The following is a 98,952-nucleotide window of genomic DNA, read 5'->3' on the forward strand; positions in this document are numbered from 1 at the left end:
TGTCACCGGTTGAATACCGGATCAATTCCTCCCAGAAAATAGCATAACCATCTTCCAATTTTAGGGGTTCAGGTCAAGGTCTTTTTTATTTAAAGTTCAATTTCTTTATTGATACCTTCAAACAGTCCACCGCTAATACAAAAGTATTGTCCGTAGCTATTTTAATACTGATACCGTCGTTGCTGGTTTTAACGCACCAATCCACGATGACATGCATTCCCCATGTGCATACTGGTATATATTTACGTGAACTGTCATCTAATTCCATTAGATTATACATATTAAATTTTTGATCAAAATAAGAGACATTATCCAATATCAAATCCATAAGGATATCGTCATGTTCACCCTGTTCGTTTTCCTCACTCCACCAATCCACTCTTTTCAATCGGATTCTCATTTGTACTAGAGAATCAAAGTCTTCATCATCGTCATCATCAAATCCCTTATACTCGTGGGTTAAAGTATCCACTTCATAAATAGTCCAATCGTATAAAGCCTCAATTCTTTCGTTATCTAAAATATCATCTGCCTGTTCCTTGCTAAATGCGGCTTCGACGTCTTTTTCAAACTCTCTTCTGCCTTCTTCATCTAGATTATAAAAATCATGATCTCTGTTAATAATCATTCAATAACTTCCCCTGTTTCTTATATGTATAATCACCATTATACACTTTTTGAAATTAAAATAATAATTTGGAGAATTAAAAAAAGGAACCGACTTTCGCCGATTCCTTTTTATTATTATTTAGTTTATTTCTTTTCATTGTTTTGCTTTAGTAGTTTTGCAAAAGTAGTCATTTGACCGTATGAGTCTGCACCATCATTTGGGACAACCACCATGTTGGTATCTGAATTGGCTAGATTACTAAATGCTTCGATGCTTTGAGCATTGAAGTACTTGTCATCTGCACCTTGCAAAGCCTCTTGAATCTTGTCGATTCTGTACTTTTCAGCATCGGCCTTAGTCTTGGTAGCTTGAGCGTTTGCTTCAGCAGTCGCAACTAATGCTTCGTTTTGCGCCTTAGTACGTAGTTCAACTGACTTGGCATCCCCTTCAGCACGTGAAATTTCAGCTTGGCGTTCACGGTCAGCAGTAAGTTGAGTGTTCATAGCTTCTTGAATGGCCTTACTTGGAGTTAATTCATCGATGTTAATACGATCAACGTTAATTCCATAGATATCGGTTAAATCACCGATTGCATCGGCTAGTTCTTTATTGATTTCCTTAGTAGAACCCAATACTTCGTTTAAATCCATACGACCGATGATATCTCTTAAATGACCACGAACTAATTGGACCATGGACATTACTGAATCGGTATTTTCGTATTGGTACTTAACGGGTTCAGTCACGTGGTAGTTCAAACTGACACTACCTAATACTTCAGCATTATCCTTAGTAATCAATGAATACTTTGGTAATAACTTAGGTTGCATTGCAAGACTAACGGTTCTAACGCGTTGAATTAATGGAATGTAGAAGTGCAAACCAGAACTTAAAGTGTGGCTGTACTTTCCTAATGTTTCAACTAATCCTTCGTTATTTTGACGAATGACTTTAACTCCAAATGGCATAACAAATACCTCACTTAATTTTTTGTAAATGAAGAGTATTACCTGTGTTATTCACAACCGAATATTTTGCCTGGTCATCATAGGTAGAATTATCGGATAACTCATAGCGATACCAAATACCACCAACTTGAACCAATGATTTGTCAGTCGAGAAATCGTCACTTGTAACGACCCTACCTAAAAACATTCGATGTTCTAAATTATCAGTCATGAAAAACACCTCCCCCATTTATTCACGTCCCATTATCCCATTGTTGTATTTAATAGTCGATATATTTTGTATAAAAATATTTTTCTTTTAAAACATTGCTATATCAACATGTCCAAGAAACTTGGCTACCAAAAATAGCATTTTTTATATAAAATAAAGTCATTATTTTAGAGAAAAGAGACGATACATAATGCAATTTGGTGAACGCATCCAACAACAACGCAAAATCAAAAATATGACACAAGAAGATGTCGCTAAACACTTACACGTTTCACGTAAAACCATCTCAAGTTGGGAAAACGAAAACAGCTATCCAGATATCAAGAGTCTGGTGAAAATTAGTGATCTCTATCAAATTTCACTAGACACTCTTTTAAATGAGGATTCGGGATTAAAGGAATATCTACAAAAAGACAAGGTCAAAGATAACTTTGTAGAATTAAAATACGCAATTAACGCATTGCTTTTCTTAGCGTTATTACTGGTTGCAGTCCTTAAAAACTATGCATCACTGTTCTTTCTTTTGGGTGCTTTCCTTCTTCGTTTTGCTTGTGATCATTTTATGAAGGAATCAAAACTATTGAACATTGACTATGATTTGCCATTACGTAACTGGAATCGAAGCCTACCGGTGAAGATATTTTTTATCTCCTGTTTTGTATTCGTATTCGGTTTTGCGGGATGGGCAATTTATGCCGACTTTAATAATCTAAACACTACCTTACCTACAATTGCGATGGGAATATCCCTACAAGTTATAAATTTAATCTTGTATATCATCAATAAATTCCATATCAGATAAAAAAAGACGCCACATAAGTGGCGTCTTTTTGATTAATCTTCTTTTCTTCTCTTTTTAATTGCGTATACAACCAATCCGATGATAATCCATAGAATTACTGCGTATGGATATAGGTTTCCAGGGAAATCTGGGATTGGGTATAGGTTAGTCCACATTGGGTAAACTAGCACTAAAATTCCAAGAACAGGAATCAAGATATGTTTGATAAATGAACGTTTGATAGTATCTCTGTGTTTGTGGAAGTAAAGAATCGTTCCAACACAGGCTAGACCATAGACGGTCAGCATACTCAATACACCAAGTGTAGATGAATTGTCATAGATTACTTCAGGGCCATAAGGAACACCGAAAATTAGGTAGGCGACTGCCATGATAACAGTTAGCAACCAGATTGAACGGGTTGGACTGTTTAGCTTTTCGTTAAACTTACCGAAGTATCTTGGTAGGTACTTCTTAACACCCATTGCATAGATCATGTATGCACCGGCATTCATGATGCCAAGAACTGAACCAAAACTACTGATTAGGATGGCAAAGTCCATGATAAGTGCCATTGGGCGACCCATGTACATTAATGAAAGGTCATTCAATGGTGATGAAGAGTGCGCAAAGTCTGAGACGTGGTTAATACCAAATCCGACAACTTGCATGTAACTTGCGATAACAAAGAAAATTCCAGCAAAAATAATAGTAACAATAATGGATAATGGCACTGAACGTTTTGGATTCTTTGTTCTAACAGCTACAGTTGTAACACCTTCGAAACCACAGAATGATAGGATTGCGAATACCATTCCTTGACCAATTCCAGACACACTACTGTGAGTTGGGACAAATGGTTGGGCACTAATTCCATCACGACCACCTTTAGCAAAGATGATAATAGTCAATACGACTAGGATAGCAATCGCTAAAAATTCAATCGCAATCGCTGACTTACTGGTAAGTTTCAAACCAAATGTAAGAACTAATGCAGCTCCTAATAAAATCACGAAAGCGATGATTGTGTTATTAAAGTTAAAACCTAACTGAGCGAAAAATACGTGGGCAAAGTTAGTGTTGGCACCCATACATGAAACCGCTAAGTTAACGTATGCAAAGGTTAAAGTCCAACCACTAACTAGTCCTAGTCGTTCACCTAAAGCTTGTTGGTTATAGGCATAAACTGAACCAACGTCTGAGATATGTTTTGATAATTCTGCGAAACAGATTCCCACAAAAAGCAATCCAATCGCACCAAGTAAGAACGCTAATGGTACATTAATGCCAGCAAACGGAACTGCTGGAACGGCGTTAAACGCGATTGAACCGGTTGGAGCAACAGCGGCAACGGCTAACGCGAACGTCTCAAATTTAGTAATCTTTTTTGACTCATCTAAATCCATTATATATTTCACTTCCTAAGTATTATGATGTGATGTATATTCTCTCCTCCAAACAAAAAAGCCGCTGATCCCATCACTATAGGTCAGCAGCTCTTCTCAGATTAATCGTATGTATCACGACGCGATTAAATAACCAGAGGAGAAGCCGCCGGTTTACAACAATCGCACATGTACATGTTCATAAAGTTATTCATATATGTCTCCTCCTCCGATTTATTTTCTAACGATTATATCGTATACTAAACGTTTAATTCTGATAAGTCAATTAAAAACACCTAATAACATTTTAATCATCTTTATAAAAGTATAAAAAAAGACCGACATCAGTCGATCTTCTTCAGTATTAATCGTTAACAACAGTAGCCTTGATAGTGTTTCTTTCAGCCATGTCTTTGTATGCTTGGTTAATGTCTTCTAGTTTGTATTTACCAGTGAAGACCTTCCCTGGGTGAATGGCACCAGTTAATACGGCATCCAATAGTTCTTGTCTGTCGTAAGTAGTAACTGAGGCGATACCACCAGCAAGTGCGATGTTCTTACCAAATGGAGTTACAACATCTAAGTTACCTGAATGTGGCAAACCAACACGACCAACTTTAGCCCCTGGACGAGCAACGTCTAGAGCAGTTTGAGTTGATAATTCAGTACCAACACATTCTAAAACGGCATCGGCACCATTACCATGAGTTAGTTCCATAACCTTCTTCACAGCTTCGTCACCACGTTCAGCAATGATGTCAGTAGCACCGAATTCTTTGGCTAGTTTTTGTCTGTCTTCGTGTCTACTCATTGCGATAATTTGTTTTGCACCACGTAGTTTAGCAGAAATTACACCACATAGACCAACAGCACCATCACCGATAACTACGGCAGTGTCACCCTTTTGTACATCGGCAGTACGAGCTGCATGGTATCCAGTAGCCATAACATCTGATAAAGCTAGTAATGAGTCTAGCATTTCATCACTGTAGTCTTCTGGTTTGCCAGGAACCTTAACTAATGACCATTCTCCGTGTTGAGCTCTTAGGTATTCAGCTTGAGCACTTTGAGTAAAGTTATCTGAATGGTTTAGACAACTGCCATCATAACCTGCTAAACAAGCGGCACAATGACCACAACCATGTGTAAATGGAACGATTACGAAATCACCAGGTTGTAAAGTAGTGATGTCCTTACCAACAGTTTCAACAACACCCAATGCTTCATGACCGTTGTTGTAAGCTGTCTTCTTGTATTCGTCTAATCCACGGTATGACCATAAGTCTGACCCACAGACACAGGTACGAACTACCTTTAGGATAACGTCATCATCTTTTTCAATCTTTGGCATGTCGACGTCTTGAACTTCGACTTTACCAGGTTCAATAAATACTGCACTTTTCATAATTGAAGCCTCCCATATTTTTGATAAGTACAATTATTCCATATAAAGTGCACTTTAAGTCAAATGATAAGACTCGTATTTTTCGATGTAAAACATTTGCATTATACGAACAAATGTTCTATTATAATTACAACATACATTTATCCATGAATTCATTCAAAAAAGACATCTTACAACGCTGCGTAAGATGTCTTTTTTATTCCCCTTCGAATCTAAGTCTAACCTGATTAACGACTAATATTGATTCTAAAACATTTAAGAATCCTTGTCCGTAGATGATGATTGTGTATCGGTGTAAATTAATCGTTAATATTACGGTTAGAAGTACGACGATTAACGGGATTATTAGCCCTGCTAATACGAAGTGTTTTCCAGATCTAACGTAGCAGTGTGTGCAACATAGACCTAGAAAAAAAATAAAAAATAGTGTTTCTAACATTAAGTACTTCTCTCCTCTTGAAGTACACTTTACACCCGTTATTCTAAAATGTCTTTAATAAATTTTCTCATAATTCAAATTTTTTGAAAAATGGGCATTTTATTGGCATTAAAAATGTTACAAACCGCCATTTTATATACAAAAAAAGAAGGCTCGTTAAAGTCTTCTTTTTTTAATGTTATTTGTTCTTTCTTCTTAATCCAAAGATTGCCAAGATGAATCCTAGCATCATTGAGATTAGACCGAAACCGAATAAATTACGTTGGTTAGTTTCATCACCAGTTTGAGGTAACTTGCCTGCTTCTTTCTTGTCAGCAACTTGGCCACGGTGACCGTTTACTTCCTTAGCTGAAGCGTTCTTACCAGTTTCTTCATTTGATTTCTTAGTAGTCTTCTTAGTTGCAGATTTCTTTTCAACAACCTTGATATCACCAAGTGACTTAGTTAAATCAATTGTTGATGGAAGTTTTGATTCGTCTGCTACCTTGTAACCCTTAGAAGCCAAGTACTTAACAAATTCTGCCTTAGTCATTGTCTTCTTTGAGCTTTCTACCTTAATAGTCTTGTTAGATCCAGAAACCTTAACATCTTGTGAGTATGTGGTGCTTGATTGTTCCTTGTTTGAAACGATTTCGATATCGCTAAGTGGCTTAGTTAAATCGATTGTGTCTGGTAGTTTTGATTCGTCTGATACCTTGTAACCCTTGGCAGCCAAGTACTTAACAAATTCGTCTTTTGTCATAGTCTTGTTTGAACTTTCTACCTTAACAGTGTCGTTTGAACCAGCAACCTTAACATCTTGTGAGTAAGTTGTGCTTGATTGACCCTTGTTAGCATCGTTATCGTTTGAATTACTATTTGCATTATTATCAGTGCCATTGTTGGAGCTGTTGTTTTCTGAAACATTTTCGGCCTTTGAGATAATTAATCCCTTGAAGTTGTCAGGGTTGGACAAGTCAAGTGTATCTGCTAGTACATCAGGATTCATTAACTTGTAACCATCAGCTTCAATCTTGTTGATTAAATCTTGCTTAGTAATAGTCTTGTTGTTACCACTAATTTCAATAGAATGTCCTGTACCGACTACACCAAGGCTCATCTTGTAAGTTGTGAATCCTTCGATTAATGAAGCAACTTTCTTCATGTCATCTGAGTTAGTTAAGTTCAATACGTCGTTTAACTTACCAGTGTCAGAAACATTTAGTCCTTGGTTCTTTAATTGATTGATTAAATCTTGTTTAGTGATAAGTGGTGTGTCGTGTTGGATTTTCGCAGACTTAGTACCATCACTACTGTTTAGTGTAGTAGTGTATCCTGATGCATTAGGTGTAGCATCGTAAATCTTACTGTCAGTTAGGTCTACTGAAGCTGGTAGTGAATCCATATTTGAAACTGTGTAACCTTGTTCTGCGACAGCATTGACAAAATCAGACTTGTCTAGTGATGCCTTTGGTGAACCGATATTAACAGTTATTTCTTTAGTACTACCATCACTTTGTTTAACGTTTAATTTTACAGAATGTGCAAGTGCATTTGGTACAACGACCGGTTTAATGTTATTTGCAGCAACACCAACTGTATCATTTAATGCTGATGGATTAGAAATAGTGTATCCATTATCTAACATAGCCTTTACGTATTCAGATGATGAAAGTGTAGGATCCGCTGATGGGATGTAAACTGTCTTTTCAGTAAATGTACCGTCACCATTAGGAATCTTAACAGTTTGTGGATAATTAGTAACTGGTTGCGCATTTGGTTTTACATTAATTGAACCAGCAGTGTTTAAGTTAAGTGGGTAAGTAGTGCTATCGTTATCAGGTAAAGTATAACCTAGCGCTGATAATTCCTTAGATAAATCATCCTTACTGATTGTTGATGAATTACTGTTAATATTAACTTTAGCGCTTTGACCATTTGGAAGTACCACAGTTAATGGGTAACTTGTTGGTGCTTGTGATGGTTGTTCTACCTTGTATGAGTTGTTAGCATTTTTAAGATCAACAGTTGCTGGCATGTCTTCATCATTTTGAACGTTGTATCCTAAATCATTTAATGCCTTAACATAGTCGGCCTTACTCATTGTTGAAGTAGCACTTGTAATGGAAACAGTTGTTGGTTTGTAGCTACCATCTGCTTGTTTTACATTTACAGTTTGTTGGTATGCAGTCGCTTTGTTAGCGTCAGTTGAAGTAGTTACTGTGTATCCTGGCTTTGGTTTAGTTAAATCAACTGAGTTTGTACCAATAGTATTTTCAGCATCACCTGATAATTTCACACCTTGTGCTTCTAATTGTTTCTTGTAATCGTCAGCTCTAATTTGTGGTGTTTGACTGTTAATGTGAACGGTTACGTCGTTACCCTTGTCATCCTTTAGAGTTTGAGTGTAACTAGTTTGTGCATTAGGGTTAGCAATTACTAATGGAGTAGTACTTGCACTCAAGTCGACTGGATCTGATAACTTGTTCTTTTGGTCATCAGTTAGTGTGTATCCCTTGTCTGCTAATGCATTGATGTAAGCAGATTTAGACATAGTTGATGTCTTGCTGTTGATGCTTACTGATACATCATGAGTTTGACCATTACCATCAGTGTAAGTTAATGATTGTGGGTAACTCTTTGTTGTAGTATCTGCATTTGAAGTAACAGCAATTGGGGTATTTGATGTCAAGTCAATGTTTTGACCAGGTTGGTAGTTTGATAGTTTGTATCCTTGTTCAGCCAATTGTTTAGCTAAATCATCTGAACTAATTGTTGGATAAGCACTATTGATATTTACAATTGCAGAATTGGTATTACCGTTTTCGTCAGTGTAATTAATTGTCTTTTGGTATACGTTTTCTGGAGCAGTGTTTGAGTTAACTTTCAATCCAGTATTTGCATTGGTTAGGTCAACGGAACTACCTAAGTTTTTCACTTCATCGTTTGTCAATTTGTATCCTTGAGCAGCTAAAGCACCTTGGAATTCATCCGGAGTCATTCTTGAACTAGTGCTATTAATAGTTAATGAGACTGGGTTACCATTAGCGTCAGTGAAGTTCAATTGGTAACCTTTACCAGTCTTGTTAGCGTTAGATGGTGTAGCTACTGTACTATCAACATAGATAGTTGCCACACGAGCACTACCATCACTATTGGATTGGATAGCTGGGTTAACAACATATTTTTCGTTAAAGTTGTCGTATGATTGTGAATTAAATTGACTAGAAAATGTTGAAACTTCAGGAGCATAGTTTTGACTCTTTAATTCATTAACCTTGTCTGCGATTGAGAAATTATCGTAATCTGTTACGCCGTTTTCTTCTAATGAAGAAACAACATTACCGTTACTACGATCAACAAAATTAATTGTTAATTTATGTGTTGGAGCTGTCACATTAATTTGCACTGAAGATAAGTTGGTTGGCACTTGTTGAGATGAAACATATTGATTATTTGCATCTGGAGATAGATTCATTCCACGTACAGTGTTCAACACGTCTGAAATTGATACTGATTGATTATTTGCAGTGTATGGTAAGTTAGTTGAATAAACAACGTTTCCCTTTTGATCAACAAATGAAATAGGTAATGACTTTTTAATTAACTTGATGTTATATCCAACGCCATTTGTAAAATCAACGACTGCAGCAATATCCCCATCATTTACAAGTTGGTATCCTTGTTTAGCAAGTGCTGCCTTAAATTGGTCACCAGTCATTGTTGATGAAGGACTAATCAATTGTAATGTTTTACCAGTGTCATTATTGTTATCATCAAAAATTCTTAAAGTTTTTTGATAGTTAACGTTAATAGTAAATGTTTCTGGTGCTGGTTTTGTTGCTCTAAATTCTTGGCTTTGAACAATTGGGTTAGAAGCATCAAGCACTAAATAACTAGGAACTGAATTTAAAATACTGCTAATGTTGTATGGAGCATCTGTATTAGCTTGCACTGTTTGAGAAGAAGCAACAGTGTTATTTGCGTCGACAAACTGAATTGTTTTTGCTGTCTTAATATGATAGTCAGGGAATTCAGCGTAGTAGCTTCCATCACTAGCAGTTGTAATTGCCGGATTGTTTGCAATACTTTCTTTGTCTACCTTCCAGTTTTGAATCATGAAATCATAAATACTCAAATTAGAACCAGGGAAATTAACATTTTTCAAATCTAAAATATTACTATCAGAAGGAACATTGACATCAAATGTAACGTTATCATTATCTCTATCACTTGCATTGTATACAAATACGTGGACTAACTTAGTAGCGTTTACAGTTGATGCACTGTTTTGGGTAGTTGAACCACTGTTGTTACTTGATGATCCGTTGTTTGAATCTGATGAACCATTTTGGGTAGTTGAACCGCTGTTGTTGTTTGATGAGCTGTTGTTTGAATCTGATGAACCATTTTGGGTAGTTGAACCGCTGTTGTTGCTTGATGAGCCGTTGTTTGAATCTGATGAACCACTTTGAGTAGTTGAACCACTGTTGTTGCTTGATGCATTATTAGATTCTGACTTGTAAGTAACACTAATAACATAATCAGCATCTGCACTACTATCAGTGTTTTTGCTAACAGTAGATGGATCTAAATAATCAGGAACGTTACTAACATCATAAGCAATTAGTTTTGATTTTAATCCAGTTAAATTGTATTTACCCTTATTAGCTCCAGATGTCACAAGATTAACAGGATATCCCCTGGTAGATGCATATCTTCCATCAGATATGGCTTTAGCATTAACTTTTACAGTAGTTGGAAGAACATCTTTAGCATTTGCCTTGATGAATCCATGACCGTCATTACCATTTTGCGCAGCTTCTGCACCTGTGATTAATACACCGGTAATGGCTGCAGCGTAAATCCATTTTTTAGAAATCTTTGATTTATTTGAAATTTTACCATTAAAAGATTGTTTCATATTCTCCACTTCCTCTTTCCCTCAAAATCAAAATTTAAACTATCTGTCTTAATACGAATTAGATTATAAGACTAAAATAATTTAATTTGTACCCGATTTGATTGGTTTTAAACCATTCTTAATTAACTTAATATTTATCTAAGAATTTTAATGTTTTTATAAGAAAATTAAGAAAAAATTTAGAATTATGAGAAAATTTGTTTCGATGAGTGATTTAGGCTAGTATAGCAACGTTTTAGAGGGATTAATGAGGATGATTGTCAAAAGCTACCACAAGGGAAAAACATTGATATGTCAGTATTTGTATCGCGTAATATCTTTTACGGAAATCGATCATAATTTCTACAAAAATGTTTAAATTGTTTTAAAGAAATCACTAAAAAATCGCCTGCTTTTACTAACGAAAAATAAGTTTGTAATTAAAAAAATTGGATACGATGTCTAGTTGATTATAGAAATTTAATATAAAATTTGAATCTTTTTTGAATGATTTATCCAAAACACAAAGTTTAAAAAAAACGCCAAACCTACATCAGTAGATTTGGCGTCTTATTTTTTAAATAAAATTAAAGTAGATAATTTACTTGTTCTTTCTTCTTAGACCAAAGTAAGCAAGACCTAGTCCAAGTGCGATAGTCGCAACACCTAAAGCAATTGCTCTAGTTTGATTGGTGTTATCACCGGTTTGTGGCAACTTTGCACGAACATCTTTATTTTTAGTAGCTGGTGCTTGTTTGGCAACAGTCTTCTTTGCTTCACCCTTGTTTACAGGATCAACAGGTTTACTTACAGCTTCAGTCACAGATGGAGATGGAGTTGTTGTTTTAGCTGGACTTTGTGTAGTAGTTGTAGTTGCGTCTGTTTTGGTAGTTTGACTTACCGGGCTAGTTTGTTCAGCTGGTTTGGATGATTCTGCTGTTGTGGTAGTGGTTGTAGTTTCTGTTTTAGCATCAGTTGAAGTAGCTGGTTGTGATGTTTCAGATGCTGATTTGCTATCGGATACTGTAGCGGTTTGAGTTGGTTGAGTATTAGTTGATTGTTGACTTTGGTTATTTGGGTTAACAGCATTGGTAGAATGCGCTGTTACAGGAATATTAACAGTTGATTGATTGTTTTGAATTAAACTTGATGAATTAATATCATAGTTATGGTCTGCAGCCCATTGGATTAAGTCGCTAACATCAGTAGTTGTATAGTCAGTTACTTCTGATACTGTTTCAGTTCTAACAATATTATTGTTTTGATCAACTAAGTTAATTGTAATTGAATGAGATGGTAGAGTTAGCTGGAATGTATAATTTCCCGCTTTACTATCATCGATAGGATCTAGAATATTATTATGATCAACACTAATTCCTGAGAATTCTTGTTGCAATTGTTGAACCAAGCTTTGTTTGGAAATTATTGTATTATCTTGAACTCCATAGTTATAAATAGCAGGTAAAATATTTTCTCCGCTAATTGTTTGAATTCCTTTTCCAAATTGGTCAACAAATGAAATTGTTACTTTATTGCTTTCCGCTGTGACAGAATCCGCGTTTGCAGTGTATGTAGATGCAAATTGACTTGCTTGTGCTCCAGTCAACAATACCCCTGTAATTGCTGAAACATAAACAAACTTCTTAGTCTTATTGAATGATTTTGAATCTTTCTTATCGAACTTCATAATTCAACGTCTCTCTTCTATATAAATTTTCGGTTAAAATAAAATTAAGTTTATTTTATTATTATATATCGTTTTTTAATTTTTATGTACATTTTGTATTGTTTTAGACAAAAAAGGAAGGCCCCACGGCCTTCCTTTTTTCAAATATAGATAGATTATCTATTCTTTCTTCTTAATCCAAAGAATCCAAGAACGGCGCCAACAAGCATTGCGATAACACCAACGCCAACAATTGCTTGTTGGTTAGTCTTATCACCAGTTTGTGGCAACTTGTTAGATTCTGCCTTAGCAGGTTCACCAGCGTTGTTACCAGCCTTTGCTTCTTCTGGGTTTACAGGATCATAAATAACAGATGTCTTTTCATTGTTATTGTTAGCTTCTGACTTCTTTTCAGCCATTGATGATGCTACAGATGAGGCAACTGAGGATTCGGCTGATGAAGTGTTTGTAGCTTCTGAGCTTTGGTTTTCAGCTTGTGATGAGTTAGTTGCTTCACTTGAAGCTTCGCTGCTTTGACTAGCCTTTGATGATTGAGCTGAGCTTTGTGTTGAACTTTCAGCACTTGATGCATTTGAGCTTTCAGCGCTTGATGCTTGGCTTGTTTGACTTGAACTAGCAGCACTTGATGATTCAGCTGATGAGCTTTCCTTTGAAGTTGAACTGCTTTCGTTAGTTTCAGTTCCGGTTGAAGCAGCAGCTGATGAGGTTGTAGTTGAGGCACTTTGTTTACCTTCATTGTCGTATGATGCTGAAGCTTGACCATGAATAGTAGTGCCACTAGCACTTGATACATTAGCCTTTGATACTTCAACGTTGTATTGTACTTCATAGTTGAATGGATCTGAGTAACTGTAGCTGTAGTCATTTGAGAAAGGTGCAACTAAGTCTTTGATGTCAGTGGTACCAAAGTCAGTTACAGTGTAGCCCTTAGTAGCAAGAACAGCATGAGTATCCTTATCAATGACGTTAACTGTCAAAGTGTGAGTTGGTTGATTCAAGGTGTAATTGTATTCTGGCTTGCTCAAATCAATGGTGTCAGGAATATCTTTGTCGTTCTTGATTTGGTCAGTGAAGTCATATGTCTTATTGTTGTAGTGCAAAGTGTATGAAAGACGTGACTTTTGGAAATTATTGCTATCACTTGAAGCGGTAATACCACCAAGTGAGTTCTTGTTTTGATCTTGGAAATTAATCGTTGAATTGTATTTGTATTGATGTTGAGACGTATTGTTTGTCGCATCCGCCTTAACTAAATAATTACTGGATGAATTAGCATATTGGGCTCCAGCAAATAATACCCCAGTCATGGCTGCGGCATATACCCATTTCTTAGTATTATTGAATTTAGTCATAATACACAGCTTCTTTCCTATTTCTTTTTTCAATTCCATTTTAGGAGCTTTTTGAACAAAATGTATATTATCGGCGGGATTTTTACTATTTCTTAAAAAAAGTTACAAAAAAATAAAGACCGACTCAATCGAGTCGGTCTAATTATTTAAATATTCCACTTACCGTCTACCTTTTTGAACTTAGGTGCACGGTGTTTTTTAATATCTTCTTCAGCTTCACTTACAGCTTGTTCACGAATGTCTTCTGAGTATTCGGAAATCATATCAATGAAGTCGTCGTCGGTGATATTTTGATCATTTTGGCTGTTGTATTCTTCCTTACTATTCTTTAATAGCACTTGGCCAATTTCTTCGACGTCAGCGTCACTTAAGTCTGAGTAGACAGCTACCCATAAATTATACATGTAATTAAAAACGATTTTATCGTTAAACACGTTATTGTCCCTCCTGATATGATTTACATTATTATACTTATAATTTTACTATATTTGCTAATAAATTTATATGCTATATCGTAAAATGATTATTCTAACACCGTAATTGTTCCTGTATTGGACTTAAATCGATATTGTTTGTCAGTATTAACGGCCTTAACCGCAGTCTTCACAGTTGGCTTAGGACCAGATGTCTTCACGTCTAGTTGTGCATCTTCTGACTTCTTTAATTGTGCGAAGATGTTACCAGTGTCGGTAGTAACTGCCAGATGACTTTCAATTGTTGGTCTGTCGATGTTGACATCCCCTGTAGTTGTCTTCACTGCTAATGATTTAAAGCTACTGTTGTGTAAATCAACATAATTATCGCCGGAATCAATCTGACTGGCATTCCCATTAAATGTACTATCACTAATCGAAACACGGTCTTCAATGCCGCGTACTCTGACAGCTTTAGCATTGGTGTCCTTGATTTTAACGTTTCCCCATCCGGTAATATCTAGTGCTGACTTATTACTGTAGTGTTTTAACTTAAGACTAAAACGATTATCTAAACCATCAATCTTGGTCAATTGATGTGTTGGAACGGTCACGGTCACAAATGATAGTCGTGATAACTCACCCATTTGGAAGTTGGTTGAAAAACTACTTTCGTTATTGTCTTGGCGTAGTTCCAAGGTTCCATTTTGCACTTTATATGCCAATGGATGATCCTTAGAATCAGTTGAAGTGATAGTAAATTTACTACCAGATTTAATTGTTAGATTGATGTTTCCGTATGCACTGATTTTATCGTAAGCCTTTACTGTCTTGGTATATGTCTTATCCATGTTACGACTAAAGAAAATATCAGTGATACTTTGGTCGGCCTTCGCATATCCGATTGAGAAGATGACTCCTCCAGCAACGATTAGACCTAATCCAATTAGACTAAATTTCTTCATTGTTGAGTCTCCCTTCTGCATGACCATATCTTAGGCACTTCTTGTATGTCCAAATGGTAACGTGTTGAATCCAGTTGGCCAATCTTCTTACTAGCCATTTTGATAATGGATATAGTTCCAGGGATATACCAAGTGACATTAGGGCTACCCCTAAGACCATAATGCTTTCGAACAAATGACCGGTGATATTGGTCACACCCCACACGGTTGTACATAGGAAAACAACGAAGCTCAATATCAATACTAATACCACTGCAAGTACCATTAAGCTAGCTGCTAATATAGCACCAAAAATCACTAGAATTAAACAGATAACGACAGGTACTAGTAGTGGACTGGCAAACAATGCCAAGATAACGATTGATGGTAGTTCCCAGAATTTTTGTGGTGTAGAACTATCAGAATTGTTAATTGAAATGTCAGCACGAATTTGAAGTGCCAAACGATTAGGTGATCCCAATTCTTTAACACATTCATCGTATGTATTTAAATTCCCGTCAGTTAGGTAGTCGGTGTAATAGCTAATAGCGTCCATCGCGTCTTGTTCGCTAAGTTTCTTCAAGTGTTGAGTCAGTTCCTCGATATACTTATTCAAGTTTATCCCCCCATTAAATCATCGATGCCGTTCTTAAACGTCATCCATTCTTCTTTCACTTCTGTTAGTTGTGTCTTTCCTGCTTCTGTAATTCGATAGTATCGACGGTTTCTGCCTTCAAAAGATTCGTCGTAAGTATCGACTAATCCTTCTGTTTTTAAACGGCGCATGACCGGATACATGGTCGAATTAGAAACATTAATGGATTCCTGAACCCGCTTAGTTAGTTCATATCCATACATCTCTTCTCGTTCCAATAGACCCAAGACACAACCATCTAATAGCTTTGTTGCTACTTTAATGGCCATTTGAACATCTCCAGTTATATTTCAAATTATATTATACGATATATAATATTATACATAGACAAAAAAGGCAACCATAAATTTTCACCATATTTTCTATCTTTTCTAATTAGACATACATAGCATTGTTAACTTCATCCCCTAAAATAATATAAACATAAATAATTACTACATAAGGAGGTCTTTATGACTGATACAAGCACCAGTGAAAATAAAAGCTTAATCATTTTAGGAAATGGAGCTGACGTTCACTCTGGATTACATACTAGATTTAAACAATTTATGACTAAGGATGATAAGATTCAAGCAATACAATCAGCACTATCATCATTTAGGTCCATAAGGCTTAAACTAATAGAACTATTTGGTGAAGATTCCGAGCCAATTGCAGACGAAAGAATAGCTCAAAATATCTTGCATTTTCCAATCTATATGGCAATGCACAAAACTATTAACCTTTCAGAATATGTTGAAGAAACCCACCAAAAGTCCATAAACACAAATATGCTTAATTTAAATAAAGCAAGTATGCCATTTTTTAATATCAATGCTTTTCAATATAACTTCCTTCATAATTCTAACGACAAATTCGAAGAATTAGATCAAAAGATGGATTCTTTAAAAGGTTTAACGTTTTGGGAAATATTGTTAGTCGTAAGAGAATGTTCAGACAAATCATGGTATGACGTTGAAAAGTGTATGGAATCATTCTTTTTACTAAGCGGCACTAATCCTCACCCTGGATACACAGCTCCCGAATGCATTGATTTTGATATTCAAAACCTCAAGGAATCAAACATTGAATTACGTATTGATTCCACCGAATATGAATTCATAATTTATACCCTTATCCGCCTGTTCAACGTTGATCCAAGAACAGCGGATAATTTCCACTGTAACGAATTATTAATGAATCAACTATATAAATTTGAAAACAAATTCTCAAATTATGTCTATGATGATGTTCACGCCCCTGATAATAAAGATTATTACCAAAACATTGGTTCACTTATCTATAGTTTAATTTCCAATTCTAATAGCAAAAACAAGCAAGTAAACATATTTAATTTCAACTACACTCCTACCAACAAATACTTAGGAGCAGTTAATAGATATCAAAACATCCATGGTAGAATCCAATATCGTCAAGAAAATAGTCAAAAAGCCAAAGATGATATCTATTTATTTACCAAAACCCGTCGTATCCTTAGCAGACCACCAAAAAAAAACAATAACAAATACCAAAATAACAAATACGAACAAAAAGTCTTAGAAGATAATATTAATGAAATCATCTTTTATGGTCACTCATTAGGAGAATCAGATTACTCTTACTTCCAATCCATATTCGATCACTACAACTTGTACAATTCTGATCTTTCCCTAACGTTTGGTTTTAGCGTTCATAATAATCACACACTAATCGAAAGTAGGGAAAAACAAAGTAATCGAGTTTCCAAATTGATTAACAAGTATGGTGAAACCTTAGATAATAAGGATCACGCTAAGAACTTATTACACAAACTATTAATTGAAAATAGATTAAACATCGTCGAAATCTAACATAAAAAAGACAACTAGAAATTAATCTAGTTGTCTTTTGTTTTACATATTACTGATTTTGTTTTGTTTAACACTCATATTATCGCTATTAACTCTGACTTCGTTACCATCATGGAAGAATTGACCCGTCATGGTAATCTTGCCGCCGAGGATGTAGATTTCAAATACGGTGTTGTCTAAATAGAAATCAATTGATGAAGCTTCTCCCTTAAATGTACGAATTGAGACATCTTCACCGGCGTTCTTACGTTTCAATGTCCATTCTTGGTCACTTTCATCGTATGACAAACGAAGATAACTATCTTCTGATTCCAAGTTCAAATTGAAGTGTTCGTCAAATGGCGCTGCTTCAATGTGTTTTTGTAAGTCAGTATCACTTGCTTCGTCTTCTTCAATTAGTTGTTTAAACTCTTGGACTGGACGTTGGGTCAAGTCACCGTTTTCAATGTGTAATTCTCTTACCATTGAAAGTTCACCTTCCCAGCCTTCTTGATCAGATAGGTATTCGGTGTCTGGTAAACCAATCCAACCGACTGATAGTAAGCGACCGTCTGGCGCATTCAATACTTGAGTTGCGTAGTAGTCAAAACCTTCATCAAGTTGTTTCATTTCTGAAGGATTAACCAGTTTCATCTCTTCGAAATCCAAGTCATCAGCTACGATGTATGCGTTTGGATGAACGTTGTCATAATGAAATTCGTGTTTGTCAGCACCCTGTGGGCAGAAGATTACAACGACTTTTCCATCGACGAAACCAACGTTTGGACATTCAGCCATGTAGCCTAAGTTGTCAGTGCCTAAATCTAACTTCTTATATAGTTCCCAACCATTTTCGATGTTTTTGGTGCGGTAGGTTAGAATTTCTCCGGCATTATCAACGGTTTGGGCACCTAAGAATGCATAGTAGTAATCGCCATGTTTAACAACCTGTGGGTCTCTAAAGTGACCAGTAACTCCTGCTGGTTCGCTTTCGATCAAAGGATGATCTAGTTTGGAGATATTATTATCGGCATCCATCCAAGCACCTAGTTGGTAAGGATGTCTGGCCATCTCTTCTCCCTCAAACGTGTTTCCGGTATACATCAAGAATAGCTTGTCGTCGACATTGATGGCACTACCGGAATAACAACCGTTACGATCAGAATATAAATCCGGCACCATTGGTTTGTCGATGAACTTCCAGTGCACTAGGTCATCTGAAACCATGTGTTGCCAACTCTTCAATCCATGCACGGCTCCGTATGGGAATGCTTGGTAGAACAAGTGCCATTGGTTATTAAAGTATGAAAAACCATTAGGGTCATTCAACAAACCGGTCTTAGTAGTGATGTGATAACCGGGACGCCAGTGTGATTTAGCAATCTTGTCCGCTAATTGTTTTAACACCTCAGGGTCCCAATCTTTATATAATCGACCTAATCGATCGATATTCCAGTACTTTGTATCCATTTTTCTAGCCTCACTTTTTTCGTATTTATTGTGTCTAATTGTAACAGCTCCAAGGGATAAATGAAACCGTTTACATTATCTTTATAAAATCTTTAAAAAGCCCGCCACTATAGTTATATATCCATGACAAACCATTTTTCAATTCTTAACCTTTTTTTAACTATTTTTTACTTGTATTTCAAAAAATCGGGTCCATAATAAAAATTGGGAGCGCATTCAAAAACTAGTACTCCCAAAGAAAAAGGTTAAAGGAGATTCAACTATGAAATTTGGTAGCATTGAAGCAGGCGGAACAAAATTTGTTTGCGCCGTAGGTAATGAAAACTATGAAATTCTTGACAGCGTGAGAATTCCTACCACCACTCCTGATGAAACATTAAGCAAATGTATTGAATACTTTAAAAAAATTCGACGACTTAACAGCCATGAGTATTGCGTCATTTGGTCCCATTGAAGTGCGCACTGACTCACCAAAATATGGTTATATAACAGACACACCAAAACCAAACTGGTCCAACACAAACTTCTTAGGAACAATGAAGGAACATTTCGACATTCCTATTTTCTGGACTACAGATGTTAATGGTTCTGCTTATGGTGAATACATTACATCAATTAGAAATCATAATCCATTACAAACACTGGTATACTATACTTTTGGTACTGGTGTTGGAGCCGGGATTATCAATGAAGGTTCATTCATTGGTTCTCTAGGTCACCCAGAAGCTGGTCACATTTATCTAAAACGCCATCCAGACGATTTAGACTTTAAGGGATTATGTCCATACCACCACAGCTGTCTAGAAGGTCTAGCAGCTGGTCCTACTTTTGATGTTCGTTGCGGTAAGAAAGGTAAAGATGTTCCTATGGATGATCCAGTCTGGGACATCATGGCTTACTACATCGCCCAAGCGGTAATGCAAGCTACCCTATTTATCCGTCCACAAAAAGTTATCTTAGGTGGTGGAGTAATCTCAGAACCAGTTATCAAGAAGGTTCGTGAACAATTCAAGGAAATGTTCAACGACTACGTTGAAGTCGGCGACCTAGACTACTACATCACTATGCCAGCATGTGAAGACAACGGTTCAGCTACAATCGGTAACTTCGCATTAGCATCAAGACAATACTACAAAGAAAACATCGTTAAAATTGATTAATCGATGGAGGAACATAAAATGAAACGAGTTGAATTAGACACTAAAGGTCTAAAATCCTTTGTGCAATCAAATGAATTAAAGGAAATCGCACCAATGGTTCAAACCGCCCGTGACTTACTAGTTCACGGAACTGGTATTGAAGCTAAAATGGGTGACTGGGTAAATCTACCAGAAGAATTCGATCCAGTTGAATTCGACCGTATCAAAGATGCAGCTAGAGACATTCAAGAAAACTCTGATGTCCTGGTCGTAATCGGTATCGGTGGTTCATACCTAGGTGCCAAGATGGCTTTAGATTTTCTACACGGAAGTTTCTTCAACCTTGAAGGTACTGACAAGCACCCTCAAATCTTCTTCGCAGGTAACACAATTAGCCCTGCATACACTGCCGACTTACTACGTGTAATCGGTGACCGTGACTTCTCAGTTAATGTTATTTCTAAATCAGGTACCACTACTGAACCAGCAATGGCATTTAGAATCTTCAAAGAAAAGTTAATTGAAAAATACGGTGAAGAAGAAGCTAACAAACGTATTTATGTAACTACTGACGCTAAGAAAGGTGCTTTACATGATGAAGCAATCGATCAAGGCTACACTAGTTTCGTTATTCCTGACGGTATCGGAGGAAGATACTCAGTACTAACTCCAGTTGGTCTACTTCCAATCGCCGCATCAGGTGCTAACATTGACGACTTAATGAACGGTGCACATGAAGCTCAAGTTGCATTAAAGGACGCTCCTTTATATGAAAACGACTCACTTCTATACGCTGCTTACAGAAACATCCTATATCGTAAGGGCTACACTAATGAAATCCTTGAAAGTTACGAACCACATCTTCGTTTCCTAGCCGAATGGTGGAAACAACTTGCGGGTGAAACTGAAGGAAAGAACTACAAGGGTATCTACCCTAGTTCAGCCATCTTCAGTACTGACCTACACTCATTAGGCCAATACATCCAAGAAGGTATGCGTAACTTAATGGAAACAGTTGTTGAAATCAAACAACCTGCTTCTAACCTAGGAATTCCTGCCAACGAAGAAAACTTAGATGGTCTAAAATACCTTGAAAACACTACAATGGACGAAGTTAACAAGACTGCTAGAGAAGCCGTTGTTATCGCCCACACTAACGGTGGTGTACCAAACATGTTGGTAACTGCTGAAGATAATAGTGAAGCTACTTTAGGTTACTTAATCTACTTCTTCGAATTTGCAATTGCAGTTTCTGGTTACTTAAATGGAATTAACCCATTCAACCAACCAGGTGTTGAAGACTACAAGCAAAACATGTTTGCCCTACTTGGTAAACCAGGATACGAAGAAAGACGTAAGGAAATTCAAGAACAAGATAACGAAAAATTTCACTAAAAAGAGGCGTTGAATATGTTATTAGGAAGTCTCTGTACCACTGATCACAACCAAATGGTTTGCGCCGTTGGTGACGGTAAGTGCAACATCTCAGACTGGATTGTAATTGATTTAACTGAACCTCAAGAAACTTTGAGAAAAGCTATTGACTACTTCAAAGGTTTTGACGATTTAGCAGCAATTGGTATCTCATCATTCGGTCCCTTGGAACTTCGTACTTACTCTTCTCAATACGGTTATATTAAAGAATCCTCCCGCCCTAACTGGCAAAATATTAACTTATTAGGCACATTTAAACATCACTTCAACATTCCGATCTCATTTACTACTGATGTTAATAGTCGTGCCTATGGAGAGTACATTAGCTCGATTCTAAAGGATGATCCTATCTTGAGTCTGGCATACATCACAATCAGTGATGGTGTTGGTGTCGGCATTGTAAACGATGGAAAGTTCGTTGGACACATGGGAAGCCCTGAAATTGGTCATATCATCCCCCAAAGAAACGTTAACGACCAAGACTTCAAAGGAACTTGTCCATATCAAGGTGACTGTCTAGAAGGACTTGTATCAACCAAGGCCATCGAAGCCAGAACTCACCAACGCCCACAAGAAATCTCAATGTATAACCCCCTATGGGATACTGTGGCGTTCTACATCGCACAATCCGTAATTCAAACCACTGTCTTCATCAGACCACAAAAAGTTATCTTAGGTGGTAGTATCTTAAACGAAATAGAATTAGGCAAGATTAAGGAACAATTCAAGAAGCTATTTGATGGCTACCTTGATGTTGGTGATATCGATCAATACATCACCCTTCCTAGTCAAGACGCTGACAAGTTATCAATCATTGGTAACCTTGCTTTAGCAAAGCAACAATTCTATTCAGAAGACATTAGATAAATAAAAAAGACGCCGCAATGGCGTCTTTTTTATTATGTTTACTTACCTTCGTTTTCACGTTGGCTACGACGTTCTTCTGACTTGCGACGAGCTTCATCGAAACTGTCCTTAGCCTTACCGAAGAAGTTTTGTGCCTTACCCTTTAATTCATCTAACTTGCTACCGGTTACCTTACCCTTTAATTCGGTTGCTTTACCTACAACCTTGTCCTTTGTATTTTCCAAATTCATAATATCACCTCAAGATATAGATTGGATAAATTACTTTATCTGCCACTATCATAGATCATTTTGACTGTAATGATGGTAAAGATTTTACTAAGATTATGTTACAAATTTGGAGTTGGTAAAGTTGTCCAATTAAAGATATAATATGAGCAAATACTTCGGAGGCAATCAAAATGAAAATTCTAGTTATCCAAGGTCACCCAGACGGAAAGTCCTTTTCACATGGCAATGCCATGAACTATGTAGAACAAGCAAAATCATTAGGTCATGAAGTTGAATTAGTCGACTTAAGTGAAGCCGATTTTGATCCTGTTTTGCGTTACGGATACAGACAACACATGGAAGATGAAACTTTTCCTAAACACGTCCAAGAATTAGTAAAGAATGCTGATCATATCGCTTTCTTCTTTCCAATTTGGTGGTCAGCTGAGCCTTCAGTATTGAAGGGATTATTCGACCGTGTCTTCACACCTAAATTTGCTTATATCTATCATCCAAATGGTAAACGTGAAAAACTACTAACTGGTAAAACCGCTAGTGTCTTCACAACCAGTCATGGACCAGCATTCTTCTACAAGATGTTTGGTAACGTGTTGTTCAGATGGAAATATCTACTGCTAGCATACTGTGGTATCAAGGCTACTCATTGCTTCGACTTAGGAAACATGGAAGACAAAGTCGATACTCCTGAACGTCGTCAACAATACATTGAAAAATGTGCAAACACACTTAAATAACTTCGGAGGTTTTCACCAATGAAAAACATGTACACAATCATGATGATTGTTCTATTATTAATCAATTTAGCGCTAATTAGTAACGATATCTTACCGCATACTCCTTCCGGTACTATCTTTCACTTAATCGTAATTATTGCTTTATTCACCACCGTTATTTTATGGATTAGAGATCGTCATAAAAAATAAAAAGGCTGCTCGTTTGAGCAGTCTTTTTTATTTTAAAAGATTAATTATTCTTCTTAAATCATCTACTTTGATTTGACCTGGTGCTGATGATTTATCAAGTGATCCAAAACTAACGACGGAACCAAAATGACTCGGCATAATGCGAGATATCATCCCTATTTCGCCCATCGCCATTGAAACAATCGGAATATTAAGCTGATTATTGTCAGCAAAGCTAGCATCAATCAAATCTAAAACGTCACTTTCATCATTAGGCATAATCGCTACTTTAGCAATATCCGCATTGTGGTCGTTCATTAATTTAAATTTTTCAATAATGCCTCGTTCATCTAAACGATTTTTTAAATCATGATGACTAGCAATCACGCAACGGTTATTTTGATGGACTTTAGTTATTAATTCGTCTACTTTTTTATCAATTTCAACGTCTAAGATATCAAAATCTAGGGTTTCAATGGAGCGATTCAACAAATCATGATAGTCTAATTCAATCGCATTTCCACCCTCTTCAACACTTCGTAACGTCAAAATTAACGGTATCTTTACCTGTCGAACAATTCGATTACATTCAATCAAATTTGCCAGACTAAAGTCCTTTAAGTAGTCAATGCGCCACTCAATTAAATCAATCTTATCGATTGCGTTATTAATTGAGGAAACCTCTTTAGATATTTCAGCAATATTCTCACCGGTAATTGGCACCGCAATTTTAGTGGGTTCATCTTTCCATTTCGATACATCCATCATTTTTTATCACTATCCTTGAATAGAATGTCATGAATGTAGTCGACCGGCATTTCTTTACCAGTCCAAAGTTTAAAGGCTGCTGCCCCTTGTTCTAGCATCATTCCTAATCCGTTTAGCACATGATTAACTCCGGCTTGTTTGGCGACCTTCATCAATTTGGTTTCACTTGGTGCGTAGACCGTATCGACGACAATCATGTCCTTATGAAACCAGCTTGGATCCGAAATTAAGGCCTCATCTTCTAATGGATGCATCCCAACCGCTGTTGAGTCACAGTAAATATCACACTTACCGATTTCTTCTTTGAACTTATCGGTATCTGCTAGGTCGAATAATTCTGCCGTCGCTTCGGTTTCATTATTGATGATTTCAACATTGTGTTCGGCTTGTTGCCACTGAGCGTCGCCTTTACGATTAAAGATTACGATATGACTTACCCCATCCAACGCTGCTTGAATGGCGATTGGGGTGCCGGCACCACCGGCTCCAGTTAACACCATTCTTTGACCAGTGATATCTAATCCCTCATCTTCAAGTGACTTCATAAAACCAATTCCATCGGTGGTGTATCCCTTTAACACACCGTCATTATTAACGATAGTGTTCACGGAATTAGTCAAACGAGCCGATTCATCCAGCTCATCTAAAAATGGAATCACCTTTTGTTTGTTGGGCATCGAGATGTTAGAGCCACGCATATCTAAAGTTCGTAGCGCCTTGATACCATCGCCAATTTGTTCACCATCAATATCAAACACTAGGTAGGCGTAATTCAAACCTAGTTTCGCAAAAGCATTGTTATGCATCTTAGGTGACATGCTATGTCTGATTGGGTATGCCATTAGTCCGATTAAAATGGTGTGTCCGTCTATTCTTTCTGTCATGTTAATTATCTCCTCAATATTTCTAGTATTTGATTGGCTACTTCTAGCGGTGTCTTATCATCAGTAAAAATAATATGATTAGATAATTCGTTATAAATAGCGTCACGTTGATGTTTTAAATCAATAATTCCATCGAGGCCAAGTTGATTCACCAGTGGTCTTCCTGTGTCTTGGTTCAAACGACTTTTGATGGTTTCGTCCTTTGCATCTAATAAAAATACGGGTAAATCCATATCTTTAATGACATCGACATTGTAGATTGGGGTGCCACCACCGGTCGCTAAAATTCCCTTTAGATTAACCGATTGCTTTAATACCTCAGTCTCAACTGCTCTAAATTCTTCCTCACTGTTGGATTTGAAAAAGTCGCTGATTGATTGACCGAGATGTTGGACAATCATGCTATCCAAATCCATGAATTTAACGTTTAACTTTTCTGCTAGTAACTGAGTGACAGTCGTCTTCCCGCTGCCCATGAATCCTATAATAATCGCATCCATCCTCTATACCTCCTAACTACATAGACGTTTTAAATGGTCGAAGAATTGCGGATAAGAAATACTAATCGCGTCTTCACCGTCTAATTGAACGGAAGTATCTAGCAACAATGCTGCCACCGCTAAAGTCATCCCGATTCTGTGATCGCCATGACTGTCTAAGGATGAGTTGGCTACTCGCCAGTCTTTAGAACCGTCGATTGAAAAACCATCGGGTAGTTCAGTAATTTGAATGCCCAGTTTTTGTAATTCCATTACCACCGTCTGAATTCGGTCGGTCTCTTTAAAGCGGAGCTCTTCAGCGCCGGTGATGTGGCTATGGCCGTTAGCTCTGGAAGCCAATAAAGCCACCAGCGGTAATTCATCAATCATCAATGGAATGCTTTCCTCGGTAACGTCAATCGGCTTTAAGTCCGGTGTGTACGTCACTTCGATGTCTGCAGTCGGTTCACTGCTGTTGGTTTGATTAAGGAGTTTAACGTTGGCACCCATTTTGATTAATACATCTAAGATACCGGTTCTAGTCGCATTGATGCCGACGTTTTTCAACACAATGTGTGAGTTGGGCACCAATGTGGCAGCCACCATGAAGAATGCTGCGGATGAAATGTCACCCGGAACGTTGAAGTCCTGCGCAGTCAATTTAGGATTATGGTGAACGATAATCTGGTTACCATCTCTTTCAATCACATCTTTACCAAACTGATTGAGCATCGTCTCGGTGTGATTTCTAGTCACCTGCGGTTCAATCACCACACTGTCTGCATCGGCATTTAGTGCTGCTAATATAATGGCACTTTTGACCTGTGCGCTCGCTATTGGTAACTCGTATTTAACCGCTTTAATATGACCCGGGTTAATCGTCATTGGTAAGTACCCGTCGGTTGTCTCAATCCTTGCACCCATCATCGATAGCGGTTCACTCACTCGTTTCATTGGGCGTTTTGATAATGAATCGTCGCCAATTAGGTTGGTGGTGAAGTTTTGGGCTGACAATAGACCGGATAACAAACGTGTGGTAGTTCCGGAGTTACCCATATCTAACTTAGTTTGTGGCTCATTTAAGCCATGCAAACCAACTCCAGTCACTGTTAGTTCATCCCCATCCAAATCAATCTGCACACCCATTTCACGAAAAGCGTTGATGGTGGAAATACAGTCATCAGATGCCAAGAAATGGTGAACGTGACTGGTCCCCTCACTAATTGAAGATAAGATAACGCTGCGATGGGAGATGCTCTTGTCTCCAGGAACCTCTAGGTCGCCATGCAAACCAGTATTGAGATTTACTACTAATTCTTTCATCGCTTTTCCTCCTAGAATTCCTTAATTTCTTGTCTGTAATCCTTGATTTGTCTGGTTAATCGTTCCATATTGCTGCCATCGAATGTTTCGGTGATGATGTTGGCAATTTCAATCGCAATCACGCTTTCAATCACGATTGAAGCTGGCACAATCGCCGTTACGTCTGAACGTTCGATGTTGGCCTTACTGATTTCCTTGGTGTTCACATCGACACTCTTTAATGGCTTGTATAGTGTTGGGATTGGTTTCATTGCTGCTTGGACAATAATTGGCATCCCATTGGTCATGCCACCTTCAAATCCACCCAGGTTATCTGAATCTCTGAACCAGCCTTTTTCTTCGTTCCAGTCGATTGGATCCATCACCTGACTACCAAACTTGGTTGCGGCTGCGAAACCTTCGCCAATTTCAACACCCTTCATGGCGTTGACACCCATAGCGGCGAAAGCTAGACGGGCATCGAATTTTTGGTTCCATCCGGTGTAGCTACCCAGACCAGCAGGAACGTTTTCGGCAACAACCTTGATAATGCCACCAAGGGTATCCCCGTCACGTTTCGTTTGATCAATCATGTCGTGAACTGCATCGACTTTGTCTTCGTTTAAAACACGTAAGTCATTATTTTTAATCTTGTCTTCAATTTCCGCAACCGGTAGTAAATGGTCAACATCAGCATTCACCGCACCAATTTGTTTAACGTATCCGACAATGTTAATGCCCAATTGTTCTAGTAGTTGTTTGCAGATGGCACCAATCGCCACTCGCATCGCGGTTTCTCTGGCTGATGAACGTTCCAAAACGTTTCTGAAGTCGCGATGGTTGTACTTCATCCCACCGACTAAATCAGCATGACCAGGACGCGGACGAGTGACCTTTCTGACTGAGTTTTCTGCGGTTTCTTCTGCGGTTGGGTCCATAATTTCGTTCCAGTGCTTATGGTCTCGATTCATCACGGTCAATGAAATGGGTGAACCTAGGGTAATCTTGTGACGCACCCCTCCGGTGATTTGGACAACGTCATGTTCGATTGCTTGACGGTTTCCGCGACCGTATCCTCCCTGACGTTTGGCTAGTTGATCGTTAATTGCGTCGATATCTAGTTTTAATCCGGCTGGCACTCCTTCCAGGATTCCAGTTAATTGCGGTCCGTGTGATTCTCCTGCTGTGATAAAGTTCATAGTTCATTCTCCTATTCGATGTTTTTAGCTTGTTGCATGATTTCTTTAAAGACTGCCTTAATCTCTTCGGCAAACTTTGGTGTCATTAGTTCAATTCCGGCTAATATTTCTTGTTCTCTTTTTTCATCCAAGATTGGTAGGTTGTTTGCGCGCTTAATCTCTCCGACTTGTTGACAGAGTGTAAAACGTTGTTTTAACAACTCAATAATCTCGGTATCAATTTTTGTAATGTCTTTTCTGATTTCGTTTAGCTCCATATGCTTACTCCTTGGTAGATTTCATAATCATCATGACTAAAATCACGAATGCTGAACTGACAAGTGAAATAATCAGACTGAAGCTAAATGCGACATCGATTCCCTTAGTTGATAGGAAACCAGTAATGATTGGCACCGTTAGTGAAGCGATACTACCGAAGAAGTAAAATGCTCCAGTCACTGTCCCGTGATGCTTTGGAAATAGTTTCATAAAAATAGTTAGACCTGTCTGCATCACTCCTCCCGCTGCTGATAAACCGAATAGAAAACTACCAAGTTCTACTATCAATTGATTGTGAGCAAGCATGATAATTAGTAGTGAAATCACAGTCGCTAGGTTCAAAATAACAACTAGGATTTCTTCGCATCGCTTAGTCTTTAAGATTAGCGAAATCATGAAAACTCCGGTGATGGAACCAATACTGTATAAGGAAAGTAGGAAGTGAGAAGTAATCAATCCCAGTCCTAAAACCTTTGATCCGAATAATGTAATCCATTGGGTAAATACCAACATCAATGCCATTGATGTGTATCCGTATACTAGTAATCCCATGGTGGCAATTGCCTTTTTGATTGGACTGATTTGCACCTCACTGTCTGTTTCTTCTTGTTGAATTTCTCTTACTTTAGGAAACTTAATTGATGAAATGTTGATTAGGTTTAACACCAAGATTAATGCTGGAAGCATGAAAGATAGTCCAAACCACATGTGATGAGTACTTAAGAAGACGATGACTAGTGGTAATAAAAAGTCCCCTGCAGAGATGAATGCTTTTAAAAATACCGTTGATCTACCAGAACCATTGTTGATTTCAACTAAGGTCGTGTAGGTTCCTGAATCCAATGCCGAATTCCCTATTCCAGCGATGATTGCCAATGTGTATGCAAATACAATATTGCTAGCAAATGGCATCGTGGATAAGAAGATGATGTATAAAATCATCCCGATTAATACGAATGTCTTTCTGTTTAGACGGTCTGATAAAATCCCGGTGATTGGGTATGCAATCAATCGACCAATTCCAATTCCAGAAATTACGTATGACACTACCGCGATGGAAGTTAGCCAGCTATGTGCCAGTGATAACATGTTTTGCATCAAGATTATCAATACCATGCCGTGGACAAAGTAGTTAATGAATAACGCTAAAGATAATCTCCTTTTACCTGTGATACGAATATTGTGGTCCTCATTAATCATTTCCATTTCAATTCCCCCTGAAAGTAAAAAAACGCCGACTAGAGAAATCTAGTCGACGCATTTTGAAAGAATATAATTTATGTTTATACCTTCGACTAGATTTTAAGTTAATAATCTAATCGAACGGTTAGTATTCGGGCAGTATCCCACTTAACAGCAACTCGATTAGACTTTACACGTATCTAATCGAATTTGTTATAGCAACTTCGTTAGATACAAGCATCATGTGCTTGCATCCAACAAATCAAATGCAAGCACTACATAAAGTACCAATAGTTGCTATAATAACTGGCTGCTAAGTTCTTCATAAATTACATCCTCCTTCGGTTTTAAATTAAAATATTATTAAATTATCATTAGAGAAAGCATAATTCGAAACACAATAATTGTCAACGTTTATTTACCAATTATTTTATAAAGACACCAAATCATGGTAGGAGAAAAGCGTTGAATCGTTTCGTACCTACCATCACCAATCCCTTTATTCATCGCTTTTTTAAACCATTCTTCACTAACAATCGCATAAGCATAATCACCGTGTAAAAATTTTTGTAACGCTTCTGGTTTACTGGAAACATAATCTTGAACTAAATCCTCATCAAAATCATGTAGGAATGCTGATGTAGAAGGGTGTAGGACGATTTTTTGATTATCTTGGTGTAAATTATGCACCAAAATCATCGGCATGGTCGGTAGGAAAAAAGTATCAACAATTGATAGTTGATCAAGATATTTGTAGTTATTATCAACCCAATTTGAATCGCTGACCGCACTGCGGTATGCCACTGGAACCAGCATGAATTCACCGTTTAACTGATCTAGATGGCTATAAATATCGTCGAAGCTATCGTGTAATTTAATTTCTACTTCTTCCTTACTCGCCAAAAATTGGGCAGCCTTAAAACTATCAGTCTCCTTAGGACCTAAAGTATTGATAATTTTCATCGTCATCACCCAACTTTTCTAATTATTTTCTAATAATTAATTATAATAAGTGGACTTCACTAGTTTGTCAAAGTAAATAAAAACCGGCTCACCAATAATTTGATGAGTCGGTTTTTTGTGCAGCTAAATGTTTTTGAGAAAATGTTATTTAATTACTTGAACTAAATTCTTGTTAGCACTGATGTAATTACCATTACTCAATTGCAATCTGTAAGCTGTTCCAAGCTTTTTGACTGCTTTAACTTTCAATACAGTTCCACGCTTGTATGAACTAACAGCTTTACTCAAGTTAGGCTTTCTGTAAGATCTAATTCTATTACCGATTACCTTAACTTTTTGCACATTGCTGCTGTAATACAAAGGTTTGACGAATGAGGGCTTAGCGGTTACGTAACCCCACTTCTTGTAATCCACTCTGAACAAACCTTTCTTGTTACGAACAATTTGATATACCTTGTATCTCTTTAGTCCACGTTTGTTAGTGTATTCTCCAGCAACTCTGAACATCACAGCGTTTGGACGTGATTGCTTCTTGTAGCCTTCAATACGATTCTTGTGACTGAAGTTGACACTGGAATATCTGTAGAATCCTTTAACCATGTAAATATCACGTGGTATGGATTCCTTCTTAACTAGGTTCTTGTTGGCACTAATGTAAGTACCATTAGTCAATTGTAGTCTGTATGTGCTACCAAACTTCTTAACTGCCTTAACTTTCAAAACAGTACCTTGTTTGTATGCATTAACAGCATTCTTTAACTTAACATTCTTGTATGCACGAACTCTCTTACCGATTACCTTAATTGTGTGCACGTTGCTACTGTAGTACAAAGGTCTCATGTATGAAGGTCTTGCGGTAATGTAGCCCCACTTCTTACGGTCAACTTTGAATAAACCGTTCTTCTTAATAACAATTTGGTATACCTTGTATCTCTTTACACCATTCTTGTTAGTGGTTTCTCCAATGATTCTAAACATTACAGCATTTGGACGTGATGTCGCCTTGTAACCTTCAACACGATTCTTCTTAGTAAAGTTAGTGCTTAGGTATCTGTAGAAGTTCTTAATCATGTAAACATTACGTGGAATGACTTGGTTAGGTCCACTTCCGTTGTTTTGTTTCTTAACATGTTGAAGGTCAATGATGTGGATGTTTTGGGCGATTGCCGCATTAATGTCATCCGCATTATTTAATCCATCAATCGCTGATTGAGCTGCAGCCAACGCGCGATCAACGTTGTTCTTTTGACGTTGCTTCTCATCCTTACTCAATGTCTTATCAGCATCAATTTCGGCCTTAACCTTATTAGCTTCAGTATTAATAGCATCCTTAGCAGCAGTCTTTTGATCGTCAATTGATTGACCGGAAACATGGTCTGCATCCATCTTGGCGTTAGTGTCGCTGATGATTTGGTTAATGCTATCCGCATCGGTTGCATTATCGATGGCTTGTTCGCCAGCTTCTTTATCTGCATCGACTTGAGCCATTTGAGTGTTCTTTTGGTCTTGAGTTAGTGTGGCATCATTTGCGATGTCATTCTTAACCTTAGCAGCTTCTTCTTCAAGTTGATCTTTGGCATTGGTCTTTTGATCACTCAATGAAACTTTACCTGGTACATATTGAGCATCGATTTCTTCGACACCTTGAGCAGTTAAAGCGTTGATATTGTCAGCGTTAGTTTGAGCGTCGACATTATCTTGGGCTGCCTTGTTCTTGGCATCAACATTAGCCTTTTGTTGTGCTTTTTCAGCACTAGTTAATGTCTTGTCGGCATCAATGGTTGCCTTAGTCTTGTCAGCTTCAGCATCTAGTTGCTTCTTAGCAGCGTCCTTTTGGTCATTTAATGAATTGCCTGGGACGTGGTCAGCACCGATTTGCTTGTTGCTATTAACCAATGCTTGGTTAATTGAGTCTGCATCTTTGGCATCATCAATTGCCTTTTCTCCAGCAGTCTTATCAGACTCAACCTTGGCGATTTGAGCATCCTTTTCTGCTTGAGTCAATGTGGCGTCATTTGTGATGTCTTGCTTAGTCTTGGCTGCTTGAGCATCTAGTTGTTGCTTAGCAGCATCCTTTTGACTATCTACTGATGCTCCAGCAACGTGGTCCTTATCAACTTGAGCGTTAGTATCACTAACTGCTTTGTTGATGTTATCAGCTTCTGTGGCATTATCGATAGCTTCCTTACCGGATTTGACGTCGGCATCGACCTTAGCCTTTTGAACATCTTTTTCAACACTGGTTAATGAGTTATCGTTATCGATTTCACTCTTAATCTTCTTGGCTTCGGCATCTAATTGAGCGTTAGCTTTGTCCTTTTGGTCAGATACTGAGGTGCCTGGAACGTGGTCTTTAGAAATCTTGTCATTTCCATCATTGATTGCCTTATTAATTGAATCAGCATCTGTGGCTGCATCAACGGCATTTTCAGCAGCATTCTTATCAGTATCTACCTTAGCGACTTGGGCATCCCTCTGTTCTTTAGTTAATGTTGCATCGTTTGCGATGTCATTCTTAACCTTAACTGCTTGTGCTTCTAATTTTTGTTTAGCAGCTGACTTTTGGTCATCTACTGACTTACCTGGTACATGTTCTTTATCAATAATTCCATCTTTACCAGTGTTTTTTGAAATTAAATCGTTAATTTCATCAGCATTTGATGCAGCATCAATATTATCTTTGGCTGCTTTATTTGCATCATCAACATTATTCTTTTGTTGTTTCTTTTCATCACTAGTCAAAGTATTGTCGGCATCAATATCTGCCTTAATCTTGTTGGCTTCAGCATCCATTTGTGACTTGGCGGCATCTTGTTGGTCCTTAACTGACTTACCAGAATTATGTTGTTTATCAATAATTCCATTTTCACCAGTGTTTTGTGAAACTAAGTCATTAATTTCATCGGCATTTGATGCAGCTTTAATCTTAGCTTTAGCATCTTGATTAGCTTGATCAACGTTTTTCTTTTGTTGTTCCTTTTCATCACTAGTCAAAGTGTTGTCAGCATCAATTTGATTTTTAATCTTGTTTGCCTCAGCATCTAATTTGCCATTAGCAGATTGCTTTTGAGTATCTACTGAATCTCCTGAGTTATGGTCAGCATTAATTTGCTTGTTACCATTATCAGTGGCTTCCTTAATGTCTTCCGCATCTGAAGCGTTATCGATTGCCTTTTCTGCAGCTGTCTTATCAGATTCTACTTGAGCAGTTTGGGCATCTTTTTCAGATTGAGTTAATGTCGCATCGTTTGCGATGTCTTGCTTAGTCTTAGCTGCTAGTTCTTCTAATTGCTTCTTAGCGTTACTCTTTTGATCTTGTAATGATACGGTACTTGTTACGTAATCTTTATCAACTTGAGCATTAGTATCACTGATTACTTTGTTGATACTATCTGCATCTGTAGCCTTATCAATAGCGTCTTTACCAGCTTGAGCATCAGAATCAACTTTATCTTTTTGAGCTTTCTTTTCATCATTATTTAAGGTGTTATCAGCATCGATATCACTCTTAATCTTAGCCGCTTCAGCATCAATTGCATTTTTTGCATCATATTTTTGCTTATCTAATGGAGTTCCTGGTACATATTCACCATCAATAGCCTTGTTAGCATCACTAAGTGCTTTGTTGATACTGTCTGCATCTGTTGCATTATTAATAGCATTCTTACCGCCTTCAACATCTTGATTAACTTTAGCAATTTGATCCTTCTTTTGGTCGGAAGTTAATGTTGCATCATTTTGGATGTCTTGCTTAATCTTCTTTGCTTCAGCATCTAATTGAGAACTTGCATTGCTCTTTTGATCAGATACAGATGCCGCAGGTTTGTGGTCATTTCCAACCTTGTTATTTGCACCACTCAATGCATCATTAATGCCGTCAGCGTCGGTTGCACTATTAATAGCATTCTTACCGCCTTCAACATCTTGATTAACTTTAGCAATTTGATCCTTCTTTTGGTCGGAAGTTAATGTTGCATCATTTTGGATGTCTTGCTTAATCTTAGCCGCTTGGGTATTTAATTGATCTTGAGCAGTTTTCTTTTGGTCTGACAATGGAGTGCCAGAAACATGTTCACCATCAATAGCCTTCTTAGCATCAGTGATTGCTTGGTTAATGTCATCAGCATTTGATTGCTTATCAATAGCATCCTTGCCAGCTTGGACATCGTTATCAATTTTTGCCTTTTGAGCATCTTTGGCTGACTTACTCAATGTTGGGTCGTTATCGATGTCTTGTTTAATCTTATCCGCTTCATCGTCTAATTGCTTCTTAGCAGCAGCTTGTTGATCCTTAACTGATGTACCTTGTTTATGTTGATCATCAATATTAGTATTTCCATCTTTGATTGCATTGTTGATTTCATCAGCATTTGAAGCATCATCAATCTTAGCTTGGGCAGCTTTATTAGCATCATCAACATTCTTCTTTTGTTGTGCTTTTTCGGCACCAGTTAAAGTGTCATCAGCGTCAATAGCTGCCTTAATCTTGTTGGCTTCAGCATCCATTTGTGACTTAGCATCATTCTTTTGGTCAGCCACAGACTTATCTGATTTGTGGTCACCATCAATCTTTTGGTTACTGCTGTCTACAGCTTGTTTGATACCTTCTGCATCTTTTGCTGCGTCGATAGCCTTCTTACCAGCGTCAACATCAGCATCGATGGCTGCCTTTTGAGCATCCTTTTCTGCTTGAGTTAAGGTGTTGTCAGCATCAATTTGTCCCTTAATCTTGTTGGCTTCGTTGTCTAGGTCGTTCTTCTTAGATGTCTTTTGATCAGCCACGGATTGTCCTGAAACGTGGTCACCATTGATTTTACCTGTAGTGTCACTGATTAACTTGTTGATGTCATCGGCGTCTTTTGCACCATCAATGGCCTTTTCGCCGGCGTCTCTATCAGCGTCAACCTTGGCGCTTTGGGCGTCTTTTTCGGCTTGAGTTAATGTCGCATCATTTTCGATGTCTTGTTTAATCTTAGCTGCTTGGTCGTCCAATGTCTTCTTAGCAGCGGCCTTTTGGTCATCAACTGACTTACCTGGTACATGGTCAGCATTAATTTGCTTGTTACCAGCATCAGTGGCTTTCTTGACACCTTCAGCATCTGAGGCAGCGTCGATTGCCTTTTCAGCAGCTTCTTTATCTGAATCTACCTTAGCGGTTTGAGCGTCCTTTTCAGCTTGAGTCAATGTTGAATCGTTTGCGATATCTTGTTTTACCTTTGCTGCTTGGTCTTCCAATGTCTTCTTATTGCTTGCCTTTTGGTCATCTACCGATGCATGTGAAACGTGGTCGGCAGCAATCTTATCTTTGTTGTCTTTAATTAAACCGTTAATGCTATCAGCATCTGAAGCGTTATCAATGGCATCGTTACCAGATTTGACATCCGCATCAACCTTGGCACTTTGAGCGTCCTTATCAGCTTGAGTTAGTGTCTCATCATTTGCGATGTCTTGTTTAATCTTAGCTGCTTGTGCATCCAATTGTGATTTAGCAGCAGCCTTTTGATCATCTAAACTCTTACCTGATTGATGTACATCATCAATGTCTTTCACACTTTGAGTGATTTGGTTATGGATGTCATCCACATTTGTTAAACCATCAATCTTAGCTTGTTCAGCAGAGCTTACACTATCAACCTTGTTCTTTTGATCGGCCTTTTCATCACTAGTTAAAGTTGGGTCTGAATCAATTTCAGACTTAATCTTAGTAGCTTCGGCTTGAATAGATGCTTTAGCGTCAGCTTTTTGCTCCTCAATTGACTTACCAGTTTTGTGGTCTGATGTAATCTTTTGGTTACCGTCACTGATTGCTTGGTTAACACCATCGGCATCCTTAGCGTTATCGATGGCTGTTTCAGCTGAGTCTTTATCAGCATCAACCATCGCACTTTGTTCATTCTTTTCGATTTGAGTTAGTGTTGGATCATTTGCGATGTCTTGCTTAATCTTAGCAGCTTGGGCATCTAATTGCGCTTTGGCATTTGCCTTTTGGTCAGGTAATGAAGTCTTACCTGGAACGTATTGAGCATCAATATCTTTGATACCTTGGTCGTATGCAGACTTAATGCCATCAGCATTAGTTGCAGCATTAATCTTAGCTTCAGCAGCTGCCTTAACGCTGTCCACATTACTCTTTTGTTGGTCTTTTTCTTTACCAGTTAGTGAAACATCAGCATCGATTTGGTTCTTAACCTTGGTTGCTTCAGCATCCAAGTTAGCGTTGTTAGAAGCCTTTTGATTATCAACTGAGCTTCCTGATTGGTGGTCGCCAGCGATTTGACCACTGTTATCACTTAATGCCTTGTTAATGCTGTCAGCATCAGTAGCATTTTGAATTGCTTGTTTACCAGCAGTTGTGTCGGCATCTACCTTGGCAGTTTGAGCATTCTTTTGCGCTTGAGTTAATGTGGCATCGTTTGCGATGTCTTGTTTAATTTTTGCCGCTTGTGCATCTAATTGATTTAGAGCATCTGATTTTTGACTATCTACTGGTGCCTTTGAACCGTGATCAGCATCAATGTTGGTTGTTCCATCACTGATTGCTTTATTAACACTGTCAGCATCACTTGCATTATCAATTGCCTTTGATGCGGCATCTGCGTCGGAATTTACCTTAGCAGTTTGAGCATCTTTTTGCGCTTGAGTTAATGTCGAGTCATTTGCGATGTCTTGCTTAATCTTGTTTGCTTCGTTAGTAATTTGTGACTTAGCAGTGGATTTTTGCGTATCTAGTGGTGTACCTGATACGTGTTTGCCATCAACGTCTGTTATACCTTGCTTCTTTGCTGTATTGATATCGTCAGCATTTGTTAAACCATCAATATTAGCTTGATCAGCTTTAGCGACTGAATTGACCTCATTCTTTTGTTGGTCTTTTTCAGCACCAGTCAAACTAGTATCAGCATCGATTGCTGCCTTAACCTTATTGGCTTCGTCTTGAATGGCTTGCTTAGCAGAGGCCTTTTGAGAGTCAATTGAGTCTCCTGATTGATGGTCATGAGCCATCTTAGTATTACCACCACTGATTGCTTGGTTAATGGCATCAGCATTTTGCGCGTTTTCAATAGCTTGTTCTGCTGCAGTTTTATCTGTCTGTAGTTGAGCTAATTGAGCGTTCTTTTTGTCTTGAGTTAATGTTGCATCATTTTCGATATCATTTTTAATCTTATCTGCTTGGGCATCCAAGTTAGCCTTAGCATTAGTCTTTTGGTCGGCCAATGAAGTCTTACCTGGAACATATTGTTTGTCAATGTCTGTGATACCTTTATTGTATGCAGTATTGATGTCATCGGCGTTAGTTGCGGCATTAACAGCAGCTTGGGCAACAGCCTTTGTTCTATCTACGTTGGCTTTTTGGGTATCCTTTTGTGCAGAAGTCAATCTGTTGTCGGCATCGATTTGGTTCTTAACCTTAGTTGCTTCCGCTTCTAGGTTGGCATTGGCGTTTGATTGTTGATTGTCAACTGAGTTTCCTGATTGGTGGTCGTTTACGATTTGTCTACTGCTCTTACTAAATGCATCGTTAATGCTATCCACATCGTTTGCATTATCAATCGCTTGTTTACCAGCAGATGTATCAGCATTTACCTTAGCAATTTGAGCATTTTTTTGATCTTGAGTTAATGTGGCATCATTTGCGATGTCTTGTTTAATCTTATATGCTTGATCATCTAATTGATCCTTATCATATTTCTTTTGGTCAGACAATGGCGTTCCAGGTTGGTATTGGTTATCGATATCTTGAATTCCATGTTTTCGTGCGGTATTGATATCATCTGCATTGGTTGATGAATCAATATTGGATTGACCAATTTCTTTGAATCTGGAAACGTAAGCATTTTGAGATTTTTTGTCTGAACTAGTCAAAGTGTAATCATTATCAATTTTATTCTTAACACTAGCTGCTTCGTCTTCTAGTATGGCCTTAGCTTTGGTCCTTTGTTCATCTAATGATATTCCAGGTTTGTATTCTTTTACAATCTTTCCATTTTCATCATTCAATGCATTATTAATACTATCCGCATCAGTCTCATTATTAATAGCATTCTTACCGTCTTCAACATCATTATCAATCTTAGATGATTGAGACTTCTTTTCGTCGCTAGTTAATGTGTTATCGTTTGCAATGACTTGTTTTGTCTGAGTTGCCTTGTCTTCCAATGACTTTATAGCAGCGGCTTTTTGTACTTCTAATGAGTCTCCTGATACATGTTGATCATCAATATTTTTAATACCTTGTTTAAGTGCGTTATTGATAGCATCAGCATTGAAGTAGTTACTAAGTTCAAGTCCTGCAATATCTTTAGCTCTTCTTACCTTTGATATTTCTTGATTTCTTTTTTCAGTAGTTAATGTCTTATCATCCCTAATAGCAGCCTCAATCTTTGTGGCTTCAGCATCTAATGCATCTTTAGCAGTAATCTTTTGGTTAGAAATACTAGGACCAGGTACATAGTCGCCATTAAGTTGTATTACAGCTTTTTTACGAATCTCCTCTACGTTTGCTGGGTCAGTAACTGCTTTTATTTGACTAGTATAGTTACCCATATCCGAGTCAAGATTTTGTAATTGTTGCTTAATTTGTTCGCTAGTATTTGTTTTATCAGATTTAATTTTACTATTATTATTTCCATAAACATAATTAAGATTATTAATTGCTGAACTAATTGTAGCTGTTAGTTCTTCATGTTTAATATTATTAATACCATCAGATAAAGAATCAGCTATTTGACTTGATTGTGAGACACCCAATAAGTTTGCTTGCGCTGTTTGAAAAGCAGTACTAATTGAATTGTTAGCAGATTGCTTATCACTAGCAGACAAGTTGCTTAGGTTTGAAACATTGGTTGTTGATGATGCTTTTTGATTTTGTAATTGTGTCATTGCGTTAGCAATTGAAGTATTATCTGCTCTGTAAGCATTTTGAATAGCGTTTAATTGAGAAACAAAGTCACCATCTGTTGTAACTGCATTGATTTGAGAAGTGTAGTTATTTAATAGTTGAGTGGCTTGGTTTAATGGAGATGTTTGGTTTAAATCGTTTAACGCTCTACCTTTCAATTGGCCTAATAATTGCTTATTAAAATTATCACCAAATTTATCGTAAGTTAAACTTCGTCTAGAAGTAAACGCAACTTTTGTACTGGACTTAATAAGTTCTCCCTTGCTATTTTCTCTGTGGGTAGACATTGTTGCAGAAATCCAGTCACTAGGGGTAACTTTTACTGGGTCTACATAAACAGATATAGTTACATCCCCACCTACAACTTTTTCGGTCTTGTACTTAACATAGTATTCACCATTATTATTAGTTAGTGTTTGTAACCCGTAATCATCACTATTAACCGTAACAGAACTTACTTTGCTAGCTAGATTAGGACTTGTATTTAATGTAAATTCAAGAACTCTATTCCATCCTTCGGTTCTAGTAATTACCTTTGTACCAAAGTTAAAGTTAATGACATATTTATTAGTATTAGGGTCGTATTTGACACCTTTGTAATTTAAATTAGTATTTGCAATTGCATCCTGATATTGAGGACTATTTGCTCCACCAGCTGGTCCACTGATGAAAGTATCACTATCTGCAGGAGCGCCACTTCCATCCCTCAATGATAGTCCTTCCTTTGCATCTGATGAACTTGATGCAGAGCTTGCCAAAGAAGCACTTGATGAAGAGGCACTTGATTGTTGTGATTGGCTATTACTTAAGCTTTGGTTGCTTTGATCAGCACTTGAACTAGCATTGCTGGATGCATTTGAATCAGTGCTGTTTTGGCCTGCAACGTGACTTGCATCAATGTTGTTCTTACCATCAGTTAGTGCTTGGTTGATGCTGTCAGCATCTGTGGCACTATCGATTGATTGTTCGCCAGCGACCTTGTATGAATCGACTTCGGCATTTTGGCTATCCTTGTCAGATTGTGACAAAGAAGTATCGTTATTGATGGCATCCTTGACTTTGCTTGCTTCGGCGTCTAGTTGAGCCTTAGCTTCGTTTTTTTGGTTATCAATTGTTGAATTGTTATTATTGTTATTATTTTGATTAGTAGTTGAATTTGATGAAACTTGAGTTTCACTAGCAAATGCAACATTTTGATTAGATTGCATTACAGCAGCGGCTCCAATTAGTGAAAATGAAGCCACTGATAGTACAACCCAATTTTTCTTTACTTTTCTCATAATTTTCTTGTCAGAATTTTTTCTGAACTGTTTGTGGTTGTATAACATTTCATTAACCTCCCGTCGGGAAATAATTTTTTTCAGCATGAGAAATTATAAACATAAATATCATTCATTCAAGAGGTCTAAACGTTGATATGTCAACGTTTCATTAAGTTTTTATAATATTTCTTTAATTAAAACGATTGAAGAGTTGATTTAAGGGCATCGTAAAAATTGAAAAAATTAGAAAATGGAGTGTTTAAGTTTTGTTTAAATTTCATCTAACAGCAATAATTCGCCAAAAATGAGATAAAGATGAATGTCTGATGTACCGGTATTAATGTAACCACATGCGCATAATGGATATTTAAAAAACACCTATTTTTAGAAAAATGTCTAATTTTTTTGAAATAAAAAAGACCGCCCAAAAGAGCAGTCTTTTTATTTTCGATGAAGTCGTTTGATATTAATCGCCATAATCAATGGAACTAGCATCAATAGCGACATTAATAGTGCTTGATAGTGATATGCCGTAATCACATTGGCAATGTCGGCAGTCAACGTCACCACTAGTGACAATAGAATCGAACTCCCTAGTTGATGGAAGACGTTAACGGCACTGGAAGTTGCCCCACCCAAGTCCTTCGGTGTATTAGCTACCCCTGAGACCGTCAGTGGACCAAAGGAGAAACCTTGGCCGATTCCAATCACAATCATTGGTAGTGCCACTGAGATAATGTAACCGTGTTTTAAATCTAAACCGAATAACATTAAGACACCAAGAAGTGTCACGATGGTCCCAAATAGCAATAGGTTTTCGTTTTTATACTTATTGGATAGCTTGGATTGAAGCATTCCAAACAAGAACTGTGGAATCGTTTCCGGCATGAAACCAAACGCAGATAATAGCGGTGTAAAGCCATAGTACTTTTGTAGTACCTGTGGGACTAAAAAGAAGAACGAGAACATTGCGCCAATGTAGAAGAATCTGGCGATATATGCGGAAACACGTTCTTGATCCTTAAAAATGGCCATTGGCATGATTGGATTATCAATCTTAACTTCACGGAATAAAAAGATGACCAATAACACGACAAAAATAGCGATAAATAGTCCTTTATGTCCGGCACCGTTAATTGCATTAACCAGTGATAAGATGGCTAGCACGGACAAAATTGAGCCTATGTAGTCCAGATGAGCATGCACTCGTGTCTTTGCTTTTGGCACAAAGAAAATGGTCAATAGAATCAACAAAATCCCTAGTGGAACGTTGATTAGAAAACCAAGGCGCCAAGAATAAAATGTCGTTACTAATCCCCCGATGATTAGTCCAACACTGGCCCCTAATCCAGCGGTCACTCCGTAAAATGAAATCGCCTTTTCTCGTTGTTTTCCTTCATAGGTATCCAGCAACAATGCCAATGAGGTTGGTGCCAGAATGGCAGAACCAATCCCCTGAAATGCGCGCATCACGATGATGAATAAGCCGTTTGGTGCAAGACCGACTAGTAGTGAGAATAATGTAAAGATAACCAGGCCGGTTAGAAAAACTGGTTTTCTTCCATACAAGTCCCCTAGACGACCACCTAACAATAACAGACTACCAAAGACCAAGGCGTAGATGTTGGTGATCCATGCAACACTTTGACTGGTCATATGTAAACTGTTGGCGATTTGAACCGTACTAGTAAATACGACGGAATTATCTAATAGAATCAAAAAATAGCTAATTAAAATAATCGGCAGGATAATGCCAAATTTATACTTCATGCTTGTGTCCCCCTAAAAATATGATAAAGTAATCATATTACTTAAAGCCGACTTTAAGGCAAGACATTGAGGTGAAAAAATTTGAACATTAAAGAAGCCAGCCAAATCACTGGTGTTCCAGCATCTACCATTCGTTATTACGAAAAGGAACACATCATCCCCGCCGTCGATAGAAACAATTCCGGTGTGCGTGATTTTGACGATCATGCGATTAGACGAATTAGTTTTGCCAAGAAAATGCGTGATGCTGGAATGGAAATCAGCACTTTGAAGCAATACATTAATCTATTTGATAACGTTGAAAATAGTGAAGATGAACAATTAGCCCTATTGGTCGAACAAAAACGTTTAATGGAAGCAAAACGTGACAAGATGCAAGATGCCATTGACCACTTGGCTCACAAGATTGAAAACTTCGACACTCACATGTTGAAAATCGAAGATGAATTGAGAACAATGAAAGCAAACAAAAAAGAACGACTATAAACGTCGTTCTTTTTTAAACATAAGTACACTTACGCCGGTTTTTATTTACACAATTTTAAAACATATTTATACCTTCTTTTCATATACTGAGTATAGAAAGGAGGTATAAGTATGGAACAAAAAAATAACGATGAACAACTACTAAGAGCTGCAGCCGCATCTATTTTATTGAACATATTAGCAATTTTTCTTATGTGTAGATTTGGTGCAGATGTTAAAGATACTATTCCAATCTCTGCTCTGATTTCTTGTTCATTATTCCCCGTTCTAAAGGCATATTTCACTGGAAATCATAAGGATAAAAAGAAATTAACTTATGGTGGATATGTAATAATCGTTCTTTATATATTCGCAATCATAGCACCTCAAAATGATAATTCAGTCATTAGCAATCTGTGGTATAGCTTAATTACACTAGGTTTCTTCTATGGAATTTTATTAGCCTTTTGTGGAACTATCTACAATAGAAAATAACGTACAAAAAAAGAACGACTATTCCAGTTGTTCTTTTTTAAGCTTGTTTTTCGTTGGCAGCTACGAAATGGTAGATGATGTAGCTAACAGTCCAAACAAAGATGAACACTAAAAAGATTAGGATGGCTTTAACATCTAGTTCGATGTTAAAGTTCAAAAATCCTTTTAGTTTGATAATGTTAAAACCTAATAATGATCCCCAAGCACCCTTTGAATGCACCAAAAGTTCTACAAAACTATCAAGTAAAATTAGAACTAAGTACAAGATGGTACCGTAGGAGAACCAATTAAATGTCTTTTTTAACATATTCTTCCTCCCCAATATCGGTTACTGTTATTATACACAAAAAAGCAATCCAATATGGATTGCTTTGTTTATTTTGTCTTCGCTAATTCCTTGAAGGAAGGTATCGACATCATTGAGCAGAAACTGATGAGGTAAAGGATGGATAACATCCCCATCACTACCCAAAGAGAATGATTTTCCATAATTAGACCGATTATGGCCGGTGAGAATCCCCCGATGGATCTACTAACCCCAATAATAAAGTTATTGGCAGTAGATCTGATTTCGGTAGGATATAATCGGCTTATCACCGTACCATAACCACCATACATTCCGTCAGAGAAGAAGCCAAGAATCGTTGCAGCGAGCAATAATGTAAAACCGTTGAAAGCTAAGGTTACCCCGTATACAGCAATTGCTGATACTAATAGGAAAATGCCGAAAGCTTTTCTAGGTCCAAGTTTGTCTAAGACATTGCCAAAGGCAAACATCCCAAGACTCATTCCACAAATAGTTACAATAGTCCAAAGCGCGGAACCGGAAACACTAAGTCCTAACTTTTTCTGCATGATGGATGGTAACCAGTTAATTAAACCGTAGTAGCCGGCAATTTGAACAATCACCATGACAATTAATGCAACCGTTTGGTATGCAAGTTTTGGTGTAGCAAATAGTTTCTTAATTGATACTTTTGGTCTATCCGGACGTTTCATAGTATCGACAAACTCTTCGCTTTCCTTTAAATGACGACGAATGACAAAAGCGAAGAAGATTGGGATAATCCCTACCAAGAATAATGCACGCCATCCAAATAATGGAATCACTAGTGCAGACAATAATGCCGCTAGCATTGATCCAATTTGACCACCAATTGTGGTAAAGGAGACAGATTTACCTAGTTCTTTCTTTTTGAAGGACTCACAAATCATTGCTACACCAGTACCATACTCACCACCTGTTCCCAGACCAACGCAAAAACGTAAAATCAAAAACGTGATAAAGTTTTGAGCAAACATGATGCTAGCTGTAGATATTGCAAAGATAAAAATCGTATAGGTTAGGATTTTAACACGGCCAAATCTATCAGCTAATAGCCCAAAGATAATTCCACCTAGAAGTGAACCAAAAGTTGTGACAGTGGAAAGCATCCCAGCTGCCCCTGCACTAATGTTTAGACCCACTATAATCGATGACATCGCAAAAGATATGAATGAGACATCCATACTTTCTAACAGTTGCCCGATCGATGTAGAAGCTAGTACCCACTTCTGCGATTTTGTCGTTTTGACTCGTTGATCCAGTGTATTTTCCATTATGTTACCTCCGCTTTGACACCTATGTGTTTATTTATGGAACATCTTTAATATAGGCCTGGGATGTAAATTTGCTATAAAAATTATGTAAAAGTTATGTAAATATAAACAGTGCATTTTACGATACCTTAGGGTATACTGAAATCAAAATGCTAGGAAGTGATAATTATGAATAATATCGCTGAATTCAAGTTAGATAGACAATATTATGGTCTAGCGCTTGCCGAAGAATTTATGTCCACCGAATTATACGACATCATCAAAAGAGATCGCGAAGAATTAGCCAAGTGGCTACCATGGGCTAATGACATGCAATCAATTAATGACGAAGCAGAATTCATTCGCTATGCTAAGGAACACAATATGTTCGTTCTAGCAATTTTAAATGGTGCAAAACCAATCGGTATGATTAATCTACATAACATCGATGAAGTTAACCATACTGCTGAGATTGGTTACTGGTTGTCCAGTGAATATCAAGGAAAAGGAATTATGTATAACAGCCTTCAATCACTTGCTAGTTATGCATTCAACTTCTTTGATATGGAAGAACTAATAATTAAAGCTAAAGTTGAAAATGAAAAAAGCAAACACGTTGCTGAACGTGCAGGCTTTACATTCCAAAAAGTTGAAGAACCATTTGCGATTTATAAAAAGAAAAAGAACGGCTAGAATTAACCGTTCTTTTTGTTTACCTTTAACATGTAGTCCATGAATCCATATAGAGCCATCCAGATTAGCATGATGACAATGAAGTAAATCAATGTCTTCCATGTAATTAACAGGCTAAAGTTGAATTCCCCGGGGTTAAAATTCTTAACGACTCTTACGCCCATTAGAGTGCGCCAAGTTGATGGAGATTGATAGTAAAATCCTTCCAAAAAACCATCAATAATAGTTAAGATTACATATACCCCAACGCCAAGTGAAAACCATCTACTCATCTTCATTTGCATAATGTAACCTGCCTTTATTATGTACTACCCACATAATAGCACAGCCCTTCTCGAATTTGTATTAAAAAAGGCTATGAAAAGCATGTTATATCAACGTTTTAACCAGTTAATACAAAATGATGACAATAGTTTGTCATTTTCATTAAGTTTATAAAGTGGTATATTCTTATTACTATAAGACCAAAAGGAGGTGCCATGATGAAGGCAATCAGAAACATTATTATCTTAGTATTCCTTGCTGTGCTTATCTTTATTGCTTTACCAGTCGGAAAAGACTTCTATATTCAAAGCTCATTAAGCAAACAAGCTAGTTCAGCAATCAGCAACCAACAAGAACTAAAGAAAGTGGCTGCCAACGAATCAACTTACGTGTACTTAACTCAACACAACAGTGATCGTATCTACAATTCGAACTCTGATACTGGTAAAGGTAATACCTACCGTTACTCCGCCAAATATGGTACTAAGAACATCACACTTACTGGTACCCTGTCCAACGCCGGATTTAAGGTAAAACTAGATAAAGTGGAAATCACACAATAAGAAAAAGCTCTCCGGTTGGGAGGGCTTTTTTTGTTTTATAATTATTAAACTAAATCTTTTATAGGAGTGACAAGCATGAGCAAAGTAAGACTTCAACATTACATTCCTCAATTAATATTAAGATCATTTACAGATTCAAGTGGTCATCTTTCTTGTTACAGGATTAAGGACGAAAAGTTCTTTCATCCAAAACCCAACGCTGTAATGGCATCAGCTTGGCTATATGATGAAATAGAACTAGAAGAAGTAAAAAAAGGCTTAAAATACCTGGTTAAGAATAATACTATCAAAAAATTTGATAAAGCTATAAAAGAAATGGAAAATGAGAATCAATACATCGAACATTCTCTAGGTTCTTCTGAATCAGGCTTCGGCGTACTTATAAATAATCTCATAACAACACGAAAGGGTACTATATTAACAAAAAAGAGTATTAGAAAAAACCTCTTATTAATGCTTAGACAATTATCCTGCAGGTCATTACGGCGAAAAAAACAAATTGAGTCAATACCTCAAGAGAGATATAACAAATGTTTAAAAAAATACGGATTAGATGATATTAATTTTAAAAATTTTGCTAGTTTTTTAAGATTTCAAGAATTATTCATTCCTTCTGATGAAGAAAAATTCGAAATAAATTATATTAATTTTTGTGGAAGCATTTCACTAGCAATAAATGATTCCGAAACACCCCTTTTATTTGGAAATAATGCACCTATGTTAAAGATACCCAGAACGGAAGAACAACTTTTCCCCATATCACCAAAGTTAGGTATTATAATCCGAAGAGATGAATCAAAATCGTTAATATTTAGAAATAAAGTTGATCAATATAATAATTATTACTTAAACAAACAGGAAATCAAGATTTCGAACATTCTTCAATCATCAGATTTAAATGACATAGTAATAGGTCCAAGCGAAGTAATAAAAGAAGCTAGAAAAAAACATAAATCTAAATACTGAACACTTCACATCTATGGTGCTAATATATAGTTGGATTCAGATATAAATTGAATTGATAGAGGCGATTAATATGACTGAATCAGAAATTATAGATGGAATTAAGCAAGTAAAGACAACACCAGGTATGATTGATTACCTAAGAACATTATTGAAGAAAGGTCGTAAGGAAGACCCTACTGATGTTCACACATTCCATGATTTTGAAAAGGCATTGTATGATTACAACAATCATCAATACCAAACTCATAACAAAGCTGACAACTCACTATAATCTTGTTGAGTCAAAGAAGGTATTATGATGATGAAGAGATTTCGAATTCATGATTGCACTACTTTGTTACTTGATAGATTTTCAATATAATGTAGAGACATTTTAAATAAAAAAGGGCACCTGATTGGGTGTCTTTTTTATTTGGAACAATCTTGAAAAATATTAAATGCAACCAGTATAAACACGATTAAAGAACTATAATAATCGTCCTCTATCATTTCTAAAGAAGATGGCTGAGTTCCATGAACATATTTATTTCTCAAGGAAATAGAGTTAAGGAAATTTTTACTATTCATTATATAGTTAAAGTAATTAATTTCTTGAGTTGATAAAAGTTTTCCATCAGTACATAAGAAATCCCTATCTTTAAGCTTTAATATTTCTTTTTCTTCTCCATCATCTTTATACATCAAATTAACATACCCATTTTCATATACATCATTTAGTATCGAAAGCATACGTTCATTAATTTGAATAAAATTATCATTGTTCAACTCGACAAGATGGGCACCGATTAAATAATCCATTTCTCTTTTTGAAAATGATCCTAAACTACTATAATTTACTCTTTCTTTAGACAGAGTTTCATAGACACTTTTATAATTTCTATTTTCTTTTATGCCAGCCAAGAAATTCATATTAGTGGAAAACAATCTAAAAAATTCCATTTGATATTTATTGTTCAAGTATGCATGAGTATTATTATGTCTACTTTCAATATTAAACACTATTATTTCTTCACCCATGAATCTTATTCTGTCTTTATCTACAGAACCATTTTCAACATAATCTTTATATTGATGCAGTAAACTTTCTATTTCTATTAGGATATTTCTACATTTTTGCAAATAACTTGCATTATCTGGGGAAGTGTTTACAAAAAATCCTTTTACATGAGAATTATTCTCAAGCAGTAACTTAATTACCTCTTCCAAAGATGTGTTAATTTTGTGCAATGATTCATCAATTGATTTAAGCAAATATATTTGCTTAATTTCATTTTCTTTATTACCAATACTTTGAAAATACTCTTCTTTACCAGTACGGTTAATATAATCTAATATAGACATATCACTTGTTTTATTAATAGCGACATTCCATCTCAAATTATCATCAATATACAATAGTCTAAGAAGTTTATTCATCATTTCAGGATAATTTTCTTTATTTAAATTATACAAAATTTGAATAAAGATTCTTACACTATTCTCTAAACCTTTTTCCAAACTTAACACCTTAACATTATCCTTGTCTAGAGCATGATTACGTTTCATTATTATAAACAAATGATTTAAATTCTTTTTATTTAAAGTTATATGGTTTTCCAATATTAAACGGCAATAATCAATTTTCATACCATCATAATTCAAATAAATACACACCAAATCGTCGTAGTAAATCGACATTTCTTCTGGCCAATACAATAAAATGTTGCTTCTTTCAAATGAATCATCTAAATATCTTTCAAAAAGATGTATATGATTACATACATATTTAAAAATTTCTTCTGAAAAATCTTTAGATAACTTTTCTACCCTCAAAACGTCGATAATATTAAAATCATCACATTCTATTAAATTGGTAAGCTGTTCAAGAGACGAGATTTTATTGTATTTCGTAATAGACTCAAAAAAAACCTTCCTGTAAGTTTCTTCTAACGAATGGTAAGTTTTTACTACATCAACCAAGAAATTATCAATGTTTTTTGCAAAACATTTGTTAAGTTCTCGAACTTCAAGAGCATTGTCTTTTTCGAATACCTCGTCGTAGTATTTTATAACAACATATAATTCCATATAATCGTTAACACTGATTAAATTGTTACCTTTAGTTTGACGTATAACTTCATTGAATCTATCCTTGAACCCTCTTTGTTTAATTAAATTTCCTTCTAGTGTGTAATCCAATCTTTCATTTTTCATTAAATATTCGCCTTAGTACGTAAATATAGGAAAAAATAAATTCATATTGTTAATTTCCTATTTTTATATTTAATCATCATATTCATTTACTATTTCTTTAATTCCTTTACCGATACCTTCGATAATAGAAGTAACAAGTGCGTTACCCATGAAGAACATTCTCATTCTATCGCTAACTTCTTTAACTTCACCATCAACGATTTTATATTTAGTCCAATCATCTGGGAAATCTTGCATTCTCTCTGCTTCGATTGGTGTTAACACTCTATATCTATCATTAATCTTCAACCAATGGGTTGATCTGTTAACACTTCCTTCAGAGGTAAGCATGGTTCTACCTGGTAGTGATAAATCTTCATAAGGAGACATTCCACCTTCGCTGTAGGTATAAGTATGTCCATCGGCGGAAGTTCTTTCAATATGTTTTGGACCACGAAGATAAGCAAACTTATCAATTTTAGCTTGGTCATCTACATAATATTTTTCATCAATATCATCTTCTGGTTGAACAATATCTCTTAGTGGAGTTGGTTTTTTATCAGAATTTGGAACAGAGTCGATAGTAAAGTACTTGCCGTGTCTCATAATTCCAGTATTGAATACTTTACCAGTGAAATTATCTGATGCAGCTACAATATCATCTGGTAGTTCATAATAAGCTCTTCTACCTTTATATAACTCTTCTTTAATTGGGAATTGCTTTGCAAATAGACCTTCTTTAAAGATATATTCGTCATAAGCATCATCTGGGATTAATTCTTCGTCAAAATCATATTTTTCGTCCAAATGTTTTGCATATGGTAGGTCATTACGGAATACGAAGAAATAAACACGACGACGGCGTTGAGCTCTTCCGTAATCAGCCGCATTAATAACACGCCATTCTACAGAATATCCTAGGCTATTTAATGCAGTAAGCATAATTGAAAAATCTCTTCCTCTTTGCTTAGCAGGAGCTTTCAATAATCTATCAACATTTTCAAAAATCATATATTTAGGATGGATATCTTTAGCAGCTCTAATAATTTGCCAGAATAAAACACCCTTTTTACCTTGAATTCCCATTTCATTTTTCTTAGATCTCGCTACTGAGTAATCTTGGCATGGAAATCCACCAACTATCATATCTGCATCCATCGAACTGAACTTTTCATCAGAAATTTCAGCAACATCAATTCCAATATTTTCGGAATCTGGGAAGCGGTAGTTGTATACATCAAAAGCATCTTGGCTTTTTCTTGATGGTTCATATTGATTGGACCACTTTGTCTTAAACAATGATTTATCTGCATTATCTAATCCGATACGGAATCCACCGACTCCGGCAAATAATTCTAAGACTTTAAGTTCTTTCGCCATGCTAATCACTCCTTTTTTTGAATTATTAATATATATTATATAATATATGTAGAAAAGGATCAACACATATTATTCAAGAGGGGCCAAATATGGATTTTAAAACTAAGGAAGAAGTACATAATAGAGCTGTTCAGATTGAAAACATTAAACAAAAAGATCTTATAAAAATGCTTAATCTGAACATAAAAGGTAACAAAAATGCCATGGGTGACGTGTTCGAAGCTTGGTTTGGAAAGCCAAAGGACTCAGCAAGTCAACCTGATTTAGGTGTGTCCGAACTAAAAGCAACTCCTTTTAAACGTTTAAAAAATGGTGATATTAGTGCTAAGGAAAGATTAGTCCTTAACATTATTAATTACGAAGATTTAGATAAAGAAAATTTTGAAAATAGCCATCTTCTTGAAAAAAACAAAGTACTGGAACTTGGATACTATGAATACAACAAAGACATCCCAAAAGAAGATTGGTTTTTCGCAAAATGTGTTATGTACGAAATGCTCAACAATAAGAATGATTTAGAGATTATCAAAAAAGACTGGGAAATCATTCAATCATATGTAAAACAAGGTAAAGCTGAAGAAATAAATGAAGGAATCACCAACTATTTAGCCGCTTGTACAAAGGGTGTAAACAAGCATTCAATGAGAACACAACCAAATTCAAATGTTATGGCTAAGCAAAGAGCTTTTTCATTAAAAGGCAGCTTTATGACTACTCTTCTAAGAGATTATATTTTTGGCGATAAACATTCAGATGCAATTGTTAAAGATTCTACTGAACTGTCTACTAAATCTTTAGAAGATATTATCCATTCAAAATTCGAACCATTCATTGGAAAATCCGTAAAAGACATAATTAACGAATTAAATATTCCTTCTAAAGAAACTAAGACAATTGGTAAATACAATGTCGAAATAGTAAATAGGATTTTAGGAATCAAAAGTAGAACTGGAATTGAAGCTGATGAATTTAAAAAGGCTTCTATTGTGCCTAAAACCATTCAATTTAATCAAAGAAATGTAAACAAAGAAAGTATGTCTTTACCACCTTTTAAGTTCAAAGATTTAGTAGAAGAAAATTGGAATGACAAAGACGGTTCTCCAGAAGCCTCATTAAATGTTTATTTTTCAGAAACAAAATTTTTGTTTGTAGTTTTCAAAATGGATGATGATGGAATTAACTATCTAAAAGGAATTAAATTCTTTAGAATTCCTGATGACCAAAGAGAAGGAACCATAAAGGAAGCTTGGCAACAAACTGTGGACACTCTACTTTCTGGTGTAAAGCTCACTTTTGAAAACAATAGAGTCTCCAATAACTTTATCTCTTCAAAAGATAGAAAAATAATCCATGTCAGACCACATGCTGCAAAAAGTAGCTATGTTGATAGTAAGGATTCTAATGAATTACCAGTCCCTGCAAATTGGACCAATAAGCCATCTGAATACTCTGATAACTTTATGACAACCCAGTCCTTCTGGCTAAATAGTAAGTACATAAAGTCAGCAGTAGAAGATTTATTATAAAAAGCAGTGAATTTTATTTCACTGCTTTTTTTATAACGTAATAAATTCTGTCCTTACCCTTTATAAATCCTTTATTTCCAATGTAGTTATTATATTCGAAACCACTAACGTTTAATATTCTATATACAGATTTAAAAAATGAACATTTAAAAATTACGTCTTCATTGTTATTTACACCAAACGTTTCATAATCCGTATCTGGTTGGTTCAAATCATGATAATCAGTCAATTCATTTAACATTGCATCATAAGCTACATAAGACATTTTCCAATCATATTTTGGATATGTAATAACGTAATCCGGATTGTCATAACTTCTTAAATCTTCTTTGTAAGATTCACATGCAACTTCAGTAATATCTTTCATCAAAAAAGCTCCTATAATTAGCATTTAACTAATTATAGATCGATGATTTATAAAATAAAAAAGCCTTTCTTACACGAGATGGGAAAGCTCTATAAAGAAACGCCTTATAAAGAATTAAATTGTTCTAAAGCGTTTCAAAAGGATTAATCATCCCCAACGAAACTACATAGTAGTTTCATAATTATGAATAATCAATAATCTTGCCTAATATGTGACAAATTTAGAAAATCCATATATTCTATCCGATTTATTAATAAATCTTTTGTATATCTTATCTTCATCAAGCAAAGTATTATTTTTAAGATGTTTGTAATAATAAATATATTTATTATTAAGCAATTCTCTAATTGGTTCTCTTACTTTGTTATATGTGTTGTACAAAACTCCAGGTGAAAAAACAATATATTTAACACCTATATATTTCGCATATAATTCAAAACTTTTAACAATAGAATCAAATAATTCTTTTTCATAATATTTAAAATCAAAGTCTATAATTTTAAATACTAATTCTCCATCTTCCATTGTTATTCTGATGTTTCCAAGGAATGTATTCTTTCTTCTCCACTTCATCTTAATATTTATACATGAATTTCTACTATATGGATCAATTTGAAAAAATCCTCTTGTTTCATCATATAAAATCTTTTTAAATTCTGATATGTTTTTTTCATTAAAAGCCACACTACCTATTTTTTCAAACATCATTTGCGCATACCCTACCTTTTCACCAAATTCTTCTTTTTGTATATTCAATGATTCGCAAATTTTATTTTTAATATATGATGTGGTTTTATTATATGGGTTCATTCTGATTCTATAAATCGTACTTCTGGGGATACCTGATATTCTGGATAAATAAGAGCTACTTATATTATTTTTTGTCATTATTTCATCTAATTTATTTCTAAATACAGGCTTTCTATAAATATCAAATTGTTTCATTATTTCATCTCCGATAAAAATTTTAAATTTATAATAGTATCTAAAAAATAATTTAACAACAGTCATTTACTTGCAACAAAACGTCAAAAAATAAAAAAGAATGTTGATAAATCAACATTCTTTTTTCATTCTAATTAAAATATTTTATTGGTTTTTACTAATCTTCAAAAAAACTGTCCTTATCAATCGTATCAATTGTAGATTCGATAAAAAGTAAAACTATTGAAAGAATAAAGGTAACAATTGCCGTTACTCTTCTTAATGTAGTGGATGGTCCATTAAAGAAGCTATCCCAAATTAAGAAGGATGTAATTGTTAAAGAGAAAAATACTAGTTGTACTCTTAGAAATGCGAAAAACATTTGTGACTTAGATGTAGGTTCCATCGTATTTACTCCGTTTCATATGTATTCCCCGCTTGCACGGGGGAAAGATTACCATTTGAACAAGTTGAAAGTTGTCTTGTGGTATACCTTGTTATATAACGCCTTATGTGGATTATTAATCCATCCCATACCCTTCTTACCATAGTATGGGTTAATAGCACGCTTTAGTGATCGCACAGCGCGGCCCCTAGTGCGTGCTGATAATGACTTTTTCCAACTTGGTGTTCTAACACCATATTTCATGTCTATCATCTTCTTTTTTATAGGCTAATGTAATTATACAACTTATCTAATAATTTAAAAGCAAATGAAAAAAGCACACATTATTGTGTGCTTTTTCTATTCAATAATTGCTTGTTTAATTTCGCTGGCATATTCCTTTAGACGCTTAGGTGCATCTTGTTTATCCTCTTCGACGATTCTGACAAACGAACTACCGATGATGACACCGTCGGAGATTTGATTCATTTCACTCGCTTGTTTAGCCGAATGAATTCCAAAGCCGATGGCGACTGGAACGTCAGTATATTCCTTTATCTTTTGGACAATTCCGGATAGGTAACTGGAGAATTCATCCCTCTCACCCGTCACCCCCAGTGAAGATACCAGGTAAATGAATCCTTTAGCGTGTTGCACCAAACGTTGAATTCGATCATCTGAATTCAATGTCACTAGTGGCACAAGTGCTAAATCATGCTTATCGATAAATGGTAATAATTCATCTTGTTCTTCGTAAGGCAGGTCCGGAATGATTAGTCCACTCACCCCGTGAGTTTCACATTGACGACAAAATTCATCGTAGCCGTATTGGAGGACGACGTTTAGATAGGTCAAAAAGACCAGTGTAATATCGGTTCGTTGATGAATCTCATCGACCATCTCAAAGACCTTATCCATTGGTAATTCACCGTCTGCCAAAGCGCGTAAGTCAGCGCGCTGAATGACCGGACCGTCGGCGACGGGGTCAGAAAACGGAATCCCAATTTCGACAACATCGGCGCCACCTTCGGACAATGCGACCACGTTTTGAATCGTAGTATCAATATCAGGGTCGTTGGCAACAACGTATCCAACTAACTTATTACCACCTTGCATGGTTTCAACTAATTTATTCATTTACGTCAACTCCTCTGTATTTACCAATTGCGGCGACATCCTTATCACCACGTCCGGAAAGTGTACATATAATTGTTTGATCCTTACTCATCTTAGGTGCCAGTTTTCTTACATATGCGACAGCATGACAGCTTTCAATCGCGGCGACGATTCCTTCAGTTCTGGCGATATATTCAAACGCATCGACAGCTTCATCATCGGTGATACCGACATATTGCGCACGACCCGATTTGGCTAGTGCGGCATGTTCTGGCCCAACACCTGGATAATCTAGGCCAGCGGAAATTGAATATACCGGTTTGATTTGACCCGTTTCGGTCTGTAGGAAGATTGACTTCATGCCATGAAAGACCCCTTCACTACCACATTCTAAGGTAGCCGCCGTTAATTCGGTCTCAACACCCTTACCAGCTGCTTCAACACCAATCAGTTGAACTGATGGATCATCGATGTAGTTCGCAAAGCTTCCGATGGCATTGCTTCCACCACCGACACAGGCAACGATTGCATCAGGTAACTTGTTGTTAATCTTTTTGAACTGTTCCTTAGATTCCTTACTAATCACACTTTGGAAATCACGAACCATCATTGGATATGGATGTGGTCCGGTTGCTGAACCCATCACGTAGAATGTGTCATCTGTACGGGCGGAAAACTCTTGTAACGCCGCATTAATCGCATCCTTTAACACCATTGAACCAGATGTTACTGAGTTCACCTTAGCTCCTAGTAATTCCATTCGATAAACATTTAGTTTTTGGCGGTCAGTGTCTTCTTTGCCCATAAAGATTTCACATTCCATCCCGAACAATGCCGCGATGGTTGCAGTGGCCACACCGTGTTGGCCAGCACCAGTTTCCGCAATCAATCTAGTCTTCCCCATGCGTTTAGCTAAAAGTGCTTGACCAATCACGTTATTAATCTTGTGAGCACCGGTATGATTTAGGTCTTCGCGTTTGAAGTAGATTTGCGCACCACCTAAGTCTTCAGTCATGCGTTTAGCGTATGACAAAAGTGATGGGCGGTTAGCGTAATTATTCAATAAGTCCTGTAATTCCGCTTGGAACTCAGGATCGTGTTTTGCCTTATCGTATTCATCCGCCATTTTATTTAATTCATTCATTAATGTTTCTGGAACGTATTGACCACCGTACTCAGCGAATCTTCCGTCTTTATTAGTCATAGTGATTCCTCCTTAATTATTGTGAGCAATTGCCACAATTGCTTTTACTAATTCAATATCCTTTTTACCGTCGGCTTCCACTCCACGACTGACATCAATCGCAAATGGTTTGGTAGCATCGATTGTCTGCTGTGCATTCTCAGGATTAATCCCTCCAGCCACAAACAAGTTCGAATCATCATTAGACAATTGATTTCTTGTGACGGTTGATGTCCGCGCATCGACCATTAGAAAGTCAGCATCGCGATTTCTATGTAGCTTATCTTCGTTAATCACGTCGATTACCGGAATGCTTAAGTCGGTTCTGATTCGTTTTATATCCTCAGACTTTTCGCTACCGTGTAACTGTGCGATTTGAATAATCTTTTCTTCCGCCAACTGTTTGATTAATTTAAACGGTGCGTCTACAAAGACGCCCACCGCTGGAATATTGGCATTCACTTCTCGCCTAATTTGTCTGGCCGTATCAATATCGACTAGATGACTCCCGCTGGCAAAGACTAAGCCAAAGTAATCTGGTTTAGTCTGATTGATAATCTCAGCCTCTTTTAGTTTTGTAATTCCGCATATTTTGATTTTGACCATTATGCATCACCTTGTATCTTTTTAATAAACTCAGTCGGACTATCTGACTTCATCAATGTCTCACCAATTAAGACGCCGTTAACGCCAATTTCTTGTAGTTTTTCGGTATCATCAATACTTTTGACGCCACTTTCTGCGATGAAAATAATATCGTTTGGCACCTTTTTACGTAGGTTAATACTGTTTTCAAACGAGACGGTGAAGTCCTTTAAATTGCGGTTATTCACGCCAATCATTTGAGCACCAATCGACAAGGCGATTGCTACTTCTTCTTCATCGTGAGCCTCGACTAATACAGCTAGGCCTAGTTCATGGGATAAATCGAAGTATTGTTTTAACTGGTTCTTAGAAAGAATTGCCACAATCAACAAGATGATTTTGGCACCGGTAGCGCGTGCTTGATAGATCATGTATGGATTGATGATGAAGTCCTTTCTGAGTGTGACTGCATCGATTGTTTGGTTAATTTCCTTGAGATAGGAAATATCACCCTTGAAGTATTTTGGTTCCGTCAAAACGGAAATCGCGGTCACGTCAGCTTCACTGTACTGTTTAGCAATGCCGATGTAATCGAGGGTGTCGACGATTTGTCCCTTAGATGGGGACGCCTTTTTGATTTCGCCAATCACGTGCATCCCTGGTCTTCTAAATCTTTCATAGACGTCGTTTGGATTAATCGAAGCCATCTTTTCTACCGACTGTTTTAAATCAGCTAGCGAGACCATCGATTGTTCATGTTCAGTTCTTTCTTGTGTCGCTTCGACCAAATCATCTAATATCATCGACTTACCTCCTAATACGCTAATAGTTCGTCTAACAACTTTCTGGTTTTTCCTGAATCAATGGCTTCTTGGGCCATTTCGATACCCTGTTGAATTGAAACATCCGGTCTGTACGTGTTAATTGCTAGTCCAGCGTTTAACAACACAACGTCTCGTTTCGCCCCCTGTTTACCATCGATAATGTCACGGGTAATTTGAGCATTATCTTCTGGAGTCCCACCGACAATCTCTTCTTTGGCATAACGCTTCAAGCCAAACCGTTCGGGGGTAATCTCGTCCTCACTAATCACGCCATCGACAATGTTGACCACCTTGGTTGGTGCTGAGATGGAGGCTTCATCCAATCCGTCGGTACCAAAAATCACCTTTCCGTTGGTCACACCTAGTTGAATCAATGTCTTAGCCAATGGCATTAACAATGCTTCATCATAAACTCCTAGGACTTGTTTCTTGGCATGAGCCGGATTGGCTAATGGGCCTAAGACATTGAAGATAGTTCTAATCCCCAAAGTCTTTCGTACCGGTGCTACAAAACGCATTGCTTGGTGATACTTTTGGGCGAATAGGAAACAGAAATTTTTATCGGCTAACATCTTTTCGCTTTCAGCTTGAGTAAGGTTGATGTTAAAGCCGAGTGCTTGAAGCATGTCGGCTGCACCACTCTTGGAAGATGCAGCACGGTTACCGTGTTTAACGACTGGAATCCCCAGGCTGGCTAGGACTAATCCAGTGGTGGTTGAAATGTTGAATGAATTGGAATGATCGCCGCCGGTTCCAACGATGTCGATGGCATCGATTTGGCTGTCGAATTCGGCAGCGTGGTCACGCATGGAAGCAGCCGCTCCGGCAATCTCTTCGATGTTTTCTCCCTTGATGCTTAGACTGGTTAAGAAGGATGAAATCTCGATGTCACCAGTCTTACCATCCATTACTTCATTCATCACGTCATTCATTTCGTCGTATGTTAAATCTTGTTGGTCTGTTAATTTTTTAATTGCGGAATTAATCATGTCATCCATTCCTTTCTACTTAGCTAATTTAAAAAAGTTCAAAAATATTTGTTGAGCCGCTGATTGGTCGGTCATGATAGATTCTGGGTGGAATTCAACACCGTAGACATGGTTTTGTTCATCCGCCACGGCTTGAACGGTTCCATCACTACCCCTGCCAATTACGTTCAAGTTGTTAGGAATACTTTCTTCATCAATCACCAGTGAGTGGTATCTGCCGATTGTGAAGTGACTGGGACAATTGGCGAAGATGTCATTGTCTGAAATTTGTTCCATCATGTCGGTTTTACCATGCATAATTTCCGGTGCGTTGGTCACTTGGGCACCGTATACTTCACCGATGGCTTGATGACCTAGGCAAACGCCCAATACCGGTACCTTGCCGACAGCCGCCTTTAATACTTCGTTCATGTTTCCGGCGTCTTCTGGACGACCTGGTCCTGGTGATAATATCAATGCTGTTAAATCAGGTCTGTCTAAATCGGCGACTGTCACTTCGTCGTTTTTTAGCACCACAATTTCTTGATCGACTAATTTACCGATTTCTTGCACAAGATTAAATGTAAAACTATCGTAGTTATCAATTAATAAAATCATGTTGGGCCTCCACTTCTTTAATCGCGTCCATAATTACTCTGCTTTTATTTTCAAATTCGTGAAACTCTTGGTCAGCATCACTACTGGTCACAATTCCCGCACCGGCATGTACAACCAAATTGTCATCTTGTTTGTAGGCCAATCTAATGCCGATACATAAATCCAGGTCGCCATCGAAATCGATATAACCAATTCCGCCTCCGTAAATTCCTCGTTTGCGCTGTTCCAATTCTCTAATGATTTGCATCGCGGATAATTTAGGTGCTCCCGACAGTGTTCCGGCCGGTAATGTCTTTGCGATGATATCGATTGGTGTGATGTCTTTTTTCGCAATCCCCTCTACCTTGGACCCCAAATGCATCACGTTTGAGAACTTCAATAGTTCCATGTACTTAGTGACCTTGACGGTGCCAATCTCACTGATGTTTCCGACATCGTTTCTCCCTAAATCAACCAACATGTTGTGTTCAGATTGTTCCTTAGGACTATGTCTTAATTCATCGGCGAAGAAGTCATCTTCTTCTTTGGTCTTGCCTCGTCTTCTGGTTCCGGCTAGCGGATAACTAAACAACTTATCGTCAGTCTTTTGAATTAACGTTTCTGGCGATGCCCCAATTGCTTCAAACTGGTTATGGGCAAAATAGAAATGATATGGTGAGTAAATGTTTTCCTCTAGGTATTTTCCGACGTTAATTAGTGATCCCTTCGCCTTAGTTTGATATGGGTTCGATAAAATCATTTGAAAGATATCACCGTTGTAAATGTGTTTCTTGACCGCATCAACTTTTTGACTGAATTCATCTCGTTGGAATTGATTTTCAAACGTTTCTACGATGTCGACATATTCTGTGGTTTCGACATTCTCGTTTAAAATGTGTTTTAACCTTTCAGCAAAATGCTTTAGCTCTGCTCTTGTTTCATCAAAAAGTGATTCGAATCGATTGCTTGAAATCAATTTGGTTAACGTAACTTCATGATTGTGATAGTTGATTGTGATGTCAGGTTCGAACAGTTCAATATCTTGTAACCCTAAATCATCGTGAGTTTTCGGTAGATGGTTATTGGCGTACTTGGAAAAGTCATAGCCGAAGTAACCAATCAACCCTGTGTGAAATCCATCTACAGTTTTAATTGTTTGATGACGTTGATAGTAATCATTTAAAAAATCGATTGGATTTTGTTTCGTTTCGTAGGTATTATCTTTTTCCTTCACCACGATTCTGTTATCCAAGACGGTAATTGTTTTCTTTGGTTTCACTATTACTGTGATTGTATTTCCATCATCGTGGCTGAATACCATCGATTGCTGATGGTTAGGGTCAATTGCTTCAACAATCTTGTAAGGGTTAAAACTATCAATGCTAAATTGATAGCTCACCGGTAGGTATTGATAATGACTAATGTGATTTTGTAACTCTTCTTTGGTCAACAATGTGATCACCTCGCAGATTTGATTGCATTAAAAAAATCCGCCCATAACAACGCAATTAATGCTTTGTTAAGGACGGATTTTCCCCGCGGTGCCACCTTAATTAGATTAGACTACTCCAAATAAATGTATAGATGTTTATATCAAAATAGACTAATCCCTCCTCAGCGAGGTGCGTGTTCACACCCCCGGCAACTGACGTATGCCCGACGTTTCTCCGTACTCAATTGCTTTTTCGGAAGAACCCTCCGTGGTCCATTTAACTGCCTGCGTTCGGTCGTATTCCCATCATCGACGACTCTCTGTGCGTGCACAACAATCTTGATCTCCACATCATTGGTTTTTTTATGGACGAATTATTTAATTGAGTTCAGTTTACTCCCTGAATTTTAAAAGTCAACAATTAAATTAGAAAACAATTAGATTTTATATTTGCAGGCATCCAACAAACTCTTTAATACCAATGAGTTTATATAACTAAAAAATGTTTAATTAAATAAAAATTAGAGAAATGTTTGTATTTCGTTCACGCGTGTGGTTAAATGTATACAAATAACCAGGGAGGATTATCATTATGAACAAGCAAATCCAACGTAAAAATTATTATCGCGACTATTATTACGTAGACACATCTAAGTAGTAATTGTCTTATTTGATTTTTACTGGCTAGGTGTGAATTCACTTAGCCGTGGTATTTTGTTAATGATGATTTTCGACGAAATCAAAATTAAAACCAGCTAGGTGATTTGTATTCATCCAGCTGGTTTTTTATTTTGAACTTTAGGAGATGGCACTATGACCACAATTTTTATTAACGGATTAGGATTAATCGGCAGCAGTATTGCCCGAATCATCAGAAAATCTGACCCAAATGCAATCATTTTGGGAAACGATATCAACAAGCGTAACTGCGACTACTTGTTAGACAATAACATTATCGATAAATCCATCGAGTTTGAAGAAGGCAGTAAACAAGCTGACGTCATCATTTTGGCTAGTCCCGTCAACAGCATCATCGAGGACATCAAAAGCCTAAGTGAGATGAAATTAAAACAATCAGTAATCGTTACCGACGTTGGTAGCAGTAAGGTCAATATTTTAAAATCAGCCAATCAACTAGTCGATAACGGAATTACTTTTATCGGTGGTCATCCCATGGCCGGATCTCATCTCACCGGAAGTCAAAATGGTTCAATCGAAATGCTTTCAGACCATACATACTTCTTGGTTAACCATAATGGAGACATGCAACAAGTCGATATGATTAAACACTTGTTAGCTGCAGGAAACCTTCGTTTTAAAGAAGTCTCAGCAGAAAAGCATGATCAAATCGTCTCAACCATTAGTCACTTGCCCCACTTCATCACTTACGCGTTAACTTTAACCGTCAATGACTCCCTTAAAGACGTTTACGCCAATGATATTAGTATGGGAAATGGACTTTTAGACTCGACTAGAATCGCCAAAAGTAATCCCGATGTCTGGTCGGATATTTTAACCAGTAATTCCGATAATTTTTTAGACCAAATCGATGTGTTTGAAAAACAATTGGAATCTTTAAAACAAACCATTACCGACAAGAAGCCTGAACAATTACGTCAGTTAATTGTCGATGCTAATGATGCCAGAAATGGCTGGGAAAATAATACCAAATAAAAAAGCACACGTTTACGTGTGCTCTTTTTTACATCTTAAATTTAAAGTTAATTGAATGACCTAGAACTTCTTCGAATCCTTCACTGTTTGCTTCACCAGTCTTGAATTGATATTCACCGCTTGGAATATTGTTCTTGTTGTCATCCTTTAATTGAATCCAAAGTTTACCGTTAATCTTAGCACCCGGTTTAATGTCTTCATTGCTTGGTTCTTCACCAGCGTAGAAGTCTTTTGCATTCAATTGATTTAATTGTGTGCCATCTGGCATTAATAAATCGTTATCGTCCATCAAACCAAATAAGTGAATGGTTTGGTTACTTGTATTAGTAGCTCTGTAAGTAATTAGGATTTGTTTGTATGATCCGCCTTCTTTGAAGAATGACATTGGAGCAGAACCACCGAATTCATCAAATAAAGCATCGGCAATGTCATCACTAATGTTCTTTTCTACTTTGACACCAGCAACCACCTTATCAAACTTCAAAGGACCAATGTTGAAGTCGTCCATATCATGAACTTTTTCTTCAGATAACTTGTCTTGGCCATTATCAGATGAACTGCTATCATCATCTGAATCATCATTAGAATCAGCGTCATCACTGTCATAATCACTGTGAGTCTTAGTAACAGCATAAGATGTTGAAACTTCATGTCTTACTTCATTTACGTATGATTGGATAACTGCGAAATATAGCAATGTTACTAAAGCAATTATCAACCATGACCACCATTTAGGTTTCCAATCAATAACGGGACCATCTTCAAAACGACCAGCGTCTTTTGATGGTTGGCATAGTAGTACAATCATCACAATTGTCCCAACCATTGGAATTAGAAGTAACCATAAGAAATGACCAGACATATCAGCATCATGCAATCTTCTGATTGCATTTGTAAGGTTGGTGATAAGAATAAATGCGAATACAAATGACCCAACAAAAATGGCTAAGCTATTAAATTTACCAAGGCTAAGAAGAATTAAAACAATCATTGCAATGATAAAGTTATCTAAATAACCAAACCAAAATTCTGGCCGAGAACTCTTTGCATTGATAGTGAACATTTTATCCCACATGTTCTTCAATGCAGTTACCATATTCACACCACTCTTAGGTGTAGGTGCTGTTGCTACTTGTTGTTCTTCAACATTTTGCTTGGCACCACAGTTTGGACAGAACTCTGCTTTTCCATCCATTTTTTGTCCACAATTTGGACAAAATTTGTTACTCATAAACGAAAACTCCCCTGTAATATTAACTAAAAATCAATTAACTTTTTACAATTAATTAATTTGCAACAGTATTTAATGATATATTAGGAATATTCGCATATCAACAGCATAAGCCATAACTATTTAAAAAATAATCTGATTTTAATGAAGCATAAAAAAAGCACACGATAACGTGTGCTTTTACTTTTTAGAACGTGGATCTTGAGAGGCGAACCATGTTGGATGTTTTTTATTAATTTTTTCCGTCACAAAGCTATAAATTAGGTATAAGACGAATAATAGTACTCCGCCACCCGCTGAAATGATGGTTAATTTAAGAAAATCGCGCAAACTATCTGCAATTAAAACATTAGATAATAAGTCATAAATCACGCCTAAAGCGGCGCTAACAAGTATAATAACGACAATCAAGAATGTCCATGATTTTACTGTATTCTTCCCTGTTTTCTTTTTACTCATGTGGTTTGTCCCCTTTTAAAATTGTCTAAATTTAGTTTGGTTTTTTTAGAAAAAATTATCCAGCACATTTAAATTATGGAACTATAATTGATTAATAACTGAATATCTATTGAATAGTATCAATCAGTAATCAAGGAGTGAATGCGATGAAAAAAACATCATTTATATTTATCTTGATATTCCTTTCACCGTTAATGGAGCTTGTCAGATATCCAATCCTTTATTCAACAGATGAACCGTTTTTCTATGCCGTTATTCAGATTTTAATCGCTTTTATCATCTTAATAACGATTATTCTTTATCTCTATCGTAAAATAATCATCGACACAGTGATTGATGTTTTTCGTAATAATCATTTCAATTCTAAATTGGTAGTAATTGGAATTGAATTTTTTCTGCTAGACATATCATTCGTTCTAGTGACTACTAAGCCTAACACAGATTTTCATACTAATCTATCAAACCTAATTGGCTACACCGATTCAAGACTACAATTATTATGTATTATTGCTAGTTTAACACTATCACCAATCATTGTTGAATTATTTTTCAGAGGATTAATTCAATCATACTTAAAGGAAATCTTTAGCGAAAAATACGCTATTCTATTCTCATCAGTTACTTTTGGGATTGCCCATTCTTTATTTAGTATCATTTCACTAATGTATTACATATTAGCTGGAATCCTATTAAGTAAGTCCAGAGAGGTATCGAACGGAATCATTGCACCAATCATATTCCACTGTTCATGGGACATTTTATTAATGTTTATGCTATGGATATATTAAAAAGCATACGCCAAAGCGTATGCTTTTTTTATTTCATATTGATATAAATAATTGCGATTAATAACAATACATCCACAACGGTATTACTGTATTTTTTCATTATCATCACTCCGGTAAATCGTTCAAACATGTGTATGTAGTTTATGATAAAAAAGAGTTACCCAATTCGGGCAACTCTCCTTAATAGTCATCATCATATCTGTAATCATTATGATAATAATTATCTCCTGAATCATATGAATCGTCATTATCATATGTGTCATCATCATCGTTTTCGTCTTGTGAGTCTTCTTTTTCTTTTTGAACCTCATCATCCAATTGTTCTTGGCGAACTACTTCTTCATAGTTACTTTCAAGTTTGTTCATTTCAGAACTACCTGCAAGCAGTCCAAAAAATGCAACAACAGTCCACCATACCAATAAACTATTAATTGATGGCTTTTGTTTTGGTCCATATTTTCTTTTACCTTCTTCAATAGATCTTTGACACAACAATATCAAAATTAATATCCAGCCAAAAATAGGCACTAATAAGAAAAGTAAAAAGAAACCGGATATGTTGGCATCGTGTAATCTTCTACACATGCTAAAAATCATACTAATTGAAATAAAGTACAATCCCACGCTAACAACAAAGCCAAGAAATTTTAAAAACTTTACTCCCGTAAATGTATCATAGAATGAAAAATAACTTACTAGCCATAATGAATATAGGAATCCAGAAAAAAGCGTCATCCACACGTACGAAAACCAATATTCTCTTCTAGTATCGCATCCTTTAGCTGAAAACAGATATTTAAAATAATCCTTTAATGCGTCCGGAAAGTTTATTTTGTCATTTTTAGCTTCACTTTTCTTAATTGTGATATAAGCATCTTGGTTGGCTCCACAAAAATTACAAAAAGAAGATTCAGCCGCTATTTGATTACCACAATTCGAACAATATTTTGTATTCATTTAAAAATCCCCACTAACCTTTTTAAAAAACAAACTCACGCATCACAGATGCATAAAATCCTGCATATACTAATACAGATAATATTGAATAAGCTACATACAATGTTATGATGCCAGCGTTGGTTTTATTTTTTAGATTATCTTTTCTATATTTATTATCTTCTGTAATAGAACTTTGACAGAACATTATTAGTAAAGCCAAGGAACCAAAAAATGGAATCAATTTAAGCCATAAAAAATGACCAGTTTGATTAATATCATGGAGTCTTCTAATCGATACCGATAGCAATGCAACGGATGCTGCACTTGGTATCAATCCTAAAACAATCGATACAATAAATAACGGAAATGTTGGCGTTTCTCTTATAAATGCCAACGATCCATAGCGAATACAAACGTAGATGTTTGCAAAAAAAGAACCAAATAATACTAGTTGCATAAATAAGTAGAACCACCAATATTCAGCCCTTGTGGCAACACCATTTAGGTTAAATGCTTCCCTTATACATTTAGGAATAGCATCAGTTAATCTAATCATTTTGGTGCCATTATTTTTTGAATTATCTGAAGATTTATCTTCTATGTATGATTGTCTTGCCCCGCAGTTTGAACAAAAAGAAGAACTTATCGAAAGTTCAGTACCGCAGTTTGTACAATATTTTGTTTTCATTCATTATTCCGCCCTTTTTAAGTATTACATTTTAAAGATACACTGAGTAAAGTATCTTTTCTATAAAGGTTAAAGCATTCTTATCGTGTATATAAAAACCCAAATTTACATTTAACTAAAAGTTATTTTATTTTTAATAAAAAAGAAGCTGCCAAATTTTGGCAGCTTCTTTTCAGTGATTTTATAAATCATAACCAATCATGATATTCTTAAAGGCATTCAAACAGCCTTTATCAATGCGTTGGTTTAAGAATCTTTCGTTAGTAATATTAGCATTATCAAAGTATGAAGAAGACATGTTTACTTCTGGACATAGCTTGATAAATTGTTTAACCATCTTATCGTCAAATGAATGTGGTTGAACCTGAATATCTAGGCCGAATTCTTGGTGGTAGAAACACATCACCATTTGTTTTAGTAATACCGTCATTGCACGGTTTGGAACGGTTGTAATGTCTGATTCGATTTTTAGGATGGCATAGTAGCGATCGAATAGTTGATATTGAGCATTGTAACCTTGCACAACATTAATTCTGGCAACCTTAATGTTTTCCATTGAGTAACCTGAATCTAGCATGTCTTGTTCACGTTTAGACAATTCGTCACTCTTAACATAACTGATTGGGTCAGTTCTTAGAATCATTTCCATATTTGGAATGTCATCCTTAGAAGATGTGACTGGTTTGTATACCATACTATTAAATTGGAATGATGTTTCTTTTGACATTGAGGCGTCAATGTTTTGAGCATTGTTATAACGAGCTTGTTCTACCTCTCCGTGGTTCTTAATTACAAGGTAAATAATTATAGCCAAAGCAATAATAATACCGATAGTAATCGCTAATATCGGATTAGTAACCACACATAACATTAAAAATATTAGAACTAACGCTCCTGAACAACCTAATCTCATCAACTAACACTCCAATCATCCTTAAAAAATCATTATAAATCCATTATAATATTTTTTCACGTTATATTACAGAAAAAATATACAAAAAAAGAGCCATAACGGCTCTTTTTTTAATTAGTTGATAGAAATTGTGTGCTTTGATTCCTTTTCAGCGGATTTAGGTACCATGATATCCAAAATACCACCATCGTATTTTGCACCAATCTTATCAGTATCTGCGTCAGGTAAGTAGAATGAACGACTGACATTGCTGGATGTTCTTTCGCTTCTAATCAACTTACCGTTTTCATCCTTTTGTTCCTTATTCAAATCGTGAATTGCATGGATTGTTAAGGTATCATTTTCGTAATTAATGTTGATATCTTCCTTCTTAAATCCTGGTAGTTCAGCCTTCACTTCGAATTCGTCATCATTTTCGATAACATCTGTCTTCATTTTTGAGGTATTAGTCATGTTTCTACCTAATCCATCAAAGAAGTTGCTCATTGGATCCATAAAGTCGTTGAATACATTGTTTCTTAGTTCGTTTGCCATAAAATATCCCTCCTACTATTTCAATTTAATTAGTTAATGCTGATTTTGTGTGCTTCTTCATCCTTAATTTCTTGTTTTGGTAATGTAATCTTTAAGATTCCGCCGTCATAATCGGCAGCAACATTATCAATATAGATATCTGGTAGGTAGAATGCACGAGCGATATTGCTTGAAGTGCGTTCCTTTCTTAATACCTTACCTTCTTTATTAGTATCTTCCTTACTCAAATCATGTGTAGCATGAATTGTTAAAGTATCGTTGTTGTAATCTAGATGAATTTCATCCTTCTTGAAACCAGGTAATTCAGAGCTTACTACGTAATTATCTTTGTTTTCAATAACGTCAGTCTTCATTTGATTACCAGCAACTGAATTGAAGAAGTTCTTACCAAAGTCGCCAAAGAAATCATTCATTGGATCAAATACATTGAAGTCTGTGTTTCTTAATTCGTTAGCCATAATCAAAGCCCCTTTTCATTATTTTCAATATTTCGTTGGTAGTCATTTATTTCCTATCAACAATTCTTATATTAGTCAGTATTGGTCAAATAGTCAAGAGAAAACTAGCACTTAATTAACGATAGTGCTAAAAATCATTTACAAACGCTGTCATATCAACGTTTATTTTAAGTAAAAATTTTTAAAAAATATAAAAAAGACGATTCTTTAAAAGAATCGTCTTTATGATCAAAGTTTTTATTTAAACATTGAAGCATAAGCCCAACCAATGAATTTACCTTGGTAGTATGCCTTGTAATAGTACTTCTTCCAACCCGCTTTTTTAGCACGTTGCGTGATTTGGACTGGTGTATATGCATATCCAGTACCGTAGTTAGTAACGTGAACATTTGAGAATCCACTGTTACTAATGTGATTGTAGAAGTTCACCTTTGGGTGCATCTTAACAATCTTAGTTACATGGTATTTTGAGTAAGTAATGTTTGGTACCACACCAGTGGAACTAATCCAACCCAATGACTTACCGTTTTCCAATACACGGTAGTAAGTACGACCATTTGAAGTATTCTTAGCTTCGGAGTTCAAAGTAACTCGCTTGTTGGCATAAGAACTACTCTTATGAACGGCCTTAACCTTATTCTTGTAATGATTATCGCCAGGAACGTGGTTGTAAATTTTCAAACCAGTACCAGTAGCAATTGTCATTGACTTGTTGATGGTAGTGTATTGAACATTCTTAACAACTGCCTTTTTCTTAGGCTTAGTAGTTGCTGGTTTGCTGTTAGTATTTGCGGCTTTTTTATTAGCACTACTTGCAGCATTCTTTTGAGCTTCTTTTTGCTTTTTGTTTACCTTCTTGGATGATTGAGTACTCTTTGGTGCTTTAATATTTGGTACTGGGGTAGGATTATTGGAATCAGCAGTATCACCGATAAACCAGTTTGCATCCTTTGAAGTAAGCATACTTGCATCCAGATTTTGACCTAAAGCATTTGAGTGGAATTTATCTGTAAATTGCCATAAAACATGTTCTCTTGCAGGTTCATTGTTTTGGTATGCGGCTAACCAGTAACCGTCATAGTTAGCAACTGAACTAGCTGCATTTTGAATCATGAAGTTAGCATATGAATAGAATAAAATCTTACGTTGTCCAACTAATGGTCTTAATGCCTTCAACCAAGCATCGGTTGATTGATTAGTTCCACCAGAAGTAACTGTTTGCATTTCATAATCATTTACGAAAAACCTAGCCCTTGGTGCACGACTATATAGCACTTTTGCTTCGTAGGCGGCATCGCTTGGATTTTCATATTGACTGAATGAATATACACCATAAGGAATTGCGTATTTATCCATTAAATCACGATTGTGTTCAAATGTCTTATCGGCATAAGCACTACCGTATTGCACTCTTAAAATAACGAATGGAACTTCACTCTTTAATTTTTGTGCTTGGGCATCGGTTAGACTACCTTGCCATTCTGACATGTCGTAAACGGTGTTAGATGCGTTAGCATTACTTGCATCAGCCATTGCTGGTACAGAGGTACTAGCAAGCATCAAACCGACTACGGCTACGATCGAAAACCATAATCCTTTTTTTCTCATATAAAGATATAAAGAAATTTAAAAATTAATTTATATCTCATACACCTCCTCTTATCGTTTTATCATTATTGCATATTGTAACAGAGCCGGAGGGGTAAAAGAAAGCCAATTGCCAATTAAATTTTATAAATTCTTTATAATTTTTTGTCTTTTATAAATTAATATTTACAGTAAAAATTGATCCAGTTGGGTGATTGTCTCGGACACTAATTCGACCATGGTGTTGTTCGACTATCCATTTAGCAATTGACAATCCCAAACCAGTACCCCCAGTCTTGGAATTTCTAGACTTATCGGTACGGTAGAATCGTTCAAAAATACGCGCCTTATCCTCGTCATCAACACCATTTCCAGTATCTGAGACAACGATTCTTAAGTTACTGTGATTTTTTACAATCTTAATCGCAACGGTCCCACCCTTAGGCGTGTACTTCATCGCGTTATCAATTAAGATAACTACCAATTGTTTAATCAAATCTGCATCGATGTGCCCTGTACCATCGACATCGATAGTGTCAACAAATGACTTGTTTTGACTTGTAGCAATCTCGTTGAATGGTGACAAGACACCTTCAAAGAATGGTTTCAATTCAACATCGGAACGTTGAGCTTGCACAATATTGGAATCGGAACGCGCCAGCGTTAACAATCTTTGGGTTAATACCTTTAGATGTTTAACCTCTTCTAAGGTTGTCGATACCGGTTGAATCTGATCGACAACCTTATCGTTTGGCTTGGTTAGCAAGAATTCCATCTGATTTTGAATTACCGTTAATGGTGTTCTCAATTCGTGAGCAGCGTTGGAACTGAATTCCTTTTGGCGGTGCCATGAATTGATGATTGGTTTCATACTCGACTTAGATAGGTAGTAAGCAATTAAAATCGCAATTGCCCAGAAGAATACCAAAGTAACAATCAATGCTTCGACGAAACTATGGAGCGCAAGTAAATCTGCATCAATATTTTGCAAAATCAATACATAATTGCCTGCATATTCGGGATTGGTATTATCGTCTGATACCTTCAATAAAATCCCTCTAAAGTTAGTCACATAGTTGTGTGACCACAAGGTGATTTCTTCAACCTTATTTAGTTTTCGATTCTTTAAGGTCAACTTGCTCAATAGCTTATAGTTTCTTTGACCAAGCATCCCTCGATTGGAAATGATTCCCTTTTTATTGAAGACAATCACATTAGTTTGAAAATCACTATTGTTGTAGTTATTAAACGGATTAAAGCCGCCAGGACGTTGATTAACCGTTAACGGTCCTTCGTTAGCATAGGTATTTCTTTCAATGCGTTCCTTTTGACGGTTCAATCCGGCATCGATATTGGAATAAATCGACTTTTGAAAGAAGAAGTAAACAATCAATCCTAAAATCGCAAATAAAATCGCAAAACCAATTAGTTCCTTAATAAACAACTTGATTTGTTGTTTATGCTCTAAAATGCGATCTCTCATTTATTAGCCTCTTCTAGCATGTACCCTACGTTTCTGAGGGTCTTAATTGGGTTTGCACCAGAAATTTGTTTAATCTTCTTTCTTAGGTTACTCATGTATACTTCGACAACTGATAATGATGTTTCTGAGTCAAATCCCCATAATCGATCAAAGATTTGGTCCTTAGTAATAATAGTAGAAGGATTTTGCATGAAGTAGACCAATAAATCGTATTCTTTTCCATTTAATTTTAATTCTTGATTTTGGTATTCAACATAGTGACGACCCAAATCAACATTGAATTCGCCGGCTGATAATGAATTGTTATTACCAAGACGTCCGGTTCTCTTTAACAATGCTTTTACACGAAGGATTAATTCTTCACGATGGAATGGCTTAGTTAAGTAATCATCGGCGCCTAATTCAAAACCATGAACTTTGTCAGCCATAGTGTCCTTGGCAGTCAAAATTAAAACGGGCATGTCGATTTCATCATCTACTCTCCAGTGTTTTAGGATATCGTATCCGCTAACTTCCGGTAGCATCAAATCTAAAATTGCGATGTCATAGATATTATCTTGGCCCATCATTTGACCTTCAAAACCATCGTGGACCACCGTTGTGTTTCCAATTGGCGATAAGAATTGAGCCACACTGGCTGCTAAGTTTTCGTCGTCTTCGACGATTAAGATATTTAAACCATCCATATTAATCATTCCTTTCGATTTCGATTAATTTTGTCATTTAAGTTAAGTTTATGATTGATTTAAGATTAGTTTAATTTTCTTAAACTAGACTTAAATCATTCCAAAAAAGGAAGTGCCCAACCATGATAAATATTTTGCGGCAGTTTTTTAAATTCGGAATTGTTGGTCTTATCAACACTATTTTAACTTATCTTATCTACTCAATGTTGTACGAAGCTACTTCTCCTACTTTTGCAATGGCGATTGGATATGGTATAACTTCAATTATTGGTCTAACCATTAATCAAAAGTGGGTGTTTAAAGCCAACCATGACTGGATGATAGTCGTTAAATACTACCTTACTTACCTTTTAACATGGACATTAAGTATTTTGGTGACAGAAGTGACAAGTAACTATTTCCACGTTCTTGCTAGTATTATCCCCCTAATCACACTTCTAGTCACTACTCCAACTAACTTCCTATTAAGTAAGTATTGGGTATTTAGAAAAACAGAATTAAAGGAGGCATCTGCCAATGAATGAACCGACAGACAAGAAGCCTAACTTCTTCCAACGACACAAAGTCGATTGGGTGTTAGTCATTATTCTCCTAATTGCATTAGGCTTGTACGGTTACGGAACATGGAAGACTGGTTCTGCCAATGACTTCTATACTTCCGCCATCACTAGTATGACCCAGAGTTTTAAAAACTTCTGGTATGCCAGTTTTGATCCTGCCGGATATATCACTGTCGATAAGCCACCTGTTGCCCTATGGTTCATGGCTATCTCAGCTAAAATCCTAGGTGTTTCAAACTTCAGTGTGGTCCTACCATCAGTATTATTCGGTGTTGGATCCGTCTATCTAATGTATCGACTAGTAACTCCTTACTTTGGTCGATTCGCAGGTAGAATCGCAGCGTTAGTAATGACAATTACCCCCATTGTTGTTGCTGACTCTCGTACCAACAATATGGATGCTACCTTAATTTACTTCCTATTGTTAGCAATCTGGATGCTACAAAAATCCATTAACAAGCACAACATATACTGGTTAATCGGAAGTTTTGCTACCATCGGATTTGCGTTTAACATCAAAATGCTACAAGCTTTCATGATTATTCCAGCTATGCTTATCTTCTACTGGTTAGCATCAAACGATTCATGGAAGAAAAAGATTGGTAAGCTATCGCTTGCCACAATCGCCTTAGTCGTATTCACCCTATCATGGCCACTATCAGTTGATATGACATCAGCTAATAGTCGTCCATACGAAGGTGGATCACAACACAACTCAGTGTTAGAACTAGCCTTTGGTTACAACGGTACCCAAAGATTACTAGGTCAAACTACTGGTACTGGTGGAGCCTTCAAGGGCATGGGTAACAATTCTTCAAAGAATTCTAACCAACCTGGTGGTAACACCAAATCAAACAGCAACAACAAAATGACGCCACCAAGTGGCAAGATGGGTAAATTTAACCCATCTAAGAATATGAAATCTCGTGGTAACTTCCCTGGTGGAAATCACCGCGGAGGTATGAAGATGAACGGTAAAGGCGGCATGGGTGGTGCCGGTGGTGCATTTAACATCGGAACTGCTGGTCCACTTCGTCTATTCCAATCAGCTTTAGGACCACAAATTAGTTGGTTATTACCATTCTCCATTATCGGTATGATTGCCGCATTCATCGGCTTCGCTGATCCTAAGCGTAAATGGTATCAACTTACTACTCGTCAAAAACATACTGTTTTATGGACAGGTTGGTTAGTTCCAGTTTACGGATTCTTCTCCGTAGCTAGTTTCTTCCATCCTTACTACACCATCATGTTAGCTCCCGCCATTGCAGCACTTGCTGGACTTGGATTAGCAGCTATGCTGGACTTGTTTAAACGTTTTGGTCTAAACAATTACAAGGCATACTTCCTACCACTAGCAATTGTTGTTACTGCCGGACTACAAGCATGGTATGTATCAAGCTACTACGCATGGTTATGTGTCTTAATTCTAGTCGTAGCAGTTCTAGCAAGTATCTTATTACTTGTCTTCAAAGCTAAACCTGCCGGAAAGACTATCGTTATCGTAGGACTACTATCAATCGCTGTAGCTCCTAGTTTCTGGTCATTAACCCCTACCCTTGCTAAAGAATCCGCAGCTATTCCAACCGCTGGTCCCGATCTCTTAACCAGTGGTGGTAATAACTCAGGTGGAATTGGTAACGGAACAGTTAATACCAAATTGTTGAACTATTTAACTAAGCACCAAGGCAATGCCAAGTACCTATTTGCAACCGCAGATTCGGGCACTGCTGCTCCATATATTATTAAAACCAAGAAAGCCGTCATGGCCATGGGTGGTTTCAACGGAACTGACCCTGCAATGACATTAAGCAAATTCAAGCAATTAGTAAAATCTGGACAAGTTAAATACTACCTAGATGAAGGTAAGTCAGGTTCTACTAACAGCACAATTGTTAACTGGATCAAGAAACATGCTAAGAAGGTCAGTGCAAGCGAATATGGTGGTTCAACTAGCACTACTTCTTCATCCAATTCAATGACATTTACCATGAAGAAAGGCGCATCTGCTAAGATGGCAAAACCTTCTGGTAAGCAATCAATGAACATGGGTGGTGGACCATCTAATATGAGCAACGGTACCTTATACGACCTTTCCAGCATTTATTAATCTGGAGGTGTCTCATGCCATATAAATCAAATAAAATCTCCATTGTTCTCCCCGTTTACAATGAAGAAGCTGGCATCAAAAACACCATCGAAGTCTTAGAAAACTTTGTGGAATGCCAAATTGAAACTTACGAAATTATCTTTGTGGATGACGGCTCTGTCGATTCAAGCGTAGATATTATCCGTCACGCACAATCACAATACGACAACATTAGATTGGTCGAATTTTCAAGAAACTTCGGTCACCAACTAGCAATTACCGCTGGTATTCGATATGCCAAAGGTGATGCAGTGGTCGTCATGGACGCGGATTTACAAGATCCCCCATCTGTAATCCCCAACATGATTGAAAAGTGGCAAGAAGGCTTTGACGTTGTCTATGGAAAACGCCTTATCCGCGAAGGCGAATCATTCTTCAAACGTTTCTCTGCGAAAGCCTTCTACCGCGTTATGCGTAAAGTCGCCAACGTTGATATCCCCCTTGATACCGGTGACTTTCGCCTAATGGATCGTAAAGTGGTTGATGCACTTTCCAAATTAAACGAACCGGAGCCATTTGTTCGTGGCCTTGTCTCCTGGGTTGGTTTTAAACAAACTGCCGTAACCTACGAACGACAAGAACGAAATGCAGGAGTTACAAAGTACCCCCTAACTAAAATGATTCGACTAGCATCTGATGGAATTACCTCATTCTCCGAAATCCCCCTCAAGATAGTAAATTATACGGGTTTCATCAGTATTATCGCTGGAATCATTTATGGATTAATTACTGTCTTTACTGGTATCTCGACACTCACTTTTGCGATTACTCTAATGTGTGTCCTATCAGGAATGATAATGCTTGCGCTGGGCATTATTGGTGATTATCTATACCGTACTTTCGACGCTTCTAAACATCGTCCTCAATATGTCGTTTCTAACTCTTACGGATTCAATAACCATCCCGGAAACATCGCCACGATAAAGAAACATCATGGCTAAGAAAAATCCCTCGGTATTATACCGGGGGATTTTTTTGCGTTTATTGATAGTTGGTCAAGTAGCTACATTAATTGCTAAAACTATAGCATTCATATATAATGCCGAATTATGAAATTAAAAATGTATATTTGCCGCATCGTTTATTTAATCTCTTTGTTTACTTTAATATATTTCACCTTTATAAATGACGTTCACTATATTGCTGCCACGGCTGGGATTATTTTCTTTATTGATGGTTTTTATCTTTTTCATCTAGAAAAAGTAATGGATCAAAATAATCCAAATTATAGTAAAAAAGCGTCGTCAGTTTTATGGAGATTTTTATTATTTCCATGGTTTATAATTCTGTAAAATATATTGATTATATTACATTAACAACACCTCACCATTGCCTTATTCGCAGTGATGGGGTGTTATTTTTTTGATCTACTCTTTTTATGTTCTCCATAATTAGCTTACTGAGCTATTAATTTTTGCACTTATATAGAACAAACGTTCTTAAAAACATAGAGAAACCGCGTCAAATCTGATAAAATAGGGTTATTATCAAATCTTAAAAAGGAAGTTTAGACGTGAAAATCAGTCACTTCATTCGTCGATTTATATGTATACTAATTACATTAAAAATTATCGACATCGTGGTAGCCATGGTGCACCTACCAAAGGTTTACGATCAGCTGACAGCAATGTGCATCGCATTCACCCTGTTAGTCATTGGCTACTGCATCCTACCAAAATCAGACAAACACTTTATTAAAACCATTAAAAACAATCTCAGCCGTCATCGAACATATACGTTTAAAAAGACGCCTGTCGTTTCACAAAAAATGACGTATCAAAATCGATCTGTCGATATCTCCAGACAGCAATACCAAGCCCAAGCGACGCCCTATCTAAACGAACTATCGATGTTAAAGCGTCAATTAGACGAGATGAACGAGCGCATTGAATCGCAAAAGGCCTATCGGAATCAGTTGAGTAAGCAAATCAATGAACTAAACATCAAATACCAACAGCTAAATGAGTTAACCACCCAACACGATAGTCTAGTCGAGGACATCAAGACCCTCCAAGCACAAAAGGATCAACTAGCAGATGCCCACGTGACAGACGAGTATCAATCATTCATGGAATATCAATCCAAACAAAAGCTGGCAACGATTGATAACTTTGACGGTTATCAGTTTGAGACCTTTACCTGTGACTTGCTCAAGGCACTTGGTTTCTCAGATATCAAACGCACTCAGGGAAGCAGCGACTTCGGTGTCGATGTCTACGCCAAAAATGGTGACACGAGTTATGTATTCCAATGCAAACTATACGCCAGTCCTGTCGGCATTAAGGCTGTTCAAGAGGCCAACTCAGGTCGTAGTTACTACAATTGTAAAAAGGCTGTGGTCATTACCAATAGTTACTTCACCCCTCACGCCATCTCAGCGAGCGAGAAGTTGGATATCGACCTATGGAACCGCGATAAGCTAGCTAGTTTAATTGCTGAAGCAAATGTGTAACACTATATATGTAGAATAAATGTTAAATTTTTGACTAAAGTTTCACTTTTTTAAATCTTTTTTAGTGAAAATACGTTATTATATTCATTAAATTACTTAAAAAAAATAAACATAAAAGGTATAATGTAGACATTATATAAATTTTATTAAGAAACGGGGAATGTTCTGTTGGATAGTGGTGCGATATTCTTTCAAATCGTTATTGTATTGATTGCATTCTTCTTCGCCGCATACTTTGTTGCCTGTGAATTTGCCTTAGTACAAACCAGATACAGTATGTTGGAAGAAGAAGAAGAAAATAAGGGTAAGTCAAAGAAGCTTGCTCGTGAAATGCACATGATCACTAACCTAAATGACTATTTATCAACCACCCAAGTGGGTGTATCCGTCTGTGGTATCATCATGGGTTGGGTTGGTGAAAGTCTTATCGTTGACGCCATCTTTGATTTACTTGAATTAAAGTCCGGATGGGTTACTGCTGGTACCGCTCACGCCATTGGTGGTGTAATTGGTATCTTGATTCTTACCTACTTAGAAGTGGTATTTACTGAAGTTGTTCCTAAGAACATCAGTATCGCCATGCCTAGAAGAATTCTAGGTTACGTGGCTACCCCACTTCATTACTTCCACACAATTTTCTATCCTGGTGTTTGGGCTATCAACGTCAGTGCCGCTGGTGTTGTTAAGTTAATGGGACTTAAGATGACAGATGAAAGTGACGAATCAATGTCACAAGCTGAAATCCTAAGTATCTCCAAAGAAGCCGTTGAAAATGGTGATCTTGAAAAATACGATTACCTATACATGCAACGTGCTTTCGACTTTAACGATAAAGTTGCCAAGGACATCATGATTGATAGAACTCAATTGACTGTTATGGACATCAATACTTTAGTAGACGATGCCATCACTGTTTACCTACAATCAAAATTCAGTCGTATTCCAGTTGTTATCGATAACAACAAAGATAACATTCTAGGTTACGTTTACTGTTACGACCTTGTTCGTCAATCAAGAGTGAACTCAAACATTCCAGTTGAACGTCTAATTCGTGATATTGGAACTGTTCCTGAAACAATGAAGATTACTGAAGTGCTTCAAAAGATGATTACTATGAGAACTCCTATTGTTGTCGTAGTTGATGAATACGGTGGTACTTCAGGTATTATTACTGATAAAGATATTTATGAAGAACTATTCGGTACTGTTCGAGACGAAATCGATCCAGCAACCAACGAATACGTCTTCAAGCAACCTAAGGGTACTTACCAAGTAAGTGGTAAGATGACTACTTATGATTTCGAACGTTACTTCAAGACTGAAATCAAAGACTTCAGCAGATCAGATAGCGTTACCCTTTCCGGTTACTTTATCGACAATAACCCAGGTATCCAAATCAAACCTGGTACTGAATTCAAGGTAGATACCTTCACTTTCAAGGTATTACACTTTGAAAACTCATTCATCGATTTATTCGAAGTAGACGATTTACGTGATAACCACGAGGCTATGGCTGAAAAATCTTCTGAAGAACAACAAGATGAAGAAAGTAAAGACTAATATAAAATTTTTAAATCTGTTAGAATATATTTCTAACAGATTTTTTATTTTGCCTTGAAAGGAAGCTAAACATTGAAACCAATTAGAATCCTATATATTTCAGTGGCTGGTAACACGCGTAACTTTGTGACCAACTTACAAGAATATGCTAAAAACGTACATAATGACGACGACAATAACCCGTTAATTGAGTTAGAAGAAATCACCGATCAATCAGACTTTGCTGACGAAACCGGCAATTTTTTCGCATTCGTGCCTACCTATCTAGATGGCGGCAACGGCATCGATAACGGCGTCAAAGAAATGATGACCAACACTTTAGGCGAATACATCGACTACAACGACAACGCTAAATACTGCATTGGGGTTGTCGGTTCAGGTAACAAGAACTTCAACGAACAATACTGTTTGACTGCCAAACGTTACGCTAAACAATTCGACGCACCATTTGTGACCGACTTCGAACTTCGTGGAACTGATCGAGACGTGGTCAGAGTCTATGATGAATTAAAAAAATACAATAAATAGGAGCAATTACTTGAAAGATAAATTAATAACAACAATAAAAGGATTAATTATCGCTTTATTATGTGCGATAATTTTATATTATTTAAAATTATTCTTAAACAGCGATAGTAGCCAACAATTGAGTTCTTTAACATCTATAATTTCCATTTTTGTATCAGCGATATTTGTAGTTTATCAAGTTAACAAAAGTCATGAAAATGCAATTAAAGAGTTTAAAATTACGGAAACTCAGAAGTTAGAAGTTTCCATAAAAGAAGAATTAGTACAAATTTTTCCAAAATATAACACAACATTTGATAGTTACAGTTTCTTCATAGCTTCTGCAAACGAAATAATAAATAAAAATTTTACAGCAATTGGTTTTGTTGGGGAAGAAGAGCTTCAAGAATCTATTAAAAATTTATCTAAATCAAATTCATCTAAAACAAAAGAAGAAATATCTGATAGCTTGTCTCAAGTAAACTTTGAGTGTGATAATTTTAGAAACAGTCTAAATGACTTAAGACAAAAATTAACAGATGTATCAATCACTATACATACTCATAAAAATTTAGGACATCCCATCCCCGCTACACCACTAATAAAAGAATGTATAACATCAATAGATGAAACTCAAAACAATATAACACTTGTCCGTATAGGATCTGCTAGATTATTGAAGTCATCAACTAATGCAAATTACTATATTAAATTAAAGAGATTAATAGCGTCTATAGGTGAAGAATATAAGAAAATTGACTCTTATATAGACAATATGAAAAAATATGTTACGGGTGAAGATATTTAAAAACTGATAGCCAATAAATAAAAAGGATTCGTTTCATATCGAAACGAATCCTTTTTTGTTTTTTATTATTCTGTTTTACGACTGATAATCATAACCGCGAATAATGCGATTAGCATTAAAACGGTAACGAAGATGAACAATGGATTGTAGCCAAAGCCTTCAACAAACAATCCAGCGAATAGTGGACTGATTGCACGTCCGGCTGACATTAATGCATTGAACATCCCTTGGTACTTACCCTTTTCCGACTTAGTAGATAGTTGATCAATCCATGCCGGTACATCAGGTAATCCTAGCATTTCACCAAATGTTAGGAAAATCATGATGGCTAAGAAAACTGGGAAAGTCTTTGCGTAAACTAAGAAGTAAAACGAAATTGCGAAGATAAATACTCCCAAGAAAACTTGGTGATTTAAATGAATTTTTAGTCGTTTACTTACGTAATTTAATATAGGTTGTCCAAATACAATCATTAGACCATTAACAGTCCAAAGCATTGAGTATGCTTCGAACGGAATTCCCATTTTAACCATGTGGACTGACATAACACTTTCCCACAATGTATAACTCAAGTAGACGGTAAATACCATGATACAAATTGGGTAGATTAGTCGAACGTTGGACTTAAGAATTCCCTCTTTTTCTTCCTCGATTTCTTCTTTTGGAATACTGTTATCGTAGTCTGAAAAGTCGATATTGAAGTATACAAAAGTAAGCAACCATAGCAAGATGTAAAATACCGCCGCGGTCATAAAGACAATTGCGACACCATATTTTAGTAGGTATCCAACCATCGCAGTTCCGATTACCACCCCGATGTTTAATCCAACATATAGGATGTTGAATACCGTTCTGGTGTCCTTACTCTTAACGTTGGTAGCATATGAGTTTAGAAGTGTTAGGTTAATCCCGTCTCCAAATCCTAAAACTACCATTAGAATCGCAAAGGTAGGCCATCCATGAAAGAAAATTAATGCTAAAATGGCGGCCGTCGAGACGGTAATACCAATCAAGGCCGCTTTGTACGCAGACCAATGATCAAATAAATAACCCCCGATGTAATTACCAATAATGGTAAAACCGGAAATAAATAGTAATGATACCCCCGACACTAGTAGTGACTTATGTAAATAGTCATCGATATACATCGTTACTAGTGGCCACATGAATGCGGCACCGGAATTTAACAATAGTGAATAGAAAAATACTAAACGAAGTCCTAATTCTGTTCTTTTCTTCATGAATCCTCCCCCTTATTCAAATGTTCTAACAACAATTATAATTCATTTAAGAGCATAATATCCATTAAGAGATGTTTAAATTATTAAATTTTAGTAAAGCGTTTACATTTCTTTTGTGCTATGGATTAAAAACACTTTTTTAATTTATCATGGTGTTATATAATAGCCTTGTATTATTAACCGAAAATGAAAGATATTTCATTTGATTCGTTAAAATTTTTCTATAAGGAGTGACGGTAATTGGCAACAGCAACTCGTGCCTTGTTCATGCTTTTTGGTGCAACAGGTGACCTAGCTAAACGTAAATTATATCCATCTATTTTTAACCTATACAAAAAAGGTTACGTAGATAACGATCACTTTGCATTAATCGGTACTGGTCGTCGTGAATGGAGCGACGAAAAGTTCCGCGAAGTAATCTTGGACTCTGTAAGTGCCAACGCTGACAGCGAAGAACAAGCAAAAGCTTTCGCTAGTCATTTTTACTACATGTCACACGACGTAACTAATCCAGAACATTACGACGCATTAAGTGACTACGCAAACAAGTTAGACCAACAATATGATATTGAAGGAAATCGTATCTTCTACATTTCCATGGCTCCTAACTTCTTTGGAACTGTAGCTAAAAACTTAAAAGTCCACAACTGTTTATCAGACAATGGCGGTTTCAACCGTTTAATTATCGAAAAACCATTCGGACGTGACTACGACACAGCTGAAGAATTAAACAACGCTTTGGCTAAATCATTTAACGAAAACCAAGTTTACAGAATTGATCATTACTTGGGTAAAGAAATGGTTCAAAACATTATTGCATTACGTTTTGGTAACCCACTAATCGAAGGTATTTGGAACAACAAGTACATTGACAACATTCAAGTAACCCTTGCTGAAAAGCTAGGTGTTGAAGAACGTGCCGGATACTATGATGGTTCAGGTGCCCTACGTGATATGGTACAAAACCACACTATGCAAATGCTTACTATTCTTGCAATGGAAGACCCTATTTCATTCAAGGACGTAGACATTCGTAGAGAAAAGATTCGTGCACTAAGAAGCATGCATGTTTACACTGAAGACGAAGCTCGTCAAAACTTCGTTCGTGGACAATATGGTGCAAACGGTGACCAAAGAGATTACCGTCACGAAGACAACGTTCCTAACGATTCAATTACCGAAACTTATGTTGCCGGTAAAGTATTGTTCGAAAACAAACGTTGGAAGAACGTTCCTTTCTACATCAGAACTGGTAAGATGCTAACTGACAAGTTTACTAGAATTGATGTTGTATTCAAGAAACCTCTAGTAGACATCTTTGCTTCTGCTAAAGGAACTGAAAGTGAATTAAACAACAACGTGCTTACTTTATTCGTAGATCCTGTTAACAAGATCATCCTACGTCTAAACGGAAAGCAAGCTGGTCAAGGTATGGAAATGCAACCACTAGACTTAACTCACACTCAAAGTGACGAAGAAAAGGCTGCTACTCCAGAACCATACGAACGCTTAATTCACGATGCTATCTTGGGTAACGCTACTAACTTTGCCAGTTGGGACGAAGTAAGTCGTGCTTGGGAATTCGCCGATGTTATCAGACATGTTTGGGATACTGACAAACCAGACTTCCCTAACTACACACCAGGTTCAATGGGACCTGATGCTGCCGACGAATTACTAGCTCGTGATGGCAGAGCTTGGGTTTTTAACTCAAAAAAATAATTTATATGACATTTAATCATTAAAATGTTAAAATCTAAGTGTATATTTATACACAATTTTCTTTAAAAAGGAAGGTTTATAATGGCTGACTCAAAAGCAAACATTGGTGTTGTTGGAATGGCTGTTATGGGTAAGAACTTAGCCCTTAACATTGAAAGCCGCGGCTTCACTGTAGGTATTTTTAACCGTTCAGCTTCAAAGACTGAAGCTGTAATGAAGGATCACGCAGACAAGAACTTGGTTCCAAGTTACTCTGTTGAAGATTTTGTTAACTCACTAGAAACTCCACGTCGTATCGTTATGATGGTTAAGGCTGGTAAGCCAACTGACGCAACTATCGACTCACTATTACCTTTATTAGACAAGGGTGATATCTTAATTGATGGTGGTAACACTAACTTCCATAACACAATCGAAAGAAACGCTAGACTAGATGCATCTGGTATCAACTTTATTGGTATGGGTGTTTCTGGTGGTGAACTAGGTGCTTTGCACGGTCCATCACTAATGCCTGGTGGTCAAGAAGAAGCATACAAGCTAGTTGAACCTGTTTTAACTCAAATCGCTGCTAAAGCTAGCGATGGCAAGCCTTGTGTTGCTTACATCGGACCTAATGGTGCTGGTCACTACGTAAAGATGGTTCACAACGGTATTGAATACGGTGATGAACAATTAATCGACGAAAGTTACGACATTCTTCGTAACGGTGCCGGTATCGACATTGACGAACTAGCTGATATCTTCAAGGAATGGAACAAGGGTGAACTAAACAGTTACCTAATCGAAATTACTGCTGATATCTTAACTAGAAAAGACGACTTAGGTGCTGACAAGAGCAAGCCTATCGTTGACATGATCTTAGACCGTGGTGCTAACAAGGGTACTGGTAAGTGGTCATCAGAAGATGCCATGGAAGTTGGTACTGACCAATCAGTTATCACTGAATCAGTTTACGCTCGTTTCATCTCAATGCTAAAAGACGAACGTCTTGCAGCAGCTAAGGTATTAAACGGTCCTAAGGCTTCAGACATCATCAACGATGACGAAAAGAAAGACTTAGTAGAACGTGTACGTAAGGCTCTATACTTCGGTAAGATTATGAGTTACGCTCAAGGTTTCGAACAACTACGTTTCGCTTCAGAACAATATGACTGGAACTTGAAGTTCGGTGAACTAGCTCAAATCTGGCGTGAAGGTTGCATTATTCGTGCCCAATTCTTACAAAACATTACTGACGCTTTCGAAAAGGATGAAAACCTAACTAACCTATTGTTAGACCCATACTTCTCAGAAATCGCTAACAAGTACCAACAAGATGCTCGTGATGTTGTTGCTCTTGCAACTAAGGCTGGTATTCCAGTTCCATCACTTTCAGCAGCTGTTAACTACTACGATTCATACCGTGCTGAAGTATTACCTGCTAACTTACTACAAGCACAACGTGACTACTTCGGTGCTCACACTTATGAACGTACTGACCGTGAAGGTAACTTCCATTACCCATGGTACACTGAACAATAATATAATTATTGATTACAATAAAAAGAGACGATTAAATCGTCTCTTTTTTAATACATACTAGTTTGTAATGGTTATTAATTGCAAATGAATACAAACAAGAATATACTATAACCAATCTTGAAAAAAGAGAGGTTATTTTTTATGTCTACCGAAAAAGTCTACACCGATTATTTCTTTTACGAACCCGCTTTTAACACTCACGATGGTGGTTACATTCCTTTGGAAGAACCTAACGTGGAACAACAAAAGCTAAAGGTTCCAGAATTACTTACCCCTGACAAGGAGACTGATACCGACATGTACTACACCGTCATCTCACAAGCTGGTGAAGCACAAATCATGCCCGGTGAAGCCACTAAGACATGGGGTTACAATCAAGCATTATTAGGTAAGACCATTTTATTCAAACGTGGTAAAAATATTCACGTCACTGTTAAAAATGAATTACCTGAATTAACTACATACCATTGGCACGGTTTAAACGTTCCAGGTGATATCGATGGTGGTTGTCACACCCCTGTCTACCCAGGTGAAAGTAAAGTTTTAAACTTCAAATGTGATCAACCCGCAGCTACTCTTTGGTTGCATGCTCATCCATGCCCATCAACCGCTGAACAAGTTTGGCACGGCCTAGCTACCGCAGTTGTCGTCAAGGATGAACATGAAGCAACCCTGCCAATCCCACGTAACTATGGAGTCGATGATATCCCCGTAATTTTACAAGATCGTCGTTTCCATGAAGACAATCAATGGTATTACAAGGCTGATTATGATCCAGATGGTGTTCAAGGTCCTACCGCAATGATTAACGGAACCGTTAACCCATACTTTGATGTCACCACTCAAAAGGTTCGTCTACGTTTATTAGATGGCGCTAACCGTCGTGAATGGCGTTTGCACTTCTCAGACGACCTTGAATTTACCCAAATCGCAGGTGACGGTAGTCTCTTAACCCACCCTGTTAAGTTTACCCACCTAATGATTACCTGTGCCGAAAGACAAGAAATTGTCGTTGATTTCGGTCAATACAAACCAGGTGATGAAGTTGCCCTATATTCTGACGATGTCCCCATCATGCATTTTAGAATTCATGAATTCGCAGAAGATAACAGCGTCATCCCTGACACCCTATTTGAAATGAACACACCCAAAGTTACTGAGAACACACCCGTCCGAAAAGTCGTTATGTCCGGTATGGATGAAGAAGTCGCCCTAGATGGTAAGAAGTTCGATATGGAAAGAATCGATGCCAAACAAACCATGGGTAACTGCGAAATCTGGGAAGTTACCAACACCAACGACTGTGAAAACGGAATGGTCCACCCATTCCACATGCATGGTTGCCAATTTGAAGTATTGGACAGAGATGGCCATGCCCCATACCCTAATGAAACCGGTCTAAAGGACACAATCGGAGTTAACCCTGATGAAACCGTCCGCTTCAAAGCGTGGTTCGACCACCCCGGCGTCTTCATGTATCACTGCCACATCATCGAACACGAAGATGGCGGTATGATGGCCCAAATCCAAGTCGATGACCCAGACCACCCACAAGAATTCCACCTAACTAAGATGGATGACTTGATGAAGGCATTTGCCGAAGAACGCGGTGTTGCCGTAGAAGAACTCGATTTAAGTGGAATGTCTTGTTACGACCACATGGAAAATATGGATCACTGTAATATGTAAAAAGAGAACCTAATCATTGATATGATTAGGTTCTTTTGGCATTTCGATTAGATGATGAAAAATATTTATATCAATTTATAAGTGAAATGTTGTCAAAATATAAGAATTGGTGTAGAATAAACATTGTAATAAAACTAGAAAAAAGGAGTGAACAACATATGACTGAATTAACTTTTGATCCAGGAGCGTCGAAAGATCATTCTATCAAGGGAAAATTGATGTCAGAAGTTGTTTCAATTCTAAACAAATAGAATTGAGATGACCTTTGACAGTTAATTTTCCCGAAATCAACATAATCAATATAGATTATTTAGATGGAGAATTAACTGTTGTTGGTTATCTCAGTATCCTTTAGCTGCATGCTTAACGGTGAAACGTTAATTAACAGTGAAATGTTAGCAGCTAATAACAGTAATTTAAAATTAAATATTAATAATTGCTTGATGATGCTTCACCTTCTAGGGAACTAGTTGGGGAGGTATGGACAACAGTTTATACTACTACTAAATTTTACGAACAGATAAACTGAGTAATTATGAGATTACACAAAAATCTTCGTTGAGTCCGCGGGGACGTGGGTTTACGCCAAAGTAATTGCTACTTATCTGTTATCAATATTAATTATAAAAGAGACAACTTTGTAGGTTGTCTCTTTTCTTGTGTTAAACACGAGAAAAAAGACCGAATCAAATTGATTCGGTCTTTTTATTTATGCTTTTGGAATAAACAGGTTACCTAGAGTTGCAGCGACAATTGCTTTAATTGAATGCATACGATTTTCGGCCTCTGTGAACTGCCAAGCGTATTTACTATTAAACACCTCATCACTAACCTCTAATGCGGTTGAACCGTATTTTTCTTCGATATACTGCCCTTTTGTGGTCTTGTTGTCATGAAAAGATGGTAGACAATGCATAAAGATGATTTCGTCATCATTCATCCCCGTCTTTTCGATCATTTCCATATTAACTTGGTATGGTTTTAATAATTGAATTCTTTCATCCCAATTATCTTCACCCATTGATACCCAAACATCCGTATATAATACGTTGGAACCTTTAACCCCTGCATCAACATCGTCGGTGATTAGGACTTCGGCGCCAGATTGTTCAGCGTATTTTTTCGCTAGTGCTTGGTTTTCCTTTGATGGGAATAATGATTTTGGTGCAACAATATGCACGTTCACCCCTAACAAAGCGGCGGTAATTAATAGTGAGTTTGCCATATTGTTTCTACCGTCTCCCACATAGGTTAAGGTAAGGCCTTCTAGTTTGCCAAACTTTTCCTTCATGGTCATAAAGTCGGCCAGCATCTGGGTTGGGTGACTGTCATCAGTTAGACCATTCCAAACGGGAACGCCACTGTATTTAGATAGTGTTTCAACGTCTTGTTGTTTGAACCCACGAAATTCGATTCCATCATACATTGATCCTAAGACCTTGGCGGTATCTGAGACTGATTCTTCGTCACCGAAGTGAATGTCGTTGGTACCAAGGTATTCAGAGTGGCCACCCAAGTCGTTGATGGCAATCACAAATGATGAACGAGTTCTAGTTGATGGTTTTTCAAACAGTAAGGCAATGTTCTTACCCGCTAAAAATTCGTGCTTAATGTTGTTTTGCTTTAAGTGTTTTAAATGAATTGCGAAATCGATTAGGTAGTTAATTTCATCGGCGGAAAAATCGTCAATGTTTAGTAAACTTCTACCGTAAAAAATATTATTTAACATGCTGCCACTTCCTTTTCTAAAACGTTTTTGATTTGTTGCACGCCCCATCCAAGTGTCTTTTTATCCATGATTAATGGTGGTAGCAAACGCAATGTATTGGCACGTGCTGAAATTGTTAGCATCCCAATTTCTTGTAATTGTTTGATCACTTCTGCAACATCAATTGAATCGGCTAAGTGAATACCGACCATTAATCCACGACCAGAAATTTTTTCGACGTTAGAAAGTGGTAGTAATTGCGTATTTAGTTCTTGGAATAGATATTCACCCTTTAGTTTCACTTCATTCAAAAATTCAGGTGTCATTTGATTTAAAACGGCATTGGCAGCAGCCATAACGACCTTATTTCCACCGAAGGTATTACCGTGACTACCTGGTCCAAATGCTGAAGCTAATTCTCTTTTCGCTAGCATTGCACCGACTGGCAAACCATTACCTAATCCCTTGGCACAGGTGATGATATCTGGGTTTAATCCGGCGTATTCAAAGGCAAACTTGTATCCGGTACGACCCATCCCTGCTTGGACTTCATCAACAATTAATAGTGTGTTGGTTTCATGACACTTGGCTTCGACTTTCTTTAGCCATTCGGTGTTTCCGACGTTAACGCCACCTTCTCCTTGAATGGCTTCTAGGATGACTGCAGCACATTCTTCATCAATAAAATCTAGTGCCTTATCATCGTTGTATTCGGCAAATTCACTACCGGGAACTAAAGGTGTAAAACCACTTTGGATGGCTTCGTATCCGGTCAATGATAGTGATCCATAGGTACGACCATGGAATCCATAGTTAAATGCAAGCACCTTTTTCTTGTGGGTGTACTTACGTGCAATCTTAAACGCCGCTTCGTTGGCTTCAGTACCTGAATTACATAAGAATGCTAGGTAGCCTTCTGGGCAAAGTTTGCCAGCGACTTGGTCTTGCATTGAATTGATGTATAGGTTTGAAGTGTGCCAAATGTGGTTTAGTTGTTCACCTACCGCAGTTTTAACCTGTTCATTGCTGTATCCTAGGTTGCAAACACCAATTCCACTGGTAAAGTCGACATATTCCTTACCATTGGCATCGATAATATGCCAGTCGTGTCCGTCAATTGGTTCAATATCAAAATATTTGTAAGTTGGTAATACGTTTTCCATTTCTGTCATCCCCTAATCAATAATCGTTGTGCCGTGTTCTTCTAAGTTATTAGTAATTGTGACGTTTTCCACGCCGTGATCAATCGCGTCTAAAGCTGCTTTTACCTTTGGAATCATTCCACTGACAATGTAGTGTTCCTTAATTAATTCGATTGCTTTTTTATGGGTCAATTCTTCTAGCATCTCGTCTTCCACCTTCACTCCGCAGACGTCGGTTAGTAGGACTAGTTCATCCGCATGCAATAATGATGCCATTTCACTGGCTGCAATATCAGCGTTGACATTTAGCTTGTCGGTATCATTTTTATAAACGATTGAAGACATCAAGCCAACCGAGTTGTCAGTCATCTTATTAATCCAGTCGGTATCAACCTGACTAATGGTGCCAACCTCACCGTATTTTGCGTGGTCTAGGTAATCGCCTTTAACAAACGAGTATCCGTAACTATTGAGGTTATGAGTTTCAATGCCATGATCCATTATTTTCTTGCCAAGTTGTTCTTGGATGACATCGTTTAATAACAAGTCTGAAATCTTCATCATTTCAGGATTTGTGACTCTGATTCCATCGATTTTTTTGACCGGTTCACCGACAAATTCACCACATTTTGAGATGATGTTGCCACCACCATGGACGATAATGATGTGTTCACCCTCGTCTTGTTTTTCAGCAACGAATTCAAAAAAGTCTTCTGGTAAGTGATTTATCATATTTCCGCCAATCTTTAAAATAATCATATTAATCACCCCTCGTAAGCCGCATTAATCTCAACGTACTTGTAGGTTAAGTCGCAGCCCCAAGCAGTTCCACTGGCGTTACCAACATTTAAGTCGACATCGATGATGATGTTTTCATCGGTAAATAGCGCCTTTAACTCGTCATCAGTGAATGAAATTGGAACACTGTTAGTGACAATTTCGGTGCCATTTAAACTAATTGCGACGTGGTTTGGATCAACATGGGCATGGGTTTGACCGATGGCTTGAACGATTCTGCCCCAGTTGGCTTCCTTACCAAAAATCATGGATTTTACCAAGTTAGACCCAACGATTGCCTTTGATACTAGGTTGGCTTCTTGTTTGTCGAATGCATTATTAACGTTAACTTCAACGAAGTTATTAGCACCCTCGCCATCTTGAGCAACCTTTTTCGCAAGCGTTTCTAGTACATATTTAAAAGCCTTAGCGAACTCAACGTATTCATCGCAATCTGGTACTAATTTGGAGTTTTGAGCAGCACCGTTGGCCATTACTAAAACCATGTCGTTAGTGGACATGCAGCCATCAACGGTGATTTGGTTAAAGGTTGAAACAATGTCTTCACTCAATAGGTTTTGTAAATCATCTCCTGCAATATTTGCATCTGTGACGATGAAACTAAGTGTGGTTCCCATGTTTGGATGAATCATCCCTGAGCCCTTTGAAAAACCGGTAATGGTAACTGGTTCGTCATTTAGGGTCAATTCAACACATACCTTTTTCGAACATGTATCGGTAGTGATAATTGCTTCTGGTGCGTCGATATCGTCGGTGCTTAGTTCTAGGTTATCGACACCATTTTGGTATGTATTCATATCTAATTGTTTACCGATAATGCCGGTTGAAGCGACACCAATTAAGGTATCGTCTAGGTGTAATTTATCGGCGACTAATTGTTTGGAATTATACACATTTTGAATTCCTTCATCTCCGGTAAATGAGTTGGCGTTTCCGGAGTTAACGATGATTGCTTGTAGTTGATGGTTCAGTTCAATGGTTTTCTTAGTGACTTGAACAGGTGCTGCCTTGAATTGGTTGGTGGTGTAAACACCTGCTGCTGAAGCGGGTGAGTCTGATACTACCCAGCACATGTCTAGTTGTTCATCTGGTTTGAATCCAGCATGAGTTGATCCTGATTTAATATTTAGTGGCCATTTAAAATCGATTGTTTTCATAATTAGTTCCTCCTAAGGTAATACGTGCATTAGTTCTAATCCGTCAGTTTCTTCAAAATCAAATAGGTGATTGAAGTTTTGAATCGCTTGTCCAGCGGCACCCTTAATCATGTTGTCAATGACGCTGACAATCATTAATGAGTTATTGCTGGAATTAAAAGAAAGTCCAACATGACACTCGTTTGTACCGACTACGCTCTTGATAGTTGGTAGCTCATCCATTGATACGTGAACAAATTTACTGTTCGCATATAATGAATCGAATGCATGTTGGACTTTATCCATTTCAATATTTGATTTTAGTTTCATAAACATAGTGCACATAATTCCCTTGTTTAAAGGAACCAATGTGGTCATGAATTCAATATTTTGAACATTTTTATTCCAAACTTGTAACTTTTGTACGATTTCTGGAATGTGTTTGTGTTCGTGGGGTTTGTATACTTGTAGGTTTTCATTAGCCATGACAAAATGACTGGAATCACTAAGTGACTTTCCAGCTCCTGATAAACCTGACTTCGCATCAATCACAATGCTATCTAAATCGATCAAATCTTCTTTAACTACCGGTGCCAACCCTAATAGCACAGCGGTAGCATAACATCCTGGGTTGGCAATGTATTTTGCACCCTCACTGTCATCAATATCTGCTAAGCAGTATTGTGCCTTTTGTAAGTCTGATAGTTCAGCGGGATCTTTTTGATACCACTTCGCGTATTCATCAGGATCTTTTAATCTGTAGTCTCCTGATAAATCAATGACCGGAAAACCGGCTTTGATAAAGGGTTTAGCCATCTTTGATGTCACACCAGCAGGAGTGGCAAAAAAGACCGCATCGTTGTCTTTGATAATGGCATTTTCGTCATAAGGTAAGACTAAGTGTTGATCGTATGAAAATTCGTCATTAATTTGGTTTAACTGAGTTGGTTTGGACAAATTATGTCCGTATAAATTAATTTGATTTACTTGAGAATGTTTTTTTAATAATTCATATAAAGTTGATCCGGCATATCCGGTAATTCCAATAATTGCGACTTGCATAATAGCGACAGTCCTTTCGATAAGTTCAATTTTTTAGACACTGCTCCTGTTGAAAAAACGTTGCTACGTCGCCTTTGGTTTAAGCTTTGTTTTGTCATGTTAATCACCCTTTTGTAATTTTTTGATGTCTCGGTAACATCTTGCAAATTACAATAGCACAACTTTTTATTTTTGCAAACTTATTTTTTAATTTTAATTTAATCTTGTTTTAATTTTTTAATTATGTTAAATTGAGTTCAACGAAAACAAATAAATTTAAAAAGTGGTGAGTGTTATGAACAACAAAACAAATAATACACTAACTGAATACACTGCATTGAGGAGGACACGTATTGTGCCGTCCCCAACTTTTAGGCGCACTTTTTAATCAAACAATAAATTAGTCGAGGGACGGCAGAAATAAATTTTAAGTTATGCTGAAATTTATCTGCGGGTCCCTTTTTTAATCCGAATATGAATAACTGGATACTTTTCGCATAATTTAAAATAAGTTGCATTCTACTGTCGATCGACTTATTTATGGATATGGGCAAATGTATTCAGGACATAAGGTTGATCACACTGTTGGTCAGCCTTTTTTATTTACCAAAATTTGGAGGTAATTATTATGAAAACGTATTTAGTATTAAGTAATGGCTCAATTTATCAAGGATATTCAAAAATAAAACCATCAACTACCGCCGGTGAGGTCGTATTCAGCACTGGCATGACTGGTTATCAAGAAACCATCACGGACCCCAGCTACTATGGACAAATCATGGTCTTTACATACCCACTGATTGGAAACTACGGTATCAACTTTGAAGATAACGAAAAAGATACTCCATGTGTTTCCGGTATTATTGCTTACGACATTGCAGAACACCCTAGCAACTACCGTAGCAAGATGTCACTTTACCAATATGCCGAAAAGTTTAACATCCCCATGATTGAAGGCATCGATACCCGTGAGTTAACTAAGGAACTTCGTCACGACGGCTGCATTAAGGGAGTTATCACAGACGACCCAAATGACGAAGCGGTCCAAACTCTTTTTAACAAACCGGTATCATTTGCTAACCACGCAACAAAAGAAACAACACATATTAAGGGTGATGGCCTAAAGGTCGCCGTTATCGATTATGGAATTAAGAACTCCATCGTTTCAGAATTAGTGAGCTTTGACGCCGACATTCATATATTCCCATCCGATGTGTCAGCACAAGAAATTGAGGACATCAATCCAGACGGCATCGTCTTATCCAATGGCCCCGGCGATCCAGCTAACATGATTGATAAGATTGGAGTCATCCAAGAACTTCAAGAAGAATATCCAATCATGGGCATTTGTTTAGGTAATCAATTACTTGGATTAGCTAATGGTGCCAAGACGTTCAAGATGAAGTTTGGCCACCGTGGTTTCAACCATGCCGTTAAGGACTTACAAACAAATAAGTGCTACTTCACATCACAAAACCATGGATATGCACTTCTACCCGAATCAATTCCAGGTTCAAACGTAGATGTCTTATTCGAAGAAGTTAACGATCACACCGTTGAAGGAATTAAGGTTAAAGGACATAACGCCTTTTCAGTACAATTCCATCCGGATGCATCCCCTGGTCCACACGACGCACTATTTATCTTCAATAAATTCTTCAACATGATTGAGCAAAAGGAGGTTTTAACAAATGAGTAAAGATACCGACATCCATAAAATTTTAGTCATTGGTTCTGGTCCGATTGTCATCGGTCAAGCGGCCGAATTTGACTACTCAGGTTCCCAAGCTTGTTTGTCATTAAGGGAGGAAGGATACGAAGTCGTCCTGGTGAACTCCAATCCATCCACCATCATGACTGACAAGGATATCGCCGATGAGGTCTACATCGAACCAATCACAATCGAAGCGATTGAAAAAATCATCGAAAAAGAATTACCAGAAGCAATCCTACCTACTTTAGGTGGCCAAACTGGTTTAAACATGGCCAAAGACTTAGCCGACGCAGGAATCTTGAAAAAGTACGGCATCGAACTACTGGGAACCAAACTCCAATCCATCGAGGAAGCCGAAGACCGTGAACTTTTCAAACAATTGATGAAGAAACTTGATGAACCCGTTCCCGAATCAACAATCGCCAATAGTCTAGAAGACGCCAAAAAGTTAGCCGAAAAGATTGGCTATCCATTGGTCATTCGTCCAGCTTACACACTAGGTGGAACCGGTGGTGGTTTCGTCCATAACGATGCAGAGTTAGAGGCCATCGTCACTAACGGTTTGGAAATGTCTCCCGTCACACAAGTATTGGTAGAAAAATCAATTGCCGGTTACAAGGAAATCGAGTTCGAAGTCATGCGTGATGCCAAGGACAATGCGTTAATCGTCTGTTCAATGGAAAACGTCGATCCAGTCGGCGTCCATACCGGTGATTCAATCGTGGTCTCACCTACGCAAACCCTATCCGATAAAGACTACCAAATGCTAAGAGATGCCGCATTGAAGATTATTCGTGCACTGGATATCGAAGGTGGCGTTAACATTCAAATGGCCATCGACCAACACAGTGGTGACTACTTTATCATCGAAGTTAATCCTCGTGTCTCTCGTTCATCAGCACTGGCATCCAAGGCAACCGGTTATCCAATCGCTAAAATCTCTGCCAAGATTGCGGTCGGTATGACATTGGATGAAATCATCAACCCACTAACCGGAAAGTCACTTGCTGAATTTGAACCAGCACTGGATTACATCGTCACCAAGATTCCCCGTTTACCATTCGATAAGTTTACCGACATCGATAATTCACTAGGTACTCAAATGAAGGCGACCGGTGAAGTCATGGCCATCGGTAGAAACTTTGAAGCATCCCTATTAAAGGCGATTCGTTCTCTCGAAGATGGTAATAGTCATGATTTTACCGCTAGTTCAACCGACGAACTATTGGAAAACATCAATACACCAACCGACCAACGACTCTTCGAAATCCTAGAACTACTTAGTCGTCACATTAGTGTCGATGATATTTATGACAACACCCAAATCAATCAATTCTTCCTATATAAGATGCAACACATTATTGAAATTAAGGAAGGATTGAAAGATGACAAATCAATCGATGCATTGAAACTGGCTAAGCAATTTGGCTTTTCTGATCAACAAATCGCAGCAATTTGGCAATGCAGTCAAGAAGATGTCTACAACGCCAGAATGCAAAATAATATCGTTGCTGGTTTTAAAATGGTCGATACCTCAGCTGGAGAATTCGATTCAACCACTCCCTATTACTACAGCACATTTGGTCAATCCAACGAATCAAAGGTTAGTGATAAGAAATCAATTCTGATTGTGGGTTCAGGTCCAATTCGAATCGGACAAGGGGTTGAATTCGACTACGCGACTGTTCACTCTATCTTTGCAGTTAAAAATGCAGGATACGAAGCCATCGTGATTAATTCAAATCCGGAAACCGTCTCAACCGACTTCTCCATCTCAGATAAGTTATACTTCGAACCGCTAACCATCGAAGATGTCATGAATGTGATTAATCTTGAAAAACCAGCGGGTGTGATTCTTCAGTTTGGTGGTCAAACCGCCATTAACTTGTCTGAAGGGTTATCCAAACTAGGTGTGAATGTATTAGGAACCACCGTTGAAGATATTAATATCAGTGAAGATCGTGAATTGTTTAGCCACGCCATCACCAGTCTAAATATCAAACAACCATATGGAACCTCAGTAGAAAGTATCCAAGGAGCTCTTCAAGCCACCAAGGAAATGAACTATCCAGTATTATTACGTCCTTCATACGTGATTGGTGGTAAGGCAATGCGAATCGTTCATAATGAAGAAGAATTACTGAACTACATGCAAACTGCTGTTAACGTGTCGCATCAACACCCCGTCTTAATTGATTCCTACCTATATGGAACAGAGGCCGAAGTCGACATCATTTCAGATGGTGAAACTGTCATCATTCCTGGAATCATCGAACACGTTGAGAGTTCAGGTGTTCATTCTGGAGATTCGATGGCCATCAACCCACCCCAACACATTTCCTTTAATATTCAAAAACAAATTACCGATATTGCCATTAAGTTAGCGAAGAAGTTGAAAACAATCGGTTTGATGAATATTCAATTTATCATTTCCAATAATCAGGTATACGTCATTGAGGTAAATCAAAGAGCTTCGAGAACCGTCCCATTCCTATCAAAGGTAACTGACGTGCCAATCGTTGATTTAGCAACTAATTCCATCTTAGGAACTCCTTTAACATCATTTGGATACAATACTGGACTAATTACCCCATCTAGTTTTGTATCCGTTAAATCTCCAGTATTTAGTTTTAATAAACTACCAGGTGCGGATGCTAATCTTAGTCCTGAAATGAAATCGACCGGTGAAGTCATGGGAACCGCGATTGATTATGATTCTGCTTTAGCGAAGTCATTCTCGGCTGCCGGAATCAACATAAAGGAACACGGAAATGTCTTATTGAACCTAATTCATCATGATGAAGAACAAAATAAACAGTTAATTGAAAGCTTATCTGATTTTGGTTTTAACATCATCGATATGAAACCAGAAGAGATTACCGAAGAAAACGTTGATTTAATCATTAACACCGCTGAAGATAATCATCTCAATAACATCGCGACCGCATTTTCCATTCCATTATTCACTTACATTGATACAGCCAACGCATTTATCCAATCATTAAATTGTGACGATATAATGGTAGAAAAGATATAAAAAAAGACCTAATCCAAATGGATTAGGTCTTTTAATTTTGTTTATTTATGAATTCCGATTGATTTTAGATATTTAGCTTCTTTTTCAGGATCGAATTCTTTTTCAGACTTACCAATAATCACTGTTGCTAGTGAGTTACCGATAACGTTAACTGCGGTTCTGGCCATATCGATGAAACGGTCAATTCCGGCAATGAATGTTAAACCAGAAACTGGAATACCAACAGTTGAAACGGTTGCCAATAGAACAACGAATGAAGCACCTGGAACACCGGCCATACCCTTTGAAGTAATCATTAGGGCAACTAGTAAAGTAAGTTGTTGACCAATGCTTAAGTGAATTCCGTAAGCTTGGGCTAGGAATAATGCGGCAAGAGATTGGTAAATTGCTGAACCATCAAGGTTAAATGTGTAACCAGTTGGGATTACAAATGAAACAATTGATGGGCTAACACCAAACTTAGTCATCTTATCGATACTTCTTGGTAGTGCAGCTTCTGAACTGGCGGTTGAGAATGCTAGTACTGCTTCTTCCTTAACGACCTTTAGAAGGTCAGTAATCTTGAAACCAAAGATTCTAGCAGCTAGTCCCATTACAACAAGTACGAATACCATCATTGTTAGGTAAGTTAATAGCACGAAGTAACTTAGTGGAGCTAATGCAGAAACACCAAGTTCAGCTAAAGTAACACCGATTAATGCACAAACACCAATTGGAGATAACTTCATGATCCAACCAGTAATCTTGAACATTACTTGTGAAACGGCGTTTAAGAAATCAACGATAATCTTACCCTTTTCACCAACTGCAGCAGTACCTAAACCAAAGAATACTGAGAATACAATGATTGGCATCATATCACCAGAAGCAATTGAGTTAAATACGTTTACCGGAATTAGGTTAATTAATGTACCCCAGATTCCAGTGTGGTTAGCGGTCTTGGCTGTAGTCATGTATTGAGTAATATCAGTAGCGTGTAATGAATGCACGTTAATGAAGTCACCAGGATGGAAAACATTACCAACAACTAAACCTAAAACAATGGCAATTGTAGTCATAATTTCGAAGTATAGAATGGTCTTTCCACCGATACGGCCTAACTTATGGATATCACCAATGTTGGCAATCCCAACAGTTAAACATGAAACAACGATTGGAACAACGATCATTTGAATTAAACGAATGAACATTGTACCAACACTTTGCATTGCAGTAATTGCGGTAGCGTTCTTGTAGAACACTAGACCTAGGATGATACCTAAAATTAAACCAATCAGGATTTGCCATCCTAGTGTTATCTTAAATTTCTTCATTACGAAGCCTCTCCTTAATATGTATTAATATAATTTTATCATAAATCACGAATAATATCCCCGGTTAATAATGAAAATGTACCTAAATAACGATAAAAGACAAACTATTTCATGTAGTTTTACAATAGTAATTCAGATATTAACATTATGGTATGCACTTGGATTAACGAAACATCTCTATTTCAATTCAAATCCTACAGTTAATCAAGTGTGATTAGCACACCTTTTTAATTTTATCATAAAAAAGAATGTATCGTTTTGAATGTACAAAAAAAGAGCTACCAAACGGTAACTCTTTTATAAATTGCGCGGCAACGTCCTACCCTTGCAGAGGGCGATCCCTCAACTACTCTCGGCGTTTAGAAGCTTAACTTCTGTGTTCG

83 protein-coding genes and 1 pseudogene are annotated in these 98,952 nt (G+C 37.0%); 28 read left to right on the forward strand and 56 right to left on the reverse strand.

All coding sequences use genetic code 11. The features are described 5' to 3' along the window. Positions 1–85 precede the first annotated feature (85 nt). The 3 genes from JUD45_RS02470 to JUD45_RS02480 form a co-directional block, all read right to left on the reverse strand. Positions 86–628, reverse strand: coding sequence for a hypothetical protein (locus JUD45_RS02470; protein ID WP_203619606.1), 543 nt, complete (start codon positions 626–628; stop codon positions 86–88). 125 nt (positions 629–753) lie between these two features. Further along, positions 754–1,578, reverse strand: a complete 825-nt coding sequence (locus tag JUD45_RS02475) for an SPFH domain-containing protein (protein ID WP_203619607.1) — start codon at positions 1,576–1,578, stop codon at positions 754–756. Positions 1,579–1,588: 10 nt separating this feature from the next. Continuing rightward, a complete protein-coding gene (locus JUD45_RS02480) occupies positions 1,589–1,789 on the reverse strand; it encodes a hypothetical protein (protein ID WP_054605295.1) in 201 nt (66 codons plus the stop codon). 190 nt (positions 1,790–1,979) lie between these two features. Here JUD45_RS02480 and JUD45_RS02485 point away from each other — a divergent pair, with 190 nt between their 5' ends. Then, positions 1,980–2,591 (forward strand): helix-turn-helix domain-containing protein, encoded by a 612-nt coding sequence (locus tag JUD45_RS02485; RefSeq protein ID WP_203619608.1) that lies wholly within the window; start codon positions 1,980–1,982, stop codon positions 2,589–2,591. Between the two features lie 32 nt (positions 2,592–2,623). On the opposite strand, the gene JUD45_RS02490 is transcribed toward JUD45_RS02485, so the two are convergent. The 9 genes from JUD45_RS02490 to JUD45_RS02530 form a co-directional block, all read right to left on the reverse strand. Further along, positions 2,624–3,976 (reverse strand): APC family permease, encoded by a 1,353-nt coding sequence (locus tag JUD45_RS02490; RefSeq protein WP_203619609.1) that lies wholly within the window; start codon positions 3,974–3,976, stop codon positions 2,624–2,626. A 343-nt stretch (positions 3,977–4,319) separates the two neighbouring features. Next, the gene (locus JUD45_RS02495; protein WP_203619610.1) at positions 4,320–5,360 is read right to left on the reverse strand and encodes a zinc-dependent alcohol dehydrogenase family protein; all 1,041 of its coding nucleotides are present in this window, start codon (positions 5,358–5,360) and stop codon (positions 4,320–4,322) included. A gap of 617 nt (positions 5,361–5,977) precedes the next feature. Then, positions 5,978–10,702 carry an LPXTG cell wall anchor domain-containing protein gene (locus tag JUD45_RS02500; RefSeq protein ID WP_203619611.1) on the reverse strand — a complete coding sequence of 1,575 codons (4,725 nt, stop codon included), beginning with the start codon at positions 10,700–10,702 and terminating at the stop codon, positions 5,978–5,980. Positions 10,703–11,282: 580 nt separating this feature from the next. After that, entirely contained in the window at positions 11,283–12,368 is a 1,086-nt protein-coding gene (locus JUD45_RS02505; RefSeq protein ID WP_203619612.1) for an LPXTG cell wall anchor domain-containing protein, read from the reverse strand. Positions 12,369–12,523: 155 nt separating this feature from the next. Beyond that, positions 12,524–13,720, reverse strand: a complete 1,197-nt coding sequence (locus tag JUD45_RS02510) for an LPXTG cell wall anchor domain-containing protein (protein ID WP_203619613.1) — start codon at positions 13,718–13,720, stop codon at positions 12,524–12,526. Positions 13,721–13,866: 146 nt separating this feature from the next. Further along, entirely contained in the window at positions 13,867–14,154 is a 288-nt protein-coding gene (locus tag JUD45_RS02515; protein ID WP_034530871.1) for a hypothetical protein, read from the reverse strand. A gap of 89 nt (positions 14,155–14,243) precedes the next feature. Then, positions 14,244–15,098 carry a DUF4097 family beta strand repeat-containing protein gene (locus tag JUD45_RS02520; protein WP_203619614.1) on the reverse strand — a complete coding sequence of 285 codons (855 nt, stop codon included), beginning with the start codon at positions 15,096–15,098 and terminating at the stop codon, positions 14,244–14,246. Beyond that, entirely contained in the window at positions 15,085–15,693 is a 609-nt protein-coding gene (locus JUD45_RS02525) for an HAAS signaling domain-containing protein (protein ID WP_203619615.1), read from the reverse strand. The genes JUD45_RS02520 and JUD45_RS02525 overlap by 14 nt, the downstream gene beginning before the upstream one ends. A gap of 2 nt (positions 15,694–15,695) precedes the next feature. Beyond that, positions 15,696–16,001: a PadR family transcriptional regulator gene (locus tag JUD45_RS02530; protein WP_187155624.1), complete on the reverse strand. Its 306-nt coding sequence runs from the start codon at positions 15,999–16,001 to the stop codon at positions 15,696–15,698. Between the two features lie 183 nt (positions 16,002–16,184). On the opposite strand from JUD45_RS02530, the gene JUD45_RS02535 reads away from it, so the two are divergent. After that, positions 16,185–17,561 carry an AbiH family protein gene (locus JUD45_RS02535; protein ID WP_203619616.1) on the forward strand — a complete coding sequence of 459 codons (1,377 nt, stop codon included), beginning with the start codon at positions 16,185–16,187 and terminating at the stop codon, positions 17,559–17,561. 42 nt (positions 17,562–17,603) lie between these two features. Here the strand turns inward: JUD45_RS02535 and JUD45_RS02540 are convergent, their stop codons facing one another. After that, positions 17,604–19,010 carry a sucrose-6-phosphate hydrolase gene (locus JUD45_RS02540; protein ID WP_203619617.1) on the reverse strand — a complete coding sequence of 469 codons (1,407 nt, stop codon included), beginning with the start codon at positions 19,008–19,010 and terminating at the stop codon, positions 17,604–17,606. Between the two features lie 262 nt (positions 19,011–19,272). Between JUD45_RS02540 and scrK the strand changes: the two are divergent. The 3 genes and pseudogenes from scrK (at position 19,273) to JUD45_RS02555 (ending at position 22,450) form a co-directional block, all read left to right on the forward strand. Then, positions 19,273–20,170: pseudogene (gene scrK / locus JUD45_RS02545) on the forward strand (fructokinase ScrK). 18 nt (positions 20,171–20,188) lie between these two features. Then, positions 20,189–21,544 carry a glucose-6-phosphate isomerase gene (locus JUD45_RS02550; protein WP_203619618.1) on the forward strand — a complete coding sequence of 452 codons (1,356 nt, stop codon included), beginning with the start codon at positions 20,189–20,191 and terminating at the stop codon, positions 21,542–21,544. A 15-nt stretch (positions 21,545–21,559) separates the two neighbouring features. Continuing rightward, the gene (locus JUD45_RS02555; RefSeq protein ID WP_203619619.1) at positions 21,560–22,450 is read left to right on the forward strand and encodes an ROK family protein; all 891 of its coding nucleotides are present in this window, start codon (positions 21,560–21,562) and stop codon (positions 22,448–22,450) included. 38 nt (positions 22,451–22,488) lie between these two features. Here the strand turns inward: JUD45_RS02555 and JUD45_RS02560 are convergent, their stop codons facing one another. Then, positions 22,489–22,680 carry a CsbD family protein gene (locus JUD45_RS02560; protein WP_187155620.1) on the reverse strand — a complete coding sequence of 64 codons (192 nt, stop codon included), beginning with the start codon at positions 22,678–22,680 and terminating at the stop codon, positions 22,489–22,491. Positions 22,681–22,850: 170 nt separating this feature from the next. On the opposite strand from JUD45_RS02560, the gene JUD45_RS02565 reads away from it, so the two are divergent. Both JUD45_RS02565 and JUD45_RS02570 read left to right on the forward strand, forming a co-directional pair. Beyond that, complete coding sequence (locus JUD45_RS02565; protein ID WP_138726671.1) at positions 22,851–23,414, forward strand: NAD(P)H-dependent oxidoreductase; 564 nt, start codon at positions 22,851–22,853, stop codon at positions 23,412–23,414. Positions 23,415–23,432: 18 nt separating this feature from the next. Next, positions 23,433–23,603: a hypothetical protein gene (locus JUD45_RS02570; RefSeq protein ID WP_190238355.1), complete on the forward strand. Its 171-nt coding sequence runs from the start codon at positions 23,433–23,435 to the stop codon at positions 23,601–23,603. A gap of 27 nt (positions 23,604–23,630) precedes the next feature. On the opposite strand, the gene aroD is transcribed toward JUD45_RS02570, so the two are convergent. From aroD to JUD45_RS02620, 10 genes are all read right to left on the reverse strand, one after another. Next, complete coding sequence (gene aroD / locus JUD45_RS02575; protein ID WP_203619620.1) at positions 23,631–24,350, reverse strand: type I 3-dehydroquinate dehydratase; 720 nt, start codon at positions 24,348–24,350, stop codon at positions 23,631–23,633. Further along, entirely contained in the window at positions 24,347–25,234 is an 888-nt protein-coding gene (locus tag JUD45_RS02580) for a shikimate dehydrogenase (protein WP_203619621.1), read from the reverse strand. Before JUD45_RS02580 ends, aroD begins: the two co-directional genes overlap by 4 nt. A gap of 5 nt (positions 25,235–25,239) precedes the next feature. After that, the gene (locus JUD45_RS02585) at positions 25,240–25,734 is read right to left on the reverse strand and encodes a shikimate kinase (protein ID WP_203619622.1); all 495 of its coding nucleotides are present in this window, start codon (positions 25,732–25,734) and stop codon (positions 25,240–25,242) included. A 12-nt stretch (positions 25,735–25,746) separates the two neighbouring features. Then, a complete protein-coding gene (gene aroA / locus JUD45_RS02590) occupies positions 25,747–27,036 on the reverse strand; it encodes a 3-phosphoshikimate 1-carboxyvinyltransferase (RefSeq protein ID WP_203619623.1) in 1,290 nt (429 codons plus the stop codon). Between the two features lie 11 nt (positions 27,037–27,047). After that, on the reverse strand, positions 27,048–28,214 hold the full coding sequence (aroC, locus tag JUD45_RS02595) for a chorismate synthase (RefSeq protein WP_203619624.1): 1,167 nt from the start codon (positions 28,212–28,214) through the stop codon (positions 27,048–27,050). 11 nt (positions 28,215–28,225) lie between these two features. Continuing rightward, positions 28,226–28,471 carry a chorismate mutase gene (locus tag JUD45_RS02600; protein WP_187155613.1) on the reverse strand — a complete coding sequence of 82 codons (246 nt, stop codon included), beginning with the start codon at positions 28,469–28,471 and terminating at the stop codon, positions 28,226–28,228. Between the two features lie 4 nt (positions 28,472–28,475). Beyond that, positions 28,476–29,678, reverse strand: coding sequence for an MFS transporter (locus tag JUD45_RS02605; protein ID WP_236018476.1), 1,203 nt, complete (start codon positions 29,676–29,678; stop codon positions 28,476–28,478). A gap of 390 nt (positions 29,679–30,068) precedes the next feature. After that, the gene (locus tag JUD45_RS02610) at positions 30,069–30,623 is read right to left on the reverse strand and encodes a hypothetical protein (RefSeq protein ID WP_203619625.1); all 555 of its coding nucleotides are present in this window, start codon (positions 30,621–30,623) and stop codon (positions 30,069–30,071) included. Positions 30,624–30,761: 138 nt separating this feature from the next. Beyond that, entirely contained in the window at positions 30,762–40,844 is a 10,083-nt protein-coding gene (locus JUD45_RS02615) for a DUF1542 domain-containing protein (RefSeq protein ID WP_203619626.1), read from the reverse strand. 375 nt (positions 40,845–41,219) lie between these two features. Next, the gene (locus JUD45_RS02620; protein WP_203619627.1) at positions 41,220–42,548 is read right to left on the reverse strand and encodes an MFS transporter; all 1,329 of its coding nucleotides are present in this window, start codon (positions 42,546–42,548) and stop codon (positions 41,220–41,222) included. Between the two features lie 81 nt (positions 42,549–42,629). Between JUD45_RS02620 and JUD45_RS02625 the strand changes: the two genes are divergently transcribed. Together JUD45_RS02625 and JUD45_RS02630 are read left to right on the forward strand one after the other, a co-directional pair. Next, positions 42,630–43,034, forward strand: coding sequence for a MerR family transcriptional regulator (locus tag JUD45_RS02625; protein WP_203619628.1), 405 nt, complete (start codon positions 42,630–42,632; stop codon positions 43,032–43,034). A gap of 111 nt (positions 43,035–43,145) precedes the next feature. Then, the gene (locus JUD45_RS02630) at positions 43,146–43,508 is read left to right on the forward strand and encodes a hypothetical protein (protein WP_138726682.1); all 363 of its coding nucleotides are present in this window, start codon (positions 43,146–43,148) and stop codon (positions 43,506–43,508) included. A 37-nt stretch (positions 43,509–43,545) separates the two neighbouring features. Here the strand turns inward: JUD45_RS02630 and JUD45_RS02635 are convergent, their stop codons facing one another. Next, complete coding sequence (locus JUD45_RS02635; RefSeq protein WP_138726683.1) at positions 43,546–43,815, reverse strand: hypothetical protein; 270 nt, start codon at positions 43,813–43,815, stop codon at positions 43,546–43,548. A 68-nt stretch (positions 43,816–43,883) separates the two neighbouring features. Continuing rightward, positions 43,884–45,107: an MFS transporter gene (locus JUD45_RS02640; RefSeq protein ID WP_203619629.1), complete on the reverse strand. Its 1,224-nt coding sequence runs from the start codon at positions 45,105–45,107 to the stop codon at positions 43,884–43,886. Positions 45,108–45,275: 168 nt separating this feature from the next. Here JUD45_RS02640 and JUD45_RS02645 point away from each other — a divergent pair, with 168 nt between their 5' ends. Beyond that, positions 45,276–45,779 (forward strand): GNAT family N-acetyltransferase, encoded by a 504-nt coding sequence (locus tag JUD45_RS02645; protein WP_203619630.1) that lies wholly within the window; start codon positions 45,276–45,278, stop codon positions 45,777–45,779. 2 nt (positions 45,780–45,781) lie between these two features. On the opposite strand, the gene JUD45_RS02650 is transcribed toward JUD45_RS02645, so the two are convergent. Then, complete coding sequence (locus JUD45_RS02650; RefSeq protein ID WP_138766065.1) at positions 45,782–46,063, reverse strand: hypothetical protein; 282 nt, start codon at positions 46,061–46,063, stop codon at positions 45,782–45,784. A 198-nt stretch (positions 46,064–46,261) separates the two neighbouring features. Here JUD45_RS02650 and JUD45_RS02655 point away from each other — a divergent pair, with 198 nt between their 5' ends. The 3 genes from JUD45_RS02655 (at position 46,262) to JUD45_RS02665 (ending at position 47,843) form a co-directional block, all read left to right on the forward strand. Then, positions 46,262–46,606 carry a hypothetical protein gene (locus JUD45_RS02655; RefSeq protein ID WP_203619631.1) on the forward strand — a complete coding sequence of 115 codons (345 nt, stop codon included), beginning with the start codon at positions 46,262–46,264 and terminating at the stop codon, positions 46,604–46,606. A 75-nt stretch (positions 46,607–46,681) separates the two neighbouring features. After that, positions 46,682–47,572, forward strand: a complete 891-nt coding sequence (locus tag JUD45_RS02660; RefSeq protein WP_203619632.1) for a DUF4238 domain-containing protein — start codon at positions 46,682–46,684, stop codon at positions 47,570–47,572. 70 nt (positions 47,573–47,642) lie between these two features. Beyond that, the gene (locus JUD45_RS02665; protein ID WP_054482717.1) at positions 47,643–47,843 is read left to right on the forward strand and encodes a hypothetical protein; all 201 of its coding nucleotides are present in this window, start codon (positions 47,643–47,645) and stop codon (positions 47,841–47,843) included. Between the two features lie 137 nt (positions 47,844–47,980). Here JUD45_RS02665 and JUD45_RS02670 read toward each other — a convergent pair whose 3' ends face one another. Together JUD45_RS02670 and dcm are read right to left on the reverse strand one after the other, a co-directional pair. Then, positions 47,981–49,765, reverse strand: a complete 1,785-nt coding sequence (locus JUD45_RS02670; RefSeq protein ID WP_203619633.1) for a hypothetical protein — start codon at positions 49,763–49,765, stop codon at positions 47,981–47,983. 69 nt (positions 49,766–49,834) lie between these two features. Beyond that, complete coding sequence (gene dcm / locus JUD45_RS02675) at positions 49,835–51,124, reverse strand: DNA (cytosine-5-)-methyltransferase (RefSeq protein ID WP_203619634.1); 1,290 nt, start codon at positions 51,122–51,124, stop codon at positions 49,835–49,837. An 89-nt stretch (positions 51,125–51,213) separates the two neighbouring features. Here dcm and JUD45_RS02680 point away from each other — a divergent pair, with 89 nt between their 5' ends. Beyond that, a complete protein-coding gene (locus JUD45_RS02680) occupies positions 51,214–52,650 on the forward strand; it encodes a Sau3AI family type II restriction endonuclease (RefSeq protein ID WP_203619635.1) in 1,437 nt (478 codons plus the stop codon). A 13-nt stretch (positions 52,651–52,663) separates the two neighbouring features. Here the strand turns inward: JUD45_RS02680 and JUD45_RS02685 are convergent, their stop codons facing one another. From JUD45_RS02685 to JUD45_RS02730, 10 genes are all read right to left on the reverse strand, one after another. Then, positions 52,664–53,017, reverse strand: coding sequence for a hypothetical protein (locus tag JUD45_RS02685; RefSeq protein WP_203619636.1), 354 nt, complete (start codon positions 53,015–53,017; stop codon positions 52,664–52,666). A gap of 204 nt (positions 53,018–53,221) precedes the next feature. Continuing rightward, entirely contained in the window at positions 53,222–53,962 is a 741-nt protein-coding gene (locus tag JUD45_RS02690) for a helix-turn-helix domain-containing protein (RefSeq protein ID WP_203619637.1), read from the reverse strand. A gap of 433 nt (positions 53,963–54,395) precedes the next feature. Beyond that, positions 54,396–54,590, reverse strand: a complete 195-nt coding sequence (locus JUD45_RS02695) for a hypothetical protein (RefSeq protein ID WP_187155684.1) — start codon at positions 54,588–54,590, stop codon at positions 54,396–54,398. A 96-nt stretch (positions 54,591–54,686) separates the two neighbouring features. After that, entirely contained in the window at positions 54,687–55,463 is a 777-nt protein-coding gene (trpA, locus tag JUD45_RS02700; protein WP_203619638.1) for a tryptophan synthase subunit alpha, read from the reverse strand. Then, positions 55,456–56,646, reverse strand: a complete 1,191-nt coding sequence (gene trpB, locus JUD45_RS02705; protein ID WP_203619639.1) for a tryptophan synthase subunit beta — start codon at positions 56,644–56,646, stop codon at positions 55,456–55,458. The genes trpA and trpB overlap by 8 nt, the downstream gene beginning before the upstream one ends. Before the next feature lie 12 nt (positions 56,647–56,658). Beyond that, on the reverse strand, positions 56,659–57,231 hold the full coding sequence (locus JUD45_RS02710) for a phosphoribosylanthranilate isomerase (protein ID WP_203619640.1): 573 nt from the start codon (positions 57,229–57,231) through the stop codon (positions 56,659–56,661). Continuing rightward, complete coding sequence (gene trpC / locus JUD45_RS02715; protein ID WP_203619641.1) at positions 57,231–58,013, reverse strand: indole-3-glycerol phosphate synthase TrpC; 783 nt, start codon at positions 58,011–58,013, stop codon at positions 57,231–57,233. Before trpC ends, JUD45_RS02710 begins: the two co-directional genes overlap by 1 nt. An 11-nt stretch (positions 58,014–58,024) precedes the next feature. Continuing rightward, entirely contained in the window at positions 58,025–59,023 is a 999-nt protein-coding gene (gene trpD / locus JUD45_RS02720; protein WP_203619642.1) for an anthranilate phosphoribosyltransferase, read from the reverse strand. A 15-nt stretch (positions 59,024–59,038) separates the two neighbouring features. Then, a complete protein-coding gene (locus tag JUD45_RS02725; protein ID WP_203619643.1) occupies positions 59,039–59,620 on the reverse strand; it encodes an anthranilate synthase component II in 582 nt (193 codons plus the stop codon). Next, positions 59,604–61,052, reverse strand: a complete 1,449-nt coding sequence (locus JUD45_RS02730) for an anthranilate synthase component I family protein (protein ID WP_203619644.1) — start codon at positions 61,050–61,052, stop codon at positions 59,604–59,606. The genes JUD45_RS02725 and JUD45_RS02730 overlap by 17 nt, the downstream gene beginning before the upstream one ends. A gap of 792 nt (positions 61,053–61,844) precedes the next feature. Here JUD45_RS02730 and JUD45_RS02735 point away from each other — a divergent pair. Continuing rightward, complete coding sequence (locus JUD45_RS02735; RefSeq protein WP_203619645.1) at positions 61,845–62,705, forward strand: prephenate dehydrogenase; 861 nt, start codon at positions 61,845–61,847, stop codon at positions 62,703–62,705. 28 nt (positions 62,706–62,733) lie between these two features. On the opposite strand, the gene JUD45_RS02740 is transcribed toward JUD45_RS02735, so the two are convergent. Both JUD45_RS02740 and JUD45_RS02745 read right to left on the reverse strand, forming a co-directional pair. Continuing rightward, entirely contained in the window at positions 62,734–63,936 is a 1,203-nt protein-coding gene (locus tag JUD45_RS02740) for a DUF805 domain-containing protein (protein WP_203619669.1), read from the reverse strand. A gap of 180 nt (positions 63,937–64,116) precedes the next feature. Continuing rightward, positions 64,117–64,395, reverse strand: a complete 279-nt coding sequence (locus tag JUD45_RS02745; RefSeq protein ID WP_203619646.1) for a hypothetical protein — start codon at positions 64,393–64,395, stop codon at positions 64,117–64,119. Positions 64,396–64,541: 146 nt separating this feature from the next. Here JUD45_RS02745 and JUD45_RS02750 point away from each other — a divergent pair, with 146 nt between their 5' ends. Continuing rightward, entirely contained in the window at positions 64,542–65,183 is a 642-nt protein-coding gene (locus tag JUD45_RS02750; RefSeq protein WP_203619647.1) for a CPBP family intramembrane glutamic endopeptidase, read from the forward strand. 180 nt (positions 65,184–65,363) lie between these two features. Here the strand turns inward: JUD45_RS02750 and JUD45_RS02755 are convergent, their stop codons facing one another. From JUD45_RS02755 to JUD45_RS02790, 8 genes are all read right to left on the reverse strand, one after another. Further along, on the reverse strand, positions 65,364–66,140 hold the full coding sequence (locus JUD45_RS02755; RefSeq protein ID WP_203619648.1) for a DUF805 domain-containing protein: 777 nt from the start codon (positions 66,138–66,140) through the stop codon (positions 65,364–65,366). 22 nt (positions 66,141–66,162) lie between these two features. Then, on the reverse strand, positions 66,163–66,810 hold the full coding sequence (locus tag JUD45_RS02760) for a DUF805 domain-containing protein (protein ID WP_203619670.1): 648 nt from the start codon (positions 66,808–66,810) through the stop codon (positions 66,163–66,165). A 181-nt stretch (positions 66,811–66,991) separates the two neighbouring features. Continuing rightward, on the reverse strand, positions 66,992–67,723 hold the full coding sequence (locus JUD45_RS02765) for a hypothetical protein (RefSeq protein ID WP_187155920.1): 732 nt from the start codon (positions 67,721–67,723) through the stop codon (positions 66,992–66,994). 114 nt (positions 67,724–67,837) lie between these two features. Beyond that, the gene (locus JUD45_RS02770; RefSeq protein WP_203619649.1) at positions 67,838–68,257 is read right to left on the reverse strand and encodes an Hsp20/alpha crystallin family protein; all 420 of its coding nucleotides are present in this window, start codon (positions 68,255–68,257) and stop codon (positions 67,838–67,840) included. A 29-nt stretch (positions 68,258–68,286) separates the two neighbouring features. Further along, positions 68,287–68,715 (reverse strand): Hsp20/alpha crystallin family protein, encoded by a 429-nt coding sequence (locus tag JUD45_RS02775; RefSeq protein WP_203619650.1) that lies wholly within the window; start codon positions 68,713–68,715, stop codon positions 68,287–68,289. 237 nt (positions 68,716–68,952) lie between these two features. Continuing rightward, a complete protein-coding gene (locus JUD45_RS02780; protein ID WP_203619651.1) occupies positions 68,953–70,323 on the reverse strand; it encodes a GH25 family lysozyme in 1,371 nt (456 codons plus the stop codon). 151 nt (positions 70,324–70,474) lie between these two features. Further along, positions 70,475–71,785 carry a sensor histidine kinase gene (locus tag JUD45_RS02785; RefSeq protein ID WP_203619652.1) on the reverse strand — a complete coding sequence of 437 codons (1,311 nt, stop codon included), beginning with the start codon at positions 71,783–71,785 and terminating at the stop codon, positions 70,475–70,477. Next, positions 71,782–72,471 (reverse strand): response regulator transcription factor, encoded by a 690-nt coding sequence (locus JUD45_RS02790; protein WP_138726538.1) that lies wholly within the window; start codon positions 72,469–72,471, stop codon positions 71,782–71,784. The genes JUD45_RS02785 and JUD45_RS02790 overlap by 4 nt, the downstream gene beginning before the upstream one ends. A gap of 122 nt (positions 72,472–72,593) precedes the next feature. On the opposite strand from JUD45_RS02790, the gene JUD45_RS02795 reads away from it, so the two are divergent. The 7 genes from JUD45_RS02795 to JUD45_RS02825 all read left to right on the forward strand — a co-directional run bounded on the left by JUD45_RS02795 (position 72,594) and on the right by JUD45_RS02825 (position 80,507). Further along, positions 72,594–72,995, forward strand: coding sequence for a GtrA family protein (locus JUD45_RS02795; protein WP_138726539.1), 402 nt, complete (start codon positions 72,594–72,596; stop codon positions 72,993–72,995). After that, on the forward strand, positions 72,988–75,141 hold the full coding sequence (locus JUD45_RS02800) for an ArnT family glycosyltransferase (protein WP_203619653.1): 2,154 nt from the start codon (positions 72,988–72,990) through the stop codon (positions 75,139–75,141). Before JUD45_RS02795 ends, JUD45_RS02800 begins: the two co-directional genes overlap by 8 nt. Before the next feature lie 14 nt (positions 75,142–75,155). Next, positions 75,156–76,121 carry a glycosyltransferase family 2 protein gene (locus JUD45_RS02805; protein ID WP_203619654.1) on the forward strand — a complete coding sequence of 322 codons (966 nt, stop codon included), beginning with the start codon at positions 75,156–75,158 and terminating at the stop codon, positions 76,119–76,121. Positions 76,122–76,693: 572 nt separating this feature from the next. Further along, positions 76,694–77,632 (forward strand): restriction endonuclease, encoded by a 939-nt coding sequence (locus JUD45_RS02810; protein WP_203619655.1) that lies wholly within the window; start codon positions 76,694–76,696, stop codon positions 77,630–77,632. A 168-nt stretch (positions 77,633–77,800) separates the two neighbouring features. Then, positions 77,801–79,192 carry a hemolysin family protein gene (locus JUD45_RS02815; protein WP_203619656.1) on the forward strand — a complete coding sequence of 464 codons (1,392 nt, stop codon included), beginning with the start codon at positions 77,801–77,803 and terminating at the stop codon, positions 79,190–79,192. Between the two features lie 72 nt (positions 79,193–79,264). Continuing rightward, a complete protein-coding gene (gene nrdI / locus JUD45_RS02820; protein WP_203619657.1) occupies positions 79,265–79,720 on the forward strand; it encodes a class Ib ribonucleoside-diphosphate reductase assembly flavoprotein NrdI in 456 nt (151 codons plus the stop codon). A gap of 10 nt (positions 79,721–79,730) precedes the next feature. Next, positions 79,731–80,507, forward strand: coding sequence for a hypothetical protein (locus JUD45_RS02825; RefSeq protein WP_203619658.1), 777 nt, complete (start codon positions 79,731–79,733; stop codon positions 80,505–80,507). Between the two features lie 65 nt (positions 80,508–80,572). Here the strand turns inward: JUD45_RS02825 and JUD45_RS02830 are convergent, their stop codons facing one another. Then, positions 80,573–81,748 carry an MFS transporter gene (locus tag JUD45_RS02830; protein WP_203619659.1) on the reverse strand — a complete coding sequence of 392 codons (1,176 nt, stop codon included), beginning with the start codon at positions 81,746–81,748 and terminating at the stop codon, positions 80,573–80,575. Positions 81,749–81,988: 240 nt separating this feature from the next. Between JUD45_RS02830 and zwf the strand changes: the two genes are divergently transcribed. From zwf to JUD45_RS02845, 3 genes are all read left to right on the forward strand, one after another. Next, a complete protein-coding gene (zwf, locus tag JUD45_RS02835) occupies positions 81,989–83,470 on the forward strand; it encodes a glucose-6-phosphate dehydrogenase (protein ID WP_203619660.1) in 1,482 nt (493 codons plus the stop codon). 81 nt (positions 83,471–83,551) lie between these two features. Continuing rightward, positions 83,552–84,991 (forward strand): NADP-dependent phosphogluconate dehydrogenase, encoded by a 1,440-nt coding sequence (gene gnd / locus JUD45_RS02840; protein ID WP_053791306.1) that lies wholly within the window; start codon positions 83,552–83,554, stop codon positions 84,989–84,991. 141 nt (positions 84,992–85,132) lie between these two features. Beyond that, entirely contained in the window at positions 85,133–86,680 is a 1,548-nt protein-coding gene (locus JUD45_RS02845) for a multicopper oxidase family protein (protein WP_203619661.1), read from the forward strand. 709 nt (positions 86,681–87,389) lie between these two features. On the opposite strand, the gene argF is transcribed toward JUD45_RS02845, so the two are convergent. From argF to argC, 5 genes are read right to left on the reverse strand one after another with little or no spacing between them, the layout of a single operon-like run. Beyond that, a complete protein-coding gene (gene argF, locus JUD45_RS02850; protein WP_203619662.1) occupies positions 87,390–88,409 on the reverse strand; it encodes an ornithine carbamoyltransferase in 1,020 nt (339 codons plus the stop codon). Beyond that, positions 88,403–89,551 carry an acetylornithine transaminase gene (gene argD, locus JUD45_RS02855; protein WP_203619663.1) on the reverse strand — a complete coding sequence of 383 codons (1,149 nt, stop codon included), beginning with the start codon at positions 89,549–89,551 and terminating at the stop codon, positions 88,403–88,405. The genes argF and argD overlap by 7 nt, the downstream gene beginning before the upstream one ends. 12 nt (positions 89,552–89,563) lie before the next feature. Continuing rightward, entirely contained in the window at positions 89,564–90,289 is a 726-nt protein-coding gene (argB, locus tag JUD45_RS02860; RefSeq protein WP_203619664.1) for an acetylglutamate kinase, read from the reverse strand. Positions 90,290–90,294: 5 nt separating this feature from the next. After that, positions 90,295–91,485 (reverse strand): bifunctional glutamate N-acetyltransferase/amino-acid acetyltransferase ArgJ, encoded by a 1,191-nt coding sequence (gene argJ, locus JUD45_RS02865; RefSeq protein ID WP_203619665.1) that lies wholly within the window; start codon positions 91,483–91,485, stop codon positions 90,295–90,297. 12 nt (positions 91,486–91,497) lie between these two features. Next, on the reverse strand, positions 91,498–92,526 hold the full coding sequence (argC, locus tag JUD45_RS02870; RefSeq protein WP_203619666.1) for an N-acetyl-gamma-glutamyl-phosphate reductase: 1,029 nt from the start codon (positions 92,524–92,526) through the stop codon (positions 91,498–91,500). 604 nt (positions 92,527–93,130) lie between these two features. Between argC and JUD45_RS02875 the strand changes: the two genes are divergently transcribed. Continuing rightward, a complete protein-coding gene (locus JUD45_RS02875; RefSeq protein ID WP_203619671.1) occupies positions 93,131–94,204 on the forward strand; it encodes a carbamoyl phosphate synthase small subunit in 1,074 nt (357 codons plus the stop codon). Continuing rightward, complete coding sequence (gene carB / locus JUD45_RS02880; RefSeq protein WP_203619667.1) at positions 94,197–97,256, forward strand: carbamoyl-phosphate synthase large subunit; 3,060 nt, start codon at positions 94,197–94,199, stop codon at positions 97,254–97,256. The genes JUD45_RS02875 and carB overlap by 8 nt, the downstream gene beginning before the upstream one ends. Before the next feature lie 41 nt (positions 97,257–97,297). On the opposite strand, the gene JUD45_RS02885 is transcribed toward carB, so the two are convergent. Then, complete coding sequence (locus JUD45_RS02885) at positions 97,298–98,569, reverse strand: cation:dicarboxylate symporter family transporter (RefSeq protein ID WP_053791298.1); 1,272 nt, start codon at positions 98,567–98,569, stop codon at positions 97,298–97,300. Between the last annotated feature and the right edge of the window lie 383 nt (positions 98,570–98,952).

The organism is Apilactobacillus nanyangensis (assembly GCF_016861915.1).
GTDB classification, from domain to species: Bacteria; Bacillota; Bacilli; order Lactobacillales; family Lactobacillaceae; genus Apilactobacillus; species Apilactobacillus nanyangensis.

Coding starts and splice junctions, on each gene's coding strand:
- JUD45_RS02470 (WP_203619606.1), bottom strand. CDS start 628: ATGATTATTAACAGAGATCATGATTTTTATAATCTAGATGAAGAAGGC.
- JUD45_RS02475 (WP_203619607.1), bottom strand. CDS start 1,578: ATGCCATTTGGAGTTAAAGTCATTCGTCAAAATAACGAAGGATTAGTT.
- JUD45_RS02480 (WP_054605295.1), bottom strand. CDS start 1,789: ATGACTGATAATTTAGAACATCGAATGTTTTTAGGTAGGGTCGTTACA.
- JUD45_RS02485 (WP_203619608.1), top strand. CDS start 1,980: ATGCAATTTGGTGAACGCATCCAACAACAACGCAAAATCAAAAATATG.
- JUD45_RS02490 (WP_203619609.1), bottom strand. CDS start 3,976: ATGGATTTAGATGAGTCAAAAAAGATTACTAAATTTGAGACGTTCGCG.
- JUD45_RS02495 (WP_203619610.1), bottom strand. CDS start 5,360: ATGAAAAGTGCAGTATTTATTGAACCTGGTAAAGTCGAAGTTCAAGAC.
- JUD45_RS02500 (WP_203619611.1), bottom strand. CDS start 10,702: ATGAAACAATCTTTTAATGGTAAAATTTCAAATAAATCAAAGATTTCT.
- JUD45_RS02505 (WP_203619612.1), bottom strand. CDS start 12,368: ATGAAGTTCGATAAGAAAGATTCAAAATCATTCAATAAGACTAAGAAG.
- JUD45_RS02510 (WP_203619613.1), bottom strand. CDS start 13,720: ATGACTAAATTCAATAATACTAAGAAATGGGTATATGCCGCAGCCATG.
- JUD45_RS02520 (WP_203619614.1), bottom strand. CDS start 15,098: ATGAAGAAATTTAGTCTAATTGGATTAGGTCTAATCGTTGCTGGAGGA.
- JUD45_RS02530 (WP_187155624.1), bottom strand. CDS start 16,001: ATGGCCATTAAAGTAGCAACAAAGCTATTAGATGGTTGTGTCTTGGGT.
- JUD45_RS02535 (WP_203619616.1), top strand. CDS start 16,185: ATGACTGATACAAGCACCAGTGAAAATAAAAGCTTAATCATTTTAGGA.
- JUD45_RS02540 (WP_203619617.1), bottom strand. CDS start 19,010: ATGGATACAAAGTACTGGAATATCGATCGATTAGGTCGATTATATAAA.
- JUD45_RS02550 (WP_203619618.1), top strand. CDS start 20,189: ATGAAACGAGTTGAATTAGACACTAAAGGTCTAAAATCCTTTGTGCAA.
- JUD45_RS02555 (WP_203619619.1), top strand. CDS start 21,560: ATGTTATTAGGAAGTCTCTGTACCACTGATCACAACCAAATGGTTTGC.
- JUD45_RS02560 (WP_187155620.1), bottom strand. CDS start 22,680: ATGAATTTGGAAAATACAAAGGACAAGGTTGTAGGTAAAGCAACCGAA.
- JUD45_RS02565 (WP_138726671.1), top strand. CDS start 22,851: ATGAAAATTCTAGTTATCCAAGGTCACCCAGACGGAAAGTCCTTTTCA.
- JUD45_RS02570 (WP_190238355.1), top strand. CDS start 23,433: ATGAAAAACATGTACACAATCATGATGATTGTTCTATTATTAATCAAT.
- aroD (WP_203619620.1), bottom strand. CDS start 24,350: ATGATGGATGTATCGAAATGGAAAGATGAACCCACTAAAATTGCGGTG.
- JUD45_RS02580 (WP_203619621.1), bottom strand. CDS start 25,234: ATGACAGAAAGAATAGACGGACACACCATTTTAATCGGACTAATGGCA.
- JUD45_RS02585 (WP_203619622.1), bottom strand. CDS start 25,734: ATGGATGCGATTATTATAGGATTCATGGGCAGCGGGAAGACGACTGTC.
- aroA (WP_203619623.1), bottom strand. CDS start 27,036: ATGAAAGAATTAGTAGTAAATCTCAATACTGGTTTGCATGGCGACCTA.
- aroC (WP_203619624.1), bottom strand. CDS start 28,214: ATGAACTTTATCACAGCAGGAGAATCACACGGACCGCAATTAACTGGA.
- JUD45_RS02600 (WP_187155613.1), bottom strand. CDS start 28,471: ATGGAGCTAAACGAAATCAGAAAAGACATTACAAAAATTGATACCGAG.
- JUD45_RS02605 (WP_236018476.1), bottom strand. CDS start 29,678: ATGGAAATGATTAATGAGGACCACAATATTCGTATCACAGGTAAAAGG.
- JUD45_RS02610 (WP_203619625.1), bottom strand. CDS start 30,623: ATGACGATGAAAATTATCAATACTTTAGGTCCTAAGGAGACTGATAGT.
- JUD45_RS02615 (WP_203619626.1), bottom strand. CDS start 40,844: ATGTTATACAACCACAAACAGTTCAGAAAAAATTCTGACAAGAAAATT.
- JUD45_RS02620 (WP_203619627.1), bottom strand. CDS start 42,548: ATGAAGTATAAATTTGGCATTATCCTGCCGATTATTTTAATTAGCTAT.
- JUD45_RS02630 (WP_138726682.1), top strand. CDS start 43,146: ATGGAACAAAAAAATAACGATGAACAACTACTAAGAGCTGCAGCCGCA.
- JUD45_RS02635 (WP_138726683.1), bottom strand. CDS start 43,815: ATGTTAAAAAAGACATTTAATTGGTTCTCCTACGGTACCATCTTGTAC.
- JUD45_RS02640 (WP_203619629.1), bottom strand. CDS start 45,107: ATGGAAAATACACTGGATCAACGAGTCAAAACGACAAAATCGCAGAAG.
- JUD45_RS02645 (WP_203619630.1), top strand. CDS start 45,276: ATGAATAATATCGCTGAATTCAAGTTAGATAGACAATATTATGGTCTA.
- JUD45_RS02650 (WP_138766065.1), bottom strand. CDS start 46,063: ATGCAAATGAAGATGAGTAGATGGTTTTCACTTGGCGTTGGGGTATAT.
- JUD45_RS02655 (WP_203619631.1), top strand. CDS start 46,262: ATGAAGGCAATCAGAAACATTATTATCTTAGTATTCCTTGCTGTGCTT.
- JUD45_RS02660 (WP_203619632.1), top strand. CDS start 46,682: ATGAGCAAAGTAAGACTTCAACATTACATTCCTCAATTAATATTAAGA.
- JUD45_RS02665 (WP_054482717.1), top strand. CDS start 47,643: ATGACTGAATCAGAAATTATAGATGGAATTAAGCAAGTAAAGACAACA.
- JUD45_RS02670 (WP_203619633.1), bottom strand. CDS start 49,765: ATGAAAAATGAAAGATTGGATTACACACTAGAAGGAAATTTAATTAAA.
- dcm (WP_203619634.1), bottom strand. CDS start 51,124: ATGGCGAAAGAACTTAAAGTCTTAGAATTATTTGCCGGAGTCGGTGGA.
- JUD45_RS02680 (WP_203619635.1), top strand. CDS start 51,214: ATGGATTTTAAAACTAAGGAAGAAGTACATAATAGAGCTGTTCAGATT.
- JUD45_RS02685 (WP_203619636.1), bottom strand. CDS start 53,017: ATGAAAGATATTACTGAAGTTGCATGTGAATCTTACAAAGAAGATTTA.
- JUD45_RS02690 (WP_203619637.1), bottom strand. CDS start 53,962: ATGAAACAATTTGATATTTATAGAAAGCCTGTATTTAGAAATAAATTA.
- JUD45_RS02695 (WP_187155684.1), bottom strand. CDS start 54,590: ATGAAATATGGTGTTAGAACACCAAGTTGGAAAAAGTCATTATCAGCA.
- trpA (WP_203619638.1), bottom strand. CDS start 55,463: ATGAATAAATTAGTTGAAACCATGCAAGGTGGTAATAAGTTAGTTGGA.
- trpB (WP_203619639.1), bottom strand. CDS start 56,646: ATGACTAATAAAGACGGAAGATTCGCTGAGTACGGTGGTCAATACGTT.
- JUD45_RS02710 (WP_203619640.1), bottom strand. CDS start 57,231: ATGGTCAAAATCAAAATATGCGGAATTACAAAACTAAAAGAGGCTGAG.
- trpC (WP_203619641.1), bottom strand. CDS start 58,013: ATGATATTAGATGATTTGGTCGAAGCGACACAAGAAAGAACTGAACAT.
- trpD (WP_203619642.1), bottom strand. CDS start 59,023: ATGATTAATTCCGCAATTAAAAAATTAACAGACCAACAAGATTTAACA.
- JUD45_RS02725 (WP_203619643.1), bottom strand. CDS start 59,620: ATGATTTTATTAATTGATAACTACGATAGTTTTACATTTAATCTTGTG.
- JUD45_RS02735 (WP_203619645.1), top strand. CDS start 61,845: ATGACCACAATTTTTATTAACGGATTAGGATTAATCGGCAGCAGTATT.
- JUD45_RS02740 (WP_203619669.1), bottom strand. CDS start 63,936: ATGAGTAACAAATTTTGTCCAAATTGTGGACAAAAAATGGATGGAAAA.
- JUD45_RS02745 (WP_203619646.1), bottom strand. CDS start 64,395: ATGAGTAAAAAGAAAACAGGGAAGAATACAGTAAAATCATGGACATTC.
- JUD45_RS02750 (WP_203619647.1), top strand. CDS start 64,542: ATGAAAAAAACATCATTTATATTTATCTTGATATTCCTTTCACCGTTA.
- JUD45_RS02755 (WP_203619648.1), bottom strand. CDS start 66,140: ATGAATACAAAATATTGTTCGAATTGTGGTAATCAAATAGCGGCTGAA.
- JUD45_RS02760 (WP_203619670.1), bottom strand. CDS start 66,810: ATGAAAACAAAATATTGTACAAACTGCGGTACTGAACTTTCGATAAGT.
- JUD45_RS02765 (WP_187155920.1), bottom strand. CDS start 67,723: ATGAGATTAGGTTGTTCAGGAGCGTTAGTTCTAATATTTTTAATGTTA.
- JUD45_RS02770 (WP_203619649.1), bottom strand. CDS start 68,257: ATGGCAAACGAACTAAGAAACAATGTATTCAACGACTTTATGGATCCA.
- JUD45_RS02775 (WP_203619650.1), bottom strand. CDS start 68,715: ATGGCTAACGAATTAAGAAACACAGACTTCAATGTATTTGATCCAATG.
- JUD45_RS02780 (WP_203619651.1), bottom strand. CDS start 70,323: ATGAGAAAAAAAGGATTATGGTTTTCGATCGTAGCCGTAGTCGGTTTG.
- JUD45_RS02785 (WP_203619652.1), bottom strand. CDS start 71,785: ATGAGAGATCGCATTTTAGAGCATAAACAACAAATCAAGTTGTTTATT.
- JUD45_RS02790 (WP_138726538.1), bottom strand. CDS start 72,471: ATGGATGGTTTAAATATCTTAATCGTCGAAGACGACGAAAACTTAGCA.
- JUD45_RS02795 (WP_138726539.1), top strand. CDS start 72,594: ATGATAAATATTTTGCGGCAGTTTTTTAAATTCGGAATTGTTGGTCTT.
- JUD45_RS02800 (WP_203619653.1), top strand. CDS start 72,988: ATGAATGAACCGACAGACAAGAAGCCTAACTTCTTCCAACGACACAAA.
- JUD45_RS02805 (WP_203619654.1), top strand. CDS start 75,156: ATGCCATATAAATCAAATAAAATCTCCATTGTTCTCCCCGTTTACAAT.
- JUD45_RS02830 (WP_203619659.1), bottom strand. CDS start 81,748: ATGAAGAAAAGAACAGAATTAGGACTTCGTTTAGTATTTTTCTATTCA.
- gnd (WP_053791306.1), top strand. CDS start 83,552: ATGGCTGACTCAAAAGCAAACATTGGTGTTGTTGGAATGGCTGTTATG.
- JUD45_RS02845 (WP_203619661.1), top strand. CDS start 85,133: ATGTCTACCGAAAAAGTCTACACCGATTATTTCTTTTACGAACCCGCT.
- argF (WP_203619662.1), bottom strand. CDS start 88,409: ATGTTAAATAATATTTTTTACGGTAGAAGTTTACTAAACATTGACGAT.
- argD (WP_203619663.1), bottom strand. CDS start 89,551: ATGGAAAACGTATTACCAACTTACAAATATTTTGATATTGAACCAATT.
- argB (WP_203619664.1), bottom strand. CDS start 90,289: ATGATTATTTTAAAGATTGGCGGAAATATGATAAATCACTTACCAGAA.
- argJ (WP_203619665.1), bottom strand. CDS start 91,485: ATGAAAACAATCGATTTTAAATGGCCACTAAATATTAAATCAGGATCA.
- argC (WP_203619666.1), bottom strand. CDS start 92,526: ATGCAAGTCGCAATTATTGGAATTACCGGATATGCCGGATCAACTTTA.
- carB (WP_203619667.1), top strand. CDS start 94,197: ATGAGTAAAGATACCGACATCCATAAAATTTTAGTCATTGGTTCTGGT.
- JUD45_RS02885 (WP_053791298.1), bottom strand. CDS start 98,569: ATGAAGAAATTTAAGATAACACTAGGATGGCAAATCCTGATTGGTTTA.